Source organism: Corynebacterium sp. CTNIH16, assembly GCF_032821655.1.
Lineage (GTDB): Bacteria > Actinomycetota > Actinomycetes > Mycobacteriales > Mycobacteriaceae > Corynebacterium > Corynebacterium marquesiae.
Genome location: NZ_JAVBIG010000004.1, coordinates 56083 through 169559 on the forward strand (window position 1 = coordinate 56083; position 113477 = coordinate 169559).

At 59.6% G+C, this 113477-nt stretch carries 112 protein-coding genes, 4 tRNA genes and 3 pseudogenes (2 of these 119 only partly in view); 67 read left to right on the forward strand and 52 right to left on the reverse strand.

Annotation, left to right across the window (positions count from 1 at the left end):
* The 3 genes from RAE04_RS05040 to RAE04_RS05050 form a co-directional block, all read left to right on the forward strand.
* On the forward strand, positions 1–3 hold the 3' portion of the coding sequence (locus RAE04_RS05040) for a Rieske (2Fe-2S) protein (RefSeq protein ID WP_294165965.1). The gene continues 363 nt to the left of window position 1, outside the view; 3 of the gene's 366 nt are visible here — the last part of the coding sequence; its start codon lies off the left edge, out of view; the stop codon is at positions 1–3.
* Positions 4–104: 101 nt separating this feature from the next.
* Positions 105–1070, forward strand: coding sequence for a bile acid:sodium symporter family protein (locus tag RAE04_RS05045; protein ID WP_294165967.1), 966 nt, complete (start codon positions 105–107; stop codon positions 1068–1070).
* A 15-nt stretch (positions 1071–1085) separates the two neighbouring features.
* The gene (locus RAE04_RS05050) at positions 1086–1394 is read left to right on the forward strand and encodes a hypothetical protein (protein WP_294165968.1); all 309 of its coding nucleotides are present in this window, start codon (positions 1086–1088) and stop codon (positions 1392–1394) included.
* 12 nt (positions 1395–1406) lie between these two features.
* Here RAE04_RS05050 and RAE04_RS05055 read toward each other — a convergent pair whose 3' ends face one another.
* Genes RAE04_RS05055 through RAE04_RS05070 form a run of 4 tightly spaced genes read right to left on the reverse strand, consistent with a single transcriptional unit; the run spans position 1407 to position 4540 of the window.
* A complete protein-coding gene (locus tag RAE04_RS05055) occupies positions 1407–1739 on the reverse strand; it encodes a branched-chain amino acid transporter permease (RefSeq protein ID WP_294165969.1) in 333 nt (110 codons plus the stop codon).
* Positions 1740–2468: an AzlC family ABC transporter permease gene (locus RAE04_RS05060; RefSeq protein ID WP_294165970.1), complete on the reverse strand. Its 729-nt coding sequence runs from the start codon at positions 2466–2468 to the stop codon at positions 1740–1742. It abuts the gene before it with no gap.
* A 39-nt stretch (positions 2469–2507) separates the two neighbouring features.
* Positions 2508–3104: a YqgE/AlgH family protein gene (locus RAE04_RS05065; protein ID WP_150850467.1), complete on the reverse strand. Its 597-nt coding sequence runs from the start codon at positions 3102–3104 to the stop codon at positions 2508–2510.
* Complete coding sequence (locus RAE04_RS05070; RefSeq protein ID WP_317026638.1) at positions 3104–4540, reverse strand: CCA tRNA nucleotidyltransferase; 1437 nt, start codon at positions 4538–4540, stop codon at positions 3104–3106. Before RAE04_RS05070 ends, RAE04_RS05065 begins: the two co-directional genes overlap by 1 nt.
* Before the next feature lie 178 nt (positions 4541–4718).
* Here RAE04_RS05070 and RAE04_RS05075 point away from each other — a divergent pair.
* From RAE04_RS05075 to RAE04_RS05115, 9 genes and pseudogenes are all read left to right on the forward strand, one after another.
* Positions 4719–5222, forward strand: a pseudogene (locus RAE04_RS05075) (NUDIX hydrolase); the annotation flags it as partial.
* The gene (locus RAE04_RS05080) at positions 5222–7417 is read left to right on the forward strand and encodes a DUF6049 family protein (RefSeq protein ID WP_317026639.1); all 2196 of its coding nucleotides are present in this window, start codon (positions 5222–5224) and stop codon (positions 7415–7417) included. The pseudogene RAE04_RS05075 and the gene RAE04_RS05080, both read left to right, overlap by 1 nt.
* 18 nt (positions 7418–7435) lie before the next feature.
* Positions 7436–10864, forward strand: a complete 3429-nt coding sequence (gene murJ / locus RAE04_RS05085; RefSeq protein WP_317026640.1) for a murein biosynthesis integral membrane protein MurJ — start codon at positions 7436–7438, stop codon at positions 10862–10864.
* 217 nt (positions 10865–11081) lie between these two features.
* Positions 11082–11615, forward strand: a complete 534-nt coding sequence (locus tag RAE04_RS05090) for a YceI family protein (RefSeq protein ID WP_317026641.1) — start codon at positions 11082–11084, stop codon at positions 11613–11615.
* A 173-nt stretch (positions 11616–11788) separates the two neighbouring features.
* Complete coding sequence (gene pepN, locus RAE04_RS05095) at positions 11789–14314, forward strand: aminopeptidase N (RefSeq protein WP_317026642.1); 2526 nt, start codon at positions 11789–11791, stop codon at positions 14312–14314.
* An 83-nt stretch (positions 14315–14397) separates the two neighbouring features.
* Complete coding sequence (locus tag RAE04_RS05100; protein WP_005326023.1) at positions 14398–14946, forward strand: RNA polymerase sigma factor; 549 nt, start codon at positions 14398–14400, stop codon at positions 14944–14946.
* 84 nt (positions 14947–15030) lie between these two features.
* Positions 15031–15957, forward strand: coding sequence for a thioredoxin-disulfide reductase (trxB, locus tag RAE04_RS05105; protein WP_317026643.1), 927 nt, complete (start codon positions 15031–15033; stop codon positions 15955–15957).
* A 6-nt stretch (positions 15958–15963) separates the two neighbouring features.
* Positions 15964–16287, forward strand: a complete 324-nt coding sequence (gene trxA, locus RAE04_RS05110) for a thioredoxin (protein WP_317026644.1) — start codon at positions 15964–15966, stop codon at positions 16285–16287.
* Between the two features lie 88 nt (positions 16288–16375).
* Positions 16376–17563, forward strand: coding sequence for an N-acetylmuramoyl-L-alanine amidase (locus RAE04_RS05115; protein ID WP_284811789.1), 1188 nt, complete (start codon positions 16376–16378; stop codon positions 17561–17563).
* Positions 17564–17566: 3 nt separating this feature from the next.
* Here RAE04_RS05115 and RAE04_RS05120 read toward each other — a convergent pair whose 3' ends face one another.
* The 8 genes from RAE04_RS05120 to rpmH are packed head-to-tail and all read right to left on the reverse strand — an operon-like array spanning position 17567 to position 22453.
* Complete coding sequence (locus RAE04_RS05120) at positions 17567–18145, reverse strand: hypothetical protein (protein WP_317026645.1); 579 nt, start codon at positions 18143–18145, stop codon at positions 17567–17569.
* Positions 18146–18154: 9 nt separating this feature from the next.
* Positions 18155–19195, reverse strand: coding sequence for a ParB/RepB/Spo0J family partition protein (locus RAE04_RS05125; protein ID WP_317026646.1), 1041 nt, complete (start codon positions 19193–19195; stop codon positions 18155–18157).
* 6 nt (positions 19196–19201) lie between these two features.
* On the reverse strand, positions 19202–20050 hold the full coding sequence (locus tag RAE04_RS05130) for a ParA family protein (protein ID WP_317026647.1): 849 nt from the start codon (positions 20048–20050) through the stop codon (positions 19202–19204).
* Between the two features lie 10 nt (positions 20051–20060).
* A complete protein-coding gene (gene rsmG, locus RAE04_RS05135) occupies positions 20061–20660 on the reverse strand; it encodes a 16S rRNA (guanine(527)-N(7))-methyltransferase RsmG (protein ID WP_232619556.1) in 600 nt (199 codons plus the stop codon).
* Between the two features lie 29 nt (positions 20661–20689).
* Positions 20690–21667 carry a membrane protein insertase YidC gene (gene yidC / locus RAE04_RS05140; RefSeq protein ID WP_299140539.1) on the reverse strand — a complete coding sequence of 326 codons (978 nt, stop codon included), beginning with the start codon at positions 21665–21667 and terminating at the stop codon, positions 20690–20692.
* Between the two features lie 13 nt (positions 21668–21680).
* Positions 21681–21896, reverse strand: a complete 216-nt coding sequence (yidD, locus tag RAE04_RS05145) for a membrane protein insertion efficiency factor YidD (protein ID WP_005326014.1) — start codon at positions 21894–21896, stop codon at positions 21681–21683.
* A gap of 47 nt (positions 21897–21943) precedes the next feature.
* Complete coding sequence (gene rnpA, locus RAE04_RS05150; protein WP_005326013.1) at positions 21944–22306, reverse strand: ribonuclease P protein component; 363 nt, start codon at positions 22304–22306, stop codon at positions 21944–21946.
* Positions 22307–22309: 3 nt separating this feature from the next.
* Positions 22310–22453, reverse strand: coding sequence for a 50S ribosomal protein L34 (gene rpmH, locus RAE04_RS05155; RefSeq protein WP_003847033.1), 144 nt, complete (start codon positions 22451–22453; stop codon positions 22310–22312).
* 670 nt (positions 22454–23123) lie between these two features.
* Here rpmH and dnaA point away from each other — a divergent pair.
* From dnaA to gyrB, 5 genes are all read left to right on the forward strand, one after another.
* Entirely contained in the window at positions 23124–24761 is a 1638-nt protein-coding gene (gene dnaA / locus RAE04_RS05160; RefSeq protein WP_239274528.1) for a chromosomal replication initiator protein DnaA, read from the forward strand.
* Between the two features lie 732 nt (positions 24762–25493).
* The gene (gene dnaN, locus RAE04_RS05165; protein WP_317026648.1) at positions 25494–26675 is read left to right on the forward strand and encodes a DNA polymerase III subunit beta; all 1182 of its coding nucleotides are present in this window, start codon (positions 25494–25496) and stop codon (positions 26673–26675) included.
* Positions 26675–27886: a DNA replication/repair protein RecF gene (gene recF / locus RAE04_RS05170; RefSeq protein WP_317026649.1), complete on the forward strand. Its 1212-nt coding sequence runs from the start codon at positions 26675–26677 to the stop codon at positions 27884–27886. Before dnaN ends, recF begins: the two co-directional genes overlap by 1 nt.
* On the forward strand, positions 27879–28448 hold the full coding sequence (locus tag RAE04_RS05175; RefSeq protein ID WP_317026650.1) for a DciA family protein: 570 nt from the start codon (positions 27879–27881) through the stop codon (positions 28446–28448). The genes recF and RAE04_RS05175 overlap by 8 nt, the downstream gene beginning before the upstream one ends.
* 157 nt (positions 28449–28605) lie before the next feature.
* Positions 28606–30675, forward strand: a complete 2070-nt coding sequence (gene gyrB / locus RAE04_RS05180; protein WP_225746215.1) for a DNA topoisomerase (ATP-hydrolyzing) subunit B — start codon at positions 28606–28608, stop codon at positions 30673–30675.
* Between the two features lie 70 nt (positions 30676–30745).
* Here the strand turns inward: gyrB and RAE04_RS05185 are convergent, their stop codons facing one another.
* From RAE04_RS05185 to RAE04_RS05205, 5 genes are read right to left on the reverse strand one after another with little or no spacing between them, the layout of a single operon-like run.
* Positions 30746–32221, reverse strand: coding sequence for an MFS transporter (locus tag RAE04_RS05185; RefSeq protein WP_317026651.1), 1476 nt, complete (start codon positions 32219–32221; stop codon positions 30746–30748).
* A 42-nt stretch (positions 32222–32263) separates the two neighbouring features.
* Positions 32264–32701 carry a DUF6918 family protein gene (locus tag RAE04_RS05190; RefSeq protein WP_317026652.1) on the reverse strand — a complete coding sequence of 146 codons (438 nt, stop codon included), beginning with the start codon at positions 32699–32701 and terminating at the stop codon, positions 32264–32266.
* 20 nt (positions 32702–32721) lie between these two features.
* A complete protein-coding gene (locus RAE04_RS05195; protein ID WP_317026653.1) occupies positions 32722–33078 on the reverse strand; it encodes a hypothetical protein in 357 nt (118 codons plus the stop codon).
* A gap of 38 nt (positions 33079–33116) precedes the next feature.
* Positions 33117–33377 carry a cell filamentation protein Fic gene (locus tag RAE04_RS05200; protein ID WP_317026654.1) on the reverse strand — a complete coding sequence of 87 codons (261 nt, stop codon included), beginning with the start codon at positions 33375–33377 and terminating at the stop codon, positions 33117–33119.
* A gap of 6 nt (positions 33378–33383) precedes the next feature.
* A complete protein-coding gene (locus RAE04_RS05205) occupies positions 33384–33605 on the reverse strand; it encodes a hypothetical protein (protein ID WP_049359035.1) in 222 nt (73 codons plus the stop codon).
* A gap of 78 nt (positions 33606–33683) precedes the next feature.
* Between RAE04_RS05205 and gyrA the strand changes: the two genes are divergently transcribed.
* From gyrA to RAE04_RS05230, 5 genes are all read left to right on the forward strand, one after another.
* Positions 33684–36236 (forward strand): DNA gyrase subunit A, encoded by a 2553-nt coding sequence (gyrA, locus tag RAE04_RS05210; protein ID WP_316327469.1) that lies wholly within the window; start codon positions 33684–33686, stop codon positions 36234–36236.
* Between the two features lie 3 nt (positions 36237–36239).
* Complete coding sequence (locus RAE04_RS05215) at positions 36240–36578, forward strand: DUF3566 domain-containing protein (protein ID WP_049378050.1); 339 nt, start codon at positions 36240–36242, stop codon at positions 36576–36578.
* A gap of 162 nt (positions 36579–36740) precedes the next feature.
* Positions 36741–36817: transfer RNA gene (locus RAE04_RS05220), tRNA-Ile, on the forward strand.
* 9 nt (positions 36818–36826) lie between these two features.
* Positions 36827–36899 (forward strand) — tRNA-Ala (locus RAE04_RS05225).
* Between the two features lie 161 nt (positions 36900–37060).
* Complete coding sequence (locus RAE04_RS05230; protein WP_317026655.1) at positions 37061–37471, forward strand: MmcQ/YjbR family DNA-binding protein; 411 nt, start codon at positions 37061–37063, stop codon at positions 37469–37471.
* Positions 37472–37618: 147 nt separating this feature from the next.
* Here RAE04_RS05230 and RAE04_RS05235 read toward each other — a convergent pair whose 3' ends face one another.
* Positions 37619–38326: a DUF4352 domain-containing protein gene (locus tag RAE04_RS05235; protein ID WP_317026656.1), complete on the reverse strand. Its 708-nt coding sequence runs from the start codon at positions 38324–38326 to the stop codon at positions 37619–37621.
* A 184-nt stretch (positions 38327–38510) separates the two neighbouring features.
* Here RAE04_RS05235 and RAE04_RS05240 point away from each other — a divergent pair, with 184 nt between their 5' ends.
* Positions 38511–38996: a MarR family winged helix-turn-helix transcriptional regulator gene (locus RAE04_RS05240; protein ID WP_284791745.1), complete on the forward strand. Its 486-nt coding sequence runs from the start codon at positions 38511–38513 to the stop codon at positions 38994–38996.
* A gap of 18 nt (positions 38997–39014) precedes the next feature.
* Here the strand turns inward: RAE04_RS05240 and RAE04_RS05245 are convergent, their stop codons facing one another.
* Both RAE04_RS05245 and RAE04_RS05250 read right to left on the reverse strand, forming a co-directional pair.
* Entirely contained in the window at positions 39015–39563 is a 549-nt protein-coding gene (locus RAE04_RS05245; protein WP_317026657.1) for a DNA-3-methyladenine glycosylase, read from the reverse strand.
* The gene (locus RAE04_RS05250) at positions 39563–40420 is read right to left on the reverse strand and encodes a polysaccharide deacetylase family protein (RefSeq protein WP_317026658.1); all 858 of its coding nucleotides are present in this window, start codon (positions 40418–40420) and stop codon (positions 39563–39565) included. The genes RAE04_RS05245 and RAE04_RS05250 overlap by 1 nt, the downstream gene beginning before the upstream one ends.
* Before the next feature lie 167 nt (positions 40421–40587).
* Between RAE04_RS05250 and RAE04_RS05255 the strand changes: the two genes are divergently transcribed.
* Both RAE04_RS05255 and RAE04_RS05260 read left to right on the forward strand, forming a co-directional pair.
* Positions 40588–40660 (forward strand) — tRNA-Ala (locus RAE04_RS05255).
* Between the two features lie 256 nt (positions 40661–40916).
* Positions 40917–41165: a hypothetical protein gene (locus RAE04_RS05260; RefSeq protein ID WP_049378424.1), complete on the forward strand. Its 249-nt coding sequence runs from the start codon at positions 40917–40919 to the stop codon at positions 41163–41165.
* Here the strand turns inward: RAE04_RS05260 and RAE04_RS05265 are convergent.
* The 3 genes from RAE04_RS05265 to RAE04_RS05275 all read right to left on the reverse strand — a co-directional run bounded on the left by RAE04_RS05265 (position 41162) and on the right by RAE04_RS05275 (position 42809).
* Positions 41162–41632 carry an N-acetyltransferase gene (locus tag RAE04_RS05265; protein ID WP_317026736.1) on the reverse strand — a complete coding sequence of 157 codons (471 nt, stop codon included), beginning with the start codon at positions 41630–41632 and terminating at the stop codon, positions 41162–41164. The two genes, RAE04_RS05260 and RAE04_RS05265, sit on opposite strands and share 4 nt — an antisense overlap.
* Before the next feature lie 99 nt (positions 41633–41731).
* On the reverse strand, positions 41732–41935 hold the full coding sequence (locus tag RAE04_RS05270; RefSeq protein WP_005326240.1) for a hypothetical protein: 204 nt from the start codon (positions 41933–41935) through the stop codon (positions 41732–41734).
* Between the two features lie 133 nt (positions 41936–42068).
* Positions 42069–42809 carry a hypothetical protein gene (locus RAE04_RS05275; protein ID WP_317026659.1) on the reverse strand — a complete coding sequence of 247 codons (741 nt, stop codon included), beginning with the start codon at positions 42807–42809 and terminating at the stop codon, positions 42069–42071.
* A gap of 282 nt (positions 42810–43091) precedes the next feature.
* Here RAE04_RS05275 and RAE04_RS05280 point away from each other — a divergent pair, with 282 nt between their 5' ends.
* Positions 43092–44024 (forward strand): methylenetetrahydrofolate reductase, encoded by a 933-nt coding sequence (locus RAE04_RS05280; protein ID WP_179387196.1) that lies wholly within the window; start codon positions 43092–43094, stop codon positions 44022–44024.
* Positions 44011–46281: a 5-methyltetrahydropteroyltriglutamate--homocysteine S-methyltransferase gene (gene metE, locus RAE04_RS05285; RefSeq protein WP_317026660.1), complete on the forward strand. Its 2271-nt coding sequence runs from the start codon at positions 44011–44013 to the stop codon at positions 46279–46281. The genes RAE04_RS05280 and metE overlap by 14 nt, the downstream gene beginning before the upstream one ends.
* Before the next feature lie 50 nt (positions 46282–46331).
* On the opposite strand, the gene RAE04_RS05290 is transcribed toward metE, so the two are convergent.
* Positions 46332–46970, reverse strand: coding sequence for a DedA family protein (locus tag RAE04_RS05290; RefSeq protein ID WP_284811814.1), 639 nt, complete (start codon positions 46968–46970; stop codon positions 46332–46334).
* Positions 46971–47112: 142 nt separating this feature from the next.
* Between RAE04_RS05290 and RAE04_RS05295 the strand changes: the two genes are divergently transcribed.
* Positions 47113–48750, forward strand: coding sequence for a dihydroxyacetone kinase family protein (locus RAE04_RS05295; RefSeq protein ID WP_317026661.1), 1638 nt, complete (start codon positions 47113–47115; stop codon positions 48748–48750).
* On the opposite strand, the gene RAE04_RS05300 is transcribed toward RAE04_RS05295, so the two are convergent.
* A complete protein-coding gene (locus RAE04_RS05300) occupies positions 48710–49369 on the reverse strand; it encodes an HAD family hydrolase (RefSeq protein ID WP_317026662.1) in 660 nt (219 codons plus the stop codon). The two genes, RAE04_RS05295 and RAE04_RS05300, sit on opposite strands and share 41 nt — an antisense overlap.
* A 69-nt stretch (positions 49370–49438) precedes the next feature.
* Between RAE04_RS05300 and RAE04_RS05305 the strand changes: the two genes are divergently transcribed.
* The 4 genes from RAE04_RS05305 (at position 49439) to RAE04_RS05320 (ending at position 53196) form a co-directional block, all read left to right on the forward strand.
* Complete coding sequence (locus RAE04_RS05305) at positions 49439–49969, forward strand: peptidylprolyl isomerase (protein WP_005326254.1); 531 nt, start codon at positions 49439–49441, stop codon at positions 49967–49969.
* A gap of 108 nt (positions 49970–50077) precedes the next feature.
* The gene (locus tag RAE04_RS05310) at positions 50078–50731 is read left to right on the forward strand and encodes a rhomboid family intramembrane serine protease (RefSeq protein WP_286688556.1); all 654 of its coding nucleotides are present in this window, start codon (positions 50078–50080) and stop codon (positions 50729–50731) included.
* 306 nt (positions 50732–51037) lie between these two features.
* Positions 51038–52495, forward strand: a complete 1458-nt coding sequence (locus tag RAE04_RS05315; protein ID WP_317026663.1) for an NAD(P)/FAD-dependent oxidoreductase — start codon at positions 51038–51040, stop codon at positions 52493–52495.
* Positions 52496–52500: 5 nt separating this feature from the next.
* A complete protein-coding gene (locus tag RAE04_RS05320; RefSeq protein WP_317026664.1) occupies positions 52501–53196 on the forward strand; it encodes a CPBP family intramembrane glutamic endopeptidase in 696 nt (231 codons plus the stop codon).
* Here RAE04_RS05320 and RAE04_RS05325 read toward each other — a convergent pair.
* From RAE04_RS05325 to RAE04_RS05365, 9 genes are all read right to left on the reverse strand, one after another.
* A complete protein-coding gene (locus tag RAE04_RS05325) occupies positions 53193–53771 on the reverse strand; it encodes a hypothetical protein (protein ID WP_317026665.1) in 579 nt (192 codons plus the stop codon). The two genes, RAE04_RS05320 and RAE04_RS05325, sit on opposite strands and share 4 nt — an antisense overlap.
* Before the next feature lie 74 nt (positions 53772–53845).
* The gene (crgA, locus tag RAE04_RS05330) at positions 53846–54115 is read right to left on the reverse strand and encodes a cell division protein CrgA (protein ID WP_238801878.1); all 270 of its coding nucleotides are present in this window, start codon (positions 54113–54115) and stop codon (positions 53846–53848) included.
* 64 nt (positions 54116–54179) lie between these two features.
* Positions 54180–56138, reverse strand: coding sequence for a Stk1 family PASTA domain-containing Ser/Thr kinase (gene pknB / locus RAE04_RS05335; protein ID WP_317026666.1), 1959 nt, complete (start codon positions 56136–56138; stop codon positions 54180–54182).
* A 3-nt stretch (positions 56139–56141) separates the two neighbouring features.
* Positions 56142–57587 carry a serine/threonine-protein kinase gene (locus RAE04_RS05340; RefSeq protein ID WP_317026667.1) on the reverse strand — a complete coding sequence of 482 codons (1446 nt, stop codon included), beginning with the start codon at positions 57585–57587 and terminating at the stop codon, positions 56142–56144.
* Positions 57587–59017 (reverse strand): penicillin-binding protein 2, encoded by a 1431-nt coding sequence (locus RAE04_RS05345; RefSeq protein ID WP_317026668.1) that lies wholly within the window; start codon positions 59015–59017, stop codon positions 57587–57589. The genes RAE04_RS05340 and RAE04_RS05345 overlap by 1 nt, the downstream gene beginning before the upstream one ends.
* Positions 59014–60366, reverse strand: coding sequence for an FtsW/RodA/SpoVE family cell cycle protein (locus RAE04_RS05350; RefSeq protein ID WP_317026669.1), 1353 nt, complete (start codon positions 60364–60366; stop codon positions 59014–59016). Before RAE04_RS05350 ends, RAE04_RS05345 begins: the two co-directional genes overlap by 4 nt.
* A gap of 3 nt (positions 60367–60369) precedes the next feature.
* Positions 60370–61734 (reverse strand): PP2C family protein-serine/threonine phosphatase, encoded by a 1365-nt coding sequence (locus RAE04_RS05355; protein ID WP_317026670.1) that lies wholly within the window; start codon positions 61732–61734, stop codon positions 60370–60372.
* On the reverse strand, positions 61731–62183 hold the full coding sequence (locus RAE04_RS05360) for an FHA domain-containing protein (RefSeq protein WP_005329668.1): 453 nt from the start codon (positions 62181–62183) through the stop codon (positions 61731–61733). Before RAE04_RS05360 ends, RAE04_RS05355 begins: the two co-directional genes overlap by 4 nt.
* Positions 62184–62208: 25 nt before the next feature.
* Complete coding sequence (locus tag RAE04_RS05365) at positions 62209–63042, reverse strand: DUF3662 and FHA domain-containing protein (RefSeq protein ID WP_005326268.1); 834 nt, start codon at positions 63040–63042, stop codon at positions 62209–62211.
* Between the two features lie 209 nt (positions 63043–63251).
* On the opposite strand from RAE04_RS05365, the gene RAE04_RS05370 reads away from it, so the two are divergent.
* Positions 63252–63339, forward strand: a tRNA-Leu gene (locus RAE04_RS05370).
* Positions 63340–63527: 188 nt separating this feature from the next.
* Here the strand turns inward: RAE04_RS05370 and RAE04_RS05375 are convergent.
* The 3 genes and pseudogenes from RAE04_RS05375 to RAE04_RS05385 form a co-directional block, all read right to left on the reverse strand.
* Positions 63528–63905 (reverse strand): annotated as a pseudogene (locus RAE04_RS05375) (IS6 family transposase); the annotation flags it as partial.
* A 361-nt stretch (positions 63906–64266) separates the two neighbouring features.
* Positions 64267–65748 carry a multicopper oxidase family protein gene (locus RAE04_RS05380; RefSeq protein WP_317026671.1) on the reverse strand — a complete coding sequence of 494 codons (1482 nt, stop codon included), beginning with the start codon at positions 65746–65748 and terminating at the stop codon, positions 64267–64269.
* Between the two features lie 71 nt (positions 65749–65819).
* Positions 65820–66395 (reverse strand): CueP family metal-binding protein, encoded by a 576-nt coding sequence (locus tag RAE04_RS05385; protein ID WP_027018851.1) that lies wholly within the window; start codon positions 66393–66395, stop codon positions 65820–65822.
* A 404-nt stretch (positions 66396–66799) separates the two neighbouring features.
* Between RAE04_RS05385 and RAE04_RS05390 the strand changes: the two genes are divergently transcribed.
* From RAE04_RS05390 to RAE04_RS05410, 5 genes and pseudogenes are all read left to right on the forward strand, one after another.
* Positions 66800–67522: a response regulator transcription factor gene (locus tag RAE04_RS05390; protein WP_198492299.1), complete on the forward strand. Its 723-nt coding sequence runs from the start codon at positions 66800–66802 to the stop codon at positions 67520–67522.
* Complete coding sequence (locus RAE04_RS05395) at positions 67519–68646, forward strand: HAMP domain-containing sensor histidine kinase (RefSeq protein WP_317026672.1); 1128 nt, start codon at positions 67519–67521, stop codon at positions 68644–68646. The genes RAE04_RS05390 and RAE04_RS05395 overlap by 4 nt, the downstream gene beginning before the upstream one ends.
* Positions 68647–68786: 140 nt before the next feature.
* Positions 68787–69113, forward strand: a complete 327-nt coding sequence (locus tag RAE04_RS05400) for a heavy-metal-associated domain-containing protein (RefSeq protein ID WP_150851786.1) — start codon at positions 68787–68789, stop codon at positions 69111–69113.
* A gap of 51 nt (positions 69114–69164) precedes the next feature.
* Positions 69165–71399 carry a copper-translocating P-type ATPase gene (locus RAE04_RS05405; protein WP_317026673.1) on the forward strand — a complete coding sequence of 745 codons (2235 nt, stop codon included), beginning with the start codon at positions 69165–69167 and terminating at the stop codon, positions 71397–71399.
* A 93-nt stretch (positions 71400–71492) separates the two neighbouring features.
* Positions 71493–72203 (forward strand): annotated as a pseudogene (locus tag RAE04_RS05410) (IS6 family transposase).
* A gap of 90 nt (positions 72204–72293) precedes the next feature.
* Here the strand turns inward: RAE04_RS05410 and RAE04_RS05415 are convergent.
* From RAE04_RS05415 to RAE04_RS05430, 4 genes are all read right to left on the reverse strand, one after another.
* Positions 72294–72872, reverse strand: coding sequence for an LURP-one-related/scramblase family protein (locus RAE04_RS05415; protein WP_317026674.1), 579 nt, complete (start codon positions 72870–72872; stop codon positions 72294–72296).
* A gap of 28 nt (positions 72873–72900) precedes the next feature.
* Positions 72901–74097 carry an HNH endonuclease gene (locus RAE04_RS05420; RefSeq protein ID WP_317026675.1) on the reverse strand — a complete coding sequence of 399 codons (1197 nt, stop codon included), beginning with the start codon at positions 74095–74097 and terminating at the stop codon, positions 72901–72903.
* A gap of 94 nt (positions 74098–74191) precedes the next feature.
* Positions 74192–74992 carry a PrsW family glutamic-type intramembrane protease gene (locus tag RAE04_RS05425; RefSeq protein WP_317026676.1) on the reverse strand — a complete coding sequence of 267 codons (801 nt, stop codon included), beginning with the start codon at positions 74990–74992 and terminating at the stop codon, positions 74192–74194.
* The gene (locus tag RAE04_RS05430) at positions 74989–75423 is read right to left on the reverse strand and encodes a hypothetical protein (protein WP_317026677.1); all 435 of its coding nucleotides are present in this window, start codon (positions 75421–75423) and stop codon (positions 74989–74991) included. The genes RAE04_RS05425 and RAE04_RS05430 overlap by 4 nt, the downstream gene beginning before the upstream one ends.
* A gap of 117 nt (positions 75424–75540) precedes the next feature.
* Between RAE04_RS05430 and RAE04_RS05435 the strand changes: the two genes are divergently transcribed.
* From RAE04_RS05435 to RAE04_RS05445, 3 genes are read left to right on the forward strand one after another with little or no spacing between them, the layout of a single operon-like run.
* Complete coding sequence (locus RAE04_RS05435; RefSeq protein ID WP_317026678.1) at positions 75541–75906, forward strand: heme transporter; 366 nt, start codon at positions 75541–75543, stop codon at positions 75904–75906.
* Complete coding sequence (locus tag RAE04_RS05440; protein WP_317026679.1) at positions 75906–76745, forward strand: hypothetical protein; 840 nt, start codon at positions 75906–75908, stop codon at positions 76743–76745. Before RAE04_RS05435 ends, RAE04_RS05440 begins: the two co-directional genes overlap by 1 nt.
* Complete coding sequence (locus RAE04_RS05445; RefSeq protein WP_198492306.1) at positions 76723–77028, forward strand: CHY zinc finger protein; 306 nt, start codon at positions 76723–76725, stop codon at positions 77026–77028. Before RAE04_RS05440 ends, RAE04_RS05445 begins: the two co-directional genes overlap by 23 nt.
* Here RAE04_RS05445 and RAE04_RS05450 read toward each other — a convergent pair.
* Together RAE04_RS05450 and RAE04_RS05455 are read right to left on the reverse strand one after the other, a co-directional pair.
* Entirely contained in the window at positions 77025–77585 is a 561-nt protein-coding gene (locus RAE04_RS05450) for a hypothetical protein (RefSeq protein ID WP_317026680.1), read from the reverse strand. The genes RAE04_RS05445 and RAE04_RS05450 overlap by 4 nt on opposite strands.
* Positions 77586–77607: 22 nt before the next feature.
* Entirely contained in the window at positions 77608–78918 is a 1311-nt protein-coding gene (locus tag RAE04_RS05455; protein WP_317026681.1) for a M20/M25/M40 family metallo-hydrolase, read from the reverse strand.
* Between the two features lie 78 nt (positions 78919–78996).
* Here RAE04_RS05455 and bioB point away from each other — a divergent pair, with 78 nt between their 5' ends.
* From bioB to RAE04_RS05470, 3 genes are read left to right on the forward strand one after another with little or no spacing between them, the layout of a single operon-like run.
* A complete protein-coding gene (gene bioB / locus RAE04_RS05460; protein WP_239236566.1) occupies positions 78997–79977 on the forward strand; it encodes a biotin synthase BioB in 981 nt (326 codons plus the stop codon).
* Positions 79977–80249 (forward strand): hypothetical protein, encoded by a 273-nt coding sequence (locus RAE04_RS05465; protein ID WP_284791774.1) that lies wholly within the window; start codon positions 79977–79979, stop codon positions 80247–80249. Before bioB ends, RAE04_RS05465 begins: the two co-directional genes overlap by 1 nt.
* Before the next feature lie 10 nt (positions 80250–80259).
* Positions 80260–81183 (forward strand): Sir2 family NAD-dependent protein deacetylase, encoded by a 924-nt coding sequence (locus RAE04_RS05470; protein WP_317026682.1) that lies wholly within the window; start codon positions 80260–80262, stop codon positions 81181–81183.
* On the opposite strand, the gene RAE04_RS05475 is transcribed toward RAE04_RS05470, so the two are convergent.
* Positions 81184–82173: a triacylglycerol lipase gene (locus tag RAE04_RS05475; RefSeq protein ID WP_317026683.1), complete on the reverse strand. Its 990-nt coding sequence runs from the start codon at positions 82171–82173 to the stop codon at positions 81184–81186.
* 301 nt (positions 82174–82474) lie between these two features.
* Between RAE04_RS05475 and RAE04_RS05480 the strand changes: the two genes are divergently transcribed.
* From RAE04_RS05480 to RAE04_RS05515, 8 genes are all read left to right on the forward strand, one after another.
* On the forward strand, positions 82475–82780 hold the full coding sequence (locus RAE04_RS05480) for a helix-turn-helix domain-containing protein (protein WP_317026684.1): 306 nt from the start codon (positions 82475–82477) through the stop codon (positions 82778–82780).
* Complete coding sequence (locus RAE04_RS05485) at positions 82773–83921, forward strand: MFS transporter (protein ID WP_317026685.1); 1149 nt, start codon at positions 82773–82775, stop codon at positions 83919–83921. Before RAE04_RS05480 ends, RAE04_RS05485 begins: the two co-directional genes overlap by 8 nt.
* Positions 83922–84396: 475 nt before the next feature.
* On the forward strand, positions 84397–85800 hold the full coding sequence (gene amn, locus RAE04_RS05490) for an AMP nucleosidase (RefSeq protein ID WP_317026686.1): 1404 nt from the start codon (positions 84397–84399) through the stop codon (positions 85798–85800).
* 74 nt (positions 85801–85874) lie between these two features.
* Positions 85875–86387, forward strand: a complete 513-nt coding sequence (locus RAE04_RS05495) for a phosphoribosyltransferase (RefSeq protein ID WP_198492315.1) — start codon at positions 85875–85877, stop codon at positions 86385–86387.
* Between the two features lie 21 nt (positions 86388–86408).
* The gene (locus tag RAE04_RS05500) at positions 86409–87890 is read left to right on the forward strand and encodes a SulP family inorganic anion transporter (protein WP_317026687.1); all 1482 of its coding nucleotides are present in this window, start codon (positions 86409–86411) and stop codon (positions 87888–87890) included.
* Between the two features lie 285 nt (positions 87891–88175).
* Positions 88176–88673 carry a ferritin gene (locus RAE04_RS05505; RefSeq protein ID WP_317026688.1) on the forward strand — a complete coding sequence of 166 codons (498 nt, stop codon included), beginning with the start codon at positions 88176–88178 and terminating at the stop codon, positions 88671–88673.
* Positions 88674–88755: 82 nt separating this feature from the next.
* Entirely contained in the window at positions 88756–89109 is a 354-nt protein-coding gene (locus RAE04_RS05510) for a hypothetical protein (protein ID WP_317026689.1), read from the forward strand.
* A 13-nt stretch (positions 89110–89122) separates the two neighbouring features.
* A complete protein-coding gene (locus RAE04_RS05515) occupies positions 89123–89719 on the forward strand; it encodes an HAD-IA family hydrolase (protein WP_317026690.1) in 597 nt (198 codons plus the stop codon).
* Here the strand turns inward: RAE04_RS05515 and RAE04_RS05520 are convergent.
* Positions 89702–90835, reverse strand: a complete 1134-nt coding sequence (locus RAE04_RS05520; RefSeq protein ID WP_317026691.1) for an ROK family transcriptional regulator — start codon at positions 90833–90835, stop codon at positions 89702–89704. The two genes, RAE04_RS05515 and RAE04_RS05520, sit on opposite strands and share 18 nt — an antisense overlap.
* 108 nt (positions 90836–90943) lie before the next feature.
* Between RAE04_RS05520 and RAE04_RS05525 the strand changes: the two genes are divergently transcribed.
* Both RAE04_RS05525 and RAE04_RS05530 read left to right on the forward strand, forming a co-directional pair.
* Positions 90944–91513: a TIGR00730 family Rossman fold protein gene (locus RAE04_RS05525; protein WP_317026692.1), complete on the forward strand. Its 570-nt coding sequence runs from the start codon at positions 90944–90946 to the stop codon at positions 91511–91513.
* A gap of 69 nt (positions 91514–91582) precedes the next feature.
* Positions 91583–93253, forward strand: a complete 1671-nt coding sequence (locus RAE04_RS05530; protein WP_317026693.1) for a DUF885 domain-containing protein — start codon at positions 91583–91585, stop codon at positions 93251–93253.
* Here RAE04_RS05530 and RAE04_RS05535 read toward each other — a convergent pair.
* Entirely contained in the window at positions 93250–94341 is a 1092-nt protein-coding gene (locus RAE04_RS05535; RefSeq protein WP_317026694.1) for an AbrB family transcriptional regulator, read from the reverse strand. The two genes, RAE04_RS05530 and RAE04_RS05535, sit on opposite strands and share 4 nt — an antisense overlap.
* 113 nt (positions 94342–94454) lie before the next feature.
* Here RAE04_RS05535 and RAE04_RS05540 point away from each other — a divergent pair, with 113 nt between their 5' ends.
* A complete protein-coding gene (locus RAE04_RS05540; protein ID WP_317026695.1) occupies positions 94455–95225 on the forward strand; it encodes a TSUP family transporter in 771 nt (256 codons plus the stop codon).
* Here RAE04_RS05540 and RAE04_RS05545 read toward each other — a convergent pair whose 3' ends face one another.
* Together RAE04_RS05545 and RAE04_RS05550 are read right to left on the reverse strand one after the other, a co-directional pair.
* The gene (locus RAE04_RS05545; RefSeq protein WP_317026696.1) at positions 95226–97493 is read right to left on the reverse strand and encodes an ATP-dependent RNA helicase; all 2268 of its coding nucleotides are present in this window, start codon (positions 97491–97493) and stop codon (positions 95226–95228) included. It lies immediately after the preceding gene.
* On the reverse strand, positions 97494–98159 hold the full coding sequence (locus tag RAE04_RS05550) for a sugar O-acetyltransferase (RefSeq protein ID WP_317026697.1): 666 nt from the start codon (positions 98157–98159) through the stop codon (positions 97494–97496).
* 183 nt (positions 98160–98342) lie between these two features.
* Between RAE04_RS05550 and RAE04_RS05555 the strand changes: the two genes are divergently transcribed.
* Complete coding sequence (locus RAE04_RS05555) at positions 98343–98660, forward strand: hypothetical protein (RefSeq protein WP_317026698.1); 318 nt, start codon at positions 98343–98345, stop codon at positions 98658–98660.
* 94 nt (positions 98661–98754) lie between these two features.
* Here the strand turns inward: RAE04_RS05555 and RAE04_RS05560 are convergent, their stop codons facing one another.
* Positions 98755–99465 (reverse strand): ASCH domain-containing protein, encoded by a 711-nt coding sequence (locus RAE04_RS05560; RefSeq protein WP_317026699.1) that lies wholly within the window; start codon positions 99463–99465, stop codon positions 98755–98757.
* 645 nt (positions 99466–100110) lie between these two features.
* Complete coding sequence (locus tag RAE04_RS05565) at positions 100111–100542, reverse strand: MepB family protein (protein ID WP_317026700.1); 432 nt, start codon at positions 100540–100542, stop codon at positions 100111–100113.
* Between the two features lie 187 nt (positions 100543–100729).
* Between RAE04_RS05565 and RAE04_RS05570 the strand changes: the two genes are divergently transcribed.
* Both RAE04_RS05570 and RAE04_RS05575 read left to right on the forward strand, forming a co-directional pair.
* Entirely contained in the window at positions 100730–101419 is a 690-nt protein-coding gene (locus tag RAE04_RS05570; protein ID WP_269946582.1) for an alpha-ketoglutarate-dependent dioxygenase AlkB, read from the forward strand.
* Between the two features lie 38 nt (positions 101420–101457).
* Positions 101458–102003, forward strand: coding sequence for an NAD(P)H-dependent oxidoreductase (locus RAE04_RS05575; RefSeq protein WP_317026701.1), 546 nt, complete (start codon positions 101458–101460; stop codon positions 102001–102003).
* 229 nt (positions 102004–102232) lie between these two features.
* On the opposite strand, the gene RAE04_RS05580 is transcribed toward RAE04_RS05575, so the two are convergent.
* Both RAE04_RS05580 and betT read right to left on the reverse strand, forming a co-directional pair.
* On the reverse strand, positions 102233–103810 hold the full coding sequence (locus RAE04_RS05580; protein WP_317026702.1) for an aldehyde dehydrogenase family protein: 1578 nt from the start codon (positions 103808–103810) through the stop codon (positions 102233–102235).
* Positions 103811–103855: 45 nt separating this feature from the next.
* Positions 103856–106105 carry a choline BCCT transporter BetT gene (betT, locus tag RAE04_RS05585; protein WP_317026703.1) on the reverse strand — a complete coding sequence of 750 codons (2250 nt, stop codon included), beginning with the start codon at positions 106103–106105 and terminating at the stop codon, positions 103856–103858.
* 333 nt (positions 106106–106438) lie between these two features.
* On the opposite strand from betT, the gene betA reads away from it, so the two are divergent.
* The 9 genes from betA to RAE04_RS05630 all read left to right on the forward strand — a co-directional run.
* A complete protein-coding gene (gene betA / locus RAE04_RS05590) occupies positions 106439–108214 on the forward strand; it encodes a choline dehydrogenase (protein WP_198492330.1) in 1776 nt (591 codons plus the stop codon).
* Between the two features lie 182 nt (positions 108215–108396).
* A complete protein-coding gene (locus RAE04_RS05595; RefSeq protein WP_250411538.1) occupies positions 108397–108525 on the forward strand; it encodes a chemotaxis protein in 129 nt (42 codons plus the stop codon).
* Between the two features lie 252 nt (positions 108526–108777).
* On the forward strand, positions 108778–109020 hold the full coding sequence (locus tag RAE04_RS05600; protein WP_408920596.1) for a hypothetical protein: 243 nt from the start codon (positions 108778–108780) through the stop codon (positions 109018–109020).
* An 82-nt stretch (positions 109021–109102) separates the two neighbouring features.
* The gene (locus RAE04_RS05605) at positions 109103–109462 is read left to right on the forward strand and encodes a metalloregulator ArsR/SmtB family transcription factor (RefSeq protein ID WP_317026704.1); all 360 of its coding nucleotides are present in this window, start codon (positions 109103–109105) and stop codon (positions 109460–109462) included.
* Positions 109459–111351, forward strand: a complete 1893-nt coding sequence (locus tag RAE04_RS05610) for a cation-translocating P-type ATPase (RefSeq protein ID WP_317026705.1) — start codon at positions 109459–109461, stop codon at positions 111349–111351. The genes RAE04_RS05605 and RAE04_RS05610 overlap by 4 nt, the downstream gene beginning before the upstream one ends.
* Positions 111352–111847: 496 nt before the next feature.
* A complete protein-coding gene (locus tag RAE04_RS05615; RefSeq protein ID WP_269946573.1) occupies positions 111848–112051 on the forward strand; it encodes a hypothetical protein in 204 nt (67 codons plus the stop codon).
* Between the two features lie 136 nt (positions 112052–112187).
* Positions 112188–112862 carry a LysE family translocator gene (locus tag RAE04_RS05620; protein WP_198492333.1) on the forward strand — a complete coding sequence of 225 codons (675 nt, stop codon included), beginning with the start codon at positions 112188–112190 and terminating at the stop codon, positions 112860–112862.
* Positions 112863–112871: 9 nt separating this feature from the next.
* Positions 112872–113201, forward strand: coding sequence for a YbjQ family protein (locus RAE04_RS05625; protein WP_317026706.1), 330 nt, complete (start codon positions 112872–112874; stop codon positions 113199–113201).
* A protein-coding gene (locus RAE04_RS05630; RefSeq protein ID WP_317026707.1) for an esterase crosses the window boundary here: on the forward strand, positions 113194–113477 show its 5' portion. Its footprint extends 652 nt past the window's final position; the window shows 284 of its 936 coding nt (coding positions 1–284); it begins with the start codon at positions 113194–113196; its stop codon lies beyond the right edge, outside the window. The genes RAE04_RS05625 and RAE04_RS05630 overlap by 8 nt, the downstream gene beginning before the upstream one ends.

The following is a 113477-nucleotide window of genomic DNA, read 5'->3' on the forward strand; positions in this document are numbered from 1 at the left end:
TAAGGCGCATTTCCCGTGTGGTTTCACGTGAAACTACACGGGTTGTGTTTTCTTAGCCCGAGTATCTGCAGCATGCGAAGACGAATCGGGTTTAAACTCTTAGCATGCTGCAGCGTTTGAAGAAGCCCGACCCGCTTATTGTCCTCATTATCCTAGCGGTCATCATTGCGATAATCGCACCAGCCCGAGGGAACTTTGCCGACATATTCGGCCAATTAACAAACGTAGCCATCGCGCTACTTTTCTTTTTGTATGGCGCGAGACTTTCCACTCAAGAAGCCCTCAACGGACTAAAACACTGGCGGCTACACCTCACAATTCTCGCCTTTACCTTTGTGGTTTACCCGCTAATAGGCATAGCACTGCGGCCACTCACTGCTGTCATATCGCACGACATGTACTTAGGTATCTTATTCCTCACGCTGGTTCCATCCACGGTGCAGTCTTCGGTTGCCTTCACCTCGATCGCGAAAGGAAACGTAGCGGGCGCAATCGTATCGGCTTCTGCCTCAAACTTGGTGGGAGTAATCGTCACTCCATTGCTCGTCATGCTCCTCATGGGAACGGGGGGAGGAGTTCACATCGATACGTCAGTATTCGGCGAAATCGCCCTGCTGTTGTTGGCGCCATTTGTTTTAGGTCAGCTTACTCGGCGCTGGGTGAGGAAGGTTGCGCAAAGCAAGGCCACTAAAGTCGTGGACCGCGGCTCAATCGCGATGGTGGTATATTCCGCTTTTTCTAAGGGTGTGGTGGACGGAATTTGGTCCTCTATTTCCCTGTGGGATCTGGCTTTCCTAGTTGTGTTCGCTGCTGCCTTCGTCGCCTTCATGCTATGGCTCACCAGAAAGGCAAGCCAAAAAATGGGATTCAATCGCGCCGACGCCATTGCAATTGAGTTCTGTGGATCGAAAAAGTCATTAGCCACGGGACTGCCAATGGCTTCGGTAATCTTCGCTTCTGGCGGCGCATCCCTTGGCCTACTAATCCTCCCGTTGATGATTTATCACCAGGTTCAGCTGATGATGTGCTCGTGGCTAGCGGCCCGTTACGCGCAGCGTTCTAGCACGTAGCTACACTTAAATGCCATGACGAATTACCTATACGTACGAACCGAACTGAACGTCCCTGGCGTGGGCTCAGCGATCCACATGGCGGAAATGGAAGAGCGCGATGCAAGCAGCTGCCGCATGGTGCGCATGATTGCACTGGATCTCTCGGATGCCATCGTCGGGGTAGCGACACCAACTAGTTCCACGGGAAACGTAGATCAGCCGCAAGAGGTTGTCCCTCACCCGGATACCTATGATGATTTTCCGGACATTAGCGCGCAGTACGTGGACCAGTCTCGGTTCGACGCCCTATGGTCCGAAGCCACCGCCAAGTTCGGCCTATAAGAGTCGCAAAGGCTAAAAGACTACGTTGACGAGGAGCATATACAAGGCGGTTCCGCCGAAGATGGACAGCGCTGAGTCCCGCGTCCACAGATGAAGCAGGAAAGTGACCACCACGCCAAGGAGAGCCGCCCAGATACCACCGGGGGCGCCGGCCTGCCCGTGGACGGTATACACCACCAAAATAGTCATCACTCCGACAGGCATCATCATGCCGAGCAAGGAAAAGAACTGCCTATCCTTCATCCATTTCACAAAGGAGAAAGGAAGTTGGCGAAGTACAACGGTAATTAGGCCGATGGGAACCAGGACGGCCGCGATGGAGGCAAGGGTAACTCCAGCGGGCATTTAGCACTCCTCCCGGAATCGCGTCAGGTCGCCTCGCCAACGCAAGCTGAAAGCGGCATCAACGCGTGGGGAGAGGTACCGAATAATGAGCAGGATGAAGTAGACGCTGAGAGCCACCATAAGGAGTTGTCCAGGGGCGAAGGCGGCCGCGAGGATCCCCACCATCGCCGCGCTCAAAGGCAAAGAGAAATCCTGGTTATTGCGGAAGGAATCCATCGCCAGCACGACGAAGAGCGCCACCAGGGCGAATTCCATGCCCTGCACGGTAGAGGGAATCACCTGGCCGGGGAGAGCACCGACAATGCCACTACCGACCCACAGGGCCTGACAAAAAATTTGGATGGTGAGGATCCGGGCCCCGGTCGGACGATCATCGGTGGGGAGGGAGGAGACGATGGCATAGGTTTCGTCGGTAAGCGCGTAGGTGGAATAAGCCCTGCCCAGGCGCGAGTGAATGCGGTGGCGAGGAAAAGTGAGACCATAGAAAATATGGCGGAAGTTCACCATGAAACCGGTGACTAGGGAAGCCACGGCTGTGGCGCCGCCGGTGACCATGGAAATGGCGAGGAACTCCATCGAGCCGGCGTAGATGACGATGGAGAAAATAGGCGTCCACCACCAACTGAAGCCGGATTGGACCATGAGCAGGCCGAAGGCTAGACCAAGGGGAATGAGGCCGATGGCGGCGGCCCTAGTATCCTGCAAGCCTTGTGAAATATCCTCACGCATGCGGGCTAGTGTAGCCCAATGCCTGCAGAGCGATAGGAATTAATTGTCCTCTACGTTGACAGGATAGGTGGAGTACAACGGCAATGGCATGGGTTGACGCTTCATAACATCGGACCAGAGGTCGGCCGGGCCCGGCGTAATAACGTCTTGGGCGAGGGCAGGGGAGACGAACCATTCACCGGCCTCGATTTCCTCCTCGAGCTGGCCTGGGCCCCACTCGGCGTAGCCGGCAAACATGCGCATGCCCGAGACCAAGGGCTCTATCTCTTCTGGGTCGGCACGCAGGTCCACATGCGCGAGGCGCGGGGCGAGGCGGGTGAGTCGGTCATGCTTGTCCGGATCGACGCCCTGGTTGGTCTGCGCGAGCCCTACCACGGATTGCTGGTTGAGCGGGCCACCAATATACAGCGCCTGCGGCTTGGCCACGACGGGAAGCCATTCCGGCAGCACATTGAAAATCGCCACCTCGGAGCGCTTGGTCAGATCCACGCCGAAGGTCATCATGTCATTGTGCTCAATGACGAGAATGACGGAACGGGCGAATTCCGGCGAAAGCATGCCCGGAGCGGCGATGAGCAGCTGGCCGGGGGCGGGGTCATTGCGCTCGAGGGCGTTGAATAATCTATCGGCAAACATCACTGTTTAGAATCCCACCACTCGCGCAACTTCGCAATCGCGTCCTCGCGCTCGAGGGGACCATGCTCGAGGCGCAGCTCCTTGAGATAGGACCACGCCTGGCCCACCTCTGGGCCGGGCTGGAGCCCTAAGATCTCCATAATCTCGTTGCCGTCAAGGTCTGGACGCACGCGGGCCAGGTCCTCCTTGCGGCCGATCTCTTCGATACGCTCCTCGAGCTGATCGTAGGTGCGCTGGAGGCGACGGGCCTTCTTGGCATTGCGGGTAGTGCAATCGGCGCGCACCAGCTTGTGCAATCGGGGAAGGAGATCGCCGGCATCAGTGACATAGCGGCGCACGGCAGAATCAGTCCACTGATTTTCCCCAAACCCGTGGAAGCGCATATGCAAATAGACCAGCTGGCCGATAGCTTCTGTGGTGGCCTTGGGGTATTTCAACTTGCGCAGGCGCTTACGGGTGAGCTTGGCGCCCACCACCTCGTGGTGGTGGAAGGAGACCTTGCCATCGGTGTTATCAAAGGTATCCGGCTTGCCAATATCGTGCAGCAGCGCCGCCCAGCGCAGGACGAGGTCTGGACCATCTTCCTCTTGATCCATGGCCTGGCTTAGCACCTTGAGCGAGTGGGCATAGACGTCCTTGTGCTGCGCGTGTTCGTCCGCGGTCATGCGTAGCGCGGGGATCTCCGGGAAGATATAGTCCGCGATTCCCGTAGATACCAGTAGATCAATGCCATCCCACGGGGCCGTGCCGCAGATGAGCTTATCCAGCTCCACCTGCACGCGCTCCACGGTGATGCGCTGGATCTCGCCAGCCATATCCCGCATGGCTTCCACGACGCGATCGGCCACGCGAAATTCTAGCTGGGAGGCAAACCGAGCTGCACGCAGCATGCGGAGCGGATCATCGTGGAAGGAGATCTCCGGCTTATCCGGGGTATCGAGAACCCGGTCAGCTATGTCTTGGAGGCCGTGGAGCGGATCGTGGAACTTAAAGGAGGCGTCGGCAAGCAGCTCAATGGCCATCGCATTGGCCTTGAAGTCGCGCCGGACAAGATCGCCTTCCAAGGTGTCACCGTAAACCACCTCAGGATTGCGGGACTGGCCGTCATAAGAATCGGAGCGGAAGGTAGTGATCTCAATCTGCTGGCCCTTGTAGGCCGCGGAGACGGTACCGAAGTCGATGCCGGTATCCCACACGGTTTCGGCCCACTCATCGAGGATCTCCTTGACCACCTCGGGGCGGGCCGGGGTAGTAAAGTCCAGGTCATTTCCCAAGCGGCCCAAAAGCGCATCGCGCACAGAGCCGCCCACGAGGTAGAGCGAGTAGCCGCGCGCGGCAAATTTCTCCACCAGTCCGCCCAGCAGGCTACTGAGGGAGGAGACGGTGGATTCCGCGCGGGCAAGAACGCCGATTAGCTGAGTGTCCTGAAAATTCACGGGTGAGAGTCTACTACGATTGGCAGGGATGACTAACCAAGAACAGGGCCCCTCCAAGGGAGGCGGCCGCAACCGCAACCGGTCCCGGCGCAGGCGGCGCCGCCGGCCGGATAATCGCGCGCGCCGCACCACTCAGCAGCGCAAGCCCTACCGCGGTGGCAATGGCCAATCCACGGCCATGGAAACCCGCGATGAGACCTCCGCGGGCGGCCTCGTTGTCTCCGGCTTAGCGGAGTGCGTCGATGCCAATGGCAACGTCGACCTTTCCCGGCTCTATGTGGCGCTCATCGGCCGCCTCGACCGCCGCGGGCGCCTGCTGTGGTCCATGCCCAAAGGCCACGTGGAAAATGGCGAGGCCAAGGAGGTCACCGCTGAACGCGAGGTATGGGAAGAAACCGGCATTTCTGGTGAGGTTTTTGCGGACCTCGGCATGATTGATTACTGGTTCGTCTCTGATGGGGTGCGCATCCATAAGACCGTGCACCACCACTTGCTGCGTTTTGTAGACGGCATTATGAACGATGAGGATCCAGAGGTCACTGAAGTCTCGTGGATCCCCGTCTCTGAACTCATCGAGCACTTGGCCTACGCCGATGAGCGCAAGCTGGCGCGCATCGCGCATGATCTCCTTCCCGATCTCGCACGAAAGGAAGCCGCGGCGGGGAAAGTGACCCCACGGTAATGCGTCAGCGCCTGAAGTCTTGGGCCGTCGTGGGCGGCTGCATGGCGGTAGCGGGGTGGGGCGTGTGCCTGCCGCTACCAGAGGCCGCCGCGCAGATGGACTCGGCCGCCGAAAAGCAGCAGGATATCCAGGCATGGTTGGGCGCGCGCGGGCCGGAGCGGGCCACTCTTGATCTCCTTGCGGCCGAGCCCTTTACCGTGGGCAAGGACCTGAAACTGACCTTCCGGCTGCACAATCCTACCGATGAAGCCATGGAGGATCTCCAGCTCACGAGCCGCCGCGGCGATGCCGTGGAGGATACCGCGCAGGCCCGCACGCAGCTGGCCACCGGCGAATTCCCGTATTACGGTCCCAGCGCCGCCACCGCGCCCCTGCAGCCGGGCGAATCCCGCGAGGTTACCTTCCAGGTTCCCACCTCCTTGCACGGCGAGCAGACCTTGGCGATTGAGGAGCCCGGAGCCTATCCACTGCTTTTTACCCTCACCGGCACCGTCGGCGGTGAAGCAGTCAGCTTTGCAGAAGAGCGCCTGGTAGGCCAAGTGAAGGGAAAGGAGCAGGCGCTTGGCGATGCCCCCTCGGACTCCAAACCCCACGATCTCAGCGTGGTTTATCCCATCAGCGCCGATATCGACTCGATACCAGGCGGCACTGGGGGAGAGGACCTTATCCTCTCCTCTGAGGAGCTGGCCGGTGAACTGGCTGAGGGCGGCCGGCTCGATCGCTTGGTCAGCACGTACGCCGACCACGACCTGCGCGGGGCAGGCTGCGTAGCTATCGATCCCGCCCTTTTGGATACGGTCAACCGCATGGCGGAGGGCTATAAGGTGGGCTCTGCCCGCCCATCTCAAGCCGAGCGCCCTAAGCGCCTGCGCGATTCGTGGTTCACTAACGGGGACGATGTGCACCTCGAACCCGGCTCAGGGAAAGAGAATGCCGCCCGCTGGCTCAAGCGCCTGCGCGAGCTCGATTGCTTTATGTCTATGCCGTGGGCGAACGCCAATGCTTCCTCCGTGGCCAAAGCGAATAATCCCTTCCTTACCTACGAAGGACTGCAACGCGGCAATCACACCATCGAGCGAATTCTCGGTGCCAAGCCGGCCACCACCGTGCTCGCGGTCGGCTCCGGCTATGTGGATCAGCCGCTGCCCCTGCCCGCATTGGTGGCGGATAATACTTCGTGGCCCGGCCGCGCCGTGACTTTCGACGCCTCCCTGGGCGCCCTCCTCGCCCAAACCGGCTCCAAACCACAGACGGTGGGCTATTCCAACCCAGAGCTGCGCTACGATTACTCGCTCGATTCCGATCTTTCTCGTGCCATCACCGGCGGCGCCGCACTGAGCTTGGCCGCGAGCGATGATACCGTGGCACGCTTGCCCAATTACTTGGATCCCAGCGCGGCCGAATACGCACTCGACTCTGCCGAGGCACTCATCGCTTCCGGTAAGTCCCATCCGCGCACCGTCGGCAGCCTGAAGCAGGAGACCGCGGAGCCCGGTTCACTGCCCGGCAGCCCCTTTAGCGATCCCGCCGCCTTTGCCGAATCCGATATCGTCCGCGTGGAGCAGCAGGCCCGCTACACCGGCGAGCTGATGAATATCATGGTCGATGATCCCGATATCGCGCTCACTCGCTATGAATTCGTCCTGCCTTTGCGCCGGGATCTGCTCGCCGCCCTCTCGCTGACCAACCGCGATAGCTTGGGAAGCAATGCAGAGGCGCAGCGCCGGTTCACTCGTACGATGGATGCGCATTCCGATACGCTGCGGGACCTGCGTTCTTCTGTGGCGCTTATCCCACCGGGCAATGTCTATACCCGCGTATCCGAGTCATCGCCGCTGCTCATCGTGGCAGAAAATGGTCTGCCACTACCGGTGGAGGCCAAGCTGCAATACGATGCCCCCGATGGCGCGCGCCTCAACACACCCAAGAGCGTCCGTATTCCGGCCAAGGGCTCTATTACTGTATCCATGACCGCCGATATGCCTAAGGACGCCGATCGCACGGACATTGGCCTGTGGCTTGCTACCCCAGAAAAGCAAACCATCTCCGAGCCCATCAATATCGCTGTGCAAACGCGTGCCGGTATCGTAAGCGTGTATGGCGTCGGCATAGCCGGCGCCCTTGCGCTGGTCTTAGCCACGCTCTTCCGGCTAGGCCGCCATCGGCGCAAAAAATCACAAAGGCTTAAAAAGTAAGTTGAAGTTGTATCCTCTATGACTGATAAGACTGGCCGCGAGGCCGAACACGTGGAGAAGTCACCTGCGGGTGTAGTTGAGCCGAAGGATGCCGCCGTGCCAGCAGAGCACCCCGCCCCGGCGGGTGCCCGCGGCCGCATCGTCCAGGCCTCTCCTCCCGCTCCGGTACCCGAAAAGCGCCCCACCCCAGCGGTGAAGGACACCACCGTTCCTCCTGAGGAGGATAAGTCCGCGCTCACTGGACGCAACGCGGACAATGAATCATCCAATCAGGATGTCATCCGCGCAACAGGCACGATGGCCGTCGCGACGCTGCTATCCCGCATCACCGGCTTCTTGCGCCAGATGCTCATCGGCGCCACGCTCGGCGCCACGGTGGGAACTGCGTTTAGTAGCGCCAACCAGATCCCCAACCTCGTCACTGAGATCGTTTTGGGTGCGGTGCTGACCTCTCTGGTCGTGCCCGTCCTCGTGCGGGCCGAAAAGGAAGACACGGACCGCGGTGAGACCTTTGTCCGGCGGCTATTTACCCTGGCCTTTTCCATCCTGGGCATAGTTACCATCGCCTCCGTAGTACTCGCCCCCTTCTTAACCAGGATGATGCTGCCGGAAGATTCCAAGGCCAATGCCGTACAGGCAACTTCCTTGGCCTTCTTGCTGCTGCCGCAGATTCTTTTCTACGGCCTCTTCGCCCTCTTCCAGGCCGTCCTTAATACCAAGAATATCTTTGGTCCGGGCGCCTGGGCGCCGGTAATCAATAACGTCATCTCCATTAGCGTGCTGCTGGCTTATCGCTTCCTGCCAGGCGAGCTCGACCCGCATGATCCCACGCCGGTGGCCGATCCGCACGTCATGTTGCTGGGCTTGGGCACCACCACGGCGGTGATGGTGCAATGCCTCATATTGTTGCCGTACCTCAAAAAGGCCGGCATTAACCTGCGCCCCAAGTGGGGCCTTGATGCCCGCATCAAGCAATTCGGTGGCATGGCACTGGCCATTATTACCTACGTAGCCATCTCCCAGTTGGGCTACGTAATCACCTCTCGCGTGGCCGCATACGCGGATGCGGGCGCTCCGCTGGTCTATCAGAATGCCTGGCTCATGCTGCAGGTGCCTTATGGCGTTATCGGCGTGACGCTCCTGACGGCAATTATGCCTCGCCTGTCCCGCAACGCCGCCGACGGCGATGTAGATGCCGTGGTCCACGATCTCACCCTGGGCTCCAAGCTGACCTTCATCGCACTTATCCCCATCGTCATCTTCATGACCGGCTTCGGCGTTCCTATCGCCCGCGCCCTCTTCCAATACGGTGCCTACGGCGCTGAGAGCGCCGAGCAGCTCGGCCTGACCATCAGCTTCTCCGCCTTCACACTCATCCCGTATGCCTTGGTGCTGCTGCACCTGCGCGTGTTCTATGCCCGCGAGGAAGCCTGGACGCCTACCTTCATCATCGCCGGCATCACGCTGACCAAGATCGTCCTCACGCTCTTGGCACCATTGATGACGTCCAACCCGGACCGCGTGGTGATTCTGCTCGGTACGGCCAATGGCTTTGGCTTCGTCTCCGGTGCGGTCATTGGCGGCTTCCTGCTCAAGCGCAAGCTCGGCAGCCTCGGCGGCAAGGCCGTCACGCAGACCGTGCTGTGGGCTTCCGGTTCCGGCCTAGTGGGCTTGGTTGTCTCCTGGGTGCTGTATTGGGGCGTGAATTACCTCCTCCCGGAGAATCTGCCGTCCATCGTCTCGCTAATCAAGGTCGCGGTGCTCGGCATCATCTTCCTCATCGCCACCGGCCTGGTGCTGTCCAAGTCCTCTTTGCCGGAGGTCCAGAACCTGGCCCGCGCCCTGCAGCGCATCCCGGGCATGTCCCGCTTCATCAAGGTCGATTCTTCCAAGGCCATCGAGTTGGAAGAGCCCGACGTGCCGGAAATTCAACCGGTATTCTCCCAGGACGCCTTCAACGCCACCCTGGTACCGCCACCGATGTCCGCCGGTATCGTCCGCGGACCACGCCTCGTGCCGGGTGCCCCGGTATCGGATGGTCGCTTCCGCCTGCTCCAAGATCACGGTGCGGTTACTGGTGCGCAGTTCTGGCAGGCGCGCGAACAGTCCACCGGCCGACTGGTCGCCTTGACGTTCGTCGATACCAATAGCCTGGCGCCGATTGCGCCATCAACTCCGGGAGTTGCCGCCCGCCGCTCCGCAGAGATTTCGCGCAATACCCGCCGCCTTGCCGAGCTGGAGCTCGATACCGTGGCGGATAATATCCAAGTTCTGTCTTATCGCACTGGCTGCCTGGTAGTGGCGGATTGGTTTGAGGGCACCTCCCTTAAGCAGGTGGCTGAGGCCGATAACCTCGATCCCCATTCCGTGGCTCGTGCTACTGCACCGCTATTTGCTGACGCCGCCGCTGCCCACGATGCCGGCCTCATCCTCGGAGTGGAACACCGCGACCGTTTCCGCGTTTCTACCGACGGTGTGGTCAAGGTTGCCTTCCCCGCCGTGCTGGACGGCTCCTCCGCCGCTACCGACCGCGAGGCTTTGAGCTCCGCCCTCGAGCTGCTGGTGGAATCCACGGAACCTTCGCCAAAGAAGCTGCGCGATATTTCTGAAGATGCCAACCTCCCCGCGGACGAGGCCGCCCAGCGCGTCGAAGATGCGCACTACGCGCTCGATAGTGCCGACGAAGACAGCCGCGAGGAAAAGATGGAGGAGCTGCAAGAGGCAAAGGCCCTAACCTTGGCCGGCATCGCCCAGCGCCTGCGCGACTTCGCACCAGATGAACCAGAAGAAGCACCTGAAGCCCTGCCGGTGAAGGCACAGGTAGAACCGGACCAAGAGGATGACCCGGCGCAAGAACCCGGCTTTGGCGGCCGCGGTTATTCCGGTTCCGGCGTCATCGTCATCGGCATCTTCGCCACCATCTTCGTCGTAGCAATGGCCGCGCTCACCACCTGGATCATGTCCCTGCTCAGCAATGTGGAGGCATCCAACCCGGTCAGCGAGACCATCCACGGCAGCACGGACATTCCGGATACCCCGCCGGTGCGTCTCCAGCCTTCCTCTGCGATTACCGTCCCTGATAACAAGGACGACGCTGCGCTTGTCGACGGCAAAACGGCCACCACCTGGTCTACCAACGAAGAGGACACCGGCGTCCTCGTCACCTTGGACAATCCGACCCACCTCGCGGTCATGCCAGTAGTCCAGTCCAATTCCACTGGAGCAAAATACGCGGTCTACGGCGTCAACCAGGAAAGCTTCAATCCCGAGAATCCACAGGCTGGTTCCCTGCATCAATTAGCCCGGGGTAAATTCAAAAGCGGCAAGGAAGACATCGAGTTGGAGGAAACCAACGAGCAATTTGATGCCCTTCTCCTGATGATTACCGAACTGCCCAAGTCCGATAAGGCAACCATCGCTGAAATTGGGCTCGTCGGACAGCCCTAGGAAAACTCCGAGTACATGAACCCAAATTGTGGTCCATGAAATGACGGCCGAACTGAGGAAAACTCCCTTCAGTTCGGCCTTAATTTTTATTTTCCCTCGACTAAAACGCCTATTAGCTGCATGTTCTAAAATTATTTACTTCAAGTGTTGACTAATTAGAAGTGGTACGTACACTGTGGGGTTTGTAACGCAAACAACACCCTTAGGAGTATTCATCATGTCCCTCGCAGCAGGTACCTACGCACTAGATCCAGCCCACACCGTTATCGGATTCGTTGCCAAGCACGCGATGGTCACCAAGGTTCGCGGTAACTTCGCAGACTTCGAAGGCACCATCACCGTGGCCGAGAACATCGCCGAGTCCGCTGCTGAGGCAACCATCCGCACCGCTTCCATCACCACCGGCAACGATGACCGCGATGCACACGTAAAGAATGAGGACTTCTTCGCAGTAGAGCAGTACCCGGAGATCACCTTCAAGGCCACCAACCTCAACGTTGATGAGAATGGCAACGGCACCGTCACCGGTGACCTCACCATCAAGGACACCACCAAGTCCGTCGACCTCCACGTTGACGACGTTGCTACCGCTGAGGACCCCTTTGGCAATACCCGCCTGGGCTTCGAGGCAACCACCAAGATCAACCGCAAGGACTTCGGCATCGACTTCAACGCTCCGCTGAAGACCGGCGGCGTGCTGGTCTCCGAGGAGATCAAGATTGAGCTCGAGGTCTCTGCTATCAAGCAGTAGACCTAGGTAAGAGCGCCCAGAACGCGCTCCACGGCCATCCAGATGCAGCTGAACTAAGGACATCACTCCTTAGTTCGGCTCTTCTTTTTGCCCGGCCCCACATTCCCCCGCCACGCACTGCCGTTCCACCAACCCCACACCCTACGTGACGGCGGTAACTATAGTTCGTAAACATGACCTCACCACAAAATAAGACGCAGCACGAGTTGCTCCAAGAACGCGCAGCGGCGGTGGACCTGCGCGCCTATCACCTCCACCTCGATCTCTCGGAGGTACTCGATAGCCCCACCTACCGCGTGACTACCTGCCTCGAGCTCAGCAGCAGTGAGCCCGAGCTTTTCCTGGATTACCTAGGCGAATCCGTCGCGGAGGTCAGGGTCAATGGCACCCCGCAGGAGGTGGACTTTGATGGCGGCATCATCCGGCTGCACGGCCTGCCGGTAGGGGAGAAGCTCGCCATCGAAGTCACCGGCCACTCGCGCTATTCACGCACCGGCCAGGGTCTACATCGGATCCACGATCAGGCCGATAACGCGACCTACCTATACTCACATCTCGAGCCTTCCGATGCTCGCCGCATCTTCCCCTGCCTAGAACAGCCGGATCTCAAGGCCGTCTTCCACGTGCGTATGACCGCACCGAAGCAGTGGCAGATCCTCTCTAACCAACCAGAGGTCGAGCGCAGTGAGGATGGCAATCTCGCCACCGTTATCTTCGCGCCGACCCCGCCACTGTCGACGTACCTGACTTCTTTCGCCGCCGGCCCCTACCAGTACCAAGAGCGCACCTGGACCGCGCCGGATGGCAGCCACTCGGCACAGCTGCGCGCCTTTGCGCGCGCGTCCATGTTTGAGCACCTGGACGAGGAAATCCTAGAACTTACCGCCCAAGGCATGGACTTTTTCCACCAGAACTTTGGCTATCCCTATCCGTGGGGCAAGTACGATTCCATCTTTGTACCCGAATACAACCTCGGCGCGATGGAAAATCCCGGCCTGGTGACGTTTACGGAGAACTACATTTTCCGCTCCCGCGCTACCCGCGCGCAGCACGCCGGCCGTGCAAATACCATCCTGCACGAGATGTCCCATATGTGGTTCGGTGATCTGGTCACTCCGCAGTGGTGGGATGACCTGTGGCTCAAGGAGTCCTTCGCGGAATTTATGGGCGCGGATTCTTCCGTCCACGGCACCGACTACACCGAGGCCTGGGCAAACTTTGCCGGCGCCCGCAAGAATTGGGCCTACCTGCAGGATCAGCTGCCCACCACGCACCCCATCAAGGCGGAGATCCCGGACGTGGATGCCGCACGCCAGAACTTCGATGGCATCACCTATGCCAAGGGAGCGGCGGTGCTCAAGCAGCTGGTGCATTACGTCGGCCGCGATAATTTCTACGCCGGTGCGCGCGACTACTTCCAGGGACACGCCTTTGCCGCCGCCACCTTTGATGACCTCCTGCAGGCGCTCAAGAAGCACACGGACCGCGACCTTGATGCCTGGTCCCAAGCCTGGCTGCGCACCTGGGGCCCGGATACCCTCACCCCGGAGTTGCACACCGAAGGCGAGAAGATTGCGGAGCTGGCCATCAGTGCAGACGCCGAGGACGTCACCCGACCGCACCGCCTGACCGCTTCGCTCTTTGATGCATCCCTGCACAAGTACCGCGAGATCGACATCGATCTCCCCGCCGGCGATGGCACCACCCGCACCATCATCGATGAAGCGGCAGGCCTTCCGGCCCCGGCATTGCTGCTGCTTAACGACGCCGACCATACCTACGCCAAGATCCGCTTCGACGAGACCTCCCTAGACACAGCGAGTGAGCGCCTGACCGACATCGAGGATGAATTGACCCGCGCGGTAATCTGGACCGCCCTGTGGAACCTCACCCGCGATGGGGAAATGTCGGCGATTGACTACGTGGGGGTCGTCGTCAAGCACGAAGCCTACGAGACCAACACGACGCTGCTGGCTACTGCCTGCGCCAATGCCAATTTTGCCAGTGCACACTATGTGGCAGACGCCGACCGCGAGCAGGTCCGCACCGACTATGCCGAGGCAATCTGGGGCCACCTGGCCGAGGCCGAACCAGCCTCGGACGCCCAGCTTGTGCTCGCTCGCGCCGCCATCCGCGCACTCGCCGCAACGCCGGAGGAATCAGGTACCGCGCGCCTTAAGGCCCTGCTCTCCGGTGACATTGCCGGCCTTTGCTTGGACCCCGAAATCCGCTGGTCGATCTTGCGCGCCCTCGCGGCCCGCAATGCCGTAACCCCGACCGAGCTCGAAGAGGAAAAGCAGCGCGATAATACGCTGACCGGCGCTACCGAATTCCTCGGCGCCAGCCACGCCTTCCCCACGCCGGAGACCAAGCGCTCCGCGTTCGATAAGGCACTCACGCCCGGCGCATATTCCAATGCCGAGGTCGACGCACTGGTCGCCGGATTCAATGCCCCGCGCTCAGCTAGCCTGCAGGAGGCCTTCGCGGAGGAATTCTTCTCCCGCGTGGAAGACATCTGGGCCGCGCACCCGATTGAGATTGCTAACCGCCTCGTCCGCGGCTTCTACCCAGAGCTGCCGATGGCCGATGCCGCCACCACGCGCCTGCTGCACCGGGATCTGCCAGGAGCGCTGCGCCGCATCCTGCTGGAATGCCGCGATAACCTGCGGCGCACCCTCCGCGTGCGGGCTGGTCAATAAACTGTACAGCCTAGCGCTCGCGCCCTAGTTCCCCTCGGGTCACACTGTGTATAACAGTTGTTGATCCGGGGGGGAATCTACATATGACGCTCAGTCATGACCGCAGTGACGAAGAACTAGTTGATGCTTTTATTGAGGGGGACAATAAGGCCTTTTCCACCATCGTGGAACGCCACCGCACGCGGCTGACCACGGTAGCGCGGCGCTACACCAGAAACGATCATGATGCCCAAGATGTGGTCCAGGAAGCCTTCCTGCGCGCCAGCTGCAACCTGCACTCCTATCGCCGCGAGTCTGCGCTATCGACCTGGCTACACCGGCTGGTGAAAAACTCTGGCTATGACTACTTGAACCACCGTTCTAACCGGGAAAATGCTTCATTAGATGCGGAGGACTTTGACGACGATCGCAACCCGCTGCTCGCGCATAACCCTTCCGAAAACCTAGCGGAGCAGCTAGTGGTGCGAGAAGCAATGCAGCTGCTGCGGGAGGATCAGCGCGAAGCGCTGGTGCTTACCGACGTCGCCGGATTCCGCGTCGGCGAAGTTGCCACCGCCCAAGGGGTAAAGCCCGGCACCATCAAATCCCGCCGCGCCCGAGCGAGGGAAGTCCTACGCGCCGCCATGGGGTGAGTTTGCTAATACCGACGTTTGTCAGCGTGGCGGGTAGACTCAGGGCGTTACGCGAAACCACACTCTGATTTAAGGGAGTTAGCAATGACCGTCCACGATGTTGCCATCGTAGGTTCCGGCCCTGCCGGTTACACCGCCGCGCTGTACGCGGCACGCGCCGAGCTCAACCCGATTGTCTTCGAGGGCTTCGAGTACGGCGGCGAGCTTATGAATACCACCGAGGTAGAAAACTACCCCGGCTTCCAAAAGGGCATCATGGGCCCAGAGCTCATGGAAGAAATGCGCGCCCAGGCCATCCGCTTCGGTGCGGATCTCCGCATGGAGGTCGTTGACTCCGTTGAGCTGGAAGGCGATATTAAAAAGCTGCACGTGGGTGACGAGCTCTTTGAGGCCCGCGCCGTCATCCTCGCCACCGGTGCCGCCCCGCGCCACCTCGGCGTACCAGGTGAGGAAGAACTTACCGGCCGCGGCGTTTCTACCTGCGCTACGTGCGATGGCTTCTTCTTCAAGGACCACAATATCGCTGTTATCGGCGGCGGCGACTCTGCCATGGAGGAGGCTACCTTCCTCACCAAGTTCGCGGACTCTGTCACCATTGTGAACCGCTCCGAGAACTTCCGCGCCTCCAAGATCATGCTGGAGCGCGCCCAGGCCAACGAAAAGATCAAGTGGGAGACCAATAAGATCGTCGAAGAAGTTATTGAAGCCGATGGCAAGGTCGGCGCACTCAAACTCAAGGACGTCACCAACGGCGAGACTTCCACCTTGGACGTCACTGCCATGTTCGTAGCAATTGGCCATGATCCGCGCTCTTCCTTCCTCAACGATCAGGTCAAGCTCAATGACAACGGCTATGTTGTAGTTGAACAACCCACCACCAAGACCTCCCTGCCAGGCGTTTTCGCCTGCGGTGACTTGGTGGATGACCACTACCAGCAGGCAATTACCGCGGCCGGCTCCGGTTGCCGTGCGGCAATTGATGCGGAACATTTCCTCGCAGAAAACCGTTAATTCAGTATGAGCAACGTCAAGAAAGTAACCACCGATACGTTCCGTAAGGACGTCATCGAGTCCGATAAGCCCGTCGTCGTCGACTTCTGGGCCGAGTGGTGTGGCCCGTGCAAGAAGCTTTCCCCCATCCTGGAAGAGGTAGCGGAGGAGTTGGACGGCCAAGTCACCGTCGCCAAGGTTAACGTCGATGAAGAGCGCAACCTAGGCGCCATGTTCCAGATCATGTCCATCCCAAATGTGCTGATTTTCAACCACGGCGAGAAGGTAGACGAATTTGTGGGTCTGCGTTCTAAAGACGACATCGTGGCGCAAGTGAAAAGGCAGCTTTAACTGTTAATCTAATTCCTATTAGATTAAGCGTGTAGAAATTCTGGAATGCGGCCCTAACTAAAGTGGGCTGTGAAAGGGGTATTAAGGCGTGAACCGCGTTCTTCGAGTCGGCGATACAAGCGTGCGTGTAGCTGAGGCTCGCGCTACCTTGGCCCGTCTCGGCCTCTTGTCAGATTTCAAAGGGGAACTTTCTGCTTGGAAGAAGCAGAAGTACTCCGAGAGCGACAAGAGCTTTGATGCCAATTTGTCTGAGGTCCTCAAGGCCTTCCAGCAATCCCGCGGTATCGTGCCCACGGGCGAGATCGACGATCTCACCCTGCGCGAACTGCGCCAAGCCTCGTACACGCTCGGCAGCCGCGTACTTAGCTACGAGCCTGCGAATGAGCTGGTAGGTGACGATATCTCGCAGCTCCAGCAACAACTGCAGGAGCTCGGCTTCTACCAGCAGCGCGTAGACGGCCACTTCGGTACCAATACCCACGCGGCCCTGAAGGAATATCAGCACAACTGCGGCCTGCAAGAAGATGGTGTGTGCGGCCCCGCCACCATCCGCGCCCTTGGACTGCTCGGCCGCCGTATTACCGGTGGTTCCGCGCACAATATCCAAGAGCGTGAGCGCGTCCGCAACGCCGGCCCAAAGCTGGCGGGCAAGCGCGTTGTCATCGATCCCGCCTTGAGCGGCGGCGACGCCGGCCAGCTGGTCAAGGGTCGCTTCGGTGATATTTCCGAGCAGGAAATCCTGTGGGACCTCACCCAGCGCATCGAGGGACGCATGATTGCCGCAGGCATGGAAACCATCATCTCCCGTCCTCGGACCTCCGATGCGGACGTCAAGTCCCGCGCCGAACTGGCCAACGCCTTCGATGCGGACATGGTCATTTCCCTAGCCTGCGATTCCTACCCCAATGAGAAGGCCAATGGTGTTGCCACCTTCTACTTTGGTTCTGAGTTGGGCAATTCCTCTCTCATTGGTGAGACCCTTTCCGGTTTCATCCAGCGCGAGATTGTCGCGCGCACTGAGCTGCTGGACTGCGGCAACCACGGCCGCACCTGGGACCTGCTGCGCTTGACCCAGATGCCGGTCATCCAGATCGTACTGGGCTACCTGACCAACCCAGAGGACGTAAAGATCCTCACCAACCCGTCCCGCCGCGATGACATTGCGGAGGCGATCGTGATTGCTGTAAAGCGCATGTACCTCATGGAGCAGGACACCGCCGTAACCGGCACCTATAAGTTCTCCGAGCTGCTCCAGGCCGAACAGTCCTCGGCCTAGAATCTAGGCCAAGGCGCGGGCTAGGAGGTCTTCGGCCGCTGCCGCGCTGAGCATATCGTGCTCTGGCGGCAACTCGAGCCGCAAGCGGGGGAGTACTGGGTGATCTGCGGCTACCTCAAAGCCGGCGGAGCGCAAAGTCTCATAAGGCATCAGCCCGATATAGGCCGGTTTGTGGCCCAAGAAATCCGCCGCTGCGGTTGGATCGCCGTAATAGCCAAAGGCCTCTACGGCGGTGCTGCCGCGGTTAGTGAGGTGCATAATGGCGGCGTCGACAAGCACTGCTTCAATGCCACGCCCCATTAAATGTGCCTTAACGAAGAGCGAGGTAATGATCTCCGCATCTTCTGAAATGGGGGCGGTGGGAAGCTTGGCGGCGCCGGCAGCATCCTCGCGGGAGCAAAAGAGAATGGTGGCGTCCTCACCCACAGTAAAGCCGCACTGACCAAAGGAGAGCAGGGTAGTGGCCAACCACGCTTCCTTTTCAAAGGCGGGATCGACCACGGAGGCCTCCAGCTCCCAAAAGGTGCTGCGCGCGGCCTGGCGGTGAATGCGCGCGCCTTCGCGTACCGGCTCGAGGATCATCGCCTCGGACTACTGCTGACCCTCAATGAGCGCCATGATGCGCTCGAAATCTTCTTGGTCACCAAATTCCACGACCATCTTGCCCTTGCGCTTACCCATGGTCACGGTGACCTTGGTATCGAAGCGATCGGACAGCCGCTCAGCGGAATCGGTAAAGTACTGCGGCTGCGGTGCCGCCTGCTTCTTCTTGGATTCGGCCGGTTTACCATCGCGCTTGTAGAGGGTGACTGCCTCCTCGGTGGCGCGTACGGACAGGCCCTCCGCGATGATGCGGTTGGCAATGTATTCCATGGCCTCGGTGTCGTCCAAGGACAATAGGGCACGCGCGTGGCCGGCAGATAAGGTACCAGCAGCTACGCGCTTTTGAACCTCTACCGGCAGCTTGAGCAGGCGCAGCATATTGGTCACCTGTGGGCGCGAACGACCAATGCGGTCCGCCAGCTCGTTCTGGGTAACGCCGAACTCTTCCAGCAGCTGCTGGTAGGCGTGCGCTTCTTCCAAGGGGTTGAGCTGCACGCGGTGAATATTCTCCAGCAGAGCATCGCGCAGCAGGTTGTCATCCTTGGTATCGCGCACGATGGCCGGAATCGTGGCCAGGCCCGCCTTGGAGGAAGCGCGCCAACGCCGCTCACCCATAATGAGCTCGAAGCCACCTTCCTCGGAAGGACGAACGACCACGGGCTGCAACAGACCAAATTCGCGGATCGAGTGGACGAGCTCACCGAGTTCATCCTCGTCGAAGACCGTGCGCGGCTGCTTCGGGTTGGGGATGATATCCCCAATGGAAATCTCACGGTAGGTCGCACCGATAGGAGCCGGGGTGGCCTGGCGCTTCTTGGAGGACGTGGATCCAGAACCCTGTTGAATGGTGGGAGCGCCCTTTACGCGCTTGCCTTCGCCGCCCTTCCGGCCCGGCTGTGGGGTGGAATTACCCAAAATAATATCCGCCGCGGAATCTCCCAGGCGCGGCTTGCGGGTAGGGGCATCAGGACCAGACGGGATGAGTGCGGCGAGTCCTTTGCCAAGGCCGCCTTGCTTCTGTTCTGCCATGAGTTCCTATCCTTCCAATTCCGCGTAAATCTCTGGGCTCACGCCAATCGCCCCGGTGGTCGGGTGCGGGCGGTAATCGCCACGCCGGTTAAGCTCGCGCGCCGCCGCAAGGTACGCGCGGGCACCGGTAGACGAGGGAGCGTAATCAATAACCGTAGTACCGTACCCCGGTGCCTCGGAAACGCGCACGGAGCGCGGGATAACATTGGCCAGCACCACGGCACCAAACTGTTCGCGGACGTTATCTGCCACATCCTCGGCCAAACGTGTACGGGCATCATACATGGTCAGCAGCACGGCGGAAATATGCAGATCCTCGTTGAGATGCTCGCGAATCATGGAGATATTGCCCAGCAGCTGGCCCACGCCCTCCAGCGCATAATACTCGCATTGAATCGGGATGATGACCTCTTCAGCGCAGGTCATCGCATTGATGGTGAGCAATCCAAGTGATGGCGGACAATCAATGAAGACATATTCAAATCCATGCTCTTCAAGGAAGCCATTATGCAGGGCGTCATAGAGCCGAAATTCACGGCGTACCAAGGAAACCATTTCAATCTCCGCGCCAGCTAGATCAATGGTGGCAGGGATGCAAAAAAGGTTCTCGTTGTGTGAGGAGCCCTGCATGGCTTTCTCGGCGGTGCAGTCTCCGAGGAGCACCTCATAGCTGGAATCGGTGCCGGAATTATGTTCCGCGCCCATGGCCGTGGAGGCGTTTCCCTGCGGGTCAAGATCGATCACCAGCACTTTTTTGCCCTCGGTGGCTAGCGCTGCGGCCAAGTTGGCAGCGGAGGTGGTTTTGCCTACGCCGCCTTTCTGGTTAGCAATGGTGATAAGGCGCGGATTAGTCATGCCGTCTACTTTAGTTCACGCGCGGGACACGAATGATCGTGGTTCCCTCGATGGTGCTGACCTCGGCCTTTCCACCGCCGGCCTTCTTAATGTCGCCGGCATCGCGCTCCAGTTCCTCGTGTACCGAAGAACCCTTCAGCGCGATCATCTCACCACCCTTGCGTACGAGCGGCAGCGACCATTTCGCCAGCTTGCCCAGCGGTGCAACGGCGCGGGAGGTGACCACGTCTGCGCCCGCCACGGCCTTTTTAATCGGGCCTTCCTCGGCACGGCCACGCAGCACCGTTACGTTGTCTAGCCCCAGCTCTTCTACGACCTCGTTGAGATAGTTATAGCGCTTGAGCAGCGGCTCGATCAAGGTGATCTGCAGGTCTGGGCGTGCAATGGCCAGCGGAATGCCGGGCAGCCCAGCACCCGAGCCGACGTCGATAACCGTGGCGCCCTCCGGGATTGCCTGCTTGACGACGGCGCAGTTAATAATGTGCCTTTCCCACAAGCGTGGCACCTCGCGGGGACCTATAAAACCACGAGTGGACCCGTCTGTAGCGAGCGAATCATGGTAAGCCTGCGCGAGGGGCAAGCGGGAGCCGAATACTACTGACGGGTCCATCTCGGACACGATGGGGTTCTCCTCCGTGTTTATTTGTTTTTGCGCTGTTTCTTGGTGCGGTTGTCCTTCTTGCGGGCACCCGGCTTAGGCGCGGAAGTGCGCTTGGCCTCAACCTTAGCGGCTTCCTCTTCTTCTTCCTCGCGGTCCATCTTGGCATAGACGATGCGGGTTTGGAAGAAGGTCCAGACCGTATTGGCCATCATGTAGAACAGCAAACCAATCGGCCAGATGAAGCCGGAGAAAATCAGCATGGCCGGCATGACCCACAGCATCATCTTGGACATCATGGCCATTTGCTGTTGCATCATCTCCGCATTCTGCCCCTGCGGTGCTTGGGTCTTGCCAGCAGCGCGGCGTTTTTCCTGACGGTTCAGGCTCATGCGGGCGTTGAAGTGCGTCATGACCGCAATGATGGCGATCATCGGAACGATGATGACGGCTGCCTGGGTGGTAGTGACGCCCTCTACAATCGGCGAGTTCAATCGCAGGTTGGTCACCAGCGGAACATCAAAGATCTTGGCGTCTAGGAACTGCTGGACCAGTTCCGGCTTAAAGATGTAGTTCGCGGTATTGGCGTTATCCTCAATGGACATTGCGTCACCACTGGGATGTCCAATGCCACCGGCTACCGCAACGGTGCGGTCGAAGGAGCGCAGCACGTGGAACAAACCAACGAACATTGGAATCTGCACGAAGACCGGCAGGCAGCCGGCCATCGGACGAACGCCGGACTCCTTGTAGACCTTCTGCATTTCCTGCGCGGCCTTGGTTTGGTCATTACCGTACTTCGCGCGGATTTCCTGCACCTTAGGCTGGATTTCCTGCATCTTGCGCGAGGAACGAATCTGGCTAATGGTCGGCTTGACCATTAGTGCCTTAAGCGTCCAGGTCAGCAGCACAATGGCCAGAATCCAGGTAATGCCCCAGGCAGGGTCCATTACGAGGGACAGCAGCCAGTGCCAGAACCACAAAACGGCCGAAATTGGCCAGTAAATGAAATTAAGCACGAGTGTTTAATCCTCAATTGTTGTTGGTACCCGGGACCGGATCGAATCCGCCCGGATGCCAGGGGCCGCATTTGCAGACCCTGGCTATTGCCATCGCCGTACCCTTGATTGCGCCGTGTTGAGAAAGCGCCTCTAGGGCATAAGCACTGCATGTCGGCTCGAACCGACAGGTCGATACCATCTTAAGGCCAGAGACATGCTTTTGGTAGAAACGAACCACTTTGACCATTGGTTTGGCCAATCCTCTGGCTGGGGGAATTTCCTCCCCGCGGGAATTTAGATATCCCATTGCTTGCGCAGTGCTTTGGCAAGATCTTTTTCTAATTGCTCACTGCTAGCAGTGGCGCTGGCGGGCAAGGCACGGATGACAACGTCCACGCTGGCAGGCAGCTTGGGAATGAATGTCATACACACATGGCGAAGCCGCCGGGAGGTGCGGTGGCGAACCACTGCATTCCCGACGGCTTTAGAAACGATCAGCCCAAATCGCGGCCCAGTGGCGGCGATATCGGCTGCCTTGTCCGTACCTGCGTTGTCGCGCGCATGCACGACGACCGTACGAGTGCCCGCCCGGCGACTACCCTTCATCGTGCGCCGAAATTGCGTCGGCGACGTGAGCTTGTGCTGGGCTGGAAGCATAACTTATGCAGTCAGCTTTGCGCGGCCCTTCTTGCGACGAGCTGCAACAATGGCGCGACCTGCACGGGTGCTCATGCGGGTGCGGAAACCGTGCTTGCGAGCACGACGACGGTTGTTCGGCTGGAACGTGCGCTTACCCTTTGCCACGTTAGTTCTCCTTGAAGTTGTGCGTAGGCACACCACCGCGATGCGGCGGCACGCCCACTGATGAATAGATTCCATGAACCTGACGCATCACAGTCTCGCCGGTGCACGGCGAGCCGACGGGCCCAGCCGGTGCGAGGTGACGCTGTCACTTTCACGCGCAACACTTTGTTGCAATAGACCATGTCAGATTACGTGACTTCTGCCGCTGGGAACAAATCGACACCCGGGTACACCCGAAATTACATAAATGTTTTTTCCTGCAGCTAGAGGGCCAGATTCTGCGTTCTTACTGCACCTAATCCATCACGCAGTAAGACCCACCCCAACCCACACCCGGGTGGTGAATTTTTCTCGCTAGACACACCCGCCGTTTCGGCGGTAGAACAGAAGAATCAAATTCCACAGCCCAACCGGTCATGTGGATAACTCTAAATCAACGCTTGAGACTTTTGTAGTTTCCGCAGCATAGGGCCATAAACTAACCAATGAGGAGTTATCCACAGTCATGAACTAAGCTGTGAATAACTATTTAATCCACACCTGTGGATAACTCTGTGGAGATCGAGGTGACTCGATAAAAACCGATGTGAAAACCACGGTGGAATCCGCAGTGAAAATTGTTATTCAATGTCCACCCGTCCCCGACTAAATTCCACAAAGGTAGCCTGTTGTGACTGACCCACAAGCGAACCTGCATGCCGTTTGGCGCGCGGTCGTTGATGACCTGCTCGCACAATCCGAGCAACCCAATTCCGAGGTCCCCAGTTTTTCGCACTCACAGCGCCTTTACCTCCAACTGGTTCGCCCCATCATGATGGTTGAGGGCTACACCCTCGTTGCCGCCGAAAACCTGGATGCCAAAAATGTGGTCGAAAATGAGTTGGGTGAGCACATTGCCAAGGCATTAACCCGTCACCTAGGCCGGCCGTGTTCCTTTGCGGTTACCCTTGCCACCCCGCAAGAGCCACAGCCCCCGGCCGCAGACCCTGCACCACAGCCAGCACCCCCTCAACAACAGCAACCGCCTCAAGCGCAACCGCCGCAGAACACGGAATCTACCCAGAACTACATTCCGCGCCCGCAGCAAACGGATGCCGCTGCACAGCAGGCCCCTTCCCAGAATAATTGGCAGTCGAGTCACGCCCCTGCAAGCCTGGATGAGCTGGCCCAGCACTATAACCAACAGCAGGCAGAATCCGCGGGAAATTTCTCCGGTGCTGCCACCAATTCTGCCCGCATCCCGCGCGAGGCCCCGGCGCACGATCCCAACCGTGAAACTTCCCTCAATCCGAAGCACACCTTCGATAGCTTCGTGATCGGTTCTTCGAATCGTTTTGCCAATGGTGCCGCTGTGGCTGTGGCCGAGAATCCCGCCCGTGCATACAACCCACTATTTATCTGGGGTGGCTCTGGGCTGGGCAAAACGCACCTTTTGCATGCCGCCGGCAATTACGCCCAGGTACTACATCCGGGTCTGCGCGTGAAGTATGTGTCTTCGGAAGAATTCACGAATGACTATATTAATTCCCTGCGCGATGACCGTCAGGAATCATTCAAGCGGCGCTACCGCAATCTCGACATTTTGATGGTCGATGACATCCAGTTTTTGGAAGGCAAAGAATCCACCCAGGAAGAGTTCTTCCATACTTTCAATGCGCTGCACCAAGCCAATAAGCAGATCATTTTGTCCTCGGACCGCCCACCGAAGCAGCTAACCACGCTGGAAGATCGCCTCCGCACCCGCTTTGAAGGCGGTCTTATCACCGATATTCAGCCGCCAGATCTAGAAACGCGTATCGCGATTTTGATGAAGAAGGCGGCCAATGACGGCACCGAAGTGGATCGCTCCGTGCTTGAGCTCATTGCTTCTCGTTTTGAGTCATCTATTCGTGAGCTCGAGGGCGCACTGATCCGCGTTTCGGCCTATTCCTCCTTGGTGAATGAGCCAATCAACGTAGAGATGGCAGAAATCGCGTTGCGCGATTTGGCCCCAGATTCCGCCGATAGGCAAATCACCGCTACCTCGATCATGGAGGTCACGGCAGAATTCTTCGATATTGATGTAGAGACTCTGCGCGGCGCTGGCAAAAAGCGTGCGGTGGCGCATGCACGCCAGTTGGCTATGTATCTGTGCCGCGAGCTCACGGAGCTATCCCTCCCCAAGATCGGTGAACAGTTCGGCGGCAAAGACCACACCACCGTCATTTACGCGGATCGCAAGATCCGCAAAGAGATGACTGAAAAGCGCAATACTTACGACGAGATCCAGGCGCTCACCCAGCGCATCAAGAATCGCGGTCGCGCCTAAATTTCTCTACCGCTGCTTCAGCGCCTTCCTTATATAAAGGAGGGCGCTTTTGTCTGCCCTTTGTCACTTCGCGGATTCTGCTCGGACTACTTAAAGGTGAGACCAGAACTACCAGATCAGAGATTCTTGACTGAGACGCCGAAACCTGGTTCAAACCGTCCACACAGCCGCCTACACCTTCGTGTAATTCCACAAAGAGCCCAGAAGGTCCGCGAAAAGTACTCTCTTAACTGCGAAAAGAGTTATCCACAGCGTTATTCACACTTGTGTAATTCCACCTTTGTAATTCATAGATCTTACTCACAGTTTTAAATTCCACAGGCTCTATGCTGGGAGAACCACCCTGTGATCAGCGCTGTGTGTAGATCGGTGATCAAATGACAAAACCTGTGGATAAAACGGCGATCCCGTTAGTTGTCCACATTTCGCCCCGATTGATCACAGCAAGATCACAAGAATTGGCACACCCCGGATCTGTGTCCTGAACTTGTCATTTACCTAGTTACCCACAGATCCCACAGCGCTTATTACTACTACTAAATTATTTCTCTGATCTGTATAGAAGAAAGAGGGTGTGTGGAATTCGGCCCGGCCTGCCTTCGGGCAGGCGCGGATCGGGCAGGCAAAGATGGAATTACACGTTGTGGCGCACCGCGCCCGATACGGTAAGTTGGAAGCCAGTCTTTTGTAAGTAACAAATTTCCTACTTGCCCCAGAGGAGCTCTTCGCACCATGGATGAAGCCGTGTCATTTCGCGTGGCCAAAGATGACCTTGCCAACGCCGTAGCGTGGGTTGCTCGTAGCCTGCCGTCCAAGGTCACCCAGCCTGTCCTCCGCGCGATGCTGATCACCGCGGATGACAATGGTCTTGAGTTCACTGGCTTCGATTACGAGGTGTCCACCCGCGTCCGAATCGCCGGAATGGTGGATGAACCCGGACAGATCGCGGTAGCCGGCAAGCTCCTCTCTGACATCGTCGCTTCCCTGCCCAACAAGGAAGTGGAGATCTCCCAGGTAGATTCCAAGGCCCTGGTTACTTGTGGTTCTTCCCGCTTTGAGCTGCCACTGATCCCTTTGGATGATTACCCGCAGCTTCCGGTCCTGCCGGAGGTTACCGGCACCATCCAGCCACAGCTCTTCGTCGAGGCCATCCATCAGGTCGCCGCTGCGGCCGGCAAGGATGACACCTTGCCCATGCTCACCGGTGTGCACATGGATATCCGTGGCAAGGACATTGAGATGACGGCAACGGACCGCTTCCGGCTGGCCATGCGCACCTTGGAATGGGAGCCGAAGTCGCCAGATGTAGAAGCGAAACTCTTGGTACCTGCGAAGACCCTGCAGGAAACCGGTCGTTCCTTGGATCCGCACCTAAATATCCCAGTGGAAATCGCTGTGGGAACCGATGACAATATTGGTGCCGATGGCCTCTTTGGCCTGCACGCGGATAATCGTGAGACCACCACGCGCATGCTGGATGCGGACTTCCCTAATGTGCAACCCCTGCTGCCGAAGAACCACACCAATATTGCCTCCATTGAGGTCGCCCCGTTGCAGGAAGCAATTCGCCGCGTGTCTTTGCTGACGGATCGCAACGCGCAGATTCGGATGGAATTCGCCGATGGCCAGGTAACCCTTTCCGCCGGTGCGGATGCTGGTAACGCGACCGAGACCCTGCCGTGTGCATTTCATGGCCGCGATGAATTCCTCATCGCCTTCAATCCGGGCTACCTCAAGGATGGCTTGGGCGTCATCAATACCGCCCGCGTGGTCTTCGGCTTTACCGAGCCTTCGCGTCCAGCCATCATGATCCCAGAACCGGAAGAGCTGCCTGAGGCCGATGAAGATGGCAACTTCCCCACGCCGGAGACCAACTTCACCTACCTGCTCATGCCGGTTCGCCTGCCGGGCTAATGTACGTCAGGGATCTCGATGTTCGGGATTTTCGCTCGTGGCCCGAACTTAATGTGCAGCTAGGGCCGGGGATCACCCTTTTTGTCGGGCGCAATGGCTTTGGCAAGACCAACATCGTTGAGGCCATTGGCTATACCGCCCATCTTTCCTCCCACCGCGTTTCCCACGATGCACCGCTGGTGCGCCAGGGCGCGGATAGCGCGCGGGTATCCATTACCGCGGTGAACCAGGGCCGCGAGCTTACTACCCATTTGTTGATTAAGCCCCACGCGGCCAACCAGGCGCAGATTAATCGCACCCGCCTGCGCAGCCCCCGTGAGCTGCTGGGCGTGGTAAAAACTGTGCTCTTCTCCCCGGAGGATTTGGCCCTGGTGCGCGGGGAACCGGCTGGGCGCCGCGCCTACCTCGATAGCATCATTGCCTCGCGGACTCCGCGCTTAGCGGGTGTGAAGGCCGACTACGACAAGGTGCTCAAGCAACGCAATGCCCTGCTGAAATCGGCCTCCGGTAGCCTGCGCCGCGGCTATTCCAATAGCGATGGCGCCGCTGCCTTGGCCACCTTGGATACTTGGGATGCGCAGCTTGCCCGACTTGGTGCCCAGGTGATCGCCGCGCGCCTTGCGCTTGTCGACGCCCTCTTGGACCACATCCCCGCCGCCTATTCCGGCCTGGCGCCAGAATCGCGGCCGGCACACGTGGAGTATAAGTCCACGATCGATACCTCCGATCGCGAGGTGCTCGAAGCGGTTCTGCTCACCGAGCTGGCCAGCGCCCGGCAGCGCGAGATCGAACGCGGCATTTCCCTGGTGGGTCCGCACCGCGATGATCTGGTGCTTAACCTGGGTGATCAGCCGGCCAAGGGCTTTGCCAGCCACGGCGAGACGTGGTCCTATGCCATCGCGCTGCGCCTGGCGGAATTCAACCTCCTGCGCCAGGAGGGAGGCTCCGATCCGGTGCTCATCTTGGATGATGTCTTTGCCGAGCTCGATGCCAAGCGCCGCAAGCAGCTGGTCCACTTGGCCGCCGAGGCCGAACAGGTGCTTATCACCGCGGCCGTGGATGAAGATCTGCCCGGAAACTTGGAGCCCATCGTGCGCTACCGCGTGAGCGTAGAAGATACCGAGACCGGCCGCATTTCCAAGCTCAGCGCCGAAGATTCTGCCGAAGATCTTGCTCAAGATGCCGCTGAGGAAGGTGAGGGGAATGAGTGAGGATCAAGGGGGCGTCGGCAAGCAGCGCATCGATCCCGTCACCCAGTACTTCAAGCTGGTTCGGTCCACCTCCAAAAACCCGCCGAAGCTGACCCGCCCGGTACCGAAGATGCCGGTGCCCTCGCTGGAGAAGGCGCAAAAGCAGGGGTATATGGGCTACCAACGCGGCTGGCCTACGGGTCCGGATGGCAGAAAGAAACGGCGCACGCTGGCCGTGCCGAGCCTGGGATCCCAAATTAACCGCGAGGTGGTCAATCGTGGGTGGGAGCATGATCTGGCTAATGGCTGGGTGATGGGCAATTGGGAGCATCTGGTGGGCGAGCGCATTGCCGCGCATACGCAGCCGCAGCGGATTAAAGACAAGATTGTCTATGTATCCTGCGATAACTCCACCTGGGCAACGGAGCTGCGTTACCTGCAGCGCCAAATCCTGCGGAAAATCTCTGACCGCCTAGGCCCCGATGTCATTGTGGAACTGCGGATTCACGGGCCGAAACAAAGGCGCAATTATGAGGGGCGGCAGTGGGTCAAACCGCAAGGATCACAAGATACATACGGCTAATAGGCTGAGGTTTACTCAGACCTGCACAACGTAAATAACCTCAGAGCGCCCCAGATTCCTATCTCTCACGGGTGTGGGGTGTCTTTCAGTAGGGGGTATCCGTGTAGAATAGTCAAGGTCTTAGAATTAGCTATAGCCAAAAGGAGAGCACGAATCCGTGGCTGAAGAACACGCATATGATGCCGGGTCAATTACGATCCTGGAGGGCCTCGAGGCCGTCCGTAAGCGCCCCGGCATGTACATTGGTTCGACCGGTTCGCGCGGCCTGCACCACCTCATTTGGGAGATCGTTGATAACTCCGTCGATGAGGCCATGGCCGGCTACGCCGACAAAGTTACCGTCAAGCTGCTGGAAGATGGCGGCGTAGAGGTCATCGATAATGGCCGTGGCATCCCGGTAGAAATGCACGCCTCTGGTGCACCTACCATCCAGGTGGTCATGACCCAGCTGCACGCCGGCGGTAAGTTCGACTCCGACTCCTACGCCGTTTCCGGCGGCCTGCACGGTGTCGGCATTTCCGTGGTGAACGCGCTTTCTACCCGCGTGGAGGCGGAGATTAAGCGCGACGGCAAGCATTGGTACCAAAACTTCCAGAACGCCATCCCAGACGAGCTCGTTGAGGGTGGCAATGCCCGCGGCACGGGCACCAAGATTCGTTTCTGGGCGGACCCGGAAGTTTTTGAAACTACCGAGTACGATTACGACACCATCGCCCGCCGCCTGCAGGAAATGGCCTTCCTGAACAAGGGCCTGAGCATTGAGCTCATTGACGAGCGCGTCACCGAAGAGCAGATCGAGCTGGAGGAAATCGCCGATGCAGAATCCGGCGAGACCAGCGCGGATGAAACCTCCTTCGATGATGCCCCGGACGCCGGCGATACCTTCAACGAAGAATCCGGCGAGGCGGAGGACGCTGCGGCAGAGAAGAAGCGCCGCAAGAAGGTAACCTTCCACTACCCGGATGGCTTGACCGACTACGTCAAGTACCTCAATAAGTCCAAGACCGCGATCCACCCGACCATCGTTTCCTTCGATGCGAAGGGCGAGGATCACGAGGTAGAGGTAGCGCTGCAGTGGAACCAGGGCTATAAGCAGTCCGTTCACACCTTTGCCAATACCATCAACACCCACGAGGGCGGCACGCACGAAGAGGGCTTCCGTGCGGCCCTAACCTCCCTGATGAACCGCTACGCCAAGGAGCATAAGCTCCTCAAGGAAAAGGACGGTAACCTCTCCGGCGATGACTGCCGCGAAGGCTTGGCGGCCGTCATTTCCGTCAAAGTGGGTGATCCGCAGTTCGAGGGCCAGACCAAGACCAAGTTGGGCAATTCCGAGATCAAGGGCTTTGTCCAGCGCGCGGTCAACGAGCACGTCAATGACTGGTTCGATGCCAACCCGGCAGAGGCTAAGGCCATTATCAATAAGGCTGTTTCCTCCGCGCATGCTCGCATGGCTGCCCGCAAGGCTCGCGAGATGGTGCGCCGCAAGTCCGCCACCGACCTCGGTGGCCTGCCAGGCAAGCTTGCAGACTGCCGCTCGAAGGATCCGAAGATTTCCGAGCTCTACATCGTGGAGGGTGACTCTGCAGGTGGCTCCGCTAAGGGAGGCCGCGATTCCATGTTCCAGGCCATCCTGCCGCTGCGCGGCAAGATCCTGAACGTGGAGAAGGCCCGCATGGATAAGGTGCTCAAGAATGCCGAGGTCCAGGCGATTATTACCGCGCTGGGTACCGGCATTCACGAGGAATTCGATATCAAGAAGCTGCGCTACGACAAGATCGTGCTCATGGCCGATGCCGACGTTGACGGCCAGCACATCGCTACGCTGCTTCTGACCTTGCTCTTCCGCTTCATGCCGCAGCTGGTTGAGGACGGCCACGTGTTCCTAGCTAACCCGCCGCTGTACAAGCTCAAGTGGTCTAAGGGTACTCCGGGCTATGCTTTTTCCGACGCCGAGCGCGATAAACTGCTGGCCGAGGGCTTGGAGCAAAACCGCAAGATCAATAAGGATGACGGCATCCAGCGCTACAAGGGTCTGGGCGAGATGAACGCCGCCGAGCTGTGGGAGACCACGCTTGACCCGAGCACCCGCATCCTGCGCCGTGTGGACTTGGAAGACGCGCAGCGCGCCGATGAGCTCTTCTCCATCCTCATGGGTGATGATGTCTCGGCTCGCCGCTCCTTCATCACCCGCCGCGCGAAGGACGTCCGCTTCCTGGATATCTAGAGCGCAGCACGAAGCCCACCGTGGAATTTACCGCGGTGGACTTTAATTGTGGCGTCAGAAAGCGCCGGGCCTAGGCCTGGGAGCTGCGCTGATCCGCTACGGCGAATCCTAGGGAAGCGAGGCACATGGCGAGGATGACGCCGAAGCCGGCAATGATGGACAGCGGCCAGTCCGCGCTTGTGCCGTGCAAGGTGGCAAAAACGATGGCCGTAATAACGGCAAGCCCAATGGCCGTACCGATGCGCTGGCCGGTTTGGAGGACGGCGCCGGACGATCCGGCGTAGGCCTGTGGAACGTGCGCCAAAGTGAGCGTTTGGTTGGGGGAGATGACCGAGCCTTGGCCGCCGCCAACAAAGGCCAGCGAAAGGACCATCCACCATTCGCTGGCTCCCCACTGCTCGGTGGCCCAGATAAGCGCAATTGTGGCCACCAGACCGAAGATGGTCACCAGCATGCCAAGTACCACGACCTTGCGCCCATAAACGGAAACGGATCGACCGGCCAGTGTGGCAGATATGGAGCTCAACAAGGCGGCCGGAATGCCTACGGATCCGGCAGCCAGGGCGGAGTGTCCGAGTCCGCTTTGGAAGTAGAGTGCCACGAGCACCCAAATGCTGGTAATACCCATAAACCACAAGGTGGCGATGATGGTGCCATTGCGAAAACTCGGGGTGGCGAAAATAGTGAGATCCACCATTGGCGGATGGCCGGTGGCCTTGTGGCGGCGCTCCCATAGCACCCAACCCACAAGGAGGACGGCGCCCAGTAGTAGGAGCCACCACACGGCCGGGGAAGCGGACGATTCCATGAAGGGGAAGAGGATGGCCCACACTGCAGCACCGAGAATCACCGCACCGATGGGGTCCAGGGTGGCAAGGGCCTTGAAGATGCCCAGTTTATTGCCATTTTCATCGCGCACGCGGGAAAATAGCGGCCGCGGAAACCACAGCAATCCTAAGATGATGGCGATAAGGCCGACGGGGAAATTGACCAGCATGGTCAGCCGCCAACCTAGGTCCGCGCTGCCGAGGCGAATGAGCAGGCCGCCCAGTACCGGTCCGATGGCCACGGCGATGCCCACCGTGGAGCCAAAGTAGCCGAAGGCGCGGGCGCGTTCCGGACCGCGGAAGTACTGCTGGATCATTCCCACGCCCTGCGGATTGAGCAGCCCAGCGCCTATGCCTTGGATAAAGCGGGCGGCGTTGAGTGCCTCCGCGTTAGGGGCAAAGCCGGCGACGGCGGCGCTGAGGGAATAGATAGCAATGCCTGCTAGAAAGATGCCGCCGCGGCCGAAGAGATCTCCGGCACGGCCGGCCGCCACAAGGATGACACCAAAGGTGAGCGCATAGCCGGAGAGCACCCATTGCACATCGGACTCAGAGGCTCCCAGGCCCGATTGAATAGAGGGCAGGGCTACGTTCACGATGGACACGCTCAGCAGGGACATGAAGAGCGCCGTGAGCAAAACGATAAGCACCCGCCAGCGGGCGGGATCTTGGCCGGCGGGGTACTCGGTCTGGTTAGCTGCGGAAGTAGTCACTTCCACACTTATACTCTGCGGTCTGATTTAGGTTCAAGCGTGCGGAGGCTACATGTGCTTCTGCAGCACGCGGCCGAAATCCGGGACCGCAGGGGTGAGGAATTTCGAGGCCTTACCGCGCAAGGAGTTATAAGGCTTAGACAGCGCGGGGGAGTTAATCTGCTCGGCATGCTTATCGGCCACCGACATAATGGAATCGCTCACCTGGGCGCTGCGCGGTTCCAGGAAGGAACCGAAATCCTGCTCGGAACTTTCCGAAAATTCCTGCCAGTGCGGATCCAGGGCATCGAGAACATCCGGCAACACGCGGCTTAATGCTTTGGTAATGATGGCGGAGTCGACCTTCTTTGCGGCGGCGACGGCGCCCTTGAGCGCCATGCCGGTAATGCCCGATTGCTTGGCGACGACCCCCTCAACCAGCTCGCCGCAATCGTTAATCACCGCAGTGCGCTGCGGACCTGACATAAGTTCAGAAAGATGTGCCATGCTGCACCACCTTACGTGAGTTAGGCGGGCTGGCCCGGCAGGCCAGGGAGGGTGGCCTGAATGGCAGCAATCTGATCGGCGATCTGGTTCAAACCAGCATCGCGCGTCGCCTTCTCCAAATCCACGTTAGGGGAGTACAGCGCCACGGCGCTGGCCAGCGCGGTGACGCCAGCGGCGGCTGCGGTGATAATCAAGGTGAGGTCTAGCTGGGAAGAACCGGTAGAGGAACCACCGGCCTCGCCCGGCTGAAAGTCCGGATTTACGTTCTCCTGCCAGGAATCGGCATCAGCGGCGGTGGCGGTAGGAGCAGTGACGGCGGTGGCAGCTAGCGCCACGGCGGTCAGGCTCGAGGCGGCGATCTTTTTGAAGTGGGACATGGTGGTAGTTCCTTTCTTGGGTCACTATCCCCAGCAACTTAGGTAACTTCTTTAACACTAAGGTAGACGCGCGCGCTGAACTTTGCGAACTCTGCGTTATACCCGTTAAGCGCTGGCACGCGGGCTAATACCTCCGCCATGGCGTGGGCGGCATCGCGGTGGTTGTCATGAATGGCTATTCCTTCCACCTTGGCGGTGCTCGCAGCCGCCGCGGCCGCCAGGGCGGCGAAATTGATGATGCGGACGTTAAAACGAGCACAAAATTCGCGAGCCAAGAGGTAGAGCTGTTCAGTACTCATGCTTAGCTAGGACTGTGCAGGCCGGGCACGGCGGATTTCCGCCTCCAGCTCAGCGCGGCCGGGGAGGAGGGCCCGGGCGGTGGACTGCACGTGGGCGTCGGCAAGCGTGCGGGCTGCCGCCGCAACAACGGCGCGCACCACCGCCTCGTGCTTGGAGGTGCCCTGCGCGGAAGCCAGTAGCGTGAGCGCGTGATCCTGTTCGTCCGTAAGTCGCAATGTCATCGCCATACCCAAGTGATACCACGGTGATACCATCCGTGCGGCAATTCGAGTTCTGAAAGGCTCTAGAGGGTAGAGTTTGGGGTTATGAGTGACAATAACGACGATCTTTTTGATCGCATATTTCCCATTGACATTAATGAGGAGATGGAGTCGAGCTACATCGACTACGCCATGTCCGTCATCGTCGGCCGTGCCCTGCCGGAGGTGCGCGATGGCCTGAAGCCGGTGCACCGCCGTATCCTCTATGCGATGTTCGATTCCGGTTACCGCCCGGAGCGCGGCTACGTGAAGTCCGCCCGTCCGGTCTCGGACACCATGGGTCAGTTCCACCCGCACGGTGACTCCGCCATCTATGACACCTTGGTGCGTCTGGCCCAGTCCTGGAATATGCGCTACCCACTGGTGGATGGCCAGGGTAACTTCGGCTCCCGCGGTAACGATGGCCCGGCAGCAATGCGTTATACGGAGTGTAAGCTCACCCCGCTGGCCATGGAGATGGTGCGCGATATCCGCGAGAACACCGTGGATTTCTCGCCCAACTACGATGGCAAGACCAGCGAGCCGGACGTACTGCCGTCCCGCGTTCCGAACCTGCTCATGAACGGTTCTGGCGGCATTGCCGTGGGTATGGCCACCAATATCCCGCCACATAACCTCAACGAGCTGGCCGAGGCCATCTACTGGCTACTGGATAATCCAGACGCCGATGAAGAGGCTGCGCTGGAAGCTTGCATGGAACGCGTTAAGGGCCCGGATTTCCCCACCGCTGGCCTCATTGTGGGCGATCAGGGCATCAAGGATGCCTACACCACCGGCCGCGGCTCCATCCGCATGCGCGGTGTGACCTCCATTGAGGAGTCTGGATCCCGCCAGACCATTGTGATTACCGAGCTACCGTTCCAGGTCAACCCGGATAACCTCATCTCCAATATCGCGGAATCCGTGGCCAGCGGCAAGATCGCGGGCATCTCCAAGATTGAGGATGAGTCCTCCGACCGTGTTGGCATGCGCATCGTGGTCACCCTTAAGCGCGATGCCGTGGCTCGCGTGGTGCTCAATAACCTCTACAAGCACTCCCAGCTGCAGACGTCCTTCGGCGCGAATATGCTCTCCATCGTCGATGGCGTGCCGCGCACCCTCCGCCTGGATCAGATGCTGCGCTACTACGTGGAGCACCAGATCGAGGTCATCGTTCGCCGTACCCAGTACCGCTTGAACGAGGCCGAGAAGCGCGCCCACATCTTGCGCGGTTTGGTCAAGGCCCTGGATATGCTGGATGAGGTCATCGCCCTTATTCGTCGTTCGCCCACCGTGGACGAGGCGCGCGAAGGCTTGAAGGAGCTTCTCGACGTCGACGATATCCAGGCCGATGCCATCCTAGCCATGCAGCTACGCAAGCTGGCTGCACTGGAGCGCCAGAAGATCATCGACGAGTTGGCCGAGATCGAGCGCGAAATCGCCGACCTGAAGGATATCCTCGCCCGCGAGGAGCGTCAGCGCCAGATTGTCCACGATGAGCTGGCAGAGATCGTCGATAAGTATGGCGATGAACGCCGCACCGAAATTATTCCGGCGACCGGCGATGTCACCGATGAGGACCTCATCGCCCGCGAGAACGTCGTGGTCACCATTACCTCTACCGGCTACGCTAAGCGCACCAAGGTGGATTCCTATAAGGCGCAAAAGCGTGGCGGCAAGGGCGTGCGCGGCGCTGAGCTCAAGCAGGACGATATTGTGAAGAACTTCTTCGTCTGCTCCACGCACGACTGGATCTTGTTCTTTACCAACTTCGGCCGTGTTTACCGCCTCAAGGCCTATGAACTGCCAGAGGGCGGTCGCGCCGCACGCGGCCAGCACGTAGCTAACCTGCTGGAATTCCAGCCGGAAGAAAAGATCGCTCAGGTTATCCAGATCCAGTCCTACGAGGACGCTCCTTACCTGGTCCTCGCCACCCAGCAGGGCCGCGTGAAGAAGTCCCGCCTGACCGATTATGAGTCCGCGCGTTCCGCTGGCCTTATCGCCATCAATCTCAACGAGGGCGATGCGCTCATCGGCGCACAGCTCGTCTCCGAGGGCGATGACATCCTGCTTACCTCCGAGCAGGGCCAAGCTATCCGCTTTACTGCCGACGACGACCAGCTGCGCCCCATGGGCCGCGCTACCGCCGGTGTGAAGGGCATGCGCTTCCGCGGCGATGACCAGCTGCTATCCATGTCCGTGGTCCACGATGGCGAGTTCCTTTTGGTAGCCACTTCTGGCGGCTACGGCAAGCGCACCGCCATTGAGGAATACACCCCGCAGGGCCGCGGTGGCTTGGGTGTTATGACCTTCAAGTACACCCCGAAGCGCGGCAAGCTCATCGGCGCCATCTCCGTCGATGAGGATGACGAGATCTTCGCCATCACCTCCGCCGGCGGCGTCATCCGCACCGAGGTGGACCAGATTCGTCCGTCCTCCCGTGCGACCATGGGTGTGCGCTTGGTGAACCTGGCCGACGACGTCGAACTGCTTGCCATCGACCGCAACGTCGAAGAAGATGGTGAGGAAGACGCTCAGGCTGTAGCCAAGGGCGAAAAGACCGTGGATGAGGTCCAGCAGGAGCACAAGGCTGGCGATGCCTCCAAGGATGAGGAGTAATTAATGGCACGACGAGACGTAACGATTACGCGAATCTCGCCCACTTCCGCGTTCCGCGTTGGTCTGGCCTTGTCACTCGTCGGACTCATTGCCTGGATGCTGGCCGTATGCCTGCTCTACATCGGCCTGAACCAGGTGGGCATCTGGGAATCGCTCAATAGCCTCGTCGGCGGCGTGGGCGGCGGATTCGAGGTCACCTTCGGTGTCATTATCTCCGCCTCCGCGCTCATCGGCGTTATTTTCGCCGTTCTCCTTACGTTGCTGGCACCACTGATGGCGGTTATTTACAACGCCATCGTGGACGTCTTTGGCGGCCTGCGGGTCGACCTAGACAACCGCTAGCGCCTCTCTCGTTCTGGAAGATGCCGGCACCTTCGGGTGCCGGCATTTTTCTTTCTTCCGTGCGAATCTTTCCCCGCTTTTGAGTTGCAAGAAATATCTGTTGAGCAGGCGATTTGTATAAATCCGGGGATAGTATGTAGAGTTAATTCTCGTTCCGCACAAGGGCCTATAGCTCAGTCGGTTAGAGCGCATCGCTGATAACGATGAGGTCGCTGGTTCGATTCCAGCTAGGCCCACCACGGAACAATGGGGCATTAGCTCAATTGGTAGAGCATCTGCTTTGCAAGCAGAAGGTCAGGAGTTCGATTCTCCTATGCTCCACAGCATGAAGTCCGGCTCCCTCTTCGGAGGGGCCGGACATATTTTATTTCCGCGGTCGTTCCCAGGAGCTCTGAGAAGTGACACAATGGTGAGCGCTCCACTCGGATCACCATTTTCGTCCATATAAACCGGCAAAACCGTCGACGAAAACCGAGGTTTGGATGGACGATATCGTTGAAGACAGCACTAAGCCAGTCTCGAAGAGGGAGCCGATGATGGACGGTAGTGGTATCTACGCAGTTGCCCGCCAACGCGCCGGAGAGATGCTCGGCTCGCAGGTACAGCATCCTTTCGGGCCTGACTGGGAAGTATTTAAAGTACGCGGCAAGGTTTTCTTGTTGTTGACCGCGGTGGCGGGCCAAGAGCAAATGATTGTTAAGGCCGACCCGGAAGACGGACAGGCTCTACGGCAGCAATACCCGTTCATTGCGCCGGGGTATCACATGAATAAGAAGCACTGGGTTTCTGTCTACCCACACGCAGAGCTGCACCAACAGCTGATAGAGGAGTTAGTCACGGATTCCTATCGTTTGGTGGTAGAGAAGCTGCCGAGAGCGCAGCGACCGATTTAGCCGAAAGGAAATTGCGGCTGCGAAGTCTCTTTAGTGCGAGTTCTCCGGGGGTTGGCTTTGAGGTTCAAATTCAGTGCCAGATGAATTTGTAAGTAGTAAAAACGAAAATGGCCCCAGAGAAAAATCTGGGGCTTTAATTGGGATGGGTTAGATAGTAGAAACCCAAGTTGCAGTATCGGAGCTGAAAGAGAAAGTGGGCTTCCAAATTAGACGGTATTCACCTGGGTCCGCGCCCTCAAAATAGAGGGTTCCAGTAACGGTGCCACCTGGTGTTAGTTTGCCAGAATCGAGCTGGTCATCAAATCCATTGATAGCGTAATCGGAGACTACGCCGGCCGGAGTCTGAACGCTCCAGTCAAAAGGATTAAAGTCCTTCTCCTTATCGCTATTGTTCACGTAAGTGACTTCAGCTCCAAGATAGGTGTCGCCGAAAACATCGGTGGAAGGCTGGGCATTGTTGATTGTAATTTCTAGCCCGTCCTTGGTGGTGTAGGTTTCACCCAGAGCGAATTCAGTGGACTCATCCTTGGCGGGCGCTTCTTTTTCCTTGCCATTATCAGACGCATTGTTGGCAGACTCAGAGCCCTGAGAGCCAGAATTAGAGGAGGAGTCGTTCGAATCCCCTCCTCCTGTAATAGCGCTGATAATTCCGATGACAACGATTATTCCGAGAATGATGAGACCCCACTTCATGCAGCCGCCCTTCTTCTTTTGGGGCTGCTGAGGGGCCGCGAAGCCCAGCTGCTGAGGAATGCCGTAACCCTGCTGTGGGTTTGGCTGCTGGGCACCATAGGGCTGCTGTCCGTATGGGCTACCGTCTTGGTTATTCGGGTCGGGAAATTGAGGTGTAGACAAAGGCTTACTCCTTCAGAGAGAGATGATGGTGCGAACTTTTTCGCATCATTAAAATTTTAATGTTGCTAGGTCAACAAGAACAAATAATGGTGTTATAAACTGGGGCAAAGATTTGGCTGCGAATTGCTGTTCGGGGAGTGGCGAGTCACTTTAGAATTAAAGCCAAATTGATACAATAAATCCCATGACTGAGCGCGATGACTACTGGCTAAATGATGAAGAACTGGCATCATTTATGTCGCTAATGAGCGTAAATATTCGATTGACCAATATTTTGGATGCTCAGCTGCGTGATGATGCAGGTCTGAGCTTTTTTGAATACACAGTGCTCTCGCGGCTTTCTGAAGCGGAGAATCGCGAAATGCGTATGCGTGACCTAGCGATTACTGCCAATGGTTCTTTGTCTCGTTTGAGTCAGGTCGTTACGCGCCTAGAAAAGCAGGGGTGGGTTGTGCGCCAGCCGTGCCCGACTGATGGACGCACCACCATGGCACAGCTGACGGATAGCGGCTGGGACAAGGTAGTTGAGACTGCTCCAGGGCACGCTAAGCAGGCGCGCAAGTCCGTAATGGATAGCCTCACCCGTACGCAGATCCGCCAGATGCTGCAGATCAATCAGCGGATCATTAAGGCCATCGAGAATGATGAGCGCTACGGCGGGCGCTATTAGCTAGCGGAACTAGCAGGGCTATTTCTTGGGATAGCCGCGGCGGCTCGAGACGGTTTTATCGAAGGGGATCCAAAACCGTAGGGCGGCTTCCTTGTTTTTGGAGATACCGATGCGCGGTCCGCACACCCATTCTGGTTCGGTGGTTCGCTCGACAATCTGTATTGGTTGGTGGTTGTCTTCGAGCGTGAAGCCGAGGGCCTTGCCGAGGTTTCCAGGTCCGCGGGCGAGGTTATGAAAATCAGAGGTGCCACGGCGGGCGAAGGCGGTGTCGGCGCCCTCGATGATTTCACCGCCACGCAGCAGACAGCCCTGGCCAGAGCCTTCAGGGGCACAGACGATATTGACGTTGCGGTGGATGCCGTAAGAAATATAGACGTAGAACCTGCCCGGCGGACCGAACATGGCCGCATTACGCGGGGTCTTGCCTTTGAAGGTGTGTGCCGCGGAGTCCTCGGCACCTAGGTAAGCCTCGACCTCAGTGAGGCGGATGCTCACCCCGGCATGGGTGAGGGTGCAGCCGAGGAGTTGGGGAGCGACGGCGTCGGCAGTCAGGGCAAAATCAATCATTAACCACGAGCATAGTAGCGCTTACCTGGCACAGGGGTGCGCAGGAGGCGATCCAAGCTCACGGGTTCGAGGCCCTTGGCGCGTAGGCCATCGATAACGCAATCGGCGGCATCCACGGTGGTGGGGTGGATATCGTGCATCAAGACGATGGAGCCGGCGCGGGCACCCTGCACGGCCGAGGAACAGACGTGCTCAGAGTTGCGGTCTTTCCAATCCACGGTGTCGACGTCCCATAGCGCCTGGGAGACGCCTTTATCTCGGGTTACCTGATCCACGGTGGCGTTGGTAGCGCCGTAGGGCGGGCGTACCCAGCGCGTGCTTTGGCCGGTGGCCTTCTTAATAGCGGCGTTGCCGGCATCGATTTCCTGGGATACCTGCTCAGGCGACAGAGTGTTGAGTTGGCGGTGGCTCTTGGTGTGGTTTCCAATGGTGTGGCCCTCGGCCTTCATGCGTTTGAGGAGCTCGGGGTGCTGCTCAGCACTGGGGGCGATCACCATGAAGCTTGCGTGTGCGTTCTTGGCCTTGAGTTTGTCCAGCAGGCGGTTGGTCTCGGCACCTGGGCCGTCGTCGTAGGTGATAGCTACGCAATTGGCACAGTCGACGCCACTACTGTTGCGCGGCTCTGTCTTCTTCGCTGGGGTAGGCGCCTTTTGCTTGGGAGCTTTCTGTGGGAAGGCCTTGGAGGTGATGTCCTCGACCTGTGCGCGGGCGTCATCGATGCGATGGTTGATTTCGTCTTGGAAATTCGAGCTGGAGGACACAGGCAGCTGTGGAATCTGCGGCAACTGTGCGTTAGCGGCCGCTGGAACGGCAGCGGCGACGAGCACGGTGAGGGCGGAGGTGAGAATGCGACGCATAGTTTTCCTAAGGATGAGGGAAAGTGGACACGATGTGCCCATGACCCTAGCGCCTGCGTGTTACGGAAGTGATAGGACATGCCTAAAGTGGCCAAAGTGATTTGAGCGGTTCAGGTTGGGAGCGGTTTGTAGTTACTTCGGCTGCGGTAGTAAAGTATCTAGGCACTGGGGCATTAGCTCAATTGGTAGAGCATCTGCTTTGCAAGCAGAAGGTCAGGAGTTCGATTCTCCTATGCTCCACAGCATGAAGTCCGGCTTCCTCTTCGGAGGGGCCGGACTTTTTCTACGTGGTGGGGTTCAGGGGTCGAATTGGCTGCGATCGCAACTTTCGTCCATACAAACCGTGGTTTCCGTCGACGGTTGTGCCGGTTTAGATGGACGAAAATCGTGAACAGCGAAAGAAGAGGGTGGAAGTCTGCAAGGTCGCGGGGGAGAAACTTTCAGTACAGTGAATGGGGAATCATTACCGTCCCGCGATACCACTAGGAGACCAACCATGACCGCCAACGCTCGCTACAGTGATCCCTTTACCTCGGCAGACAAGGAAGTTGCGGCGCCGGAGGGCGCGGAATTCGTTGTAGTGCGCAAGCGCGGCGAGTCCGCAGTGGATGGCGAGGTTGTGAGCTTTCACAGCACCCGCGAAGAGGCGCGCGAGGCGGTTATGGCAGGACTGACCGAGGAGTTTAAGACGGCCGTGGATAACGAGCCGATTTACGTCACCCACGCCCGCCTGCGTTCGCTTTAGAAGCGCTTGACCATCACAAAGTGATCCTCGTGGCTGCCTACGTACTCGAAGCCAAGGTGCTCGTATAGGCCTTTGGCGCGAGGATTATCGGGGTGGACGGCTAGCGAGATGCCGGGGGCGCGCAGGGTCTGGGCGAGGGAAATGGCGGCGTCGATAAGCGCGGTGGCAATGCCCTGGCCCTTATAGCGGGCCTCGACCGCGATGGCGAGCTCCGGAATGGCGGGCTCGACAAAGCCAAAGCCGTGGTTATCCTCCGTACCCCAGTTGAGCCACACGCCGCCAGCCGGGACGAGCTCCTCCCATGCGATGAAGCCGCCCTGATTGGGCTCCCAATTTTCCACGTAAAAGGCAAAATCATCGGCAAAATCGGGGGAGAGCTCGCCGTGCTCGTCGCCGAAAGTATCGGTGAGGAAGTTGAGTCGGGCGAGGTAGGTGCGGTCAGATTCTTGGGTTGCGCGAAGTTCCATAAGATCCACGATAGACGGCGGGCCGTAGCGTGGGGTGGGCACGCGAAAAATCCCTTCCGTACAAGCCGGTGACCTGCAGGGAAGGGATTGTGCTAACGCTTAGGCTAGGTGGTAATTGCGGACGTCGTGACCGTTGAACTCGCGCTCGATGCCGGCCTCATCCACGGAGTGGAAGGTGGTTCCGTTATCGATGGCGAAGCGCAGATTATCCACGCGAGAGGAAGGGTCTTTGGACACCGCACCCGCCGGGAAGTAGTACGTTGAGCCGTCTTTGAGCTTGACGGTGAGGGACTCAAAGCTCATTGTTCATCTCCTTGTAGAAAGATCCCTAATGTGGGGATTCAATCAAGAGATTTTTGTTTAGGCAAAGCAATGAGATCTAGACAACGCTACGCATACCCCCACGGCGGGGTGGTAAGCGTATTTATTCCTCGGTTTACAGGCGGTGCTTGCCCTCGTTTTGGTGGTCATCGGTAACGCGGGTGGTATCGGCCGGCTGAGCTGCTTCTTCCTCGCGGTGCTTGGCCAGCTGCTCATCGATGGAGCCGAGGAGCTCCTCATCGCGTACGGCACCTTCTTCAACGAGGTCAGACTGGGTGTCATTCTCGCTGGTGGAGGTGTAGACCAAGGTGGACTCCGGAGCGGTGTGGGAATCGGACTGGAAGTCGTCCACGCGTGGCGGGGTCTGGGACGGCTTGTCGTTGGAGCGCAGCCAGTAGTAGGCACCACCGGCTGCAGCGGACAGCAGGGCGATGATGCCGGCGAAGATCCAGCCCTTAGAGGACTTCTTATTCTTCTTCTGCTTCTTGGCTACCTTTGCGGACTTCTTCTTGAGGTTCTTCTGGGCCTTCTGAGAATCCTTCTTGGCCTGCTTGCGGGCCTTCTTAGCCTTCTTGGTGGCTTCTTCCTTGGCGTCGTTCAGGCGCTCGGTGGCGTCTTCGCGGTAGTCGTTGAACTCCTCCAGGGCGCGCTCGAGGCGGGAGTGTGCGGCGCGGGTGACGGCGCCTGCCTGACGGCGCGGCTCGGCGAAGGTGCCGTTATCGCGCTCGTCCATCTTCTGTGCGGCCTCTTCCAGGGCGGTGTAGGCCTCGCGGGACTTTTCCTCGCGGTAGTTATTGAACTGGCTCCACAGGTTCGATGCGGTCTTAAAGGCCACCTTCAGTGTGGTGGGGTTCATGGGGTGGGACACTCCTTAACTCAGATTTATCAAGTCGCTTTCACCCAGCATAGTGACGTGGTGGTTGGTGTACCACCGTTCGCGTCGTGGCGTACAGCGGGTACGCGCTAGAAATAGACCGCTTGGTTCAGAATCAACGATTATTATTCACCTAATTTTTCGCTAACCTCGCAGTTTGCGGGCTTGCAAAGGTATCACCATTGCACAATCGCTACCGCGCTAACTGAACAGCTTGGTACGTTTTTCTCAACACACCAACGACGACCAGCAAAGGAGGTGACCATGAGCCCGCGACTTTCGGCTTCCGCGCCCTTGGACTATGAAAGTGAAGAGGAAGCACATGCGCCCGAGCGCCTTGCCCTTTCCTTTGAGGTAATCCCGCCGCGCCACGATGCCGATGCCGCCAAGATCGACCGGTTACTAGAAGTCCTGGAAAGCTATCACCCTGATTACATCGCGGTGACCAGTTCCCAGCGCTCCGGTTGGTTGGAGGGAACCGCGGCCTTCATTGAGAAGATTTCGCAGAACACCTCTATGCGCCCCCTGGCGCACCTGGCCTGCACGGCCGGGACACGCGACGAGCTCATCGGGTGGATTAATCGCTTGGTGGATGCCGGCGTGCGCGGCCTGCTGGCCCTGCGCGGCGATCTCCCCGAAGGGGGCATGCCCGAGCACTACCTGCAACATGCCGATGAGCTGGTTCGCCTCATCCGTCAGCTAGAAAGCCATCAGGCGGCCCGCTTCGCCGCCGGCCGCCTCGCGGTGAGCGTGGCGTGCTATCCCAGCGGCCATGCCGAATCCAAGAATGAGGACGAAGACTTCGACGTCCTGCTCAATAAGCAGCGCCTCGGCGCGGACTTTGCCATCACCCAGCTTTTCTTTGACGCCGAGGACTTCCTCCGCTTCGCCCAAAAAGCCAAGCTAGCCGGGGTGAAGATCCCCCTCATTCCGGGGATTATGCCCATGACCAGCCTGCGCCGGTTGGAGCGAATGGGGCAGCTGTCCGGGCTGACCGTACCCGAGAGGGTACGCACTCAGCTCGCGGCAGCGACAACCCCAGAAGAGGAATACGAAATCGGCATGGAGCTTACCGCCCAATTGGCCCGCACCATCGTGGCCGGCGGCGCGGACGGCCTCCATATCTATACCCACAACAACCCGGACATTACGCAAGACCTGTTATCTCGAATCGGAGTAGACAATGACGAACACTAACTTCCCCAAGGCGACGATTGAGGGCTACCCTCGCGTCGGCGCTAACCGCGAACTCAAGCGTGCGCTGGAATCCTACTGGGCCGGCCGCATCGATGCGGAAACCTTCGAGTCCGCCGCACATTCCCTGCGCCTGGATACTTATAACCGCCTGCGCGACCTGGGACTTACTGAGGACTACGCCATTCCTGCCGACGTCGCCTACTACGACCAAGTGCTCGAGACCGCACTGACCGTTGGTGCCGTGGCCGGCGAGACCCTGGATGATGAGTTCACCTTGGCCCGCGGCAATAAGGACACCGCGCCGCTGGAGATGACCAAGTGGTTCGATACCAATTACCACTACATCGTCCCGGAAATCGCCGATGACCAGGACTTCAAGGCGCACCCGCAGCGCGTTATCAAGCTGGTAGAAGAGGCCCGCGCGGCAGGCCACACCGTGCGCCCATACCTCGTCGGCCCGGTTACTCTGCTGGCCCTGTCTAAGCAGGCAGAGGGTGCTACCAAGTCTCCGCTCGACCGCTTGGATGATGCCGTCAAGGCCTACCAGGAGGTACTGGCTGAGCTGGATAAGTCCGGCGTGAAGTGGGTACAGTTGGCCGAGCCTGCCCTGGTAGCGGACCTGACCATCGCCAATGATGAGGAACTGGCCGCCCACACCAAGCGCGCTTATGAGGCAATTTTGGGTGCGGACAATCGTCCGCAGGTATACCTCACCACCCCGTATGGCTCTGCGCGCAAGGGCCTCGAGGTCCTGGCCGAGCTCAAGCCGGAGGCCGTGCAGGTGGACCTTTCCGTGGGCACCCTGGCACTCGATGAGGGCTACCTCGATCGCGTGAAGAACCTGAAGTCCCACGTGGTTGCCGGCCTTATCGACGGCCGCAATGTCTGGGCCGCCAACCTGCGCGACCTGCGCTCCAAGTACGAGGACCTAGAGAGCAGCCTCGACTCCCTTTCTGTATCGACCTCCGTATCCTTGCAGCACGTGCCACACACCGTGGAGGCAGAAACCAAGCTGCCTGCAGACGTCGCCACCTGGTTCTCCTTCGCCAATGAGAAGGTCAAGGAAGTCGTCGCCCTGTCCCAAGGCCCGCTGGAGGCACCGGAGGCGTATAGCATCAGCGACCGCGCAGTGCGCACCCGTGCCGAATCCGAGCGCATCCACAACGCGGCGGTCAAGGCGCGCATCGAGAAGCTACCGGCCGGCGAGGTCAAGCGCGAGCCTGCCTTTGCTGAGCGCAACGAGGCGCAGAAGGAACTCGGCCTGCCGCAGCTGCCAACCACCACTATCGGCTCCTTCCCCCAGACCAAGGAGATCCGCCAGGCGCGTGCGGCGCACCGCAAGGGCGAGCTTTCCGACGCCGACTACAACGCCGCCCTCAAGGACGAGGTCAAGTCCGTCATTGAGCTGCAAGAGCGCCTCGGCCTCGATGTCCTCGTTCACGGCGAGCCGGAGCGCAATGACATGGTCCAGTACTTTGCCGAGCTGCTCGATGGCTTCGTCACCACCGAAAACGGCTGGGTCCAGTCTTATGGCTCCCGCTGCACCCGTCCGCCAATCGTGGTTGGTGACATCTCCCGCCCGGCTGCGATGACCACCGAGTGGTCCAAGTACGCCCAGTCGCTCTCGGAGCACCACGTCAAGGGCATGCTCACCGGTCCGGTGACCATCTTGGCCTGGTCCTTCGTCCGTGATGACGTACACCAGTCCGTCTCCGCGGACCAGCTCGGCGTCGCGCTGGCGGATGAGGTGCATGACCTGGAAGAGGCCGGCATCGACATCATTCAGATCGACGAGCCGGCCCTGCGCGAGCTGTTGCCGCTGCGTGAGGAAGACCGCAAGGCGTACCTGGACTGGGCCGTGCGTTCCTTCCGCCTGGTAGCCCTCGAGGCCAAGCCGACCACCCAGATCCACACCCACCTGTGCTACTCCGAGTTCGGCCAAATCATTGATGCCGTTGCCGGTTTGGATGCCGATGTCACCTCTATCGAGGCGGCCCGCTCCCGCATGGAGCTGCTGGAGGATATCGACGAGACCTTCCACTCTGAAATTGGCCCGGGCATCTACGATATTCACTCCCCGCGCGTGCCTTCCGTAGCGGAGATGGCCGAGCTCATCCGCGCCGCGCTCAAGCACGTGCCGGTCGAGCGCCTGTGGGTTAACCCGGACTGTGGCCTGAAGACCCGCGGCTACGAGGAGACCGAGGCCTCCCTGCGCAATATGGTGCTGGCTCGCGATGAGGTGCGCGAGTCCCTCTAAATCCTCCCTAATCGCACCGCAATCCCGGCTGAGTGATGGACAAAAGGTCCTTACGCGGCCGGGATTTCGCGCTTTTCCTGGCGGCGATTATTGATCCAGCCGATGATCATCGGCAGCACGGAAATTGCCACCACGATCAGCATGATGATGTCGATGGAGTGGGCAATGCCCGGGATACCGCCCAGCAGGACACCGACGAGCAGCATGGAACCTACCCAGCCCACGCCGCCGAGGATATTCCAGCGCAGGAAGGAGGAGTAGTCCATTTTTGCGGTGCCGGCGGCGAAGGGGACGAAGGTGCGCACAATCGGCACGAAGCGGCCCAATACCAGGGCCACCGGGCCATGGCGCTGGAAGAAGTCTTCCGCGCTATCAAGGTGTTCGGTGCGCAGGATGCGGGCATCGTCCTTGAAAAGCTTGCGGCCAAAGCGGCGGCCCAAGTAGAAGCCCACCTGGTCGCCAGCAAAGGCGGCCACCGCGGCCACGACAAAGAGCAGCCAGGCGTTGATGTCGAGTTCGTGGCGCAAGATGGCCGCGGTAACGAGCAGTGAATCACCTGGCAAGAATGGGAAAAGCACGCCGGACTCGATGAAGATGACGACGGCGACGCCGAGGAGGATATAAGGTCCAAAGCTTTGGAGCAGCGAGCCTGCGTCCATGAGGTTGTGGAGGGAGGACAAGAAATCCATGTGCGGATCCTTTCTTAGTGGTTCCTTTAGTATCCTCCGCAAACTGCAAAGTAGCTGCGAATCCACTGGGTGTCCGAATGGAACCGATATGTTTCTTTCCTCCTCCTAGCTTCCGGGTAAGAAACATCACTAGCGTGGGGGTATGAACCACTCCGCATTCCGCAATAGTCAAGACACTTTTCTCTCCGACGCCCTTGCTGGGCTCATCGCCAACCACCCCGATGCTCGCTGGCACGACGTTGGCTTCATTGGCCGCTCCACGCCGCTGCGCACCGCGGACGGTGATCCGGCAGTGGCGGTGATTTCCGGTGGCGGTTCCGGCCACGAACCGATGCATGCCGGGTTTGTCGGCCAGGGGATGCTCGCAGCGGCCTGCCCGGGATTGCTCTTTACCTCCCCGAACGCGGTCCAGGTAAGCGAGGCCACCCAGTGGGCTGACCAGGGCAGGGGAGTAGTCCACGTGGTGAAGAACTACACCGGAGACGTCATGAACTTCACCGTCGCCCGCAACGCCGCCGAGGCGGTAGACACCCGCACGGTACTGGTGGCCGATGATATTGCCACCGATGGCAACGAGGACGGCCCCGGCCGCCGCGGTACGGGCGCGACCATCCTGGTGGAAAAGGTCGCAGGCGCCGCCGCCTACCGCGGCGATGACGTGGACACAGTCGCTGAGTTGGGCAAGCGTGCCGCAGAGAATTCCCGCAGCATGTCCGTGGCGCTGGGCGCCGGCTTCATGCCGACCACCGGCCGCGAAACCTTCGATCTGGATGCCGGCCAGATGGAGGTGGGCGTGGGCATTCATGGCGAGCCGGGCACGCACACCGAGCAGGTGGGTAGCGCGAGCGCCATTGTGAGCCAGGTCCTGGATAAGATCGCGCCCGCCCTTGAGCTGGGCCAGGGCGATGAGGTGGTGTGCCTGGTCAATGGCCTCGGCGGCACCACCCCGCTGGAGCTGAGCCTGCTCTTTGGCGAGGCCTCCGCGCAGCTTTCCCAGCGCGGCGTCACCGTCGCCCGGTCGTTGGTGGGCTCCTACGTCACCGCAGTCAATATGCACGGCGCTTCTTTTACGCTGCTCAAGGCAGATGCGGAGCTGCTCGAGCTTATCGACGCCCCCACAGGTGCCCCAGCCTGGCCACACACCCTGGGCGGTGCGAAGGCGGTGGAACCGGCCACCATCACCTTCCAGGATGAGCTGCCTACCGAGGGTGAGGAGAATCAGTGGCTCACCGCCTTTGTGGAACGCCTTCAAGCTTCCTTTGCGGCACTTACTGAGTTGGATCGCAGGGCCGGCGACGGCGACTTTGGCCAGAACATGGAGGCGGCCTTCAGCGGCATCGAGCTTCCCCTGCGCGGCACGGATACTGAAATCTTCACCGGGCTAGCCAAACGCCTGCTCGTCCTCGCCGGCGGTACTTCCGGAGCCGTCTTCGGCACGCTCTTTAATGAATTGGCCCGCGCGGAGTCGCTGGCGGATGGGCTCAATGACGCGGCCGACCTCATCCACGAGCTTGGTGGCGCGAAGCGCGGCGATCGCACCATGCTCGATGCCCTCATCCCGGCCGCCGAAAAGGCCCGCGAACTAGGCGCGAAGGATCCGGATGCGGAGACTTTGCAGGCCCTTTTTGATGCTGCCCATGCCGGAGCCCTCGACACCGAGGACCTCGCGGCAAAGAAGGGCCGCGCTTCCTACCTGGGAGATCGCAGCAAGGGAGTTATCGATCCGGGCGCCATCGTGGTCAGCTGGCTTTTCGGGGGAGAACCTCTTTCAACGCGCTAAGCGAGCGCAGATCCCCATCGCCCGCACGGTCGAGGTGGAGCGCATGCAGACCCGCCGTGCGCGCGCTCTGCACATCGTTGGTGAGGGAATCGCCCACCATCAGCGTGTCCGCGGGGGCCGCACCCAGCTGATCGCAGGCGGCGAGGTAGGCCGCGCGCTGCGGTTTGGGGCAGCCGAGGTCGACGGTGGGGATGAGGTGGACGTCGGCAAGCGCAAGGCCTGTCGCCTCCAGCTTGGCCTGTTGCATCTCGCGCTCGCCGTTGGTGAGAACGCCCACCTGGAAGCCGGACTCGAGGGCCCAGGTGAGGGTGGGCAGGGCGTCGGCAAACGCGCGCCATTGCTCCCGGTAGGCGGAAAGATAGCCGTCGTAGGCGGCCAGCGCCTCGGCATCGCTCATCTCTCGGCCGAGGAATTCGCGGCAGCGCGCCGACCGCTGGCCGTGGTGGGAGACCTCGCCGCGCTCATAGGCTTGAAACCACTTTCGTTCAATGGCCGCGAACCGCGCATGCTGGCCCTCGGGCAGTCCGAGTTCGCGGCACCACTGATCCACTGCGTCCCGGGCCGCGCCGGTGTGGTCGAGCAAGGTGTCATCCAGATCAAAAAGTAGCGCGCGAATCATGCCTTCAGGCTAGCGCGATCGCTGACAGCGTTATGTCATGCGCGGCAGGCGCGCGTTAAATTCTTTACAATGGCTGGCATGACTCAGAAGACCGCAACTGCAACGATGCATACCAACTACGGTGACATTGTTATCGATCTCTTCGGTAACCACGCACCGGTAACCGTTGAAAACTTCATTGGCCTAGCCAAGGGCGAGAAGGACTACTCCACCCAGAACGCAAAGGGCGAGCAGTCCGGCCCGTTCTATGATGGCGCAATCTTCCACCGCATCATCGATAACTTTATGATCCAGGGCGGCGACCCTACCGGCACTGGCCGCGGTGGCCCGGGCTACCAGTTCCAGGACGAGTTCCACCCGGAGCTGCAGTTTGACCGCCCATTCCTGCTGGCTATGGCCAATGCCGGCCCAGGCACCAACGGCTCCCAGTTCTTCATCACCGTGGCGCCGACCCCGCACCTGAACAACCACCACACCATCTTTGGTGAGGTTACCGATGCTGCCTCCCAGGAGGTTGTGTCCAAGATCGCCAAGGTTGATACCGACCGCATGGACCGTCCGCACGAGGACGTTGTTATCGAGTCCATCGATATCGCGTAATCGCTTTTTCCCTCGGGCCCGTCACCGCATTTCCGTGCGGCGGCGGGCTCGTTGCAGTTTTACCCCAAGCAATCTACCGCTAGACCCGCCCCAAGGACTGACAACTTCATGACCATGGTGAGAAACTATATCCGCGCTACCCCGGCGACCGCGCTCATTGCCGCCGTTTGCATCATTGCTTGGCTTATTACCGCGGTGCAGGCTCGCACGCTAGGAGCCACCTTCTATGATTCCCCGCTCGCAGCGGATTGGGGCCTGTGGGGACCGGATTATCCCTTCCGCCCTCAGGCTGCGCTGTCTTCGGAGTTTATGCACCTAGACGCGGGCCACTTGGCGGTGAATATGGTCATGCTCTTGCTCATAGGCAGGGAAGTGGAGCGGGCGCTTGGCACTGCGCTGTACCTCGCCGCCTACCTCATTTCTTGCCTCGGTGCGTCCGCCATGATCTTGAAATTCGACTTCAATACCCCCACCGTCGGCGCTTCCGGTGCGCTCTTCGCGCTCATGGCCATGCTCGTAGGCGCTTACCGCCAGCGCGGGCTCGATCTCCGCGCGCCCATCGCCCTCGTTCTGGCGAATGTGGCCTATACCTTTCTAGCCGATGGCGTATCCCTGTGGGGACACCTTGGCGGGTTGTGCACAGGCATCGTGTTGAGCCTTTTCCTCTATCGAAAAAGCCCCACCCTCCGCTGGGGCGGCGTTGCTGCGGTGGCCGCGGTAGTCCTCGCACTATTAGCCCACCAAGCTGGGTTTTGGGGATAACTGTGGAATTTGATCACCGGAAAGCGTGTGCGAAAGAATTCCACAATGGTTATCCACATTGTGGATAACTACATTTTTGTAATTTACCGAACGTCCTTCCGGAGTTTTCCCTAATCGCGCTGGTCTGGGCCGTGTGAAAGTGTGAAAATCAGCTTGTGGAAGCCCGTGAAAACAGTTATCCACAGGGTGTTAATAATTGTGTGAAATTCACATTTCACAGGTTTTCTCCACAGCCTGTGGATAACTTTCTACCCATTGTGTTAACAAGACTGATAAATTTGGGCATTGACCTGCATAAGGAGCATTGTGGATTATCAACCTCGCGCTGTGATCGTCGGCGCAGGCCCGAATGGACTCACGGGCGCGGCGCGCTTGGCTATGGCCAGATGGAGTGTGGATATCTACGAGCGCGCCGGCCGGGCCGGTGGTGCAGCAGCTTCGTCTACGGAGATTTTCCCGGACACGATTGTGGATCTCGGCGCGGCCGGGCACCCCTTTGGTGTAGCGAGCCCGGCCTTTCGCGCCCTCGACCTGGAAGCCCACGGTCTGCGGTGGCGCAATGCGCCTTATCCCATGGCCCATCCGCTAGAAGGCGCGCCGGCCGGGATCTTGCACGGTTCTTTGGCGGACACGGCGGCGGATTTGGGAGCCGATGCCCAGGCGTGGAGGCGGTTGCACGGGCACATCGTCCGCCACATCGATGAGCATGTGGACAATGCGCTTACCCCGTTGGTGCGTTGGCCCGAAAGACCCGTGCGCTTGGTGCAATTTGGCGCGGCCGGAGTCTTGTCCGCCAGCAGCTTGGCGGGGGCGGCCTTTCGCACACCCCAGGCCCGCGCGCTCTTTGCAGGCAGCGCGGCCCATGCGATTACCTCGCCCACCTCGCCTTTGACCTCGGCGTTCGGCCTGCTCTTTGGCGGGCTAGGCATGACCCGCGGCTGGCCCGTGGTGGAGGGTGGCACCGGTGCTCTTATCGACGCCCTCCTTAACCTCCTCCGCTCCCACCATGCCCGCCTCCACACCGGATGCGAGGTCACCGATCTGCGGGAGCTGCCTCAGGCCGATGCGACCATCCTGAACCTGACCCCGCGCCAGATAATGCGGCTGGGCGGTCTGGAACTGCGGGGCGGCACTCGGCGGAGCCTGGCGCGCTGGCGCTATGGCAGCGCCGTCTTCAAAGTGGACTTCCATCTCAGCGAACCCGTCCCGTGGGCCGATCCGCGCGTGGGTCAGGCCGGCACCGTGCATGTGGGTGGCACCTTGGAGGAGATATGTGGGGCTGAGGGGGACGTCGGCAAGCGGCGTATGCCTAAGCGACCCTTGGTATTAGCATGTCAGCAATTTGTTGCCGACCCCTCCCGAGGGCAAACGCTGTGGACCTATGCGCATGTCCCGCGCGGCTATGTGGAGCGCTATCCGGGTGAGGTCACCGAGCTGATTGCTGCCCAGATCGAGCGCTTTGCCCCCGGATTTCGCGATACCATCCTGTCGACCCACGCTACGAGCCCGGCCGATCTGGAGCGATGGAATCCCAATCTGGTGGGCGGTGATATTGCCGGCGGCGCCATGACTGGGCTGCAAACCCTCCTGCGACCACGCCTTTCAACCCATCCGCACCGTCTCGCGCCGGGAGTCTTCATGGCCTCTAGCTCCGCCGCTCCCGGCGCTGGCGTGCACGGTATGCCGGGATGGTGGGCAGCGGAGGAAGCGCTTAGCTCACAAATAAATTCATCCACAAGTATGAGACTGGGGATGGAACGCTAGGCTGTATGACTATAACGTTGAAGAATTCTCAGCTTCACCCTCCGGTCAGAGGCGTGCATATGGCGTGGGCGGCAGCAAGTGTAGCTGCCATGTTCACCGGTGCGGCGATTGTCGGAATTGCCTTTGGGCTGGCCTGCGGCGGGGATAGTTCCTGGATTGCCCTGGGAGTTTCACTAGGCGGCGCGATTAGCGGGTTGGGCATTTTATGGTACGGCTTCTATCGACGTCTTGGCTGGTCCCGCCGCGACTTCGGCTTTCTTCCCTGTACACATTCGCTTTGGCACCTCCTATGGTGGATACCTCTTACCCTGCTGGGCGGTGGCGCGGCTACGGGAGTGATTGGATGGCAATTCGGTACCGAGCAAAAATCTTCAAGTATCGCTGAAGGCATAGACATCAGTCCTGTTGCTGCTGTGCTCGCGGTCGTGTGCGGTGCAGTGGTCATTCCCCTTATCGAAGAAGTTGTCTTCCGGCGAGTTCTTTTTGATTGGTTGCAAGGAAAAATGCCAACTGCCATAGCTGCTTCTCTAACGGTGGCCATTTTTGCGGTAATGCACGGCATCCCTATGGTGGTGGTCTACTTAATCTTTGCTGGCACATCACTTATTATTGCGCGACTGTGGTTTAAATCCCTCACTGCACCGTTTCTCATACACTGCGTAAACAACGCCGTGGTATTCCTGGTCGCACTTAACGGTTAATCCTGCTGTGCCTTGGGTCGTGCTTGCCGCTGCCAGATGAAAAAGCCTGCGCCGATGAACCAGAGAGTCGCGGCGGCGAAGTACCCAGGAATGGTCGTGGTGCGGGGCAGGTAGGAGCTACCGGGGACCTGCCCGGTTATGACGGGTTCGAGGAAGAAGCCAAGGGCGGCGGCATAGTCAAACCAACGGAACCGTGCCGAGGCGGCACCGGCTAGGCCCAGTACCGGTCCAGAGATGAGCGCTAGGAGGAACCACTGGGCGTTGTACTCGAATGCCTCGCGCCAGTTATATACCCTGAAGAACACGAGCAACGCGTAGTGCACCGCCAGCATCAAAACGATGATTCCCGTACCGGCCAGGGGTGCCTTGCGCCACCGGCCCGGAAAATCCTTACCCATGAGGTAGCTAAAGATTCCCCACACCATCCCCGAGCCTAAGACGTTACCAAGGTAGTTGCGCACGGAAAGCCGGAGGGGACCGGCGCCGGTGAGGAGGGTGGCGTCGGCAAACGCGATATGCACGGCCGCGTAGGCAACCGCAATAATGAGGCCAGCAGCAAGAATATGGCGAGACATGTGGCTCCTAGATATGAAAAATCCTCGCCACCTACAGGAAGTAGGAAGCGAGGGAATAGGCTGTGGCGTTTAGCTTAGCGCCACCCCATGGTCATCAGCAGGCCAATGATGGCGAGCCCGAAGCCAATGCCATAGTTCCAAGGGCCGAGTTCCGCCATGAATGGGATGTCTTCGCCAGCGAGATAATTGACCACAAGCCACAGCAGGCCGATGACCATCAGACCCAGCATGATGGCGACGTACCACTTCGGGGTGCCCTCAGAATTAATCTTGACGGGCGTGCGGTTGGTAGCAGAGCTCGAGGTAGGGACGGAGGAGCTCTGGGAAATCTTTGACTTCGGCATAAGATACCTTTTCTAGATTTAAGTTCTTATCTAAGTTCTTACTGAGGCCTTAGGATACCAGCAGTTATGGCTGCGGCAGAAGTGCAGCGGGGTCGAAGTTCCACAGGCGGATATCAATATTTTGATCCTTGCGCATGGTATCGCCCGGGTTCACAGACGCCCAGCCAATCTTATTGGCATCCACCAAGGCACCGGTAGGTGCCGGCTCGCCCACGATGAACTGGCCGGTCCAGCCAGCCTCCCGCAGCGCAGCCTCAGCCTGGCCTTGATTCTTGCGTACCAGGTCAGGGGCCTTAAAGAGCATTCCATTGGATACCTCAACGGTAACGGGCTTGCCCTTTTCCAGCTCCGCGCCCTGATTGGAGACGCTAAGCACCGTGCCCTTTGGCTCCAAGGAATCTACCTCGCGCACGTCTACGTCAAAATCATTCGACTCTAGGCGGCTCTGGGCATCCTCGACATCCATGCCGGCAACATCGGGCACGCGCTTCTTCTCGACGCCCTTAGATACCGTCACCCGCACCTTCGATCCCTTGGACAGCTGCGTGCCGCCGGCCGGGTCCTGCTTGATGATCTGGCCGGCTGGGGAGTCGTCGTTTTCCTCCGAGACATCGGAGTTGAGCGCCAAGCCTGCCTCTTGGAGGGCCTGGGATGCTTCGTCCAAGGTCATGCCGGTGATATCTGGGACATCCGTAATCTCCTTGCCGGAGGAAACAGTTAAGGTCACCGAGGCATTCTTCTGCAGCTCGGAGCCTGGGGCCGGATTAATGCGGATGGCATTATTGCGTGGAATATCCGGGTTGGCCTCCTCATTGACGGTGACCTGCAAACCCATGTCTTCTAGTTCCTTAACCACCTCGTTGCGCGGGCGGTTTTCCACCTCTGGCACGGTGATTTTGTCCTGGTGGGCCGATTGGGTCTGGCGTGGCTTATCTTCAGAGCCTTTATCGTTGGAGAAGAAGTCCCAGGCGAAGTAGCCCACGATGGCCACCAAGAGTGCGGCCAGGAAGGCTGCCAGCCACTTCATCCAGCCGCCACCCTGATTCTCATCGTCCTCGGTGGGGCGGGTGGACTGGATTGGCGCGCGGTGCGCGGCCGCAGCTGGTGCGGCGGCGCCGACCATTTCGGTAGGCTGCTCGTCTTCTTCCTCGTTGACGTGCATGCGCGCTGCAGCGGTGACCTGCCCATTGCGCAGGCGCTCCAAATCGCCGGCCATCTCCCAAGCGGACTGATAGCGATCCGCCGGGTGCTTGGCCATAGCGGTAAGTACTACCGCATCGATATTGACGCGTTGGGTAGGAGTCAGCGAGGGATCCGCGATGAGCTCCGACGGCGGCGTCGGCTCTTCCTGCACATGCTGATACGCAACCGCAAAGGGGGTTTCGCCCTCAAAAGGAGTATGGCCAGTAAGCGCCTCGTAGAGCACACAGCCCAGCGCATAGACATCGGAGCGGGCATCCGCGTTCTTACCGCGGGCCTGCTCCGGGGAAAGGTACTGGGCGGTGCCGATAACGGCGGAAGTTTGCGTCATCGCCGAGGTGGAATCATCCAAGGCACGGGCGATGCCGAAGTCCATCACCTTCACCTGGCCGGTGTTGGTGAGCATAATATTTGCTGGCTTGATATCGCGGTGAATAATCCCGGCCTCGTGCGAGGCTTGCAGTGCATCCGCTACCGGTTTGAGGATATCTGCCGCCTCCTGGGCGGACAGAGCGCCATCCTCGCGAATGATATCTCGCAGGGTGCGGCCGTTGACCCGCTCCATGACGATATATGGGATGGTCATGCCATCCAGCTCGGTTTCACCAGTGTCATAAACCGCCACGATATTGGGGTGATTCAGCTTGCCCGAGTTCTGGGCCTCGCGGTAAAAGCGCTCACGGAAGTTGACGTCGCGCGCCATTTCCGGGCGGAGCATCTTTACCGCTACCTGGCGGCCTAGGACGGTGTCTTCGGCAGCATAGACCTCAGACATGCCGCCGGCGCCGATGATCTCGCCTCTCCGATAGCGGTCATTGACCATCGCTTAGTCACCCTCCTGTGTAAGTAGATCGGCCAAGTCTCCGGGGAGCTCATTAGCCTGCGAGTTTACTGGAGTATCCAGCTCAGGTGTGTTTTCAACGTGCGTATCCTGCGGATTCTGTTGCGTTGGTACGGCCGGGGGCTGTTCCTGGTGGGTAGGCGAGTGGCGCGTGGGTGTCTCGCGGTGAGTCGTACGCGGGGCTTCTTCCTGATCGGATTCCTGCTGCTCGGTCTCTGTCACCGTCACCGGTGCCGGGGCCTCTGCTGTATCTTCGTCCGGGGTGTCCTGCGGGGTGGTGGTGGGATCGCGGTATTCCGTAACTACCGAGGTTTCCGGCGTGCTGGAGGGTTCGCTTTTTCCTTCTTTATCGCTCAAATTCTGATAGGCGGCGTAACCGCCGCCGGCCAAGGCTGCGAGGAGCAGGGTGATACCCAGGCCCTTCAGGAAAGAGGAGCCACCCTTGGATTCCTTTTGCGGAGCGGTTCCTGCTGCCGGATGGATCGTGGTGGGTTGGGCGACGTTGCCCAGCATCTCCGTCGAGGCAGACGGCGATGGTTCTGGTGCGCGCTGCGTTAGTGGAGCAGACTTAGGCTGCGGCGGGCGCTTGCCCAAGCGAACTGCGGAGATGGCCAGAGTGAACTCATTGCCATCGGCGTAGCGGGTAGAGGGGTCCTTGCGCAATGCGATGCGAATGAGCTCGCGGGCTGGAGCGCTGATATTCGTTGAGAGCGGCTCTGGCTCCTGGTTGATGTGCGCCAAGGCGATGGACACGGAGGAATCTCCGGTAAAAGGGCGCTTGCCGGCGAGCATTTCGTAGCCGACGACGCCGAGCGAATAGACGTCGGAAGCCGGCGTGACGTCCTTGCCCTGTGCTTGCTCAGGCGATACATACTGTGCGGTACCCACCACCATGCCGGTGCGGGTCAGCGGCACGGCCGCAGCCGCCTTAGCAATGCCAAAGTCCGTGATCTTGACTTGGCCATTTTGCGTAATAAGCAAGTTGCCGGGCTTAATATCGCGGTGCACTAGCTCCATGCGGTGAATGATGGATAGTCCATGTGCCGCTTGCTCGAGGACGTCGAGAGCGAGCTCTTCTTGCAGCGTATTTTCGCGTGCCAAAAGGTCCGCGAGGGATTCGCCGCGCACATACTCCAGGGCCATGAAGCAGAACTTGCGGCCGTTATCCTCTAGCTCGCGGTAGTCATAGGTGGCCACCACGTTTTCAGACTGAATGGATTCAGCCGATTTCGCCTCGTTGCGGAAGCGCGAGAGGAACTCCTGGTTATCGGAAAATTCCGGACGCAGAACCTTGAGTGCTACCTCACGATCATTGCGGGTATCATCGGCCAACCACACGGTGGACATTCCGCCGTGACCGATGATCCACTGCAGCTCGTAGTCGCTGCCAATCAGTGCCTGGAGATGTTCCTTATTCTCGGCGCTATTCATTACTGCTCCCCCTGGTATGCGCGCAGGATGGCGCGGCCAATTGGGCCGGAAACCTTGCCGCCCGTCGCGGACTCACCCAAGTTACCACCATTTTTCACCACGACGCCCACTGCAATATCCCGCTCCGGATCGAAGGCGACGTACCACACGTGCGGGGCCAGGCCCTCGCCATGCTCAGCGGTACCGGTCTTGGAAGCAAAGCCATTGCCATCATATCCAGCGGAGGAACGCTCCGAGGCATACATCAAATCAGTAAGCGTAGCCGCAGTTTCCTCGTTAACCGCTTGGTCCGCCTTCTTTGGTTTGGTGGTGCGGATGTCCTTCATCTGGGCGTCGGTAATGCGATTGATCAGGTAGGGCTGCATGCGGGTGCCCTTATTGGCTACGGTGCCCGCCATGACGGCTGCCTGAAGTGCGGTCATGGTGACATCGCGCTGACCAATGGCGGACTGCGCCGTGGCCGCCCCATCTGGCAATTCACCCAAGGTGCCGGCGGAGGTGGAGACACCGAGGTCATAGTTTTCTCCTACGCCAAAGGCCTTGGCATATTTGCGCAACTCATCTGCGCCGAGTTGCTCCGACATCTCCACAAAAGCGGTATTGCACGACAGTGCAAAGGCGGTCTGCAGGGTTACCGCATCCTGGCCGTTGCACTTTTGGTTGGCATAGTTAGTCAGCTCCGTCACCGTGTCTGGCAAGGTAATGACATTGGAACCGGTCAGGGTGGAGGAAGGATTAAAGCCGTTGTTCAGGCCCGCCGCAGTGGTGATGATCTTGAAGATGGAACCCGGAGGCAGCGTTTCTGCACCGGCGTGGTTGACCAGCGGCTGTCCCTCTTGCTCTTGCAGGTTGGCCCAAACATCCTCGGCGGAATCACCCATCAGATCATTCGGGTTATAGCCAGGGTTGGAAGCCATAGCCAGAATCTTGCCGGTGGAGGGCTGAATGGCAACCGCCGAGCCTTCGTAACCTGGGCCCACCAGCTGATCATAGGCAGCCTGCTGGAGTGCAGGATCGATGGTGACCTCTACATTGGCACCCTGCTTCGGCTTATCGGCTAGAGCATCGAGCCAGTTTTGCTTCATTAAAGAATCATCAGTGCCATTGAGGATGTCATTTTGGGAGGACTCTAGTTCCGAGGCACCAAATTGGCTCGACAAGTAGCCGGTTATGTTGCCAAAGGCCGGTGAATCAATGGGGTAGGAGCGCGAGTAGGTCTCGTCTGGGTTCTGCGTCGACTGTGCCAGCACGGTATTACCCGCAAAGATCTGGCCGCGCGGGGTGGTCTGCATTTCCATGAAGCCGCGCATATTCCGCGGATTATGGGCATATTTATCTTCAGAAAAAGCCTGAATCACCGTCATATTGACCAGCAAGATGGCCGTCAAAATGATGGCGAACAGCGACACTAGACGGATGGATCTATTCATCGGTGAGCCTCCTGGACCGACGGGAACATGGAGGTATCGCTCGGCGCATTGCTCGAGGTCTCCTGCATGGGGCGACGAGCCGCGTTAGAGATCCGCAGCAGAATCGCCAATAACACATAGTTAGCCATGAGAGAGGAACCACCGGCAGACATGAATGGCGTGGTCAGGCCGGTCATCGGTAGCAGTGCAGAGATGCCGCCTGTGACCACGAAGACCTGCACGGCCAAGGTAAGAGAAAGACCAGATGCTACCAGCTTGCCGTAGGTATCGCGGGTGCGCAGAGCGGTACCGAAACCGCGGGTGACCAGCATGGCGAAGAGCACCAGTACGGCGGCTAGGCCAATGAGGCCGAACTCCTCACCGATTGCGGCAAGGATGAAGTCCGAGTGGGCCACCGGAACTAGTTCTGGATGCCCCTCGCCCAAGCCGCTGCCAGAGATTCCGCCAGAAGACATGCCGAATAGCGACTGGGAAAGCTGGAAGCCCGTGCCATCATAATTGCCCAGCGGGTCTAGGAAGTTAGAAAAACGCTGCTGGATCTTGGAGGAAATCTGGTAGATGCCAAAACCTCCGACGCCGACGAGAACGACGCCGATAAGTAGCCAGCTCACACGGCCGGTGGCCATGAATAGCATGCCGAGGACGGTGCTAAACAGCAGCAGTGCCGGGCCGAAGTCATTGGAAATGCCCATGATGACGATCGCGATGGCCCACACGATCAGGATGGGTGCTAGGTCGCGAAGGCGCGGCAGGGAGATACCGAATACTCGGTAGCCTGCGACGGTAAACAGGGAGCGCTTCTGCGTCAGTAGCATTGCAAAGAACAAGATCAACAAGATCTTGGAGAACTCACCCGGCTGGATGGAAAAGGGGCCCAAGTTTATCCAGATGCGTGCCTCTACGTCCTCAGGCTGCGGCCATACCAGTGGCAGGGCCAGCAGAACAAGGCCTGCGGCGCCCAAGATATAAGAGTAGCGCGTCAGCGAGCGGTGATCCTTCAAAATAGCTAAGACCAGCACAAAGAGCACGAGTCCGACGATGGTCCACATGACCTGGCGCACGGCGAGGCCGCTTTCATTGACCAGATCCAGGCGGGCCAACATGATGAGCCCGATGCCATTGAGGATCGCCACGATGGGCAGCATGATCTGATCGGCATAAGGCGCTAAAAAGCACATCACCAAATGGGCGACAGTAAAGACTCCAATGAACCCGCCAATGAGATAAACCAGATCCATGGTCAGCGCGTTGTCTTGGGATAGCTCCAAGCTGACCAAAGTAATAGCAAAGACGATGGCGGCTAGGATGAGCAGGCCGAGTTCGGTGCCTCGGCTAAAAAACTTTTTCACAACCTACACCTCCCGGCAGGTGACGCCAGGTTTGTTTTTCTTGGCATCCTTTTTATCTTTTTGGCTCGGCGCAGTGATACATGGTTTGAGCGCCTTATCGCCCAAATCATTGATCTGTTGCTGCACCTCACCTAGATCACCAGTGGAGAGATGGTCGACGGCGCTGCGTTCAGATTCCGGCAGGTCCGTGACCTTCAGCGGCGTGAAGTCGCTCTCGCACGGCTGGCTGGAAAATAGCAGCGAGTTGCTGTCATTAATGCACACGTTTTGGTGCGTGGAGTGTAGTTCCTTGCCAAAGACGGAATAGTCAGCACCCTGTTGGATGGTGATTTCTTGTGCCTCGTTGGTAGCCACGTAGTAATTATTGGACAAGAAGTTCTTCGCCCACAGACCGAAACCGATGACCAGCGCGAGGACGATGAGCAAAGCAAGGAGGACCTTCCAGCCGATCTTTCGGCCGGAAGTTTCGTCCTCCGCTTCGTCATCAGCTGGCTCGGGGCGCTCCTCCTCACCATCGGCCATGACGGCCGGCGGAATTACTTGAGGCTTGCGGGAGAGCTGTGCCGCCCGCGAGGCGGAAGAATCCGGATGGGTTGGTTCTTCCGTAGGGCCGGCGAGGGCGCCTACGCGGAATGGTTCGTGCTCCTGGGGGCTTTCCTCGGTTACTTCACCGATAACCACGGTGACATTATCCGGACCTCCGGAGCGGATGGCCAGGTCTACCAGCGCGGATCCCGCCTGTTCGATGCTGCCTTGCCCCAGTGCGGTTTCAATAGTGGAGGCTGTTACCGGATCAGAAAGCCCATCGGAGCACAACAGGATACGGTCGCCGGGCTTGGCGTCGAGGGTAAATAGCGTTGCCTCGACCGGGCGGCCCGTATAGGCCTTTAGAATGAGGGACTTTTGCGGGTGCGAAGAGACATCGCCTGGGTCCAGTTCGCCCTTATCCACCAAGGATTGCACGTAGGTATCATCCTTGGTGATCTGCTCGAGTTTGCCGTCGCGCAACAGGTAGCCGCGGGAATCACCCACGTGGCAGACGCCGAAATCCGTGCCGTTGAAGAGCATGGTGGACAGCGTCGTACCCATACCTTCGGTTTCTGGGTGGGCTTTGACGTGATCACTAATGGCCTCATTGGCTTGTTCGGCGGCCGCTTCCAGTAGCGCCGCGGTGTCTTCCTGGCCCGGATCTTGGTCCAAAATTTCTAGGTGGTTGACCATCAGCTCGGAGGCAACCTCGCCCGCCGCGTGGCCACCCATGCCATCGGCCAAGATCAAAAGGTGAGGACCGGCGTAGCCTGAGTCCTCGTTGTTGTCGCGAATGAGGCCGCGATCGGACTTAGCAAAGAAGTTCAGCTTCAGTGTCATGCGTTCAACCTCACGGTAGTGCGCCCCAGCTTAATTTCGGAGTCCGCGCCGACTACCTCGGGTTGGTCGATGCGCACGCCATTGACAAAGGTGCCATTGCGAGATTCCAAATCTTCCACGACCCACTCGCTACCGCGGCGGAATAACCGGGCATGGTGGCCGGAAGAATAATCGTCGCCCGTGACAAAGTCGCAGTCAGAGGCGCGGCCCAGCGTGCAGTCCTCCAATGTGCCCAATTCCATATGGGATCCCTGCAAGGGGCCCTCAACGATGGACAGCTGCTTAATCGCTTCCCGACGCCGCGGTGCTCCCACCTTCTTCGACTGCTGGCGGATAGCGCCGGCGGACTTATTGGTATCGCGACGCATGGCGTTTAAGGCCACCAGGATAAAAATCCAAAGCAGAGCCAACAAGCCGATGCGAAGCGCCAGCATGATGACTGCATCCATGGCGACCTCCCTTCCTTAACTGAACTTAGTAGCTGTGCGAATCAAGGCCCGTGATGCGAACCTCGATGTGGGAATGGCCCATGGTGATCACATCGCCATCGGCAAGCAGCCAATTATCAATCGGCGTCTCATTCACCGTGGTGCCATTGGTGGACTGCAAATCCACCAGCACCGCATCCTGGCCGTTCCAGGTGATTTCCGCGTGCTGGCGGGATACGCCAGTATCCGGCAGGCGCAGGTCCGCGTCATTGCTGCGGCCGATAATATTGGAGCCTTCTTGCACGTGATAAACGCGTGAAGAGCCATCCTGCAGCATCAGGTTGACTGCGGGGCCCTGTGGCTGCGGGGCGGGTTGACTATCTGGAGCAATGAAAGCGGTAGTTACCGCGTCATCAGCCGTATTCTCGTGCTGCTCGGTCATCTGGTCCTCCTGACCATCAAAGTCGTGGAAAATAGCCTCAAATCCGGTCTCTTCCGTGGGCTCGTGATCAATAAACGAGGACACGCGAAGCTGACCCGTGCGCAAACCAGATTCTTCTGCCACTCGCACGATCACGGGGCCCGCGAGGGACCATCCGCTATTGCGAATGAAGCGCGACAACTGGTCTGCACAATCGGCCGGCAAATTGCGATCCTGCGACAAGTTCTCCAAATCCTTGGAGGAGACACCTACAGTCATCACGTTCGGACTATAAAGATTGTCATCGTCTCCGCGCGCAAGATTGTCCTGAGCCTCTTGCTTCAAAAGCTCATCAATTTCCGCGGGAACGACCTTGCCGCCGAAGACAAGGGCCATGCCGTTATCAAGGCCGCGTTGCATGGCGGAGTCCAGCTTCGCCAGCTTTTCTAAAAACGCCACGAGCCATTCTCCTTTCCACCATGCAGCGATCAGTAGCGATCAGTAGCGATCAGTATAGTTTGTTCACTCCCTCGAAACGTAGATGGCGACGCGAAAGTTCCCAGAAATTTCGCCACCCCCTCCTCGAAATAATCCACTTTTCCTGCAGATTTGTAGTTCAGTGCGATCTTCGTGGTATCTTTATCAAGTCGCTAAGACACCCACACCCTGCCCGGGTGGCGGAATTGGCAGACGCGCTGGCTTCAGGTGCCAGTGTTCGATAAGAACGTGCGGGTTCAAGTCCCGCCCCGGGCACCATGAGCAGTTGAACAAACTGCAATACCGGAGGTAACAAACTCGAAAGGGTTCGTGACCTCCGGTTTCTTTGTTTTTCTGAACTTGAGCGGTCGAGGATTAAAAGTGCGGGGATTTACATCCTAACTCCCGCTCTCGGCTTTCGTACTTTTGTTTTTGATGGTGTTAACAAGTCATCTTGCTTGTTGTCTTGATCTGACGGCCTTGGCCAAGAAACACTTCGCTGCGGCCACGTTCCGATTCGGAGAGAGGTAAAAGTCCAGGGTCTGGCCACCGGCGGTGATCGTCCGATAGAGGTAGCACCACCTGCCGCCGACCCGGATATAGGTCTCATCCACCCGCCAGGAACTAGCCTGCCAGTAAGGTACCTGCCGGTACCACCGTGTTTGCTTGTCCAGCTCAGGGGCGTATTTCTGGACCCAGCGGTAGATCGTGGTGTGATCGACCGGCACGCCCCGCTCAGTCATCATTTCCTCCAGAGCGCGGTAGCCCACCCCGTAGCGGCAGTACCACCCACTGCCCACAGAATGATGCCACGGGGAGAAATGACAACCGGAGAAAATACCCATGGCTGTGACTATTTCACGTCACTCTTCCTACTGCCCCAACTTTGCAACAGCACCTGTTCGATAGCGTTTAGGCGGGCATGTCGGTATGGGCCTCTAGGCTTGGGGCTATGGGCTTTTAGCAAACCTCCTGAACCGCTACGCCCCGCGCACACCGGGCAAGCCGGTCTTTGCGGTCATTGATACCGAAACCACCGGCTTTAACAAGTGCTACGACCGCATCATTGAACTTGCTGCCGTGCACGCCGACGCATACTTCAATCCCGTCAACTCCTGGCACACATTGCTCAACCCTGACACCAACGCCGTGTCCACTACTCGGGGGCACCCCCGCCCACCTCGGCACTCAACCCTGCTGTGGCGGTTACTCGTAGCGAAGCGAGCTGAACATCCCGGTTTCCATGTGATAGGCGTTATGACAGTGAAATGCCCACTCACCGGGGTTGTCAGCGATCAGGTCGGCAATCATGGTTTCACCGTGGCGGAGAAGGACGGTGTCCTTGCGTAGCCCGCCGCTGCCGGGCAGCGCCCACGTGTGGCCGTGGATGTGCATGGGATGGGGCATCATGGTCCTGTTGCGCATGACCATCCGCAGGCGCTGGCCCTCCTGCACGGTCGCGGAGGAGGATTGGCCGTCGGTGAGAATGCTCCATTCATACGGCATCATCTGCCCGCCCAGGTCGATGCTGACTTCTCGGTCTGGTGTGTCCTCGGGCAGGAGTGCACGGTCTGCTGGCTTCAGGGAGGACAGAAGCAGTCCGGTGGACGACAACTCGGGGAAGTCGACATCGGGGTGGGGGGCCTGGCCGCCGGCGGTGCGGATGACGGCGAAGGCACGGTCGTCCTTACCCACCGCCAAAGCCGTGAGCGGGAAGATACCGTCGTCGAGGATGACCTCGACGTCGACACGCTCGCCCATCGACAGGTAGATCGATTCGGTCTCCCTGGGTTGGACAGGGAAGCCGTCGGTGTGGGTCACGGTCATGCGGTGGCCACCGAGGGCCACCTTGAAGATGGTGTCACCGCCGGAGTTGATAAACCGCAGGCGGGCCTTGTCGCCCGGGCGAGCCTCGAAGGTCCGGTGAGCACGGGGGATACGTCCGTTGATGAGGTAGTGCGGATACATCACATCGCCGGCATCCCCGCCCAGTACCCGGTCCGGGGTGCCGTGCATCATATGGCCGTGACCTCCCATCCCCTTCTTCCCGTTATGGTCACCCGAACCCATTCCGGTGAGCTTGTCGAGCTCATCGTCGGGAGTGCCCTGAATGCCATCGACCCAGTCGTCGAGCACGATGGTCCACTCGACGTCCTGGTCCTCAGCGTCTTGCGGGTCACGGACGATCAGTGGGGCGTGGAGGCCGCGATCAAGCTGCAGGCCGGAGTGGGAATGGTAGAAGTAGGTGCCACCATGGGGGACTTCAAAAACATAGGAGAAAGACTCGCCAGGTTCAATGGGGTCCTGGGTCATGCCGGGCACACCGTCGGCTGCGTTGTGGAGTGCGATGCCATGCCAGTGGATGGAGGTGCTCTCAGGCAGTTCATTGGTGATATCGACCTGGAGGACGTCGCCGGCGGTGGCCTTAATGGCCGCATCCCCGGTGTCAGAGACGTATCCCCACGTCTTGGCTTCGATACCGCCGATATCCAGAGAGAGGGGCCGGGCGGTCAGTGTCCGGCGCACTGTCGGCTCACCGAGCGCAGTGGGGGTGGGAGTGGGGCGAAGGGAGGAACCTGGTGCCGAGGCAGCGGGTCCAGGGTCGCTGGTGCAGGCGGCCACGGCCCCGGTGCCGGCGAGGACGAGCCCACCGAGCAGAAACTGTCGTCGGGAAAATCCGTTTATCATGATTTAACTTTCCTTGGTGTTAGATTTCAGTGATACGGGAGACAGGCGCAGGTGAGGACCCGGCTGAGCCATCACGTCAGGTGCAGGTCTGTGACACAGGTGGCACCGTCGTCGCCGGTGGAAAACTCCGTTGTGCCGGTACGCCCCTGGTAGCTGACCTCAATCAGACCGGTGGCATCATCGGGAAGCCAGAAGCCAATAAACCCGTTGTCGAAGGTGGTTGTCGCCTCGTCCACCAGCACCTCACCGGTCGCCTCATCGGTGATCGTGACCTGGATATCCTCATTGTCGAGTTCCCCCTGGCAGGTCGTGAGGCTGTGGTAGAAGCAGTCGTGGGTGGAGGTGAGATAGGGTGCGATCGAGACATACGTCTGATTGTCGGGAAGATCGAGCACAACTTCCTGGTCATCGCTCGAGAGCAGCAGTTCATCGGCACGTACTGAGGCGATCAGATCCGTGGGACGCTCAGTGACCTTCTGCCGGTCGAGGTGATCAATGATCTCCACCGCGTCCATGTCGGCCAGGCCATGGGCAGTCAGGAATGTGTCCTGCGACACCGTCCCATCGGCGGTGGGTTCCGGGTCGGCAGCCGAACACCCCGTGAGGGCGAGGGCAAGGGCGGCGGCTGCGATCGCTGCTCGTTTCACGTCAATCTCCTTGGATCGTGGTAAGACCATGAGAAGACACCGTCTCAAGGTCGATGCCATACCTTTATCTAGCACGGGTGCCTGACGGACTAGAAATCAAAAACCCTGTTCACAGCCTTATAACAGGGCGAAAAGGGGGTGAATTCGGTGGGCTGGGTCACCACCGGGACACCACCCCACAGCCGTGGGTGATGTACTTCTACCCGCCCCGGGTATGCGGTGCAGACAGTGAAATCCCTGGTGGCGCCTGCTGAACCGACCAGGGGAGGCGATGCCGCCGACCCAGGGTGGGACACAGGGGTGACGGCGGTCGAAGGGTGATGTTTGAAGATTTGATGAAGATTTCCCCGCCGGGCACTGAGCGAGGGTGGTATTCCCCCCTGACCGGAGCGATACTGGGGTCTATGGCTGACCGCACACCGACCACCGCCACGCCCCCGGGGCGGGTGCTGGTCGTCGATGATGAACAACCCCTGGCTCAGATGGTGGCCTCCTACCTCATCCGGGCCGGCTTTGATACCCGCCAGGCGCACACCGGCACTCAGGCCGTGGACGAGACCCGTCGCTTTTCCCCCGATGTTGTGGTGCTGGATCTGGGGCTGCCCGAACTCGACGGCCTGGAGGTGTGTCGACGCATCCGCACCTTCTCGGACTGCTACATCCTCATGCTCACCGCGCGTGGCAGCGAGGACGACAAGATCAGCGGTTTGACCCTGGGGGCGGATGACTACATCACTAAACCTTTTAGCATCCGGGAACTGGTGACCCGGGTGCATGCGGTGCTGCGCCGCCCGCGCACCAGCACCACCCCACCGCAGGTGACTACCCCCTTGATCGTTGGTGACCTCATCCTTGACCCCGTCGCCCATGAGGTACGGGTGGGGGAGACGACCGTGGAGCTCACCCGCACGGAGTTCGAGCTGCTGGTTGCCCTGGGCCTGCGCCCTGGCCAGGTGCTGACCCGCCATGACCTGGTCACCGAGGTCTGGGACACCACCTGGGTCGGTGATGAACGCATCGTCGATGTTCACATCGGCAACTTGCGTCGCAAGCTCGGCACCGACACCCAGGGCCGGGGGTTTATCGACACCGTGCGTGGCGTGGGCTACCGGGTGGGGCAGCCATGAATCACGGACCCGGCCTGACCTTCCGCTTCCTAGCCGCCCAGGTGTTGGTCGTGGTGATTAGCCTGCTGGTGGCCGCGGCCGTGGCCACGATGGTGGGCCCGACCCTGTTCCATGATCATATGTTGATGACCGGCCGGGAGGACCCCTCGCTGGAGCTGTTCCATGCCGAGCAGGCCTACCGGGGCGCTAACCTGATCACCCTGGCCGTCTCCCTGCCCACCGCCTTGATCAGCGCTCTGCTGGCCAGCCTGTGGTTATCGCGTCGTCTGCGCACCCCCCTGCAGGATCTCACCCGCGCCGCTACCAGCCTGACGGCCGGCAACTCCCGTATCCGCGTGCCCGCCGGAAAAGCAGGCCCCGAGGTCACCACCCTGGCGCATGCCTTCAACACCATGGCCGACCGGCTGGAACACACCGAACAGGTCCGCCGCCAGATGCTCTCTGATCTGGCCCACGAAATGGGCACCCCCTTATCGGTGCTCACGGTCTACCTCGATGGTCTCCAGGACGGGGTCGTGGACTGGAATAATGCCACCCACACGATCATGGCTGACCAACTCACCCGCCTGACCCGGTTGATGGAAGACATCGACGATGTCTCCCGGGCCCAGGAACACCGGATCGATTTGGACCTGGCGGAGGAAGGGCTCGGGGATCTGCTCCATACCGCCGCTGTTGCCGCGGGGGAAGCTTATGCTGACAAAGGCGTCGATTTACAGGTCGAGAGCATTGCAGACACCGCCCGGGTGCTCGTGGACCGGCAACGCTTCGGCCAGGTGATGAGCAATCTCCTGTCGAACGCGCTACGGCACACCCCGGCCGGCGGGCAGGCCCGGATCAGCGTCCACCGACAGGGGGCGTCCACCGCGCTCATCCACGTCGCCGATGATGGCGAGGGCATCCCACCTGACCAGCTCGGACACATCTTCGAACGCTTCTACCGGGGGGATGCCGCCCGCAGCCGGGACAACGGCGGGGCCGGTATCGGTCTGACCATCTCCAAGGCATTGATCGAGGCCCACGGCGGCACTCTCACCGCCACCTCCCCCGGACCTGGTCGCGGAGCGGTGTTTGCCCTCCGCCTCCCGCTGTCCCCTCCCGAAAGTGAGGAGGCTGCTCGGTGACCACACCCTGCCCCGCGTGAGGGCCGTGCCCTCTACCCCTTGAAAATATACCCCCAGGGGGTATGCTGAAAATATACCCCCTGGGGGTATACGCTAGAGAGCGGCATCGCCGCACCCCACCGAACCGAAGGAGCTTTCCCATGATCACCTCCCCGCCCCGCCTCTTGCCGATGGCCTCCCACGGCTGCAGCTGTTGCGGACCTGCCTCACGTGCCGACACCGCCTCCACCCCTGCCACCAGCGACTCGTCAGCAGGAGGGTCCTCCCCTAGCTACCAGGTCACCGGCCTGACCTGCGGGCACTGCGCGAAAAGCGTGACCCAGGCCCTTCAGGCCCTTCCCCAGGTCGACGACGTCCAGATTGATCTCGCTGCTGGTGGTGTTTCCACCGTCACGGTCACCGGTGTCGTACCTCCGGAGATGGTTCGCCGGGCCATCGAGGAGGCCGGCTACACCGTCTTATCCTGATCAGTTTTACCCATCATCTCGACCCCGACCGGGTTGAGCGAAAGGAACGTCATGAGCACTCCCCACCATTCGGGTGATCACCATGGTGATCACCCCGCTCCGGAAACAGACCACACCCACCACCCGGATCATGCCGGCCACGAACACCACGCACATGCCGACACCCACGGCCAGGCGATGCCCCACGATCACCCGCACTCCGCCCTGGACGACGACCACCACGTTCATGGTCACGGCGAACACGCCGGACACAGCACCGCAATGTTTCGGGACCGCTTCTGGTGGTCGCTGATTCTGTCCATTCCCGTCGTTATTTTCAGCCCCATGGTCGCCCAGCTGCTCGGCTACCAACTCCCGGCATTCCCCGGATCCACCTGGATCCCCCCGGTGCTGGGCACGATCATCTTCGTCTACGGCGGAACGCCTTTCCTCAAGGGCGGATGGAAAGAACTGAAATCCCGCCAACCCGGGATGATGCTCTTGATCGCCATGGCCATCACCGTGGCGTTTGTCGCCTCCTGGGTCACCACTCTGGGGCTGGGCGGTTTTGAGCTGGACTTCTGGTGGGAGCTGGCCCTGCTGGTGACCATCATGCTGCTGGGCCACTGGCTGGAGATGTCCGCTCTCGGGGCCGCGTCCTCCGCGCTTGACGCACTGGCTGCCCTGCTGCCGGATGAGGCCGAGAAAGTCATCGACGGGACCACCCGCACCGTGGCCATCTCCGACCTGGTCGTCGACGACGTCGTGCTGGTGAGGGCCGGTGCCCGGGTGCCGGCCGACGGAACCATCCTCGATGGAGCCGCCGAATTCGATGAGGCGATGATCACCGGCGAATCCCGTCCCGTCTTCCGCGACACCGGTGACAAGGTGGTCGCCGGTACCGTGGCCACCGACAACACCGTCCGCGTCCGGGTGGAGGCTACCGGCGGGGACACCGCCTTGGCCGGGATCCAACGCATGGTTGCCGACGCCCAGGAGTCCTCCTCCCGGGCCCAGGCCCTGGCGGATCGGGCGGCGGCGTTGTTGTTCTGGTTCGCGCTTATCTCCGCTCTGATCACCGCGGTGGTGTGGACCATTATCGGCAGCCCGGACGATGCCGTCGTGCGCACGGTCACGGTGCTGGTCATTGCCTGCCCGCATGCCCTGGGCCTGGCGATTCCGCTGGTCATTGCGATCTCCAGCGAGCGGGCCGCGAAAGCCGGTGTGCTCATCAAGGACCGAATGGCGCTCGAGCGGATGCGCACCATCGACGTGGTGCTCTTCGACAAAACCGGCACCCTGACCGAGGGTGCGCACGCGGTCACCGGTGTCGCGGCAGCTGTCGGCGTCACCGAGGGAGAGCTGCTGGCCCTGGCCGCCGCCGCGGAGGCCGACAGTGAGCACCCCGTGGCCCGCGCCATCGTGGCGGCCGCGGCCGCCCATCCCGAGGCCTCCCGTCGGCAAATCCGTGCAACTGGTTTCAGCGCCGCCTCCGGCCGGGGGGTCCGGGCCACTGTCGATGGCGCTGAGATCCTCGTGGGCGGGCCGAACATGCTGCGCGAGTTCAACCTCACGACCCCGGCCGAGCTCACCGACACCACCAGCGCCTGGACCGGGCGTGGGGCCGGTGTGCTCCATATTGTCCGTGACGGTCAGATCATCGGTGCGGTGGCCGTCGAGGACAAGATCCGCCCCGAATCCCGCGCCGCCGTGAAAGCCCTGCAGGACCGCGGGGTGAAGGTTGCGATGATCACCGGCGACGCCCAGCAGGTGGCCCACGCCGTCGGTCAGGACTTAGGCATTGATGAGGTCTTCGCCGAGGTCCTGCCCCAGGACAAAGACACCAAGGTCACGCAGCTGCAGGACCGGGGTTTGAGCGTGGCCATGGTCGGTGACGGTGTCAATGACGCCCCCGCTCTGACCCGCGCGGACGTCGGTATCGCCATCGGTGCCGGCACGGATGTGGCCATGGAATCTGCCGGGGTGGTCCTAGCCAGTGATGACCCGCGGGCAGTGCTGTCGATGATTGAGCTGTCCCAGGCCAGCTACCGCAAGATGATCCAGAACCTGATCTGGGCCTCTGGCTACAACATCCTCGCTGTGCCGCTGGCCGCCGGAGTGCTCGCCTCGATCGGCTTCGTGCTGTCCCCGGCCGTGGGCGCGATCTTGATGTCTGCCTCGACCATCGTGGTGGCCCTGAACGCCCAGCTGTTGCGCCGCATTGATCTGGATCCGGCTCACCTGGCTCCGACCGAGTCGAAAGAGGAACACGCCACGCCTACTCCGGCATCCACCGCCGTCCACTGATCCACCACTTCTCTCCACTGCCCCCATATGACCCTGAAAGGTGTTGTTGCAAAGTTGGGGCAGTAGGAAGAGTGACGTGAAATAGTCACAGCCATGGGTATTTTCTCCGGTTGTCATTTTTCCCGTGGCATCATTCTGTGGGCAGTGGGTGGTACTGCCGCTACGGGGTGGGCTACCGCGATCTGGAGGAAATGATGACTTCAGCGGGGCGTGCCGGTCGATCACACCAGGACCTACCGCTGGGTGCAGAAATACGCCCTTGAGCTGGACAAGCAAACACGGTGGTACCGGCAGGTACCTGACTGGCAGGCCAGTTCTTGGCGGGTGGATGGGACCTATATCCGGGTCGGCGGCAGGTGGTGCTGCCTCTATCGGGCGATCACCGCCGGTGGCCAGACCCTGGACTTTTACCTCTCTTCGAATCGGAACGTGGCTGCAGCGAAGTGTTTCCTGGCCAAGGCCGTCAGATCCAATGCGTCAGCCGGGTATCTCAGAGTGATCAACACCGATAAAGCACCCTGCCTTGCCAGGGCAATCGCCGAGTTGAAGTCAGAGGGAATCTGCCCGCCAACAGTGGAACACCGGCAGGCGAAATACCTCAACAACATCCTGGAAGGCGGCCATGGTCGGCTGAAGCGGATCCTCGGTCCGAAAGGCGCGTTTAAGAACCGGACATCTGCATATCGGACGTTGAAAGGGATGGAGGCGATGTACTCATTGCGGAAAGGGCAAGGCGCGATGTTTGCCAACGGGCAACCGAACCCAGACGCGGTGATCGTCAACCGGGTCTTCGAGACCGCCTAACAACGCCCACACGCAGCGGCCATCAGGGAATGAGAAACTGAGTCTTCGCTGCTCTCCGCCCAACTTTGCAACAACACCTTTTTATTTTTCTTAGTCGCTGTTCTTTTGCTTAGTGCGCAGCATATCCATGCTCATCACGGCGCCGATGATGGCGGCGTGATGTTGCTCATTGAGGCCCGGCGTGATGCGCAAGCGATACGTGTTTTTGCCCATGAAGAAATTACCCATGCCAGTCCATTCGTTAGAGACGTCAGCAAGCAGGCGATCTTCTGAAGTGATGGAAAGGTTCCAATCCCAGAAGTCGCCGTGAATTTCGACGTCGGCAAAGCCCTCCATGGTCAAGTCCAACTTTGTCTTGAGCATGGAGAAACGCTTGGTAATAACGGCCATGGGCTTTTCGATTCCCGGCAAGTGCACCTCATAGGTATCCCGCAGAAAATTCGGCGGGTCCGAAATCGTCATGACCGTCTGTAGCGGGTTGCCTTCAGCATCCGTGAGTGCGACCTCCAAGCTGCGAGAGGATTTAAACACCATGTCTTTGAGGCTGGTGGACTGAAGGATGGTGCCCACAGGAGTGCCGTCTAGATCGGTGATCATGAACTGATCGTTGAGGAAGGACTTAGTCTGGGTAATTACGAGCTCATCTAGCGTGAACAAATTTTGCGTCATACCAGCCACTGTAGGGAAACTGGTGGTTTTATTCCTCCTCCCTAGAGGTGGTTTTCTGCTGGCGCATGAGTTCTTGCGCTTCCTCGTAGGCGCGAGCGCGGTGGGCAGTCATGGTTTGAGCAAATGTCTGCACCCAATTCTTGTTCTTGGGCGTCAGCGGGCCGGAGGGCTCGGTGGTGGTCCACGTGCCATCCTCAAAAAGCCAGATGATGTCGCGCGTATGTGGGTCCATGACATAAAAGGCTCGGCCATCGGTTTTCACGTTGTGGTGGTGCTGGCATAAGCAGGCGAGGTTTGCCGGGGTGGTCGGCCCGCCGTCCGCGTGGTTGATGCGGTGGTCCTTCTGGCAGGCGGATGCCGGGCGGTTGCAGCCGGGGTAGCGGCAGGTGCCGTCGAAACCTTCCAGGTACGCGGCCATAGCGGCGGGAGTGATATAGCCCTTGACCTCGTGGTTAGGGTCCATCTCCCGGATTTTAGTGTAGGGCAGCGCATTGGAGCGCGCCGGGTCGAGCCAGCCCACCGACTCAATGAACGCCGGGGAATTGGGCACGTCGGTGGCCTTGTAGGCGTTGAGGATGATCTCGGGGGCTTGGGTGCGGCCGGTGAGGAGTGCAACGGCGGCGTCGGCAAGCGAGCAATCTAGCTCCAGCGCGGTCTGCCGGACGCACTTATCGACGCTCGCGATAACCGCCGGGTCCGCACTCAAAGTCACCGCCGAAGTGTTATCGCCCCAATTTTCCATGGTGTAGCGCGGCTGGGTAGGGCCCTGGGTGACGGCCAATGTGTCATCCGCGAGGTTGATGAGCTCGTTGAGTTTGCGCTTGATCTGTGCCTGAGTGCGCATGGCCTGGTTCGGCCGGGTAGGGGTGAGGTAGGCGGTGAGCTGCTCATCGATGCGCGCCACCACCTCCGGTGTCGGATTTCCCAAGCGGTTGAGGGACTTATTGATGGCAATAATCCGGTCGAGGTCCAAGTGGTAGAGGCGGTGCTGCAGCGCCTGGAGCTCAGGCAGTTCCTCCAAGCGGTGCAGCGCCATGAGGATATGACCAATTCGGCCTTCATTGACGCCGGTGGTGCGGTAGAGGGATTGGGTAACTAATTCGAAATCAGAATCGAGCTTCGGGACTTGGCTCACCCAGAACTCGTATTCCGCCTTTCGCATCTCAAAGGCTAAGCGTGTGGTGGGGTCGGTGGTGTTGGTCGTGGAAAAGTAAGGTTCTTCCATGGCGCATCGTACCTAAATTATCGTGTGAACTTGTGTACGATTCACACCTTATAGCACCCACCGGACACGAACCTTTTTGAGACGTTTAGGCAGCTCAGAAGCTATATTCTGGATCTTTAGTGGGTAGGGTATTTTCGCTTCTTTGTGCCGCATATTTTCTATCTTGCTTGCGCATGAATCGCAGGCCCCAGATAATAAGCGTCCAGGTGATAAGGGCGATAACAAGGATGGTTACCGGCCAGTCACCCGCAATCATGGTCGCGCCATTGAACAAGGTATGTAGGGCAATAGCGGCCAGCCAGAATCCGGCCACCTGCCAGTATCCGTGGCGTGCCCCCGCATAGAGCTTGCCGACGCCCCACGCCGCAACCCCCGTATACACTGCATGGCTAAAGGCGCCAGTGAGGATTCGCCCGGTACCGGTAATAATGGCGCCCCAGAGGTCGCCATCCAGGTTAGTGATGGTCGCGTTCAGGATGAATGGAATATTTTCCATGACATCAAAGCCAAGGCCTACGGCCATGCCGACCGCGGCGGCTTGGTAGGGATGCTTCACGTTTCCAAAAGCCGCAATAATAATGACGACGCCGAGGAGCTTGATGGTTTCTTCTGGAAGCGGCGAGTAAAAGGCCGCGTCCAAGTAGGTAAGCCCCAGCTTGTCCGAAATCCCCACCATCTGGTCGTTGAGGCTTACCACCACCGGCTGGGCGAGCGCACCCCAGAGGATGCCCTGCCACATCGGCCGCGGTCTGAACCACAACAATCCCAGCCCGAGCGTCAGGCCCACGCAGATGAGCGCACCGATGAGTCCAACCTCGGTAAACCGGCGATCGGCCAAGAAAAAGCCGGAGACTACAAGGCCAAAAGCGATAGATAGCCAGTACAGAGTCTTCATGCCTCTTCTACCTCCTGGGCAAGTTCTGCAGCGCGCGGTCCGCGCAGGGTAAGGAACGTGGTGGGGCCATCTCCCTCGATGCTGATGGCTACGAGGTCGCCATCGCTAAGCGTGCGCTTATCCCCGTCGCGGTCGATGTCTCCCTCCGGCATGGCCGTACCTTCACCCATTGCTCGGAGGTAGCGTCGGGTGGCTTGGTCTTTGTCCTGTACGCCGACTTCTTTAGCGCGGATCTGGGTGCCGTCACAGTTCCAGCGTGGTTCACTGCTGGTGGAGCCATCTTCTTCCGTGCAGGATAATCCGGGGATGCGGGCCTGTCCGGCCTGCACTTCAGAGGTGGGGTTGTCATACATGTCTGGCAGGAGCGCATTGGTGCCGTAGATGGCTCCAAATACTACGCCCGCCGCGAGGATGAGTGGTGTGCTTTTCATGCCTTCAACGCTAGGTACGCACTGCTCAGCGCGGTATCCTCCGCGGGGAGGATTAGGCCGGCCGCAGGGAGGATTCTTCCCTATAAGCTTTGTTAAGCCCTGTGATAGGTTGGGTGCGTGTTTGAGGAGCTAGAAGAAGAAGCGGAAACGAAAGACGAGCCCAGCCGCGTCTGGTGGCAGTGGTGGGCGCCCATAGCCATGGCCGCGGTCTTCGTTGGCCTACCGCCCGCCATCTATCAATTTGTCTCCGGTGCCACTTTGCTCATCCTCATGGCCGTGCTGACGGTGGCCATTGCTCTTGCCGATGGCACCACTTTCCGCGCCTCCTGGACCATTTTCTGCGTGGCGGGGCTGGCGTATTTTGCAGCCATGTCCCTCTACTTCAACGAGGGCACCTGGATATACCTCCCAGTATTTGTTTTCCTGGCATGGGCCGCGAGCAAGCTGGGGGCCGCGGTGGGCTCTAAGGAAGGGAAAAGCTAATGGAGACGTGGCGCCTAGAGCACCCCGAGGTGGGCACCATCGAGGTGCAGCGCGGGTATGATGCCGAATTCGCGGAGATGGGCCAGTGGCCTAAGAAAGCGAAGGACTTCACCCCGGTTCCAGGCGATGCCACCCTGCCGGAACGCCTCCGGCTCTGGCGGAAGAACCCGAGCCCACGCTTGCAGATTGTGGTGAACGGTCAGGTACGCAGCCGCCACGATCGGCCGCGTGCGGGCCGCTATTCACTTAAGAAGAAGATCGAAAAAGACCTCACCCTGCTCGAGAACTCCGCCCCGCGAACCAAGCCTTACCTAGATATCCAAGCCTCCCCCTTTGGCGAGCTCCTCGACGTGTACTACCGCAATGGGGAGGAGGCAGTCGCCCTCGAGCCCCCGGCCGGCTCCGTGGGGGAAAAGCGCCGCCACGCCATGGAGGAAAGCTCCTTCAAGCGGGTGCTGTATCCGCTTTTGGGTGGCCTGGGAAAGTCCGGCTGGGCCATTGGCGTGATCGTGCTTGGCCCGATCATCAGCCGCATCTTGTCCCGATTGCTGCCGGATTGGGAGCTGCCGGAGATTAACCTGCCGGATATCGCGCTCCCGGTGCCGGAGTTTCCGCAGATTGAGCTGCCGGTGCCGAATCTCGACTTCAACATCGACATCGATCTGCCCGACTGGCTCGTATTCCTCATGGATTACAGCAAGGTGTGGGTACCACTCATCATCGCCATCGTGGTGGGCATTCAGGCCGTGCGCAATGCTAAGAAATCCGAGGAAAAGAAGCACCAGTGGCAGCAGAATGGCGCGTATGCTGACGGCCATGAAGATTCACGGCGCGATTGATGCGGAGGGCCGGTGCAAGCATTGGCATTCGCCGCTGGATGTGGTGGCCAATAAGTGCGCCACCTGCGGGAAGTATTTTGCCTGCGCGCTGTGCCATGCCGAGCTTACTGAGCATGAGTTTGGGCCCATGCTTGTCGACGCCCCCTCGGTCCTCTGCGGCGCTTGCCGCACCGAGATGAACTACCACGCTTATTCCGCCGCGCCTGCGTGTCCCCACTGCGGGCATAAATTTAATCCCGGCTGCAGCGCGCATGCCGGGATCTATTTTCAGCTAGACCGCTAGAAAGAAGACAGCTGCTGTAGCTGCTGGATTTGCGGAATCTGCGGCAGCTGGAACTGGGATACAGCGTTCTGGGCAATCTTGGCCGCATCCGGGATGCGGAAGGTCTGGCCGAAGAAGGGGACGTCGATAGTCGGCTGGCCCGGGATGGTGCCCAGCTCGATGACCTTGGCGTTCTTGGCTGGCGCCGGTGCCGGGGCCGGAGCCGGCTTTGGCGCGGGAGCGTTGCCGCGCTGGCCGCCAGTGTTGACCGGCTTGCCCTGGCCAGTGGTGCCGTTTAGACCGCAGCGGGCAATAGCTTCGTCCATGCGGCCGATGGCGTCGCGAACCTCGTTGCCGCGTGGGTGCACGGTGGCAACGGCGAGGGCCTGGGACTTCTTCTGGTTGTAGTCAGCGGAGTTGGTCCAGTACTGCTTGGCCTGGGAGCAGGAAATCTGCCCGGCGGGCATCTTGGCTAGGAGGTTGTCAACGGCGTCGGCATGGGCAGCGGCAGGGGCGGCGAGGGTTACGGTCAGGGCGGTAGCTGCAGATAGCAGCGCGGACTTACGTGCAAAGCTCATGCCAGACATCTTGCCACACTTGTTATGCCTGTGACAGGCCAAGGAAGCGATTGACCAGGCTGCGGTAGGCGCGCACGGTGAGTTCGAGGTCCTCCAAGTAGAGATGCTCGTCGTGGCTGTGCAGCTGCGAATTGGCGCTGGCCATATCGCGGCCCTCAGCGTGCATGGCAAAGCCATAGGCGTTGCCACCCTTGCGGCGGGCGAAGCGCAGATCCGAGCCGCCGGTGGCGTGAACTGGGACGACGTCCTTATCGGGGAAGAATTCCTTGGAGGTGGCCTCGATGGCGCGCCACAGCTCGGTATCGGTGGAGGATTGCGTGGCATCTTCAGTAATGAGGTGTTCGATTTCTACCTCATCGGCCAAGTCTCCAAGCGCGTTGCGCAGGAAGTCATCCAGATCCTCCTGGGTCTGGCCGGGGAAGGGGCGCACATCCATTTCCAGATAGGCATGTGAAGGCAGCACGTTAATGGCGCCGCCGGCGCGCAGGACGGTCTCGGCGATGGTGGTGTGGCTAAAGGCATGCGCGTAGGCGTCGAGGTTGCCGAACTTGGAGTAGTCACCGGTGCCGTCGATAAGCTCCTGCTCGGTCTGGGGGTCAAACTTGAAGGTGCGCACGAAGCCCTCCCAGATCTCATTCGAGGCTGTAGGCGGCTCAGCGGCGGCGATGCGGCGAGCTACCTCACCGATCTTTACGATGGCAAAGTCCTTGCCATAAGGAGTGGAGCCGTGGCCGGCATCACCATGCACGTGCAGGCGGCGCTGGCCCGCGCCCTTTTCGCCTACGTTAAAGCCCACCGCGCCGGGCAGGTGGCTGCCGCCGGTTTCAGATAAGCAGTTCTTCCAGGAAAAGGCGTCGGGGTGGTTCTCGGACATAAAGCGCACGCCGAGCCCGCCGCGGGCCTCTTCATCGGCCATGCCGACGAAGGCGAGGGTACCGCCCGTGTTACCGGCGCGGGCGACCTCGCGCGTGACGGCGGCCATGGTGGCGGTAATGAAGAGCATGTCTACGGAACCGCGGCCGTAGAGCTTGCCGTCCTCGATGAGGGCCTCGAAGGGCGGCTTGGTCCACTTCGGCTCGTCCACGGGGACGACGTCGGTATGTCCCATGAGGGTGAGCGGTTCCTGGTCCGGATCTCCGGGGACGGTCACTACGATGGAAACACGGCCCGGGTGGGACTCGAAGCGCTCAATCTGCACGTCTTCACCTGCGAAGAATTTTTCCAGGCTATCCGCATTGCGCACCTCGTGGCCGGAGTCTGGCGTGAGGTCATTAACGCAGGCATTGCGGATCAGCTCTTGGAGGAGGGAGAGGGTGTCATCATAAAGCGTCATGCCCCTGAGGGTAGTTCCGTACATATTTATATGTGGTTTTAACCAAAGTTGAACGCCGTTCAAGTAGGGTTTAGCACCATGAGCATCGTTGACATCGCCCGTGAGAAAGCCCTAGAGCAAGGCAAAGGCCTCAACCAGGAAGAGCTGCTGCAGGTATTGCAGGTTCCGGATTCCCAGCTGGAGGAAATTGCCGATATCGCCCACCAGACCCGCCTGAAGTGGTGTGGTCCGGACGTATCGGTGGAAGGCATTATCTCCATTAAGACCGGTGGCTGCCCAGAGGATTGCCACTTCTGTTCCCAGTCCGGCCTCTTCGAGTCCCCAGTGCGTGCCGTGCGCCTCAATATCCCGGAGTTAGTGGAGGCGGCGCAGAAGACCGCCAAGACCGGTGCTACCGAGTTCTGCATCGTCGCCGCGGTGAAGTCGCCGGACGATCGCTTGCTGGACCAGGTGGGCGAGGCCATTGCCGCGATTAATGACGCCGTCGATATTGAGATTTCCTGCTCTCTGGGCACCCTGACCCGCGAGCAGGCACAGCGCCTGAAGGATATGGGCGCGCAGCGTTATAACCACAACCTGGAGACCTCCCGCTCCTTCTTCCCCAATGTGGTCACCACCCACACCTGGGAGGAGCGCAAACAGACCCTCGATTATGTGCGTGAGGTAGGCATGGAAGTGTGCTGCGGCGGCATCATTGGCATGGGTGAGTCCCTGGAGCAGCGCGCCGAGTTCGCCGCGCAGCTGGCAGAGATTGATCCGTGCGAGGTGCCGATGAACTTCCTCGATCCGCGCCCGGGCACCCCCTTTGCGGATCGCCCGCTGGTTCCGCTGGGCGAGGGCCTGCGCGCCGTGGCGGCGTTCCGTCTGGCCATGCCGTCTACCACCTTGCGCTTTGCCGGCGGCCGCGAGCTTTCGCTTGGCGACGACGGCACTGAGCGCGGCCTGCTCGGCGGCATCAACGCCATTATCGCCGGCAACTACCTGACCACCCTGGGCCAGCAGATTGAAAAGGATGTGGACATGTTGAACCGCATCGATCTGCCGATCAAGGCCCTGTAGTGGCTGGTTTATCCGAGCCGACGTCCGAATTGGCCGCTGCCGTCCTAGCTGGGGACGAGCCGATTTTTCACCCGAATACCGGCAAGCCGATCGAAGAGGCCTTCACGCTGCACCCGGCGGCCGCAGCCGGCCTCGATGTGCCGCGCTACTGCCAAATCTGTGGCCGCCGCATGGTGGCCCAAGTGCGCCCCGATGGCTGGCACACCACGTGCTCGCGCCACGGGGAACTGGATTCGGAGTGGCTATATGTAGAGCACTTGCCCGAAAGCTAGCATCGGGGGCATGGATCCCGCCGTCTCCCTTTCCCACCAGTCCGCGCTGCGTTCGATCGCCCGAGTGGTCGAGGAATCGGCGCCGCATACGGAGCCAGGGCGGGCTTTGGGGGACGTCGTCAAGCAGCTGCGCGAGGGTCCGGTAATGGTGCTAACGGGGGCCGGAGTGTCGACGGAGTCGGGCGTGCCCGATTACCGGGGACCGCGTGGCTCGCTCAGTAGACACCGGCCGATGACCTATCAGGAATTTCGCCACGACCCAGCCGCGAGCCATAGGTATTGGGCCCGCAGCTTTGTGGGATGGCGGGTTATGGATTCTGCGGTGCCTAACCGCACGCACTATGCGCTCGTGGAGTTAGAGCGCGCCGGGCTGGTCAATGGTGTGGTCACGCAAAACGTAGATGGCCTGCATAAACAGGCAGGAACCATGAACCTGGTCGCGCTGCATGGCGATATGGAAACCGTCGTGTGCTTAATGTGCGGGCAGCGGGAGGCGCGGCCGCACTTCGATGTGCGCCTAGCCGCAGCGAACCCGGGGTACTTGGAGCGCCTCGTCGTGGAAGCAGACCAAGTGAACCCGGACGGTGATGTGACGCTTGCTGAGGCCGACGTGGCTGCGTTCCGCATGGCAGGGTGCGAGCGCTGTGGTTCTGAATTGCTGAAGCCGGACGTCGTCTACTTTGGCGAGCCCGTGCCGCCCGAGCGCCGCGATGCCGCTTTTGCCGTGCTAGGCCAGGCCCGCTCGCTGCTGGTTGCTGGGTCATCGCTGGCGGTAATGAGCGGGTATCGCTTTGTGCTGGAGGCAAAGAAGCAGGGCAAACGTGTGGCCGTCATCAATGGCGGGCCCGGCCGGGGTGATAAGAAAGTGGATACGCTGTGGCGCACACAGGTAGGTTCGGCCTTTGATGCAATTCTCGATGAGCTGGAGCTTTAACTAGCGCGGAATAGTCTCCACCAGTTCCAAAATGGTGCGCACGATGGCGTGGACGCGCTTGTCCATCGGCATATCCTCGTGCATGACCACTGCTCGGCGGTCGAAGTCTTGGACGTAAATATTTCGCACGGTGCCCTCTGCGACGCCGCGGGGGTCGAGGAAACAGGTTTCGGGTGGGACCACGACGGCATCAGACCGGGTGGCAATGCAGGTATAGCTCACGCCGGATTCCAGATCGCCATCGCGATTGGTTTCGCGCAGGGCTTCACTGCCGACGACTTGGTCCATACCCGCCGGTCCGAACCAGCCATCGATGACGGAGCGCATTACCGCCTCTTGGCGCGGGGTGCGAATGAGGCGGCTGACGATGCCGCCGTAGGTAGTTCCGTGGTTTGGCGCGCTGATGCACATCAGATGGAGGACGTGCTCGGCGCCACCAATCATGCGCATCCAATAGCGGGCAAGCAGCCCGCCTTGGGAGTGTCCAATGAGAATAACCTTGTCCGCGCCGGTAGCTGCGCGCACGGCATCAATATAGGCGCCAAGTTGGCGTGCGGATTCCGCGAGCGGCTGGGTAGCGCGGTGCCCATAATCAGGGGCGAAGACCGCCCAGCCGTCTTGGCGCAGTTCATTGCCGAGGATTTGCCATACGCCCTTAGTATCGCAGGTGCCGTGGATGAGGATGACCGGCCAGGGCCGCTCCGCAGTAGGACGCGCGCCCCAGTCATCTTCAAAGATTCCGCGCGGCTTGATGCGCGCGCCAAGGGGCAGGGTAGCGGCGGCATCGGCGTCGAGGGCAGTATCGCCGGGGCTGGTCTTGACCTTCTGGGCGTTGATGAGGTCCGCGATTTCGGCCGCGACCTCCTCGCGCAGTGCCGTAGCTTCGGCAGGGGAGGCGACGCCGCGACGCGGGGAATCGGTCAATTCCTTGTCGTTGGCACGCCAGAATTTGCGGAGTTGTTCGGAAATAGTGGATTTCAACTCAGCCATGGTTCCGGATTGTACTCGTTATTGCAGGTTAACTGGGTTTTTGTCAGGGGTGAAGAAATTTATGGGCAAACCCTTGACCATCCTACGAAAGGTTTATAAACTTAGGCTTGCCTAATCACGGGCGGTGCTTGCAGGAGGGTGCGCTCCACTCCCTCCTTGGGTGCCGAGAGATTAGTCATGGGGAGAAGGCCCACCGATGCGCTGTCGGTGGGCCTTCGTTTATGCAAGAAATCTTGCACGAATGTCTCGAATGACTTAGTGTAGCCAATCGTTCAAGAATTCTTGCACGATTGGAGTTGGAATGAGCCCACGAAAATATGAGCATCCGGCCACCGAGGATTTAGAATTCGTCCGTGTATTGGCTGCAGTAAGTGATCCCATCCGGTTGGAAATGGTCAAACGCTTAGCAGACGGCAAGGAACACGATAGCTTGACGCTTGCTGACGACCTGCCTCGGTCGACCCTGACTTACCACACTCGGCAGCTGCGTGAAGCCGGTGTGACGTGGACAAGAAGCCAGGGGCGCACTTGTGTCATCTCTTTGCGCCGAGCCGATCTAGACGCGTGCTTTCCAGGTTTGCTCGACATGGTGATTTCTAATGCTTAAACAGCTATGGCCGTTAGTTTTGGGCAGCGTAGCACTCGGGTTGGATGCGTATGTTATTGCTGGGCTGCTGCCGCAGATTGCCGAAGACTTGGGTGCAAGTGGCAGCGTGATTGGCTTGGGTGTTACCGCTTTTACCGGTGCGTACGCGGTATGCGGCCCACTATTATCGGGTAGGGCGGGCAAGGATCCGCGAAATGGACTGCTGGGCGCTCTTGCTGTGTTTTCTCTGGCCAATGTTGTGACCGCTGTATCCCCTACGGTGGGTGTTTTTATAGTTTCGCGGCTGATTGCAGGTGCGGCAGCGGGAATCTATTCGCCATTGTCCGCGGCGGTAGCGGGCATGTCGGTCGCAGCGGAGCGTCGCGGACGTGCGCTGTCATTGGTGCTAGCCGGTTTGGCGGTGGGAACTGTTGCGGGTGTACCAGCGGGACTAGGAGTGGCCAAGCAGCTAGGCTGGCGGGCTGCCATTGCTTTGGTATCGGTGGTTGGCATGGCGGCGTTGGCAGGTTTAGCGATACGTAAAACGAGTGCTGTACCAGCTGTGCCCTCTTCCTCGCTAGGGCAGCGACTCCGAATCATTGGTCGGGTGGATAATTTCCTAACGGTCTTGGTTACTTTCTTCGTGGGAGTCGGTTCGCTGGGGCTGTATACCTATATTTCCGTGGTGCTCGAACGAGTGCAGGTAGACACCATTGGGGGCATGTGGATTTGGGGAATTGGCGGTGCAGTTGGTGCATTTGGAATCGGGCGGGTGCTCGATAAGGTAGAGAGTTCTCGCAAGCTAACGACCATAATCATTGGTTTGCTTGCTGCTGATTTTGCAATGTTGTTGCTTTTTCCCTCGAGCCGTATGGTGGCAATGGTGTGTCTTTTTGCATGGGGGCTTTTGGGTTGGTCTTCCATGGCACCGCAACAGCATTCGCTGCTCAGCGCAAATCCTGATGAAGGTGCGACTGCCGTTGCTGCTAACGCGTCCGCGAATTATCTGGGTTCGGCTGTTGGCTCCGCAGTAGGTGGCCTATTTTTGCCCTCCTCCACGGGAATCTTATTGGGGGCGCTATTCGTAGTCTTAGTAGGAATCGTCTGCAGTATCGGGGTGAGAGCCTTGTCTTTGCCTAAGCCTAGGGACAATGAGAATTAGGGATCTCACGGATCAAGGCAGGATGCCTGGGTCGGCAGAGACGCATATATTTCTCGTGGTGCAGTGTGCCGATAGGGTCCGGCAGACCGCAGTTCCTTGAGTGTTAACCGTGGCAATCTGCTTGCCGAATGCGGGGTTCGAACTCCATGGCCTCTGAAATGACGTTCGTACCGACGATGGTCATGGAACTCATAGTCCGCGCCTCATCATCGCGTGGTGGGAGGGGAATCTCACCAGGAGCTTCGCGGGAGTCGTCATGGAGCGCTACCCCCAAAGGTTCTTCGGTTGAATTGAATCGCTGACTACCGTACGCACTTCCGCCTCCATGTAGCGGATACTGTTTTGGCTCGTTGACTTTCGTGCGCCTTTCTTTTTGACAACGGTATCAGCAGCCATATCGCCCAAACCATGGCGAGAAGGGGAGTGAAAGCGCAGACCGCTGCCGCGCAGCTAAGTCCCCGCTACACTCGCGCTTATGACCGATCTGCAGCATGTCCACTCCGTTGATGAGGCAGTAAATCGCCTGATTGAGATCTACGAGAATTCCTGCGAGCTTGCGCGCAAGACGCTGGAATCAGGAAACCTAGATGACTATCGCTACGTGGTCTACCCCAAGGTCACGGTGGATATCCGCAAATGGCAGCCGATCGATCGTTCTGAGCCGTTTGGCTACGTCAACGAGGCAGGCAAGTACTCGGCGGTAATTTCCAAGCCACACATAATTCGGGATTACCTGCACGAGCAGCTGACCCGCCTAGCGGGCAATTATCCGTGCGATATCTTTGTTGGCCAATCGGACCAGCGCATCCCGCCGGAGTACATCAAGGACACAGGTGAAGCCCCACAAGAACGCGGACCTATTCCACGGCCGACGTTGGATGAGGTCAATGACGCGATCATTGATGGCGAATGGGATGCCTTCCACGGCGAGGAAAAGCCGCTGTTTCACTTTGGCGCCCAGCGCTTCGATATCGCATGTGCGCGCATCGAGCATTACACCGGCATCGAGGTCGATACGGTACAGAAATACATTTTATTTACTAACTACGCGATGCACACCACCGAGTTTGTGAAGTTTGGTTTGCGCGAGCTGACCAAGGAAGATTCGCGTTATACCGCCTTGGTGCTGCCCAATGGGGAGACCATCCATCCCAACGATGCGGTGGACCTTGATGTGGACGGTTTAACGTTGACCTCTCGGTATCAGATGCCGCGCTTTGATTTAATCACTGCCGGTGGCGATGGCATCACGATGATCAATATCGGCGTAGGCCCTTCGAATGCGAAGACCATTACGGATTGTTTGGCGGTGCTGCGCCCGGAGGCCTGGATTATGATCGGCCACTGCGCTGGCATGGACGGACGCATGCGCATCGGTGACCTCATTTTGGGCAATGCCTATCAACGCAATGACCACATCTTGGACCAGAAGGTTGCGGCGACCTCACCCATCCCGGCGATTCCAGAAGTACAGCGCATGCTCGAATCCGCAGTAAAGGCGGTGTACGGCGACGACAACTCGCTCATGCGCACCGGCACGGTGCTCTCCACCGATGACCGCAATTGGGAGTGGCGTACTAACCGGGACCTGTGGGAGTGGCTGCGTACCTCCACCGCGGTGGCTGTGGATATGGAATCGTGCACGCTCGCGGCCAATGGTTACCGCTACCGCGTTCCTTATGGAACTCTTCTTTCGGTCTCTGACCTGCCTCTTCACGCGGTGCCGAAGTTGCCGGCGCAGGCGCAGGCCTTCTACTCCAATTCGAAGGAAGCTCACGTAATGTGCGCGGTGCGTGCGATGGAGCATCTAGCCGAAAATCCAGAGCGCCTGCGCACCCGCAAACTGCGCCGGACTTTGGGCGAGGTTCCATTCCGGTAGGTGCCTTTTTCTTTGGCACGCATCGCTCGTTAAACTACAAAGAAAGCCCATGACGCAAAAGGAGCCACACAATCGTGACTGAAAATTGGATCCACCCGGACCGGGAAAACCTCACCTGGGAGGTCTTCGGCGAGGCGAGCCGAAACCTGTCGGAACAGATTGTGAAATCTGGTTGGTTCCCAGACCTCATCGTGGGCGTCGCTCGCGGCGGCCTGATCCCAGCCGGTGCTATCGGTTATGCCATCGGTGTCAAGGCCATGGGTGCTATCAATGTGGAGTTCTACACCGATATCGGCCAGACCCTAGACGAGCCTGTAATTCTTTCCCCGCAGCTGGATACGGATTCGCTGAAAGGCAAGAAGGTCCTGGTTGTCGATGACGTTGCGGACTCCGGCAAGACCTTGGATCTGGTGGTTAACCTGCTCAAGGAAACCGCAGACGATGTGCGCTCGGCCGTCATTTATACCAAGCCGAAGACCATCTTTGAGCCGGATTTCTCGTGGAAGAAGACCGATCAATGGATCAACTTCGCGTGGTCTGTGCTGCCCGTGATTACCGCGGATGGCTCGTTTAAGGAAGGCTCTTAAAGTCCACTAGTATGTGCAGGCGTGATTAAAGAACAGCCTGCTCCGACCAGCGTCATCGCCAGTTTCCGCTATGCATTTTCCTCGCCTGCGCGCCTGCGCAAGGAGGTATTCGGCGGATTGGCGGTGGCGCTTGCTCTGATCCCGGAGGTCTTAAGCTTTTCTATCCTCGCAGGGTTGGATCCGCGGGTGGGATTGTTTTCCTCCGTCGTGATGGCAATGTCCATTGCCTTCACCGGAGGTAGGCCAGCGATGATTTCCGCCGCGGCCGGTGCAGTGGCCTTGGTAGTCTCACCGCTCGCGCATGAACATGGGCATGACTATGTGGTCGCTGCAGTGCTTTTGGCGGGGATTATGCAGGTGTTATTGGCCGCGGTGGGTGTGGCCAAGCTCATGCGCTTTATCCCGCGCTCGGTGATGACGGGATTTGTGAATGCGCTGGGCATCATGATGTTTACTACGCAGCTGCCGCACCTAATTGATGTGCCGTGGATGGTCTATCTGCTGGTGGCCATTGGCCTGGCTATCATGCTGGGGTTGCCGCGACTGACTACGGTGATTCCCGCCCCGCTGATTACCATTCTGGTGGTCAGCATCATTGCGGTGGCGGCTGGGTGGAAGGTGCCCGATGTGGCGGACCAAGGCGAGCTACCTACTTCGCTGCCGGGGCTTTTCGTGCCGGATATTCCGTGGAACCTGGATACTCTGCAGCTTATTGCTCCGTATGCCTTTGGCATGGCTTTGGTGGGCCTGATGGAATCGCTGCTGACGGCCAAGCTGGTCGATGACATTACGGATACCCACTCCGATAAGACGCGCGAGTCCTTTGGCCAGGGCGTGGGCAATATCCTCGCCGCGGCCATTGGCGGCATGGGCGTGTGCGCCATGATTGGCCAGACCATGATCGGCGTGAAGGCATCCCAGGCGCGCACGCGCTTGTCGACGTTCCTCGCGGGCGCCTTCCTCCTTATCCTCTGCTTGCTCTTTGGCGAGACCGTCGGCCGCATTCCGATGGCCGCGCTGGTGGCGGTGATGATCATCGTGGCCGCAACGACGGTGGATTGGCATTCGGTTCGCCCGCGCACGCTGAAGCTCATGCCGCTATCAGAAACGCTCGTGATGCTGGTGACGGTGGTAGGAACACTGGCCACGCATAACTTGGCGGTGGGTGTGGTGCTCGGCGTGGTGGCGGCCTCGATCGGCTTTGCCCGCCGCGTGGCCCACCTGGTGGAGGTGGAGCACGTAGGCGATGCCGAGTATGCGGTGCGCGGCCAGCTCTTCTTCGCCTCCTCCAATGACTTGGTCTATGCCTTTGATTACACGCTGGATGCTCAGCGCGTGGTGATTGATATGAGCAAGGCCGAGGTATGGGACGCCTCTACGGTGGCAACGTTGGATGCGGTGCAGAAGAAATACGCCGAGCGTGGCATCGAGGTAGAGTTCCGTGGCCTGGAAGGGGCGAGCGCGCAGCGCCTGAATCGCCTGAGCGGCCGTTTAGGTGACTAAAGTCACAGTTTTAGCCTAGGGTGCGAGGGCTTAAGTAGTAGATGCCGAACTGACCGCAGACTCGCGTCGGCATAAAAGCAGAGTATCCGCGATGACCTCGAGTTCTTAGGGGAACTTTGCCCGCGCTTGGGGGCTAGCTTTGTCTTGGCTAACTTAGGTTATCCAATCTAAAAAAGCATAATGACGTGCAAGTTTACTTAAGTAGGCCTTGCTGGATCGCGGGAGAATCTCCGGTAGTGTGGTGCTTAGCACTAATTAATTTCCCCACACAGAAAGGTTTTTACGATGGACGAGAAGCTGCAAACCCTGTTGAATGGCCAGGTTATTAGCGAATATGGCGCTTCCATGGTCTACACCCAGCTGGCCTTCGAGATGGATAACCTCTCCTTCCCAGGCATGCGCGATTGGTTCATGGGCCAGGCTGCTGAGGAGCGCGAGCACGCAGAGAAGATTGCAGACCACTTGCTCTCCCGCGGATACCGCGTAGAGCTCAATGACATCCCGGTTGGCTCCGTCAAGGCCGCTAACCCGCAGGATGCCTTCCAGGCTTCCCTCGAGCACGAGCAGAAGGTTTCCGAGGAGATCCGCACCATCGCCCGCGCGGCGCTAGATGCACAGGATCTGGAATCCCGCCAGCTCGTTGACTGGTTCCTGAGCGAGCAGGTGGAAGAAGAGGCTACCGTTTCTGAGATTCTGGACCAGATCAAGCTGGTGGGCAATGACGGTTCGGGCCTGCTGCGCATCGATGAGCGCCTGGCTGGTCGCATCGAAGGCGGCGCCTAAGCGCGCGTGGGTGAATAACAAACCCATCAAGATTTAGCTCAATCCTCCCATAGCACTGCGGTGCGGTGGGAGGATTACTTCTATGTCAACGCAACGCAAGGCTTTGTGCGCCATAAGCCTGTTAGTTCTGGCGCTCTTTCTCATCGTGGGAGCAGCAATCATGTCCACGCACATGGCCTTGGGGGTATTTCTGACCACTGCGGCGCTGATGCTCGGCCCATTCGCCGGGCTCGCGCTGCTGGTTTATGGCGTCGCCGGCAAGCGTGGGGTAGTCACACGTTCGCTCTATAGCCTCGGCGGTATGCTGCTCATTGGTGCCATCGGCGGCATCTTCGCCTTGTCCATGGAGCAGGCGCCTGCGATGCTGCCTCTTTTTGTCGCTGGTGCGGGTGTGGGAATCGTAGCCGTGCTGACCCAAGCGCCGAAACGCGCATAAACTGGCCCCCGTTATGCCCAAACTCCTCTTTGATATGTACGGCGTGCTCATGCGCCCGGTAACCCCAGAAAGCCACGCGGACTTGGAGCGCCTCCTCGCGCCGCCAGATCCAGAGGCGATGTGGGAGGCCTACGGGTTTTATCGGCCGGACTACGATGCCGGCATTTTTAGCGATAGCCACTACTGGAATGAGGTAGCAGCCCGCGCCGGGTTGGGGGAGATTCCCGTCGCTGAGGCAGTAGCCCGTGAAAACCGCGGCCTATTAGAAGCGGACGCCGACATGGTAGCGCTGGTCAAGGGGCTGATCGGGGAAGGCTATAGTGTGGGCATCTTATCCAATATCCCCACCACGCTGGCGGGCCAGGTGCGAAAGAAGCAGACGTGGCTAGAGGACTGTGCGGCGGTGACTTTTAGCTGCGATATTGGCGTGGCCAAGCCGCGCCCGGAGGCCTATCGTGTGGCCGTGGATGCGCTCTCCGCGCAGCCGAAGGATACGCACTTTTTTGATGACCGCGTCGACTACGTGGAGGGCGCTAGCTACTGCGGGCTCAATGCCCATCTCTTTCGCGGCATCGACTCGGTACGCGAGGTGCTAAGCGCACTGGAGTGAGCGGCCTAGCTCCAGCGGTTGGCGCAGGAGCTGGTCGGTGGCCACGGTGCGGGCTACCGCGCGGACAATCTCCTTATGGCCGGGGATCATGCGCAGCTGCAACTCATCGCCCGCGGAGGCGCGGACGGTGGCGGCAAATTGCTTGGGGGCCTGTGGGTCGTCGGTAAACGCGCCGCCGGCGATAACCACGGTGGCCGGGGAGTGGGCCTTGACCAGCTCCGCGGTGATGGCGCCCAACTGGCGGGCGCGCTCGTCTAAAATGGCGCGGACGGCAGGGTGGGAGTCGGCTACTTGGGCGGCGTCGGCAAGCGTGGCTACTTCCATGCCCTCGTGACGCACCTTCTCTAGGACGTGCTGGGTGGCCAGCAGGCGCTCGGAAGCGCCGTGACCAAGCAGTTCAGAGTGCGTTTGCGGCACGGGAATAATGGGGCTGACCTCGTCCTCGACGGAGAGCGCCGAGCCGATGGAATCGTCCGCGAAGAGCACCAGAACGCGCTCGCTGGTGCCAATCTCGGCCGCTTGGGTCTCGGAGCCGAGGATGGCCGGGATGGCGGAGGAGACTACCACGGGCACGCCGAACTGGAAGCGCAGGTGCTCGGCAATGTCCACGCCGTGCCAGTTGAGGTTTTCCGCGGTGACCAGGCCGTTATCATCCACGGTGCCCGAGGTAGTCACGCCGAGGGAGACCAAGCGGTAGTCCAGGTTCGTCAGCATGCGATTGATGCCGGCCATGATGTGCTCGAGGAAGTCATCTTCGCTGAGGTTAGCCACCGGGGTGGTCAATTCCTCTTCGCTCAACGTGCGGCCCTTGATGTCATAAAGGCCGATGTAGGTCTGCTTAGTGCCCACGGAGATTCCGCCGAGCGCCCAGTCATTATCGGCCGCCTCAAGCGGCACCGTTGGCCGGCCGCGCCCGCGGGACTGGGTGAGGTCGGTGCGTTCCTGGATGAGGCCCGCGTTGAGTAGGGAAGTAGTGGCGCGCGTGATGGTGGGCTGGGAAAGCCCGGTGGCTTCCACCAGCTCGCTCCGGGTGATGATCGGGTTCAGGCGCACCAAATGGAGGCACTTTGCGGCCGGTGTGCGGGGCCGCGTGAACACTGGGCCAGGTTTGATCATAAAAAGAAGTATAAATATTCCAGACTGCTTTGTCTAATCTCATAAACACGCCATGTACCGAATGGTCTAAAGGTGGTGGTGGAGCCGTAGATACCTATGCTGGAGAGCATGCAGTCAGTAGCGGTTTATTGTGGTTCAGCAACAGGAAACTCCCCGGCCTATACGCAGGCGGCACAGGAATTGGGCACGGAGCTGGCCCGACGCGGGCTGACCTTGGTCTACGGCGGCGGCAACATCGGCCTGATGCGCGAGGTTGCAGAGGCCTGCCTGGCCGCCGGCGGCACCGTCACCGGCGTGATGCCCCAGGCGTTGGTGGATCTGGAAATTTCCCATCCTGGCCTGACCACCCTGGAGGTGGTGGGATCCATGGCCGAGCGTAAGACGCGCATGGAGCAGCTTGCCGACGCCTATATTTGCCTCCCCGGCGGAGTTGGCACCCTGGAAGAGCTCACCGAGGTGCTCACCCTGCAACAGCTGGGCACCATCCGCGGTCCGGTGGGCCTAGTAAACACCGAGGATTTTTGGCGTCCGTTCTACGCCATGTACGCCGCCATGGCCGAGTCCGGCTTCATCTTGCCGCGCTTTGTCGATGCCTTGGTGATGGAGGAGAAACCGCAGGATATCCTGGATGAATTCGGCCGCTGGAACTATCCCGGTACAAAGTGGGACAACGATTAGTTAACAAGTTCGCAACTTCAGCCCGCCCGGGTGGCCTATAGCTGATACTTAGGGATAGACTTCCTCGTTATGAGTTCTGAGCAGACCGCTAAGCGCCAGCCCTCTCTACTGGACGCTTCGTGCGATAACTTCGTTCACGACCTAGCCGAGCTTTCCCCCACCGATGCCACCGCGTGGGGCATTGACGGCTACGAGGGCGAATTGCAGGATTTCTCCCCCGAGTACTTCACCGCCATCGCAGACCGCACCCGCGAAATGGTCGCGGACCTGGATGCCCTAGATGACACCACCGATGAGTCCGATGATGAGGATGACTTTGATGACGTGGACTATGTCACCGCGGCCGTCCTGCGCGATCGCCTTTGCCTTGAACTAGATCTGCACCACCACAGCGAGGATGTACGCTGCCTGAATAACATCGCCTCCCCGGTGCAGACCATCCGCGATACGCTGCTGCTCATGCCGCAGGACACGGACGAGGACCGCGATGCCATTCGCTCCCGCCTGTCCAAGGTGAAGACCTCCCTGGCCGGCTACCGCAGCTCCTTGGAGGAAGCGGCCTCCCACGGCATGGTGGCACCGCACCGCCAGATCTCCGAGGTCATTGTGCAGTGCGAGCGGCTTGCCGACGCCGACTCGATGCTCGAGTCCCTCGGCCTCGACGCCGACTCCGCCGAGGTGCAGCAGGCCAAGGAGGCCTTTGGCGAGTTCTCCGATTGGCTCTCCAATGACCTGCAGCCCCAGGCGCCTAACAAGGACGCCGTGGGCCGCGAGCGCTACGAACGCTTTTCCAAGCTCTTTGTGGGCGATGCCGTTAACCTCGATGAGGCCTATGAGTGGGGCCTGGATCAGGTGCGCAGCCTGCGCGCGGGGCAGGAAAGGATCGCCCACGAGCTCTACGGCTCCGATTGCTCGGTGCGCTCGGCGATGCGCAAGCTCAACCACGAGGAGCGCTATACCCTGCGCGGCACCGATGCGCTGGTGGAGTGGATGCAATCTACTGCCGATGGCGTCATCGCTGAGCTCAATGGCAAGGAATTCGATATTCCGGAGGAAGTCGAAGAGATCGAGTGCTGCATCGATCCGGCCGGCACCGGCGGCATCTTCTATACCCCGCCGAGCGATGACTTCTCCCGCCCGGGCCGCATGTGGTGGTCTGTGCCAGAAGGCCAGGACACATTCCACACCTGGCAGGAACTGACCACCGTCCACCACGAGGGCGTGCCGGGCCACCACCTGCAGCTAGGTTCTGCACTGGTGCAGGAGGATCTCAACTTGTGGCGCCGCGCGGTGACGTGGAACTCTGGTCATGGCGAGGGCTGGGCTCTCTACGCCGAACAGCTCATGGCCGAGCTGGGCTACATGGATGATCCGGGCTTCCGCATGGGCATGTTGGATGCGCAGCGTCTGCGCGCCGCCCGCGTGGTCGTGGACATTGGATTGCACCTAGGCAAGCAGCTGCCGGATTGCTCGACCTCCGGCGTGTGGGACAAGGCGCACGTGAAGACCTTCATGCGTGAGAACACCGCTATGGATGATGCGAACCTCAACTTTGAGGTCAACCGCTACCTGGGCTGGCCGGGACAGGCGCCGTCCTATGCCCTGGGCCAGCGCCTGTGGCAGGAGACCCGCGCCGAGGCCGAAAAGCAGGGCATGAGCGCGCGCGAGTTCCACTCCGAGGCCCTCGCCCTTGGTTCCGTGCCGATGTCTGTCCTGCGCGAGGCCGTCTTGGACAACTAGCGGCGCAGCAGGCGCTTCGCCAGCCGCAGCAGCTGTGGCAAGTAACCCGCTACGACCAGTACCGCGATGAGTCGGGTGAGCTGGACTGCGATGACCGCGGGCCCGGCCCCGCCCTCGGCCGAGAGCGCGAGCACGGTCTCCAGCGCGCCGGGGCTGGTGGCCAGGTAGGCCTCAAAGTAGGTGATGTGTAGCCACCTGGTCAGCGGCCAGGCGGTGGCCGCGCAGATGCCGATAATGACCACAATGAAAAGAACCGTGGCAGGCAATTGCTTGGCAAAGGCCTTGAGCGCCGGCAGCGAAAGCCCGCCGCCGCAGACCCACCCGATGGACAAAAACGCCATCACCTTAAAGGCGTAGAGCGGCTCGAGCGTGTGGCCCTCCGGCAGTACGAAGGAGGCTAGGACCGTCAGCAGCAAGGGACCGAGCACCGCGGCGGCGGGGAGATGGAGGAACCTGCCTACCTTTTCTCCTATGAAGGCAATGACAACCACTAGGGCAACTATCCACCAAGTGGTTTCGCCGTCAACCGAAAGATCCGCCCCCTTGCCGGCGGGCGTGTCCAATAAGGCGACCACGGCGGGTAGCGATACCGAGACTACTAAGAGGCGCAGGTATTGGGTGAGGGCGACGTAGCGGAAGTCGGCACCGAGTTCGTCGGCAAGCGCAGGCATCAGCGAAGCACCGCCCGGCAGCATGGATAAAATGCCGGTTTCGGAGGAGACATCGTCTGGCTGCGCGCGATGTAGGAGTTGGCCGCCGATAACGCCTACCATCAGTGTGACAAAGGACATCGTCAGGGCGGCAGGCAGGAAGCCAAGCAATTGGCCCACCGGCACCACGGTCAGCGGGATCGCAGCCATCATGCCGATAAAACCACGCGACATGCTATAAAAACTGCGGTTCACGCGCAGATCTTCCCCAGTAAAAAGCGCCATGGCGCCGGAGGAGAGGATCGCTGCCAAGATCCAAGCCGCAGGTACGTGCCACATGCTAAAAAGCCAGCCCAGTGCGACCGATGCCGGAACAACAATGGCCCACCGTGCCACGGTATGGGCACTAAGCCCGGTGCCTTCCTGCTGTGCGGCCATGCGAGCCTCCTAGTTCTGCTGCGACAAAAGTATAATGCCTGCTTTTTCTCCACTACGGAGATGGCAGTAGGCGGGTTATCACCTTACATCATTTAAGATTTATGATCGGGGGCATGGAACTCGATGTGGTGCAGTGGATAATTCTCTTCTTTGGTACCGCGGCCGCGGGGTGGGTCGATGCGGTCATTGGTGGTGGCGGATTGATCCTGATCCCGATGCTGCTGGCGGTCCTGCCGGGCCTTGCTCCGGCCGCCGCTTTGGGCACTAGTAAGCTCGCCGCGGTAACCGGCACCGGCTCGGCAGCTGTGACCCTTGCGCGCAAGGTGAAGCTGGACAAGGCAGAAATGGCGCGCTTCATCCTTATCGCGCTGGTCTGCTCCGGGTTGGGGGCCAGCGTGGCCTCGAGCTTGGACAAGGACATCATGCGCCCCATCATCATCGTGCTTATGGTGGCCGTGGGCATTTTCGTGGCCTTCAAGCCAGACTTTGGCAGTAGCGACTCGGCCGGAACCCGTGGTGGTTGGCGGACCGTCGTGGTCTTGGTGCTCTCCGGCATCATTTCCTTTTATGATGGCATCTTCGGTCCGGGTACCGGAATGTTTTTGATCATGGCCTTCACCTCTATTTTTGCGCAGAATTTCTTGACCTCTGCGGCCATGGCCAAGGTAGTCAATACCGCTACCAACTTAGGTGCGCTTATCGTATTTATTATTGGCGGACACGTGTGGTGGACGCTCGGCATCGTGCTCGGCGTAGCCAATATCGCCGGCGCACTTCTCGGCGCTCGTACCGTACTTGGTGGCGGTGCCAAATTCATCCGCTACGCGCTACTTACCTTGGTCGTGGTTATGAGCTGCTACCTAGGCTGGCAGCAATGGGGCTAACTACATTCGGTTTTTGGTGCGCGCGGTAGCAATCGCATTCCACGGGTCCTCCGGCCACGGGTGCTTGGGGTAGCGCCCGCGCATATCGGCGCGCACGCCAGCATAAGGACCGGACCAGAAGCTGGCGAGATCATCGGTCACCGCGAGCGGGCGGCCGGCGGGGGAGAGCAGGTGGAATTGCACGCGGTGGCCGCAGTATTCGGGGGATGCGGCCAGGCCGAAGCATTCTTGCAGTTTGATATGAACCACGGGACGGTCGCCAGACCAGTCGATTCGTGCGTCCCGGCCGGAGGGAACCGGAAGGCGCTCGGGAGCGAGATCGTCCAGATGGGTGGCTTCCGGCCAGGGCAGGAGGCGTTGCAGCGCGGGGTACATGTCGAGCTTGGCGGCGGGGGTGCCCTCCGCAATGCGGTGTAATTCGGGCCCGAGCCACTCGGCGGGATCCGCGGAATCGACATCGGGCCACGGCTCGCCATAGTGGGCGTGCAGGTGGCGAAGGCGGTCTTTTAAGTTTTGGGCTTTCTCGCTGAAGGTGAAAAGGCCCAAGCCTTCCTTACGGATGCCGGCGGCAAGGGCTTCCTCGGCCGCGGGGCCGGTGACCTTGACAGGGGTTTCAGAGAGCGGGATGGCGCCCGCAGCTTTGACCTTAACGCCGCGCACGCGGCCATCGCGCAGGAAGGCGCGGGTTTCCTCGGTGACGCCGATGGTGTCCAGCGCTGCGGTTTCCTCGATGCGGGCGGCCGAGCGGATGATGGCATTGCCTGCGTTGGACAGGGATACCTCCGCGATGGCAAGCCACGAGGCGCCGGCCAGGCCCGAGTTGTCCAGCAGCCGTGCGCGGGTACCGCTGGCCAGCAGGTAATCCTCGCCCATGCGCTTAGCCACCTGCTCGGGAAAGGCGGTGGCGACGACCTCACCGGGATCGGCGGGGCCGAGATCGTCTACCAGTCGGGCGAGCCGCTTGACTTCCCTTTGGGGTGGGCGGTGACGGGTGAGATCGGGGGTTAAGGGGGCGTCGGCAAGCGAGGCAATGATGGGTGCGGCTTGGCTGCCATGCCGGAGCAAGGAGGCACCGAGGCGCGGATCGTTGGGCAGGAGGGCGAGCTCCTGTGTGGCACCAATGCGTTCAAGCGTGGCGTGCGCGGCCGCAAGGGCCGGAGCCGGCGGCGGATCGAGCAATGGGAAGTCCGGGCCCGCGCCCCAGCAGTCCAGAAACAGCGCGGCCTGGGTCAGATCCGCGGAGAGGATCTCCGGGGTGGTATGCGGAGAAAAGTGCTGGTAATCATCCTGCGCGTAACAGCGAATGACGGTGCCAGGAGCCTCACGGCCGGCACGACCAGCGCGCTGATCCGCACTCGATTTTGAGGTAGACACCGTCACCAATCCGGACATGCCACGCTGCGCATCGCGCCGGGGAACGCGGGAGAGCCCGGCATCTACCACTACGCGCACGCCCGGCACGGTAAGCGAGGACTCCGCGATAGAGGTAGCCACGACAATGCGCCGCTCATCGGTATACAGCGCGGCGTCTTGCTCCGCGGTGGTTTGCTTGCCGTGCAGCGGGAAAACATTGTGGCCTGCTAAGGCATCGCACACGAGATTAACCTCGCGCACGCCGGGCACAAAGACCAGCGTTGATTCCTGCTGGCGGGCTGCCTGCTTGGCGACGTCCCCGTAAAACTCCCTCGTTCCCGCCGCCCTGCCCGGCATGGGGGCGTAGTGGATATCGAGCGGATGGGTGACCGCCTCGGTGACGTGGACGGGCGCGTCCATAAGCTGGGAAAAGCGCTGCGCATCCACGGTTGCAGACATGGCGATGACGCGAAAGTCCTCGCGCAATTCGGCTAGCTCCAGGCACATGCCCAGCACCAGATCCGTATCGAGCTGGCGCTCGTGGACCTCATCGATGGCAACGGCGGCAACACCCTCGAGTTCCGGATCCTTCAGCAGGCGGCGCAGCAGCACGCCCGGCGTGACGAATTCGACCTCACTGCCCTTGCGGGACTCGCCCCGGATGGCAAAGCCGACCTTGTCCGGGGTGCCGCTGAGAGCACTCAAGCGTTGCGCGGCCGCGCGGACAGCCACACGGCGCGGGGCGGTGACGATGACTTTGCCTCGGCCCGCCGCATGATTGGCCAACGCCGGTGGCACGAGCGTGGTTTTACCCGTACCGGGTGGGGCCTGAATGACAACGTTTCCGGTTTCAGGCAGCGAATCGATGGTCTCGGCTACGGGCAGTCCCGCGCCGATGCGAGCGAGATCAAACATTTACTTGGCGGCTCCAAAACCCTCGACAGGACCGTTGAGATCCTGGCGCTCCCAGGCGTCCTCATTATTCTCCAGCTTGCGCACCACGCGGCCGGGTGTTCCCAGGACCAGCGAATTATCCGGGATATCGGTGGTAATAAGCGTGCCTGCACCTATAACGCAGTTCTTTCCAATCGTGATGCCCGGCAGCACGGTGACATTGGCACCGAACCAGGTGTTCTCACCGATGGTGATAGGCTTGGCTATCTCCCACCCACCGGCGCGCATCTCATGATCGTTTACCGGATGTCCCACCGTAATCAGCGAGCAATTGGGGCCCACCATGACGCCATCACCCAGCGTCACCTTGGCCTGGGCCAAGATGGTGGTGCCAAAATTAATGAAGACGCGCTCACCGCATACTAGATTGCAGCCATACTCCAGATTCATCGGCACGTGCAGGCCCGGCACCGCAGATTCTTCTGGCAGAATCTCGCGCAGGATGCCTTCGGCACGCTCTTGGTCCGTATTGTGCAGCTCGTTGAGCTGCTTAACCAAGCGAAAAGTGCGCTGGTGCTCTTCTTTCGCCTCCGGCATGCTCGGCAAGAACCACTCCCCGCCGGTCATCCGCTCCCATGAGCCGTAGCATTCCAAGTTCTGCCGCCCCTGTTCATCCATGGGTGTCATTGTAGAGGGTGAGTGGTGCTTAATAATTATCTGCGAAAATTACTTAGGTTCCCGGTAAGTCTCAAACCCACAGGCCGTTTTGTTGGTTCGATAAAATTTGTAGACGACATAGGCAAAGCGGTTGCTGATTCTCAGAGTTAAGGTTGAGTTTTAGTAGAAGGCGCAAACACAACGAATGAGCATATGGAAACAGATTTAAGAAAAATCGTCGATAATATTTTGAGTGATATGGCGGAACTCAATGACTGGATCTGTATTGCTGATGCAACTGGGGCGAATGGGAAAGACTCGTTTGATGCTACGTATGACGATGTCGTTACCATCCTTAGCGCAGTCAAAAACTCTTCAGCAGTGACGCTTGGAAAGATCGGCGCAGGATTTCATGACCTTCCGGATAGTTGGTCTCCTAGGGAAATAGCGAGCGAAGTGTTTTCCTCCTCGAATCCTACCGCTGAGATGATGGATTTCTGGATAAGGGAATTGGAAGACCCCCAGCGTTAGCCCTCGCAATCTTCACACCGCAAGTACGGCGCTATGGATTTGGCGAATTCTGCACGTGGGGAAGAGGGCTAGTCCACCTTTCGGTCTGGATGGATTACCGCAATTTGAACTCTACGACGTCTACTTCGTCATCGTCACCTAATCCGGGATAGTGAGTATCTAGCGCTTCCTGAAGCTCGGAAAGAGAGTCAAAACCGTCATTTCTAGCTTGCTTTTCCGACAGTTCACTTCGCTGGGTAGAGACAACGGACGTGACCTGTGCCGGGATAGTGACGACCTCTCCGGATTCTTTCTCGAAGACAATTTGGGCACTTCCTTCATGGAAAGGATCATCTACCCGGATGGTTTGTTGCTTTTCTCCGCTACGAATTGATTCCTCGTAGCCTTCCCACATGTAGATGCGCTGCTCTTGTTCCATATCTCGCCAGTTGAATGCGAATGGCAAGAGTTCTTCTACGGTAGGTGCTTCAAATCCATTACTTCCGCGCACGATGCACCTAATCGACGGATCAACATCAAAAAGCACCTGGCGGCATTTACCGCAGGGAGGAATAACGTGACCAGTAGGTCCGTATACGGCGACTACTGCTTGGATTGGGTCCTCTGGATAACTAGCAGCATGGTTGGCTAAAGCCGAGATCTCCCCGCAAGGACCACCGAGGAAGTGATGCGCGTTCACACCGAGTACGTGTTTTCCTGATTTGGTAAGGAGCGCTGCGGCTACAGTGTGGTCTTCTCCGTCTTGAAAACGCTGTGCATGGGTGGTTGCTTTGGCCAGTAAATTTCGAAGTTCGTTGGTAATCACTCTTTAAGGGTAATAATTGCCAACGCGCTTCGCCTAGGTGACGACAAAGATCAGGAACGTTGGGGATTTCCACCATGCTTGGGTATAGCTGAGCAGAGATTGACAACTGCAGTGTTTTAACTGCATATTCATGGTTCAATCAAGCAAAAGTGCTAGTCCAAAGCTGGGATTCGGCCGCTCTTTAGTACGTGCGTGGAGTGGCCATGCCATACTGCGAAGGCGTTTTGGAGTGAAGAAATCTTCTGCAAGCAGAGGAATTTCCTCACATGGTGGGGTTTAATATTGAATAATGGCGCCATGGGTAGAGCGCAGAAGATAAGAACCGGAGTTTTACTCGCTTTAGCTGTTGCCTCTTTAGCGTTATTTATTTTGTGGGTGACAGACGTAATCGGGCTCGGTTTAGCAGTCGTCCTCATGATTGTTATGACTGCCGCTTCTGTGGGCGTGCGTGTGTGGGCGGAGAATGCAGGGCCGCAGTCAGAATAAGCGATGCGCCGCAGCAATGGCAGAAGCAGTCCTCTTTCTTTGCGTCTCAACAGGTGGGTGGAGTCGCCGAAAACCGAGTTAGTGCGTAAGCTGAGCGCTTACCACGCTACTGCGTGCTGGGCGTGCAAATTGTGATCAATTTGCTTGTGTACACACAAATCAGAATTCTGTAAACAATGCCTGTTGCTGCTTTTGAGTCTTTAAAGCGCTGGAGTTCAGCCCCTCACACCATGGTGGATATACCCTAAATCCTCTCTTTCCTGGGGCTGCTCCGGAGGTAATACCGAGACGTTGTAAATCTTGATTGCTAAATTTAAACACACCTCGGTGATCTCCTTGAATCACAAAGACTAGGAGACCGTCGCCGCAGGAAGAATCTTCAAAAGGCACGGTTTCCCCTTCATGGTTGCGTTGCCAGAATGCTACAAAGGCTCCCGGCTTAGAAGGCGTGGTGCGTGCTGTGCGGACATGCCAGGTTTTAGCTCCCAGCTTGGCTATTCCCGATTCATAATTCGCATTATCACTTGTTTCATTGATGGTGCCCTCTAAATTAAAGGACGCCATGAATTGGTAAAAGGAATCAAACTTCATTTTCTACGCGTTGTATACAGCTACTTTTGTCTAAATTTGAAGCTTAAGGAAAGCGGCGGAGGGCAACAAATTCCCCACGTTGTTTGAAGTGTCCAGGGTTGGGGCCGATTGGTCTTAAACGCATTCTGGGCCTTGTCGAAGGAAAGCTCTGATCGCTTTATCGGAGCGCGAGGATTAGGGTGAGGGCATGCTTTTTGATTCGCTGCCGCGGCCGAGCGTGCGTGTGGCTCCGGGGGTGGGGCATGTGCCGGGATGGGTGGGCGTCGATAAGCAGAAAGCCTTGGTGGAAGAGATGCGCGGCATTGCGCGCGAGTATGCGGCGACGCCGATGGCGATGGTGCGTCCGCGGCTGAAATCGGGCGGACAGATGAGCGTATTTCAGCTGCATCTGGGCAGGTATTGGCATTATCCCAGCTATCGGTATGTAGACAATATGGACGGCACGCGGGTTCCGCCGGTGCCGGAGAGCCTGCGGCGGATTGCTCCGGGAGCGCTGTGCGCCGTGGCCGAGGTGGCACCCGAGCTAGAGCCATGGGCGGAGAACTTCGTGCCGGAGATGGCACTCGTGAATTACTACCCGCCGGGATCGGCTATGGGCATGCATGTGGATGATTCTGAGGAATCGCCCGCCCCAGTGATTTCGCTCTCCATTGGAGATGAGGCGCTTTTCCGCATGGGCCATACCGAGTCGCGCACGCGGCCATGGGACGATATCACGCTATGTAGTGGTGATTTGGTGGTCTTTGGCGGACCGAAGCGCTTTGCTTACCACGGGGTGGTGCGCGTAAACGATGGTACGTTGCCGCAGGGGTGCGGGTTGAGTGAAGGACGTATCAACATCACCATCAGACAAGTATCTGCGCGAGCGGTAGGCTAGGGATGTTACATAAAGCTTGAAGGAAAGAAGGTTCTCTTATGTCTCGTATCGGTATCATCATCGGCACTACCCGCGATAAGGCCGCCGGCAAGGAAGTGGGCGAGTGGCTCTATGACCTGGCCCAGGGCCGTAAGGACGGCGTGGAGTATACCCTGCTGAACCTCAAGGAATTCGATATTCCGGTCCTGACCACCGAGGTCGTTCCCGCTGCCGCTAATAAGCAGTACGCGGATGCAAAAGTACAGGCGTGGTCTGATGCAGTGGATGCCTGCGATGGCTTCGTTTTTGTTACCCCGGAGTACAACCGCTCCGTGCCGGGTCCATTCAAGAATGCCTTTGACTGCTTGGCCGCAGAGTGGGCGGGCAAGCCGGTTGCCTTCGTTGGCTACGGACCGGCCGGGGCAATCCGCGGCGTGGAAGCATGGCGCACCATTGTGGTTAACTTCTCCATGCCGCAGCTGCGCAATCAGCTCGACTTCGGTTTCTTTACTGACTGGACCGATGGCGAATTCCGCCCCGTGGATGCCAAGGTGGAGCGCACCAACTCCTTGCTGGCTGAGCTGGAAGACGCCCTTTCTGCTTAGTCGGTCCACGTTGGCCCTGGGTGCATAATAAGCGCGTTTCGTAGATTTTCTCCCGTGAAATTGTCACTATGTGCTTGTTGTGCATCTGGGAACTACACAACAGCCGCGTTCTGGCCTCTTGGTAGGCGAACGAGACCAATAGCGTGGCCGCAACTTGTCCCTCGCGCAAAAATTCAGCCCCCGCGCTCTTCGTGAGCAGCGGGGGCTGATTATTATGCGGCCGGCTTAATTACTGCAGGCCGAACTGGTCCCAAGCGGCAGGGGAGAGGTTCTGGTACACGTGCTTGTGCTCCTGGTACTCGGCCAAGCCGGTGGGGCCAAGCTCGCGGCCGTTGCCAGACTGCTTGAAGCCGCCCCACTCTGCCTGCGGCAGGTAGGGGTGGAAGTCGTTGATCCAGATGGTGCCGTGGCGCAGGGCGCGAGCAACACGCTCGGCGCGGCCGGCGTCGGAAGTGTAAACGGCGCCAGCGAGGCCGTACTCGGTGTCGTTGGCGATCTCGATGGCCTCCTCCTCGGTGGTGAAGGTCTCGATGGTCACGGTCGGGCCGAAGGCTTCGTCGTGGACACAGTCCATCTCGCGGGTAGCGCCATCGATAATGGTCGGCAGGTAGTACACACCAGCGCCCAGGTCGGTGGTGCCGGTGCCGTGCGGGCCATTGGTGTCCTCGCTGGTAGCCGCGCGGCCACCGGTGAGGATCTTGGCGCCCTGCTCGCGGGCCTTGTCCACGTAGGCGGCAACCTTCTCGCGGTGCTCGGCGGAGATGAGCGGGCCGGTCTCGGCCTTGTCATCGGTCGGTCCACCAATCTTGATCTTATTGGCGCGCTCTACCAAGGCATCGACGAATTTATCGTGCAGGGACTCTTCCACGACAATGCGGGAGCCTGCGGAGCAGACCTGACCGGAGTGGAAGAAGGCGCCATTGAGGGCGTTGTCCACGGCGACGTCGAAGTCGGCATCGGCGAAGATGACGTTCGGGTTCTTGCCACCGAGCTCGAGCGCGGTGCGCTTGACGGTCTCAGCCGCATTCTTGGCAATGATCTTGCCGGTGACCAGGCCGCCGGTGAAGGAGACCATGTCCACGTCTGGGTGCTGAGACAGCGGGCTTCCGCAGTTAGCGCCAGCGCCGGTGATGAGGTTGCCCACGCCGTCGGGCAGGCCGCATTCCTTGAGGGCGGCCATGAGCAGCATCGCGGTGTGCGGGGTGAGCTCCGCCTGCTTGAGGACGAAGGTATTGCCGGCTGCCAGGGCCGGGCCCACCTTCCAGGAGACCTGCAGCAGCGGGTAGTTCCACGGGGTAATCAGTCCGCAGACGCCAACGGGCTCGGCGTCGATGCGCGAGCGCAGGTTGGGATCCTGCGGGTCGACTACGCGGCCGGCCTGGTGCTGGGCCAGGGTGCCGAAGAACTCGAAGGCGTTGGCGATGTCATCCATATCGCCCAAGGATTCCTCATAGCGCTTGCCGGTATCAGCGGACTCGGCCTGAGCGAAAAGCTCCTTGTGCTCACGGATGAAATCGGCGACGCGGATGACGAGCTTGCCGCGCTCGGCGGACGGGGTATTAGCCCACTCGCCGTTATCGAAGGCTTCCCGGGCAACCTTGATGGCGCGCTCGGTGTCCTCGTCGGATGCCTCGGAGACTAAACCGACGGTGGAACCATCGGCCGGGCAGATGATGGTGCGGGTATCGCCGCTTTGGGCGGCTTCCCACTTACCGTTGATGAACAGGGACTTCGGGGCGCCATCGGCATGCACGCCCTTCAGCAGGTCGGTCTGCGTGGGGTCGAACAAAGTGTTCTGGGTGCTCAAGTGAAAAGCAACCTTTCTCTCATAGAGGTAGTTGTAGTGGCCAGCTTAGCTATCTTCGCGCCAGGTGCGCTCGGGCTCGGCGCCATCGGAGACATCGGAATCGCCCGGCTGGGTCTGCTGCATGTAGAGGAAGGCCAAGTGGCGCTCGTAGAGATCCAGCACGTTATTGATGATTTGGTTCTCGGAATAGCCGTAGACGTCATAGCCCAGCGAACCGGTCATATCGTAGACCTCGAGGCGGTAGTACTCGTTGCCTTCGCCCGCGCTGAAGTCGGGGCGCTCGGCCGCTACCGGGAAGAGCTGGTAGCGGAACATGCGCTCATTGTGCAGCTTTACTTCTAGGTCGAGCTGGGGCAGTTCGACGTCGGGAAGCTCGCTGGTGAGCAAGATGGCGTCGTAGCCGCGGGTACGCATATGGGTAGCAACCTGCTCCAAAGCGTAGGTGGCGGTATCGCGCAGGTAAGTATCCATCTCCTGCTTGGAAGGGAAGGTATTGGCGCGGTCCAGGCGATTCTTCCAGAGGTTGGAATCCGCAGGCTCGCGCTCGGTACGGGAAGAAATCACGCCGTGCATAGCGGTGGTGCGGGCCTCACGCTGGACGTTTTCTAGGCGTAGGGACTTCCACAGGGAGAACATGATGAGGTAGACCACGAACGCGAAGGGCAGGCCCATCACAACGGTCGCGGACTGCACGGTGGCGATGCCGTCGATCTGCAGCAGCGCCAGGGTCAGCGCGCCCACGGTGATGGACCAGAAGATGCGCAGCCAGCGCGCGCCATCCTGGCGATTATCGGTAATGCGAGAGGTGAAGTTGGACATCACCAGCGCGCCGGAGTCGGCCGAGGTGATGTAGAGCAGCAGGCCGATGAAGGTGGTCAAGAAGATGACGATGCCGGAGCCTGGGAACTCGTGCAGCATGTCATAGAAGCCCTGTTCCGGCACGTTGATCGCGTTTTCGGCGAATTCTGGGTAGTCACCGGAGCGGACCATGTCCAGGGCGGTATTACCGAAGAAGGACATCCACATCAAGATGAACAGGAACGGGAAGGTCAGGGTGCCAAAGATGAACTGGCGCAAGGTGCGGCCGCGGGAGATGCGGGCCAGGAAGAGGCCGACGAAGGTAGCCCAGGCAATCCACCAAGCCCAGAAGAAGAGGGTCCAGGACTGCATCCAGGTATCCACGTTGGCTTGGTCATCGGCAAAGGCGAAGGTTTCCATGGTCCAAGATGGGAACTTCGAGACATAGTCACCGATATTGGTCACGATGGCATCGAAGAGGTAGGCGGTCTTGCCAAAGACCACGACGTAGATCATCAGCGCAATGGCCAGGTAGACGTTCAGCTCGGAGAGGAAGCGAATACCCTTATCCACGCCGGATACGGCCGAGAGGGTGGCAATAGTGATGGCGATGATGATGAGCGCGGCCTGCAGACCGAAGCCCTGCTCAATGCCGAAGATGAGGTGGAAGCCATAGGACAGCTGCACCACACCGATACCCAGGGAGGCGGTCACACCAAAGACGGTGCCCAGCATGGCAGCGATGTCCACCGCGGAGCCGATGGGGCCGTGCACGCGCTTGCCGATGAGCGGGTAGAGCGCGGAGCGGATAGCTAGCGGCATATTGAGGCGGTAGGCAAAATAACCGAAGGCCATGCCCATCAGAGCATAAAGAGCCCAGCCGGTCAGGCCATAGTGGAACATGGCATAGACTACGGCTTCCTTGGCGGCTTCCATGGTCTCGCCGTCACCGACCGGTGGCTGCATATACATGGTGACCGGCTCGGCCACGGCGAAGAACATGAGGTCCACGCCGATGCCGGCGGCAAAGAGCATGGATGCCCAGGAGAAAGTATTGAATTTCGGCCGCGAATGGTCCGGTCCGAGTCGAATATTGCCGGCATTGGAGAAGGCAATAGAGAGGACGAAGACCACGGCGATGGTGGCGGTAAGAACGTAGAACCAGCCGAGGTTGGTGCCGATCCATCCGGTGACGCTGGCGAGGGTCTCTGCCGCGGAATCGCGGCCGAGTCCGGCATAGAGCGCCATGGCAATAATGAGGACGCCGGAGATGATAAATACCGGCCAGTTGGTCTTGGGAGCAGGGACCTGATCCGCGCCTACGGCATCGCCGGTTTCAGCCTTGTAGCTGCCGACGAGGGCGCGAACTTGGTAGCGCGGGCTGCGCTTCTTGGGCTCTCCAGATGGGGTTGCGAGAGAGGTGTTTTTACCCCCTTGTTGGGGGTCTTTATTTGAAGTGTGAGACTCCTCAGGATCGTGAGGGTCAAAGTTAGCCATCTACTTCTCCTATTGTTGGTTGGTTTGGGCCGAATCTTTCGCACGAGTGCCCCAAAAGTCTCACAAGATCGCAGGGAGAGATAGGTGAGTGAAATGAATCATATTAGGGCGAACTATGCGCAAAGACTTCGGATTTCATCTCCAGAGACATCCATCCGGACAAGGTAAATATACATTAAGATGGGCAAACTTCTAGAGGGATGTGTACTCTGGAGATAGTGCCCGCACATAAGGCGATGTGAATAAATGCAGAGTTTTGTATAAATTACGATATTTTCACTTCCGGTGGGGCAATCTTGACGTGTGAAATATTTCACAGAAAGAAGGGGATTTATGGGTTTTATGGACAAGCTGACCAAGAAGCGTTCCGCTAAAAAGGTCACCGATGAAGTAAGCGACGTAGTCGTCGTTGGCGGTGGCTCCGCAGGCTCCGTCATTGCCGCACGCCTGACCGAAGACAAGAACACCCGCGTGCTGGTCCTTGAGGCTGGCCGCCCAGATTCCCTGTGGGATCTGTTCATTCACATGCCATCCGGTTTCTCTTTCCCAATCGGTGCAAAGAACTATGACTGGATGTACGAGTCCGATCCGGAGCCGGAGATGAACGGCCGCCGCGTCTACCATGCCCGCGGCAAGGTTCTCGGCGGATCTTCTTCCATTAACGGCATGATCTACCAGCGCGGTAACCCGATGGACTATGAGAAGTGGGGCCAGAACCCGGGCATGGAGAACTGGGACTTCGCCCACTGCCTGCCGTACTTCAACCGCATGGAAACCGCCGCTGCGGCCGAGCCGAACGATCCGCGCCGTGGCCACGATGGCCCGCTCTACCTCTCCCGCGGTCCGGCTACCTCCGAGCTCTTCCAAGCCCTGTTTAAGTCCGTGCAGGAAGCTGGCTACAACCTGACCAATGACGTCAATGGTTACCGCCAGGAGGGCTTCGCTCCGTTCGACCGCAATATTAAGAACGGCAAGCGTTGGTCCGCTGCCCGTGCCTACCTCTACCCCAACATGGATCGCGAGAACCTCGAGATCCGCACCCGCGCATTTACCACCAAGATCCTCTTCGAGGGCCAGAAGGCCGTCGGCGTCGAGTACGAGTGGCAGGGCGGCGTTCACCGCGTTTATGCCGAAAAGATCGTGCTGTCCGCCGGTGCCATTAACACCCCGCAGCTGTTGGAAATCTCCGGCATTGGTGACCGTGAGATTCTGGAGAAGCACGGCATCGACGTCGTCAAGCACCTGCCGGGTGTGGGCGAGAACCTGCAGGACCACCTCGAGGTCTACATCCAGTATGAGACCACCAAGTCCACCGCTTCCTCCCAGCCTTACCTGGATAAGTGGCGCTGGCCGTTCATGGGTCTGCAGTGGCTGCTGACCCACAAGGGTCCAGTTGCTACCTCCCACTTTGAAGGTGGCGGCTTCGTGCGCTCCAATGAGAACGAGGACTACCCGAACCTCATGTTCCACTTCTTGCCGATGGCCGTGCGTTACGACGGCCAGAAGGCGGACGTCAAGCACGGCTTCCAGTGGCACGTGGGCCCGATGTTCTCCGATACCAAGGGCCACGTTCACATCAAGAGCGCCGATATCCACGACAAGCCGTCCATCCTCTTCAACTACCTGAAGACCGACCAGGACCGCCGCGAGTGGGTTGAGGCCGTACGCGTTGCCCGCTCCCTGCTGGATACCAAGGCCATGGAAGAGGTAGGCGCCCGCGAGTTCAGCCCGGGCCCGGATGTCCAGACCGACGAGGAGATCCTGGAGTGGGTCCGCAATGATGGCGAGACCGCGCTGCACCCATCCTGCACCGCCAAGATGGGCGCGGAGTCCGATCCTATGGCCGTGGTTAACCCAGACACCATGGGTGTATGGGGCGTCGAAGGCCTCTACATTGCGGATGCCTCCGTATTCCCGTCCGTGACCAACGGAAATATTTACGCCCCAACCATGATGGTGGGCGAGAAGGCCGCTGACCTCATCGCCGGCCGTACCCCGCTCGAGCCAAACCACGCTGAGTGGTACAAGGCTAAGCAGGATATGCCGCTCTACGCTGAGGGCGAAGCAGTCCGCGATCACAAGCACTCCATCCAGGGCGCTGACCACTAAGCACCCTCCTGCTGGATTGCTCTAGCGCCGCGTTTTCCCGTCCCTGGGAGCGCGGCGCTTTTGCTTGCCGACGTCCCCCTTCCCCACCGTGCCCCCCTATCCGCTGGGCCAGAACCATGGTTTAATCGTCGGGCAAGGAATCAGATCCGATGGAGTGAACTGCCAGAGAAAGGGGGACATTGATGCTCAGCATTATCGCTTTAGTCATTAGTATCGTTTTCGCCGTCAACGTTATTAAGAAGCTCGATGACATCGATACGCACCTGAAGGAGCTGCTCGCCTCGCGCGAGGATGACCAAACACCGCGTTAATCGTGCGGGTGGCTAAGGAGATGGTGAACGAATTTCGAATTAACCAACTGCAAAAGGCCATACCGACAGTGAAATGGAATTTTCCTGCGATGTAGCTTGAAGGCTATGGCTTCGTAGACCAAAGTGGTTTCCAAGCAGCAGTTCCAGTACTTCGTACGCGGGGTAGCCAACACCGCCGACTTCAAGGAAGTATCATTCCCGGATACCAGCGAAAAGAGTTAGTCATTTGGCTATTAGAAAGCTTCGCTACGTGTGGTTCGACCCGTACGCAATGTCCGTGAGTGTCTAGCCCTTGATGGAGAACCTGGTGTCAGTGTCGCTGGCCGCACCTACGCCGCCGTCATGTCCGCCGACACCCTGTTCATCACCATCCCCACAGGGGTGGGTGTGGACATCCACGTGAAGATTCTGGAGAATTTCGCCGCCCATATCGCCCCCGCGTTGAGTTGGCAGCCGAACCGTGAAGGACCAGTCATCGGCTATCCCATCGACTAATTCTTGCAGGTCGCAGGACCTTCGCGTGACTGTTAGTTCAGCCCATTTTAAATAGTTCATCGAATACTGTATAGTTCAGTACATGCTGACTATTGCTTCGCGCCTCGACGTCATGAACCGGCTCGGCCGGGCCATGGCTGATCCGACGCGCTCCCGAATCCTGATGACCCTACTAGACGGTCCGAGCTACCCGGCCGTGCTCTCGCAAAGCTTGGATCTGACCCGCTCGAACGTCTCGAACCACCTGTCCTGCCTGCGCGATTGTGGCATTGTCGTCGCTGAGCCGGAGGGCCGCAAGACCCGCTACGAAATCGCCGATCCCCACCTCGCGGCAGCGCTCGAAGCGCTAGTCAACGCGACACTAGCCGTCGACGAGAATGCCCCCTGCATCGACACTGAGTGCTCGGTGCCCGGCTGCGGCGAGAAAGGAGCGGACGTATGAGTTCAGCATGTGGATGCGAACACGAACCCGCCACGGAGATCGACGAGCTCGATCGGCCATGGTGGAAGGACCCTGAGCTACTGCTGCCGATCTTCTCCGGCGTAGCCCTCATAACAGGACTGGCGCTGGACTGGTCCGACTTGGAGACGCCCGCGACGGTACTGTATTGGGTTGGGCTGCTGTTGGGCGCTTACACGTTCGCGCCTGGAGCGATCCGGAACCTTGTCACGAAGCGTAAGCTCGGCATTGGCTTGCTAATGACGATCAGCGCGGTCGGTGCGGTGATCCTCGGATTCGTCGGAGAGGCCGCGGCGCTAGCGTTCCTGTACTCGATCGCCGAAGCACTGGAAGACAAGGCGATGGATCGGGCCCAAGGCGGACTGCGGGCACTGTTGAAGCTGGTACCGCAGACCGCGACGGTGCTGCGCGACGGCACAGCGGCCGAGGTCGTAGCGAAGGACCTCGAGGTTGGCGAGCTAATGCTTGTGCACCCCGGGGAGCGGATCGCCACGGACGGCATCATTCGGTCCGGGCGCTCCAGCCTTGACACCTCAGCGATCACCGGAGAATCCATTCCGGAGGAGGTTGCGCCCGGCGACGAAGTGCCTGCGGGAGCGATCAACTCCGCCGGGGTGCTGGAGGTCGAGACGACCGCAGCTGGAACGGACAACTCGCTGACCACACTCGTGGACCTAGTCGAGCAAGCGCAAGCGGAAAAGGGCGACCGCGCCCGGATCGCCGACCGGATTGCCCAACCCCTAGTGCCCGGGGTGATGATCCTGGCGGTGCTGGTCGGCGTGATCGGCTCGCTGCTGGGCGACCCTGAGACGTGGATCACCCGTGCGCTGGTAGTCCTGGTCGCAGCGTCGCCGTGCGCGCTGGCAATCTCCGTGCCGCTGACGGTCGTGGCCGCGATCGGCGCGGCCAGCCAGTTCGGAGTGGTCATCAAGTCCGGCGCGGCGTTCGAGCGACTCGGCGGCATCCGTCACCTGGCAGTGGACAAAACCGGAACCCTTACCCGCAACCAGCCTGAGGTTACCGGAGTGGTCCCGGCAGACGGATTCGATCGGCCGCAGGTGCTTTCCTTCGCGGCAGCAGTTGAGCAGCAATCGACACACCCCCTCGCCGCGGCGATCGCGGCAGCGGGGCCCGAAGCGCCCACCGCCTCGGGCATCAGCGAGGAAGCTGGGCATGGCATCGGCGGCACCGTCGGAGGCCGACGGGTGCTGGTGGGCAGCCCCCGATGGATCGACGCCGGGCCACTGAAAGCGGACGTTGAGCGCATGGAGTCCGAGGGCCAGACCTGCGTCCTGGTCACCGTCGATGACGCTCTCGCCGGGGCGATCGGGGTCCGCGACGAGTTGCGGCCCGAGGTGCCCGAAGCCGTGCAGGCCCTGCACGCCAACGACGTGGAAGTAAGCATGCTCACCGGCGACAACACTCGCACCGCCCGGGCGCTGGCTGGAATCGCCGGAATCGACGACGTGCGCGCCGAGCTGCGCCCTGAGGACAAGGCAAGCATCGTCGCCGAATTCTCCTCCAAGACGCCGACGGCGATGATCGGCGACGGCATCAACGACGCGCCGGCACTGGCGGGTGCGACGGTGGGCATAGCGATGGGAGCGACCGGCTCTGACGCCGCGATCGAGTCCGCTGACGTCGCCTTCACCGGCCACGACCTCCGGCTAATCCCGAAGGCGCTGCAGCACGCCCGCCGAGGAAGCAGGATCATCAACCAGAACATCGTGCTGTCTCTGGCCATCATCATCGTGTTGATGCCACTGGCGATCAGCGGCGTGCTGGGCCTGGCCGCCGTCGTGTTGGTTCACGAGGTCGCCGAAGTGATCGTGATCTTGAACGGCCTGCGGGCTGCGCAAGCGAAGCGCTGAGGCTGTGACCGGCAAGTCTCATAAGGGTTAAACCACACGCCGAGCGGACACACCTTGGGCCAGGCACGTCATTTGAGTTCACGGTCCGTCTCCGTGGAATCGGGATCGTACTCGGTGACCTGTCCCTTCTCGGTGCGTGTGGGCATGGGGGCTGTGGGCGAGCCACCATCCGGCACGTGGCCCAGCCGGTCAAGGGCCCCCGAGCGCTCCGCGTCTCCAGCGCAGATCGTGGAAGGATCGAACTTGCTCAGGGACCCAGCGTCACTGCGAGACTCTTTTCGTCCCGCAACTTGAATAGTTCAGCGGCCTTTATACCACGGACATCCATTCGGAGTGCTGCCGAGTCTCATCGACACAGCCTGCGACTACCTGGGCAGTGTGTTTGATAAAGGCCCCAACCCTCATCAGCGTTGCCGAGCCCTCGCCGTTCCAGTTGCCGTAACCGACTAGATGCAGATTCTTCGGCGCAGTTTTTGCGCAGTTTATTCGCCCCGATATGTCGCCCACTTGGACCGTTGCGGTGGCGGTAATCCTCGTGGCGATGTGGGTGACCTGGTTTTCTACTTTTGCGCTCATTGTGCGCGCGGCATCGCGCTGGATTGCGCACCACTCCGCGGCCATCGATATCGTTTCCGGTCTTATCTTTGCGGTGCTGGGACTCGTTATGGCCGTGGAGGGCGCTATCGAGCTCTTCGGTTAGTGCAGGTGGCGGATTTCTATAAAAGAGTTGATATAGGAGCTACCTAAATCAAAAAACTTACCTGTTTCGCTGCAGGTGAGAGGGCCCTTATAGTGGCATGCGTTAATCCAATAGCATGCGAGTATGGAGGTGTTAGGTGGCTATTAGCGCCCTGGTGACCTTAATGGGCGTGTGGTTCGCGGCGATGGCCTCGCCGGGCCCAGACGTAGTGCAAATCATTCGCTTAGGTGCGCGTTCTACGCGCGCAGCCGTATGGGCGGCGCTTGGTAGTACCACCGGCCTTACCATTTGGACCGTGGCCTCCTTGGCGGGGCTATCCGCGCTGATTTCTGCGCACCCTGGCATCCTCGTGGCGCTGCAGGTTCTCGGTGGCTGTTACCTGCTGTGGATGGCCTATACCGCCATTACCGGTGGCATTAAGGAGCGCCGCGCACCCGCAACCGTAGTGGGCACCGAAACCCGCGCCCCGCAGCCGCGCGGGTTTACGCCGGACGGCATTATCAAGGCGGCCACCGCCTATCGCATGGGGTTTATCTGCGATCTCTCGAACCCCAAGGTGGTCATTTTCTTCGGCGCTATCTTTGCCAATTTCATTGATCCCGGTATGGGCATTGGCGCCAATCTCATGGTGGGTGCCGTATTGATTCTGGAAAGCCTCGTGCTCTTTGTAGGCGTGGCTTTAAGTACTCGTGCGGTCTCAAAGTGGATGGCTAAGAACTCCGCCTGGGTGGATATTGTCAGCGGCGTGGTCTTCCTGCTGCTGGGTATCATCATCCTTTTTGAAGGAGTGCGTGGCCTTATAGCGATGTAATCTGGGGCCATGATTTTTACCACTACTAATACCGTTGATGGTTATGAGATTACGGACTATATCCGCATTATCGCCGGGGAGACCGTCATCGGTATTAATATGCTGAAGGATGTCGGGGCATCCCTCCGCAATATCACCGGTGGACGCTCTGCTGGATACGAAAGCGAAGCCATCAAGGCACGCGAGGCGGCACTCGATGAGTTGTGGCGCCGCGGGCAGGAGCTCGGGGCCGATGGCGTGGTGGGCATCGCCTTTGATTATTCGCCCATGGGCACCTCGAATGACATGTTGATGGTCACTGCCACCGGCACTGCGGTGAAGCTGCGCGCCCGTGACTAAGGTAGGCAAGAAAACACTGGCTCTATGCGCTGGGTTATGCGCGGCCGCTGGGCTCATGGCAGGCTGCGAGGAAGAACCGCCGCGGCCGGGCAGCGTGCCGAATGAATCGCACGGCGCGGCCGATGGCTATATCACCACGCTGCCGGACCAAGGCACAACGGCCAATGGCCAGTACCAGATCATTAACCTGCGCAATGACCGCAGCTTTGTGGTCCACGTGCCGTTTAACGCGGATAAGCACCACCGCCTGCCCGTGGTCGTGGCAATGCACGGCTA

Coding starts and splice junctions, on each gene's coding strand:
- RAE04_RS05045 (WP_294165967.1), top strand. CDS start 105: ATGCTGCAGCGTTTGAAGAAGCCCGACCCGCTTATTGTCCTCATTATC.
- RAE04_RS05050 (WP_294165968.1), top strand. CDS start 1,086: ATGACGAATTACCTATACGTACGAACCGAACTGAACGTCCCTGGCGTG.
- RAE04_RS05055 (WP_294165969.1), bottom strand. CDS start 1,739: ATGCCCGCTGGAGTTACCCTTGCCTCCATCGCGGCCGTCCTGGTTCCC.
- RAE04_RS05060 (WP_294165970.1), bottom strand. CDS start 2,468: ATGCGTGAGGATATTTCACAAGGCTTGCAGGATACTAGGGCCGCCGCC.
- RAE04_RS05065 (WP_150850467.1), bottom strand. CDS start 3,104: ATGTTTGCCGATAGATTATTCAACGCCCTCGAGCGCAATGACCCCGCC.
- RAE04_RS05080 (WP_317026639.1), top strand. CDS start 5,222: ATGCGTCAGCGCCTGAAGTCTTGGGCCGTCGTGGGCGGCTGCATGGCG.
- murJ (WP_317026640.1), top strand. CDS start 7,436: ATGACTGATAAGACTGGCCGCGAGGCCGAACACGTGGAGAAGTCACCT.
- RAE04_RS05090 (WP_317026641.1), top strand. CDS start 11,082: ATGTCCCTCGCAGCAGGTACCTACGCACTAGATCCAGCCCACACCGTT.
- pepN (WP_317026642.1), top strand. CDS start 11,789: ATGACCTCACCACAAAATAAGACGCAGCACGAGTTGCTCCAAGAACGC.
- RAE04_RS05100 (WP_005326023.1), top strand. CDS start 14,398: ATGACGCTCAGTCATGACCGCAGTGACGAAGAACTAGTTGATGCTTTT.
- trxB (WP_317026643.1), top strand. CDS start 15,031: ATGACCGTCCACGATGTTGCCATCGTAGGTTCCGGCCCTGCCGGTTAC.
- trxA (WP_317026644.1), top strand. CDS start 15,964: ATGAGCAACGTCAAGAAAGTAACCACCGATACGTTCCGTAAGGACGTC.
- RAE04_RS05120 (WP_317026645.1), bottom strand. CDS start 18,145: ATGATCCTCGAGCCGGTACGCGAAGGCGCGCGCATTCACCGCCAGGCC.
- RAE04_RS05125 (WP_317026646.1), bottom strand. CDS start 19,195: ATGGCAGAACAGAAGCAAGGCGGCCTTGGCAAAGGACTCGCCGCACTC.
- RAE04_RS05130 (WP_317026647.1), bottom strand. CDS start 20,050: ATGACTAATCCGCGCCTTATCACCATTGCTAACCAGAAAGGCGGCGTA.
- rsmG (WP_232619556.1), bottom strand. CDS start 20,660: ATGGACCCGTCAGTAGTATTCGGCTCCCGCTTGCCCCTCGCGCAGGCT.
- yidD (WP_005326014.1), bottom strand. CDS start 21,896: ATGGTCAAAGTGGTTCGTTTCTACCAAAAGCATGTCTCTGGCCTTAAG.
- rnpA (WP_005326013.1), bottom strand. CDS start 22,306: ATGCTTCCAGCCCAGCACAAGCTCACGTCGCCGACGCAATTTCGGCGC.
- dnaN (WP_317026648.1), top strand. CDS start 25,494: ATGGATGAAGCCGTGTCATTTCGCGTGGCCAAAGATGACCTTGCCAAC.
- recF (WP_317026649.1), top strand. CDS start 26,675: ATGTACGTCAGGGATCTCGATGTTCGGGATTTTCGCTCGTGGCCCGAA.
- RAE04_RS05175 (WP_317026650.1), top strand. CDS start 27,879: ATGAGTGAGGATCAAGGGGGCGTCGGCAAGCAGCGCATCGATCCCGTC.
- RAE04_RS05190 (WP_317026652.1), bottom strand. CDS start 32,701: ATGGCACATCTTTCTGAACTTATGTCAGGTCCGCAGCGCACTGCGGTG.
- RAE04_RS05195 (WP_317026653.1), bottom strand. CDS start 33,078: ATGTCCCACTTCAAAAAGATCGCCGCCTCGAGCCTGACCGCCGTGGCG.
- RAE04_RS05200 (WP_317026654.1), bottom strand. CDS start 33,377: ATGAGTACTGAACAGCTCTACCTCTTGGCTCGCGAATTTTGTGCTCGT.
- RAE04_RS05205 (WP_049359035.1), bottom strand. CDS start 33,605: ATGGCGATGACATTGCGACTTACGGACGAACAGGATCACGCGCTCACG.
- gyrA (WP_316327469.1), top strand. CDS start 33,684: ATGAGTGACAATAACGACGATCTTTTTGATCGCATATTTCCCATTGAC.
- RAE04_RS05215 (WP_049378050.1), top strand. CDS start 36,240: ATGGCACGACGAGACGTAACGATTACGCGAATCTCGCCCACTTCCGCG.
- RAE04_RS05230 (WP_317026655.1), top strand. CDS start 37,061: ATGGACGATATCGTTGAAGACAGCACTAAGCCAGTCTCGAAGAGGGAG.
- RAE04_RS05240 (WP_284791745.1), top strand. CDS start 38,511: ATGACTGAGCGCGATGACTACTGGCTAAATGATGAAGAACTGGCATCA.
- RAE04_RS05245 (WP_317026657.1), bottom strand. CDS start 39,563: ATGATTGATTTTGCCCTGACTGCCGACGCCGTCGCTCCCCAACTCCTC.
- RAE04_RS05250 (WP_317026658.1), bottom strand. CDS start 40,420: ATGCGTCGCATTCTCACCTCCGCCCTCACCGTGCTCGTCGCCGCTGCC.
- RAE04_RS05260 (WP_049378424.1), top strand. CDS start 40,917: ATGACCGCCAACGCTCGCTACAGTGATCCCTTTACCTCGGCAGACAAG.
- RAE04_RS05265 (WP_317026736.1), bottom strand. CDS start 41,632: ATGGAACTTCGCGCAACCCAAGAATCTGACCGCACCTACCTCGCCCGA.
- RAE04_RS05270 (WP_005326240.1), bottom strand. CDS start 41,935: ATGAGCTTTGAGTCCCTCACCGTCAAGCTCAAAGACGGCTCAACGTAC.
- RAE04_RS05275 (WP_317026659.1), bottom strand. CDS start 42,809: ATGAACCCCACCACACTGAAGGTGGCCTTTAAGACCGCATCGAACCTG.
- RAE04_RS05280 (WP_179387196.1), top strand. CDS start 43,092: ATGAGCCCGCGACTTTCGGCTTCCGCGCCCTTGGACTATGAAAGTGAA.
- metE (WP_317026660.1), top strand. CDS start 44,011: ATGACGAACACTAACTTCCCCAAGGCGACGATTGAGGGCTACCCTCGC.
- RAE04_RS05290 (WP_284811814.1), bottom strand. CDS start 46,970: ATGGATTTCTTGTCCTCCCTCCACAACCTCATGGACGCAGGCTCGCTG.
- RAE04_RS05295 (WP_317026661.1), top strand. CDS start 47,113: ATGAACCACTCCGCATTCCGCAATAGTCAAGACACTTTTCTCTCCGAC.
- RAE04_RS05300 (WP_317026662.1), bottom strand. CDS start 49,369: ATGATTCGCGCGCTACTTTTTGATCTGGATGACACCTTGCTCGACCAC.
- RAE04_RS05305 (WP_005326254.1), top strand. CDS start 49,439: ATGGCTGGCATGACTCAGAAGACCGCAACTGCAACGATGCATACCAAC.
- RAE04_RS05310 (WP_286688556.1), top strand. CDS start 50,078: ATGACCATGGTGAGAAACTATATCCGCGCTACCCCGGCGACCGCGCTC.
- RAE04_RS05320 (WP_317026664.1), top strand. CDS start 52,501: ATGACTATAACGTTGAAGAATTCTCAGCTTCACCCTCCGGTCAGAGGC.
- RAE04_RS05325 (WP_317026665.1), bottom strand. CDS start 53,771: ATGTCTCGCCATATTCTTGCTGCTGGCCTCATTATTGCGGTTGCCTAC.
- crgA (WP_238801878.1), bottom strand. CDS start 54,115: ATGCCGAAGTCAAAGATTTCCCAGAGCTCCTCCGTCCCTACCTCGAGC.
- pknB (WP_317026666.1), bottom strand. CDS start 56,138: ATGGTCAATGACCGCTATCGGAGAGGCGAGATCATCGGCGCCGGCGGC.
- RAE04_RS05340 (WP_317026667.1), bottom strand. CDS start 57,587: ATGAATAGCGCCGAGAATAAGGAACATCTCCAGGCACTGATTGGCAGC.
- RAE04_RS05345 (WP_317026668.1), bottom strand. CDS start 59,017: ATGAATAGATCCATCCGTCTAGTGTCGCTGTTCGCCATCATTTTGACG.
- RAE04_RS05355 (WP_317026670.1), bottom strand. CDS start 61,734: ATGACACTGAAGCTGAACTTCTTTGCTAAGTCCGATCGCGGCCTCATT.
- RAE04_RS05360 (WP_005329668.1), bottom strand. CDS start 62,183: ATGGATGCAGTCATCATGCTGGCGCTTCGCATCGGCTTGTTGGCTCTG.
- RAE04_RS05380 (WP_317026671.1), bottom strand. CDS start 65,748: ATGATAAACGGATTTTCCCGACGACAGTTTCTGCTCGGTGGGCTCGTC.
- RAE04_RS05390 (WP_198492299.1), top strand. CDS start 66,800: ATGGCTGACCGCACACCGACCACCGCCACGCCCCCGGGGCGGGTGCTG.
- RAE04_RS05395 (WP_317026672.1), top strand. CDS start 67,519: ATGAATCACGGACCCGGCCTGACCTTCCGCTTCCTAGCCGCCCAGGTG.
- RAE04_RS05400 (WP_150851786.1), top strand. CDS start 68,787: ATGATCACCTCCCCGCCCCGCCTCTTGCCGATGGCCTCCCACGGCTGC.
- RAE04_RS05405 (WP_317026673.1), top strand. CDS start 69,165: ATGAGCACTCCCCACCATTCGGGTGATCACCATGGTGATCACCCCGCT.
- RAE04_RS05415 (WP_317026674.1), bottom strand. CDS start 72,872: ATGACGCAAAATTTGTTCACGCTAGATGAGCTCGTAATTACCCAGACT.
- RAE04_RS05420 (WP_317026675.1), bottom strand. CDS start 74,097: ATGGAAGAACCTTACTTTTCCACGACCAACACCACCGACCCCACCACA.
- RAE04_RS05425 (WP_317026676.1), bottom strand. CDS start 74,992: ATGAAGACTCTGTACTGGCTATCTATCGCTTTTGGCCTTGTAGTCTCC.
- RAE04_RS05430 (WP_317026677.1), bottom strand. CDS start 75,423: ATGAAAAGCACACCACTCATCCTCGCGGCGGGCGTAGTATTTGGAGCC.
- RAE04_RS05440 (WP_317026679.1), top strand. CDS start 75,906: ATGGAGACGTGGCGCCTAGAGCACCCCGAGGTGGGCACCATCGAGGTG.
- RAE04_RS05445 (WP_198492306.1), top strand. CDS start 76,723: ATGAAGATTCACGGCGCGATTGATGCGGAGGGCCGGTGCAAGCATTGG.
- RAE04_RS05450 (WP_317026680.1), bottom strand. CDS start 77,585: ATGAGCTTTGCACGTAAGTCCGCGCTGCTATCTGCAGCTACCGCCCTG.
- RAE04_RS05455 (WP_317026681.1), bottom strand. CDS start 78,918: ATGACGCTTTATGATGACACCCTCTCCCTCCTCCAAGAGCTGATCCGC.
- bioB (WP_239236566.1), top strand. CDS start 78,997: ATGAGCATCGTTGACATCGCCCGTGAGAAAGCCCTAGAGCAAGGCAAA.
- RAE04_RS05470 (WP_317026682.1), top strand. CDS start 80,260: ATGGATCCCGCCGTCTCCCTTTCCCACCAGTCCGCGCTGCGTTCGATC.
- RAE04_RS05475 (WP_317026683.1), bottom strand. CDS start 82,173: ATGGCTGAGTTGAAATCCACTATTTCCGAACAACTCCGCAAATTCTGG.
- RAE04_RS05480 (WP_317026684.1), top strand. CDS start 82,475: ATGAGCCCACGAAAATATGAGCATCCGGCCACCGAGGATTTAGAATTC.
- RAE04_RS05485 (WP_317026685.1), top strand. CDS start 82,773: ATGCTTAAACAGCTATGGCCGTTAGTTTTGGGCAGCGTAGCACTCGGG.
- amn (WP_317026686.1), top strand. CDS start 84,397: ATGACCGATCTGCAGCATGTCCACTCCGTTGATGAGGCAGTAAATCGC.
- RAE04_RS05505 (WP_317026688.1), top strand. CDS start 88,176: ATGGACGAGAAGCTGCAAACCCTGTTGAATGGCCAGGTTATTAGCGAA.
- RAE04_RS05510 (WP_317026689.1), top strand. CDS start 88,756: ATGTCAACGCAACGCAAGGCTTTGTGCGCCATAAGCCTGTTAGTTCTG.
- RAE04_RS05515 (WP_317026690.1), top strand. CDS start 89,123: ATGCCCAAACTCCTCTTTGATATGTACGGCGTGCTCATGCGCCCGGTA.
- RAE04_RS05520 (WP_317026691.1), bottom strand. CDS start 90,835: ATGATCAAACCTGGCCCAGTGTTCACGCGGCCCCGCACACCGGCCGCA.
- RAE04_RS05525 (WP_317026692.1), top strand. CDS start 90,944: ATGCAGTCAGTAGCGGTTTATTGTGGTTCAGCAACAGGAAACTCCCCG.
- RAE04_RS05530 (WP_317026693.1), top strand. CDS start 91,583: ATGAGTTCTGAGCAGACCGCTAAGCGCCAGCCCTCTCTACTGGACGCT.
- RAE04_RS05535 (WP_317026694.1), bottom strand. CDS start 94,341: ATGGCCGCACAGCAGGAAGGCACCGGGCTTAGTGCCCATACCGTGGCA.
- RAE04_RS05540 (WP_317026695.1), top strand. CDS start 94,455: ATGGAACTCGATGTGGTGCAGTGGATAATTCTCTTCTTTGGTACCGCG.
- RAE04_RS05545 (WP_317026696.1), bottom strand. CDS start 97,493: ATGTTTGATCTCGCTCGCATCGGCGCGGGACTGCCCGTAGCCGAGACC.
- RAE04_RS05550 (WP_317026697.1), bottom strand. CDS start 98,159: ATGACACCCATGGATGAACAGGGGCGGCAGAACTTGGAATGCTACGGC.
- RAE04_RS05555 (WP_317026698.1), top strand. CDS start 98,343: ATGGAAACAGATTTAAGAAAAATCGTCGATAATATTTTGAGTGATATG.
- RAE04_RS05565 (WP_317026700.1), bottom strand. CDS start 100,542: ATGAAGTTTGATTCCTTTTACCAATTCATGGCGTCCTTTAATTTAGAG.
- RAE04_RS05570 (WP_269946582.1), top strand. CDS start 100,730: ATGCTTTTTGATTCGCTGCCGCGGCCGAGCGTGCGTGTGGCTCCGGGG.
- RAE04_RS05575 (WP_317026701.1), top strand. CDS start 101,458: ATGTCTCGTATCGGTATCATCATCGGCACTACCCGCGATAAGGCCGCC.
- betT (WP_317026703.1), bottom strand. CDS start 106,105: ATGGCTAACTTTGACCCTCACGATCCTGAGGAGTCTCACACTTCAAAT.
- betA (WP_198492330.1), top strand. CDS start 106,439: ATGGGTTTTATGGACAAGCTGACCAAGAAGCGTTCCGCTAAAAAGGTC.
- RAE04_RS05595 (WP_250411538.1), top strand. CDS start 108,397: ATGCTCAGCATTATCGCTTTAGTCATTAGTATCGTTTTCGCCGTCAAC.
- RAE04_RS05605 (WP_317026704.1), top strand. CDS start 109,103: ATGCTGACTATTGCTTCGCGCCTCGACGTCATGAACCGGCTCGGCCGG.
- RAE04_RS05610 (WP_317026705.1), top strand. CDS start 109,459: ATGAGTTCAGCATGTGGATGCGAACACGAACCCGCCACGGAGATCGAC.
- RAE04_RS05615 (WP_269946573.1), top strand. CDS start 111,848: ATGTCGCCCACTTGGACCGTTGCGGTGGCGGTAATCCTCGTGGCGATG.
- RAE04_RS05625 (WP_317026706.1), top strand. CDS start 112,872: ATGATTTTTACCACTACTAATACCGTTGATGGTTATGAGATTACGGAC.